The following is a 110918-nucleotide window of genomic DNA, read 5'->3' on the forward strand; positions in this document are numbered from 1 at the left end:
CGCGCCGCGCCTCAAGCTGGGGGGTGACCTGTTCGATCAGACGCTCCGCGGGGCGCTTCACCTCCGCGTCATAACGGCCCTTCTGGGCGCGGAACCAGCCGCGGTCGTTATGGTCTGCCAGATCGGCAAGAAAGGCGCGCCCCCGAGAGGCGAATCCGGTCAGGTCGATCTTGCTGGGCATCAACGTCTCCCGATCTTATGCGTGGTGACGCAGACCTAGCGCGAACCCGCCGAAAGTCGCGTGCTCCCGCTTGCCCCCTGCGCGAAACCGGGTAGGGTCCGCCGTCATGACACGCCTGACCGCCTTTCTGCTGGCCCTGCTGCCCGCCCTTCCGGCAGGCGCCCATCCGCATGTCTTCGCCGATGTGGGGCTGGCGCTGACGCTGGATGCGCGCGACCGTGTCGTGTCGGTGGACGTGACATGGCGCTATGACGATTTCTTCTCGCTGCTGATCCTCGAGGATATGGGGCTTGATCCCGATGGCGACGGGGTGCTGACCGGGGCGGAACTGGACCAGCTGGCGCGCTTCGATCTCGACAACTGGTATGAGGGATTCGAGGGCGACCTTTACCTGTATTCCGGCGGCAAGAAGCTGGATCTGGGCGCGCCCGATTTCGTGGACGTGCGCATGGTGGGCGGACAGATCGAATCCGTGCACCGCCGCAGCGTCGATCCCGCCCCCGCCGACGGGCTGGTGATCCGGCCTTACGATCCCACCTATTACATCGCCTTCACCGCAAACCTGCCTGTCACGCTGCCCGACCGCTGCAGCGCCCGCGTGACCAAGCCCGATCTCGACGCGGCGGACCGCGCCCTGCAGGCCGAGCTTGCCAAGGTGCCCGAGGACCAGTTCGAGGTCATCGAGATGGGCGAGACCTTCGCCGACCGGATCGACGTGACATGCGCGCCCTTGCCCTGACCGGCGCCGCGCTGGTGCTGGCGCTGGCGGTCTGGCTCTGGGGGTTTGGCGGCGAGGCGCAGGTGGTGCAGGCCGCTGCCGAAGGCCAGCGTTCGGCGCAGCAGGCCATGGCGCGCGGGCTGCGCGCGCTGCGGGCGGGCGAGCCGGGGGCACTGCTGGCGCTGATGGGGGTGTGTTTCGCCTATGGCTTCTTTCACGCGGTGGGGCCGGGGCATGGCAAGCTGCTGATCGGCGGCTACGGGCTGGCGCGGCGCGTGGCGCTGGGGCGGCTGTCGCTGCTGGCGCTGGTTTCCAGCCTTGCGCAATCCGCCGCCGCCGTGCTGCTGGTCTATGCCGGGGTCTGGATCCTCGGCTGGAGCCGCGAGCAGATGACCGGCGCCGCCGAAGCGGTGTTCGAGCCCGCCAGCTACGCCGCCATTGCCGCCATCGGGCTGTGGCTGGTCTGGCGCGGCGGGCGCAGGCTGTGGCAGGCTTTGCGCTCCGCCCCGGCCCATGACGCCCACCACCACCACCACCACCACCACCACCACGCCCATGATCCCGCCACCTGTGCGCAATGCGGCCATGCCCATGGCCCCAGCCCGGAACAGGCGGCGCAGGTGCACAGCCTGCGCGACGGGCTGCTGCTGGTGGGGGCCATCGCGATCCGGCCCTGCACCGGCGCGCTGTTCCTGCTGATCCTGACATGGCGCATGGGGATCGATGCGGCGGGCATCCTTGGCGCCTTCGCCATGGGGCTTGGCACCGCCTCGGTGACGCTGGCGGTGGCGCTGGCCTCGGTCACGCTGCGCGAAGGCGCACTGACCCGGCTGGCCTCCGGTCCCGGCGCGCCGCGCGCTCTGGCGGCGATAGAGGCCGGGGCGGGTATTCTGGTCACTGTGCTCGCCTCTCAGTTGCTGCTGCGCGCGCTCTGATCTTGCCTCTGCCGCAGGCTCCGCCTAAAGCCCGATTATGACCCAGTCGATGACCTATTCTGCCCATTTCCGCGCCGTTCTGGTAATGGGCCTGCCGCTGATCGGTGGCCATCTGGCGCAGCTCACCATCGGGCTGACCGACACGCTGATGATGGGGCGCTATGGCGTGCCGGAACTGGCGGCGCTGACGCTCGCCTCCACGCTGTTCATGGTGCTGTTTCTCTTCGGCTCGGGATTCGCCTTCGCGGTCATGCCCATGGTGGCGCAGTTCGCGGCGCAGGGCGATCTGACCCATATCCGCCGCGCCACCCGCATGGGGCTGTGGCTGTCCACCGCGTTTTTCCTGCTGTGCCTGCCGCTGTTCTGGTGGTCGGGCACGCTGCTGCAGGCGCTGGGGCAGACGCCGCAGGTGGCGCTGGACGCGCAGCTTTACCTGCGGATCGCAGGCGTGGGGCTGCTGCCCGCGCTGGGGGTCATGGTGTTCAAAAGCTACCTTGCAGCGCTGGAACATACCCGCGCCGTGCTCTGGCTGACCGTGCTGGCCGCCATCATCAACGCCGTCGCCAATTACGCGCTGATCTTCGGGGAATGGGGCGCGCCGGAGCTGGGCATCCGCGGCGCGGCGCTGGCCTCGGTCGCGGCGCATCTCAGCGCGCTGGCGGGGGTCATTGTCTATGCGCGGATGAAGCTGCCGCAATACCCGCTCTGGCAGCGCTTCTGGCGCCCCGATACCGAAATGCTGCGCGAGGTTTTCGCGCTGGGCTGGCCCATCGGCCTCACCACGCTGGCCGAGGTGGGGCTGTTTGCCGCCACCGCCGTGCTGATGGGCTGGATCGGCACCGTGCCGCTGGCCGCACATGGCATCGCGCTGCAGCTGTCGGCGGCCACCTTCATGGTGCATCTGGGCTTTTCCAACGTGGCCACGGTGCGGGCCGGGCAGGCGCGCGGGCGCGGCGATGTCACCTATCTGGTGCGCGGATCATGGGCGGTGCTGGCGCTGTCCGGCGTCGCGGTCATCGCCACCATCGCCGCCTTCCTGCTGATCCCGGAGCCGCTGCTGGCCCTGTTCCTGTCCCCCGACGAGCCGCAGCGCGAGGCGATCCTGCGGCTGGGCAGCCAGCTTCTGATCGTGGCGGCGGCGTTCCAGCTGGTGGATGCGGCGCAGGTGGTGGTGCTGGGCCTGCTGCGCGGGCTGCAGGACACGCGGGTGCCGATGCTGATCGCGGGCTTCTCCTACTGGGGGCTGGGCCTGCCGGTGGCGCTGGGTCTGGGCTTCTGGGCAGACTGGGGCGCTGTCGGCATCTGGTCGGGTCTGGTGATCGGGCTCGGCATGGCGGCACTGCTGCTCCTGCGCCGCTTCTGGGCGCGCGCCGTGCCCGCGATGGCGCAGCCGGGCTGAGCCGCCATCTTGCGCTTGGCCCCCGCTCTGCCTAGAAGGCGCGGGAGCACAGGAAAGGACCGGGATATGGGATTTCGCATGGGGATCGTGGGTCTGCCCAACGTGGGCAAGTCGACCCTGTTCAACGCGCTGACAAAGACCGCCGCAGCGCAGGCGGCCAACTTCCCCTTCTGCACCATCGAGCCCAATGTGGGCGAGGTGGCGGTGCCCGATGCCCGGCTGGACCGGCTGGCGGCCATTGCCGGGTCAAAGCAGATCATCCCCACCCGGATGACCTTTGTCGACATCGCCGGTCTGGTCAAAGGCGCCTCCAAGGGCGAGGGGCTGGGCAACCAGTTTCTGGCCAATATCCGCGAGACGGATGCCATCGCCCATGTGCTGCGCTGTTTCGAGGATGACGACGTCACCCATGTGGATGGCCGCGTCGATCCCGTCGCCGATGCCGAGACGATCGAGACCGAGCTGATCATCGCCGACATGGAATCGCTGGAAAAGCGGCTGCAGAACATCCTGCGCAAGGTGCGCGGCGGCGACAAGGAAGCGGTGCAGCAGGAACGCCTGATGCGCGCCGCGCTGGAGATGCTGGAGGCGGGCAAGCCCGCGCGTCTGGTCAAGGTCGATGCCGAAGACGCCAAGGCATGGCGCATGATGCAGCTTCTGACCTCGAAGCCGGTGCTCTATGTCTGCAACGTGTCCGAGGACGAGGCCGCCACCGGCAACGCGCTTTCGGCCCGGGTGGCCGAGATGGCGGCGGCGCAGGGCAATTCGCATGTGGTGATCTCTGCCAAGATCGAGGAAGAGATCAGCCAGCTCGACCCCGAAGAGGCCGAGATGTTCCTGTCGGAACTCGGGCTCGAGGAAGCCGGGCTCGACCGACTGATCCGCGCCGGATACGAGCTGCTGCATCTGGAGACCTATTTCACCGTGGGCCCCAAAGAGGCGCGCGCCTGGACGATCCGTCAGGGCACCTCGGCGCCGCAGGCCGCAGGCGTCATCCATGGCGATTTCGAACGCGGCTTCATCCGCGCCGAAACCATCGCCTATGACGATTTTATCGCCAGCAACGGCGAACAGGGGGCCAAGGAGGCGGGCAAGATGCGCGCCGAAGGCAAGTCCTATGTGGTGCAGGACGGCGACGTGCTGCACTTCCTGTTCAACACCTGACCGCCAGACCCTACGGGTCCACGCTTGCCCCGGCGCCGCACTGATCCGCGGCGTCCGGCCTGCCTCCGGCGGGAGTTTATTTGGCAAGATGAAGCCAGATGGCCCTCATTCATCTTGCCCCTAAACTCCGGGGAGCGCGAGGGGCTGGCCCCTCGCTGGCCGTCCGCCGACACGGGCGCTGGTCCTGACGCACTCGATACATTGACACGCGCGCGCCAAGGCTCCATCCTGATTTGGTATACCAAATCTGGGGGGAGTTCCTTTGGCGACGATCACGGTGATCGGGCTCGGCTCGATGGGCATGGGCATGGCACAATCGCTGCTGCGGGCGGGGCATGTGGTGCATGGGCTCGACATTTCCGAGGCGCGCATGGCAGCGTTTCAGGCCGAGGGCGGCGCGGCGGGCAGCGTAGCCGAGGCGGCGGCGGCAAGCGACGTGCTGGTCTGCGTGGTGCTGAACGCGGCGCAGACGCGCGAGGTGCTGTTTGGCGCGGGTGGCGCGGCGGCGCATCTGCGCCCCGGCGCGGTGATCCTGTCCTGCGCCACCATCGCCCCTGCCGAGGCGCGGGAGTTTGCCGAAGTGGCGGCAGGGCGGGGCCTGCTTTATCTTGATGCGCCGATCTCCGGCGGGGCGGCCAAGGCCGCGCAGGGGCAGCTGTCGATCATGGCCTCGGGGGCGGCGGAGGCTTTTGCCGCGGCGGGTCCCGCGCTGGAGGCCATGGCGGCCACGGTGCACGAGCTGGGCGCGGAGCCCGGCGCGGGCAGCGCCATGAAGGCGGTCAACCAGCTGCTGGCGGGCGTGCATATCGCCGCCATGGGCGAGGCGGTGGCGCTGGGGATCAGTCAGGGGCTGGATCCGGCGCGCATCGTGCAGGTGATCTCCGCCTCGGCGGGCACCTCTTGGATGTTCGAGAACCGCGCCCCGCATGTGGTGGAGGGGGATTACACTCCGCGCTCCGCCGTGGCGATCTGGCCCAAGGATCTGGGCATCGTCGGCGGCATCGCCGCCAGCGCGGGCCTGCCCGTGCCGATGACCGAGACGGCGCTGGCGCAGTTCCGCGCCGCGGTGGAGGCGGGCGATGCCCAGATCGATGATGCGGCGGTGATCCGGGTCTATGCCCGCGCCGCGGGCCTGTCGCTGCCGGGAGAAAGCTGATGTATCTGGGCTGTATCGGCGACGACTTCACCGGCTCCAGCGATCTGGGCAACACGCTGGTCAAGCAGGGCATGCGCACCGTGCAATATGTGGGCGTGCCGCAGGGGCCTGCCGATCCGGCGGTGGAGGCGGGGGTGGTCGCGCTCAAGTCCCGTTCGATCCCGGCCTCCGAGGCGGTGCGCCTGTCGCTCGCCGCGCTGGACTGGCTGCGCGATCAGGGCTGCACGCAGTTCCTGTTCAAATACTGCTCCACCTTCGATTCCACATCAGAGGGCAATATCGGCCCGGTGGCGGAAGCGCTGGCCGAGGCGCTGGGGGCGGAGAGCGTGATCTTCTGCCCGGCCTTTCCGGCGACGGGGCGGACGATCTATCAGGGCCATCTGTTCGTGGGCGACCATCTGCTGTCCGAATCGGGCATGCAGCACCATCCGCTGACGCCGATGACCGATCCCGACCTGCGGCGGGTGCTGGCGGCGCAGATCGGCGGCGCCGTGGGCCATGTGCCCGCCGCCACCGTCTGGCAGGGGCCGGAGGCGATCCGCGCAGCCCTTGCCGCAGAGGCGCAGGCCGGGCGCCGCTTTGTCATCGCCGATGCGATCCGCGACGAGGATCTGCTGAGCTGGGGCCGCGCGCTGGCCGGGCAGCGGCTGATCACCGGCGGATCCGGCATCGCCCTTGGTCTGCCCGGCAATTTCCCGCTGTCGGGTCAGGCGGGCGCGTGGACGGGGCAGGGCGGGCGCGTCGTGGCGCTGTCGGGGTCGTGTTCCACCGCCACGCGCCGACAGGTGGCCGCACATGACGGGCCCAAGCGCGAGGTGACCGCCGAGGAGGCGCTGGCGGGGCTTGCGCCCGAGGATCTCGCCGACTGGGCGCTGGCGCAGGACGGGCTGCCGCTGATCTATTCCTCTGCCGATCCGGAGACGGTTGCGGCGGCGCAGAAGGCGCATGGCCGCGAGAAGGTGGCCGCAGCGCTGGAGGGGCTGTTCGGGGCCACGGCACGGGTGCTGGCCGCCCGCGGCATCCGGCGCCTGATCTCCGCCGGGGGCGAGACCTCTGGCGCGGTGGTGGAGGCGCTGGCGCCCGACGCGCTGGAGATCGGGCCCGAGATCGATCCCGGCGTGCCGGTGATGCGCGCGGGCGACATGGTGCTGGCGCTGAAATCCGGCAATTTCGGCGCCGAGGATTTCTTTGCCAAGGCGGCGCGGGTGATGGAGCAGGATCAATGACCGAAACCCGCCTGCGCGAGGATCTGTGTTATCACGCCGCCTCCCTGTTCGACCGGGGGCTGACCGGCGGGGCGTCGGGCAATATCTCGGTGCGCACCGAGGATGGCGGGCTGCTGGTCACGCCGACCGGATCGAGCCTTGGGCGGCTGGATCCGGCGCGCCTGTCGAAATTCGATGCAGAAGGGCGGTTCCTGTCCGGCGACCGGCCCACCAAGGAAATGCCCCTGCACGAGGCGTTCTACGAGACGCGGACCAAGACCGGTGCGGTGGTGCATCTGCATTCCAGCCATTCGGTCGCGTGGTCGATGATGCCGGATGTGGAACCGGACAACCTGCTGCCGCCGCTGACCCCCTATGCGGTGATGCGTCTTGGCAAGGTCAAGCTGCTGCCTTTCTTCGTGCCCGGGGATCCGGCCATGGGTGATGCGGTGCGCGGTCTGGCGGGGCGGCGGTCGGCGGTGGTGCTGGCCAATCATGGCCCCGTGGTCGCCGCCAAGGATCTGGAGGCCGCCGTCTATGCCATGGAGGAACTGGAGGAGACGGCGAAGCTGGCGCTTCTGCTGGAGGGACGCCAGCCGCGCATGCTGACCCAAGGGCAGGTGCAGGCGGTGGTGCGCAAATTCGACGTGGAATGGGACTGACCTATGCTGTTTTCCGCCAATATCGGCTTTCTTTACACCGACCTGCCGCTGCCCGACCGCATCCGCGCCGCCAAGCGCGCGGGGTTCGACGCGGTGGAATGTCATTTTCCCTATGACGTGCCCGTGGCCGAGATGCGCGCGGCACTGGACGAGACGGGGCTGCCCATGCTGGGGCTGAACACCGTGCCGGGCAATCCGGCGGCGGGGGATTTCGGCCTTGCCGCCCTTCCCGACCGGGCGGAGGAGGCGGCGGCGGCGGTGCGGCAGGCGGTGGAGTATGGCGCGGCCATGGGGGCGGCCAATGTGCATGTGATGGCCGGGCGCACCGATGGCGGTGCCGCGGCAGAGCAGGCCTATCGCGCCACGCTGGGGCTGGCCTGTGATCTTGCAGCCGAAAAGGGCATGACCGTGCTGATCGAGCCCATCAACCGCCGCGACGTGGCAGGTTATCATCTGGCGCATGTGGAACAGGCGGCAGAGACCATCGCGGCGCTGGGGCGCGACAACCTGCGCATCATGTTCGATTGCTATCACACGCAGATCATGCAGGGCGATCTGATCCGGCGGTTCCAGACGCATCTGCCGCTGGTGGGGCATGTGCAGATCGCCGCCGTGCCCGACCGGGGCGAACCCGATGGCGGCGAGATCTGTTTCGAGCGTCTGCTGGCGGCCTTTGCCACGGCAGGCTGGAAGGCGCCGGTGGGGGCCGAATACAAGCCGCGCGGCGGGGATACGGAAGTGGGCCTTGGCTGGCTGGCGCCCCTGCGCGCGGCATTGACCTGAACGGAAAAGGACAGACGGAATGACGGAAGTTTTGGCGGTCGGCAAACCCGACCAGATGAGCCGCGAGGCACTTGCGGGTCTTGGCTGGACGGCCTGTGCGACGCTTGACGAGGCGCGCGCGCTGCCCGAGGACACCCGCAAGGGCGTGAAGGCCATCGCGTTTTTTGGCCATTCGCCCTTTGGCGGCGAGGCAATGGATGCCTTTCCGGCGCTGGGGCTGATCGCGAATTTTGGCGTGGGCTATGATGCCATCGACGTCGGCGCGGCGAGCCCGCGCAACATCAAGGTCACTAACACGCCCGACGTGCTGAACGATGACGTGGCCGATCTGGCCGTGGCCATGCTGCTGGATTTCTGCCGCGACACCCGCGGCGCCGAGGCGCATGTGCGCTCTGGCGCATGGGGGGAACAGGGCGCCTATCCGCTGCAGCGCAAGGTCAGCGGTGCCAAGACCGGCATTCTGGGGCTGGGCCGCATCGGGCGCGAGATCGCCGACCGGCTTGCCGCCTTCAAGATGGAGATGCATTACCATTCGCGCTCCGAAAAGGAGACGCCGGGCTGGACCTATCACGCCGATCCGGTGGCGCTGGCGCGCGAGGTGGATTTCCTGATCGTGGCGCTGGTGGGCGGCCCCGAGACGGCGGGCTATGTCACCCGCGAGGTGCTGGAGGCGCTGGGGCCGGATGGCATCCTCATCAACATCTCGCGCGGCACCACGGTGGACGAGGCGGCGCTGCTGGACCTGCTGGAGCAGAAGAAGATCGGCGGTGCCGGGCTCGACGTGTTCCTGAACGAGCCGAAGATCGACCCGCGCTTCCGCACGCTCGACAATGCCGTGCTGCAGCCGCATCAGGCCTCGGCCACGCGGGAGACCCGCACCGCCATGGGCCAGCTGCAGCGCGACAACATCGCCGCCTTCCTGAAGGGCGAGGCGTTGCTGACCCCGGTCAACTGACACGAAAAAGGCCCGGAGGATGTCCTCCGGGCCTTTTACATCCGGTATGGGCGTGTCTCAGGCGAAGATGCCGGGCACCAGCGCGCCGCGCGCCTGAATGACCTTGGCGGCAAGCTGCATCGCCTCGGCTGCGGCATCCTGCGGGGATTTGCCCTGTGCGAGCCCGGTCAGCAGACCGGCGGCAAAGCTGTCGCCCGCGGCGGTGGTATCGACGAGGTTCTCGACCTTCACGGCGGGCACCTCGTGCATGCCCGCCTCGCGCTGCCAGAGCTTCAGCGCGCCGCCGCCCTGTTTCACCGCGACCAGATCGGCGCCAAGATCGCGATAGCGCTCCACCGTCGCTTCGGGGCTGGCATCGCCGAACACCTGTTCTTCCTCGTCAAAGCTTGGCAGCACGATGTCGGCGGTGCGCGCGCCCATGGTCAGGCCCTCGCGCATGGCCTCGGCGCTGCCCCAGAGCCGGGGGCGCAGGTTGGTGTCGAAGGAGACGATGGCGCCCCGGGTGCGGGCCCGCGACACCGCCCCGCAGAACAGCTCGCGCTGTTCTGGCGGCAGGATGGCCAGCGTGATGCCGGAGAAATGGATCATCTCCCGGTCCTTGAGGATGCCATCAAGCCAGCTCAGGTCATCGGCCAGCATCCGCGCCGCCGACTGTCCGCGCCAGTAGGAGAAGCTGCGCTCGCCCTTGTCGAGCGAGATCATGTAAAGCCCCACGGTGCGGTCGGGCAGGCGGCGCAGGGTGGAGGTGTCCACCCCCTGCGCCTCCATGAAGGCCACCATTTCGGCGCTGACCGCATCCTCGCCCACGCAGCTGCCGTAGCTTACCGTCCAGTCGTCGGGCAGCAGGCGGCGCGCATACCATGCGGTGTTGAACGTGTCGCCCGCGAAGCCCCGGCGGTACATCTCGTCCCCGGCCTGCGCCAGTTCCACCATACATTCGCCAAGGGACAGGAACGCGCTCACAGCAGGCCCCGCTCCGCGAGGTTGCGCATCAGGGCAGAGGTGCCGAAGGTCCATTCCGGTGCTTCGGTGGACAGGCGCACGGTGTTGTGCAGCGCGCCCAGCGTCGGCTCGGAAATGGTCACCGTGTCGCCGACGTGATGGGTGAAGCCCTGACCGGGCGCGTCGCGGTCCTTGGTCGGGGCAAACAGCGTGCCAAGGAACAGGAAGAAGCCGTCGGGATACTGGTGATGCCGCCCGATGGTCTGCGCCACGATCGAGGCCGGATCGCGGCTGATCTGGCTCATCGAGGAGGCGCCATCCAGCACGAAGCCGTCCGTGCCCTTGACGGTCATGGTCAGTTCGGCCTTGCGCACGTCATCCAGCGTGTACTCGCCGTCAAAGAGCCGCAGGAACGGCCCGATGGCGCAGGAGGCGTTGTTGTCCTTGGCCTTGCCCAGCAGCAGGGCCGATCGGCCCTCGACGTCGCGCAGGTTCACGTCATTGCCCAGCGTCGCGCCCACGATGTCGCCGCGCGAATTGATGGCGAGCACGATCTCGGGTTCGGGGTTGTTCCACTTGCTGATGGGATGCAGGCCCACGGTGGCACCCCAGCCGACAGCGGCCATGGGCTGCGCCTTGGTGAACACCTCGGCATCCGGGCCGATGCCCACTTCCAGATACTGCGACCACATGCCTTCGGCCTGCAGCACGCGCTTGACCTCCATGGCCTTTTCCGAGCCGGGCTCGATCCCCGACAGCGAGGTGCCGATCACCGAAGTCACCTTGGCGCGGATCGCCTCGGCCTTGTCGGGATCGCCCGCCGCCTGTTCCTCGATCACGCGTTCGACCATGGACTGCGCGAAGGTCACGCCGCTGGCCTTCACCGCCTGCAGGTCGCAGGGGGCCAGCAGGTGCAGCACGTCATCGCCCGCCGCCTCGTCGGATCCGGCGACCAGATCGGCCAGCGTGCCGATGGTTTCACCGGCGGCGGCGCGCAGGGCGCCGGCGGGATCGTCGCGTTCCAGCAGGTCGCGCATGGTGGGCAGGGCCTTGCTGGTGATGTCCACCAGCGTGTCGCCGCGCAGGGCCACCAGTGCCGGGCCGATGCCGGGGCGCCAGACGCGGCCCACGAACAGGGCGTCAGGGGTAGGGTTGGAATGGGGAAGCATGGTCAGTCCTTTCGCTTGGCCGGTCACGCGACCGGCGGCAGCATTTTGCCGGGGTTGAGAATGCCCTTCGGGTCAAGCGCGTCCTTCACCCGGCGCATCCAGTCAAGAGCGGCGCCATGTTCGGCGCCCATGTATTTCTGCTTGCCAAGCCCGATGCCATGTTCGCCGCTGACGGTGCCGCCAAGCGCCAGCGCCAGCTCGTTCAGCCGTCCGGCGAAATCATGGGTCCGGGCCAGATCCTGCGGATCGGCAGGATCGAAGCGCACGGCATAGTGGAAGTTGCCGTCGCCCACATGGCCCACCACGGTGCCGATGATGCCCATTTCGGTGGCCAGAGCCTTGGCCTTGGTGATGGCCTCGGCCAGCCGCGAGATCGGCACGCAGACATCGGTGGCCAGCGTCCGCACGCCGGGGCGCAGTGCGGCAGAGGCATAATGCGCGGAATGGCGCATCTTCCACAGCGCGCTGCGGTCCTCGGTGGTGGTGGCTTCCTGCCAGTCGGCCATGCCGAAATCCTCGGCAATCTCGCGGAAGCTCTGCGCCTGTTCCGCGACACCGGCGGGGGTGCCGTGGAATTCCACGAACAGATGCGGCGTCTCGGGCAGGGTGCCGCCCGAATGCAGGTTGAAGCCGCGCACCATCATTTCGTCCAGAAATTCGATCCGGGCCATGGGCAGGCCGCTCTGGATGGTGAGGATCACGCAGTTCACCGCCGCCTCGACATCGTCGAAACGGCAGATCGCGGCCAGCACGCCTTCGGGCTGGCCATGCAGGCGCAGCGTCAGTTCGGTGATGATCCCCAGCGTGCCTTCGGATCCGACCAGCAGATGGGTCAGATCATAGCCCGCAGAGGATTTGCGCGCCTGTGTGCCGGTGCGGATCACCGTGCCGTCAGACATCACCGCCTCCAGCGCCAGCACGTTTTCCCGCATGGTGCCATAGCGCACCGCCGTGGTGCCGGAGGCGCGGGTGGCGGCCATGCCGCCAAGGGAGGCATCGGCGCCGGGGTCGATGGGGAACCACAGCCCGGTGGCCCGCAGCGCCTCATTGAGGGCGGTGCGGGGGATGCCGGGCTGGATCACCACGTTCAGATCCTCGGCATTGACCGCCAGCACCCGGTCCATGCGCGAGAAATCAAGGCTGATGCCGCCTCGCACCGCCAGATGCTGCCCCTCCAGCGAGGTGCCGGCACCGATGGCGGTGACGGGAATGCCTTCTGCCGCGCAGGCGGCGACAATCGCCGCCACCTCCGCCGTGGTCTGTGGATAGGCCACCGCATCGGGCAGGGCCTCGGGGAAATGTGCCTCGTTGCGCCCGTTCTGCGCCCGGGCCGCGTCGCTGGTGGCGAAGCGGGGACCAAGAAGCGTCGCAAGCGTGTCGAAGGCAGCCATCATTTACCCCAGTTGAGGACCAGCGGATCAAGCGGTTTGATGAGCTCGATAAGCATCGAAGCGGTGTCGGGATGCAAGGGGGCAATGGGGTGACGGCAGAAGGCCGACTTGATGACCCCGCCCACCACCATCGCATGTTTGGCCGACCGGAAACCGCACTGACGGTTCTCGTGGTTGATGGCGGGCAGCACGCGGGCATAGCCGTCAAACGCCTTCTGCCGGTGACCGGCAAGGAAATCCATCACCACCGGGCGGATCTGGTCGGGGATCATGGCAGAGGTCATGCAGCCGGTGGCGCCCGCGTCCAGATCGGCCAGCAGGGTGATGCCTTCCTCGCCGTCGAAGGGGGCCTCGATGGCGGCGCCGCCTTCGGCGATCAGGCTGCGCAGCTTGGCGGCGGCCTGCGGGCATTCGATCTTGAAGAGCTTCAGCATCTCGATCTCTTGCGCCATCTTGACCAGCAGCGGCACCGGCAGATCGACGCCCGACAGCGGCGCGTCCTGCAGCATGATGGGAATGCCCACCTCGCCCACCTGACGGAACTGTTCAAAGGTCTGCTCGGCGCTGCCTTTCAGCAGGGCGCCGTGATAGGGCGGCATCATCATGACGATGGCGGCGCCCAGATCCTTGGCCTCCTGCGCGCGCTTGACCACGATGGGTGTCGCGTAATGCGAGATGGTGACGATGACCGGCACCCGGCCCGCTACATGCTCCAGACAGAGCTTGGTCAGGATGGCGCGTTCCTCGTCCGAGATCAGGAACTGTTCGGAGAAGTTGGCAAGGATGCAGATGCCGTCGACGCCCATGTCGATGGTGCAGTCCAGAACGCGCTTCATGCCCTCCAGATCCAGCGTGCCATCGTCATGGAACGGGGTGGGAACAACGGGCCAGCAGCCGGTGTAAGTGGTCATGGAAATCCTCCCGGGAGTGATGAGACAGGGTCAGGGGGCGCCGAAGGCCGACACAAGCGCCAGCGCGACGACGGCCAGCATGGCGGTGGCCATGCCGAAATTGATCAGACGCTGGGTCCGGTGGCTGAGGTTCAGCCGGTGCAGGGTCACCCCCGCCCAGAGCCAGCCCATGTGGATGGGGATCCAGATGGCGTTCAGGATCAGGATCTTGGTCAGCGTTTCAAAGGCCAGATTGCCGGGCGCATAGGAAAACCCGGTCATCAGCGCGGTGTTCACCGCATAGGCCTTGGGGTTGATCGCCTGCAGCAGCAGGCCCGCGCGGATGCCGGGGGCCGATTTCGCCTCGATGAAGGCGATGCGGCTTCCCGCCAGCGCGATGCGGGCGGCGAGATAGAGCAAATAGGCGACCGAGGCCACCATCAGCACCGTGCGCACCGCAGGCACCGACAGCACGATGGCGGCAAGCCCGGTCAGCACGGCGGTCATCACCATGTTGGTGCCAAGGAACAGCCCGATGGCGTAGCGCAGCCCGTCGCGCCAGCCATAGGCGGCGCCCACGCCTGCAATGGACAGCACACCGGGCCCCGGCGTGATAAGCAGAAGGATCACGGCGGCGGTAAAGCTCAGCATCCGCCCCGATCATCCCCTGCTGCCGCGCGCCGCGCCATCGTCAGTCCTCCGCTCCGGATGCTGTCGCTTGCATCCGTCCGTGTTTGGTATACCATTTTCAGGAATACGGTCCCGCCCCGGATTGTCAATGGTTTCGCGCGCCCTGCGCGGACCCGCAACGGGCGGAGGGAGAGGGAAGACTTTATGGAACTGTTCGATCTTTCGGGCCGCACCGCGCTGGTGACGGGCTCTACCATGGGCATCGGTCTGGCGCTGGCGCGCGGGCTGGGGCAGGCGGGGGCCAGCGTGCTGCTCAACGGCCGCAACCCCGACCGGCTGGCCGAGGCCGTGGCCGGGCTGCAGGCCGAAGGCATCACCGCAGCGGCGCTTGGCTTTGACGTGACCGACGTGGCCGAGGTGCGCGCGGCGGTGGACGGCCATGAGGCCGAGCACGGGCCCATTGACATCCTCATCAACAATGCCGGCATGCAGCATCGCGGCCCGCTCGAAGATTTCGACCCCGAGGCCTTTGACCGGCTGATGCGCACCAATGTCTATTCCGCCTTCTACGTGGCGCAGGCCTGCGCGCGGCACATGATCCCCCGCAAGGCGGGGCGGATCGTCAACATCGCCTCGGTGCAGAGCAAGCTCGCGCGGCCCGGCATCGCGCCCTATACCGCGTCCAAGGGCGCGATCAGCAACCTGACCATGGGCATGGCGACGGACTGGGCCAGACACGGGCTCAACTGCAACGCCATCGCGCCGGGCTATTTCAAGACGCCGCTCAACGCCGCGCTGGTGGCGGATCCCGAGTTCAGCGCATGGCTGGAAAAGCGCACCCCGGCGGGCCGCTGGGGCGAGGTCGAGGAACTGGTGGGGGCCTGCGTCTTTCTCTGCGCGCCTGCGTCCAGCTTCGTGAACGGCCATGTGCTGTTCGTGGATGGCGGCATTACCGCGTCGCTCTGACGGCGCAATCTCTGGGAGGAACGGATATGAGCAACACCCCCGTAGTGGGCTTCATCGGCGTGGGCCTGATGGGTCACGGCATGGCCAAGAACATCCTCAAGGGCGGCTATCCGCTCTGGGTCAAGGGCAACACCAACCGCGCCCCCGTGGAGGATCTGCTGGCGCAGGGCGCGCAGGAGGCCACATCGGCCCTCGAGATGGCGCAGGCCTGCGACATCCTGCATCTGTGCCTGTCAAACTCGCCGCAGATCGAGGCGGTGATGCGCGGCCCCGACGGCGTGATCGCGGGCGCCCATCCGGGGCTGGTGGTGGTGGACAGTTCCACCGCCGATCCGGCCTCGACCCTGAAGCTGGCGGCGGAACTGGCGGAAAAGGGCGCAAGCCTTGTGGATGCGCCGCTGGGGCGCACCCCGAAAGAGGCCGAGGCGGGCACGCTTGATGCCATGGTCGGCGCCGATGACGCGAGCTTTGCCAAGGTGCTGCCGGTGCTGCAGTGCTGGGCGGGCAACATCAACCGCGTGGGTCCGGTGGGCGCCGGGCACAAGATGAAGCTGGTGATGAACCTCATCTCCATGAGCTATGCGGCGCTTTATGCGGAATCGCTGGTGCTGGCGGCCAAGTCCGGCATCAGCCCGCAGACGGTGCGGCAGGTGATCGGATCAAGCCGGTTGTCCAACGGGTTTTTCGAGACCTTCATGACCTATGCCGTGGACCGCGACCGCGAGGCGCATAAATTCGCCATCGCCAATGGTGGCAAGGACGTGCGTTATGCCAATGCGCTGGCCAATGAGGTGAACGCGCCGTCCTTCATCGCCTCTGCCACGCGGCAGTATTTCGCCATGGCAGAGGCCATGGGCCATGGCGGCGACTATGTGCCGACCATTGCCGACCGCGTGGCGGAGTTTGGCGGCATCGATCTGGCGGCAGAGGTGGCGAAGGGGGCCTGAGCCCTAGCTGCTGGCACGGCGGATCAGGCTGAAGCCCAGATCGATCCGCGTGCCGCGCTCCATGTCGCCGCTGAGGATCAGTTCGGCGGCGCGGCGCCCGATGGCCGCGCCGTCGATGCGGATGGTGGTCAGCGCCAGCCCGCTTGACCCCGCCATGTCGAAATCGCCAAAGCCGGTAAGGGCGATGCGGTCCGGCACCGAAAGGCCCGCGCGCATCGCCTCGCACCAGGCGCCCGCGGCCAGCGTGTCGCTGACGCAGATCAGCGCCTGCGTGTCCGGCCAGCGCCGCAGCACCTCGCGCAGGCCCTGCGCGCCGTAATCCGGGCCGGTGGCGCCCCGGCGCGGCGGCAGCAGCAGCACCCGTTCGTCCGACAGATCGCGCAGGCAGTCGCGATAGCCCTCCAGCCGCAGATGGCCACGGCTGTCATGCGCGCGGTCCAGCCCCACAAAGGCGATGCGCCGCCGCCCGGTGTCGATCAGGTGGCGGGTCATGGCCGATCCGGCGGCCCGGTTGGAAAACCCCACCGCCACATGCACGGGCCGTTCCGGCAGATCCCAAAGCTCCAGCACCGGCAGGGCGGCCCGCTCCAGCAGGGCGCGCGCGTCGGGCGTGTGCCGGTCCGAAGTCAGCACCAGCGCCTCGGGCCTGCGGCCCAGAAGGGTGGGGATCAGGGCCGCCTCGGTTTCGGGGTCATATTGCGTGGCGCTGAGCAGAAGCTGCAGCCCGCCCTCCGCCAGCCCTTCCGACAGACCGCGCAGGGTGGTGGCGAACACCGATTCCTCCAGCGTGGAAACCAGCGCGCCGACGATGCGCGAGCGCTGCGAGCTGAGCGCGCCCGCGGTTTCGTCCAGCACATAGCCCAGTTCCGCCACGGCCTTCTGCACCTTGGCGAGCGTGGTCTGGCTGACCTTGCCGGGGGTGCGCAGGGCGCGGCTGACGGTGATGGTGCCGACGCCCGCCCGCGCCGCCACATCCCCCATGGTGACCCATTTCCGCGCCTCTGACATCTCGGTGCTCCGTTGACCTCTCCGGCATAATGGTGGTATCGATACCATGCAATCATGGTATCGATACCACCATCTGACCCCAACCCGAGTCGCGAGGAGGAGAAGCGATGCTGACGGAAGACCAGAAGGCGTTTTACGCCGAGAACGGCTATTTGATGGTGGAGGACGTGCTGCGCCCGGAGGAGCTGAAGCGGCTGCAGGAGATCACCTATGGGCTGATCGACGGCTCGCGCGAGGTGAGCCAGAGCAACGAGGTCTATGACCTTGACCGCGGCCATTCGGCGGAGGCGCCGAAGCTGACGCGGATCAAGCTGCCGCACAAGCGCGATCCCTATTTCTGGGAGATCCTGCGCAATTCCCGCATCACCGAGGTGCTGGGTGATCTGCTGGGGCCGGATGCCACGCTGCTGACCTCCAAGCTCAACACCAAGGCGCCGGGGGGCGGCGCGGCGGTGGAATGGCATCAGGACTGGGCGTTTTATCCGCATACCAATGACGACCTTCTGGCCTTCGGCATCATGCTGGAGGACGTGCAGGAAGATACCGGCCCGCTCATGGTCATTCCCGGCACCCATAAGGGACCGCTGCTGAGCCATATGGCCAATGGCGTCTTTGCCGGAGCGATCGATCCGGAGGATCCGCTGTTCGAGAAGCAGAAGGCGGTGACGCTGACCGGGCGCGCGGGCAGCATGACGGTGCATCATGCCCGCATCCTGCACGGCTCGGCGCCGAACGTGTCGGACCGGGCGCGGCTTCTGCTGTTCTACGAGATCGCCAAGGGCGACGCCTGGCCGATCCTTGGCAGCAATTCCTATTTCCACGCGCTGGGGCAGGCGAAATTCTGGGAAGATCTGCAGGAGCGGACCATCACCGGCAGCCCCTGCCTGACGCCGCGGCTAGAGCCTGTGCCGGTGACCATGCCGCTGCCGCCCGCGCCCGATACCGGATCGATCTTCCGGATGCAGGAATCGGCGGGCGCCAAAAGCGCGTTTCGCTGAGATCGCGGGGCGCCGCCGCCCTCACTACGGTGGCACCCTGCGCGGGGTCGGCTTCGAGGAGGGAGCCGGCCCCTTTTTATGCGCGAGGGATCCCCTTGGCCGGGGATCCCGGGGCCGGGTCAGCCCGCTTCTACCGCGCGGCCGTCGGCCAGCATCGCCTCGAGGTCGAGCGGGCTGCAGAAGCCTTTTTCCACCTCGGCATCCAGCGCGTATTCGGCGGCCTTGACCTTTTCCAGCCGCGCGATGACCTCGTCGAGCCGGGCGAAGGGCACCACCACCACGCCATCGCGGTCGGCCACGATCATGTCGCCGGTGCAGACCGTGCGCCCGCCGATGGCGACGCTGCCACCCACCGTGCCCGGACCCTTGCCGAAGGGCGAGGAGGGCACCAGCCCCGTACACCATGCGGGCAGGCCCACCTTCACGATGCCCGCGTAATCGCGCAGCGGGCCATCGGTCACGAAGCCCGCGCCGCCGCGGTTCTTCAGCATGCCCATGACGCGGTCCCCGGCGGCGGCGCAGGTCTGGTGTCCGTCCGCGCCTGCCACGAGGATGTCACCGGGGGTGATGGTCTGCAGGGCCGCGAGCGTGGCCAGAAGATCGGCCGCACCATTTTCCGCGCACCATGCGGGGCCCGCGGCGGTGCAGTCGATGTCCCGTCCGAAGCCGATCGGCTGGATCGCCGGGGACAGCGCGCCGCCGCCGCCCATGGCGTCGCAGACGAAGCTGGTGGGCACGCCCTGAAAGGCTGCGATCTGCTCGGGCGTGGGGCGCGGCGCATCGCGGCGGATGGTCAGAAGGGGGGGTTCTTCAATCATCTTGGTTCTCCTCAGAACAGCGACTGCATCAGGTAAAGCGTGCCCATTCCCGCCACCAGCGCACCCGCCACCGACAGCCGGAAGGCGACGAAGAAGGTGGCGAGGGCCGCGATGATCCGGGCGGGGTCGGTTTCGCCGCCGGTCGCGGCGGGCCAGAGCACCAGCGGCGTGACCATGGCGGGCAGAACCCCCACGCCCACATATTTCAGGTGCAGCACGAACCAGTCCGGCAGCTGCCGCCCGCCCAGAAAGCCCAGAAAGGAAAACCGCACCAGAAAGGTGCCGATGCCCAGCAGGGCGGTCAGGGTCCAGAAGGTGGGGGTGTCGATCATGGGGCGCTCCGGAGGTTGCGGCGGCGCAGCGCCAGTTCGGCCTGCGCGCCGACCAGCATGGCCACGATGGCGGCGGCGATCAGGCCCAGCCCCGAGGGAAAGCCCGCAAAGAGGATGGCGCAGAGCACCGAGACGGCGGCGGCAAGGATATGCGGCAGCGAGCGCAGCAGCGGCGCTGTGATGGCGATGAAGCAGACGGGGGCGGCAAAATCCAGCGACAGTTGCGGCGGAATCGCCTCGCCGATCACCGCGCCCAGCAGGGTGCAGCCATACCAGAACGGGCAGATCAGCGCCATGACGCCGAAATAATACGCGACCTTGTCGTCGCGGCTCATGCGCGGCTGGTCCTCATAGGTCTTGACCGCCACGGCATAGGCCTGATCCACCATGAGATAGGCCATGAGCGCGCGCGTCCCCAAGGGCGCGTGGCCCACATGCGGCACCAGCGCTGCGGAATAAAGCGCCATGCGCAGGTTCACCGCCAGGGCTGCGGCCAGCGCCACGAAGACCGGCGCCTGTTCCTGCAGCAGCGCGAGCGCGGTGAACTGCGACGCGCCCGCGATGACCAGCACCGACATGGCCATGACCTGCAGGATGTCGAGCCCGGCATCGCGCGCCACCACGCCGAACAGCATGGAAAACGGCACGACCACCGCGATGAAGGGCGCGCAGTCGCGATAGCCCTGCCAGAACGCGGCCCGCCTCATGCGGGGCGCTTTCGGTCGCGAGTGGTATTTTCAATGGCAAAACTGTTCTGGATCAGGGCGTTGCACGCCCTGTGTCTTTGGCGGTCCTGCATGCGCTGGCCTCCCTCCCACGAATGCTCTTGCATTTGGTATACCAAATTGGGAAGCTGCTGCAAGAACGAGCGCGCCGGGAGGGGCGCGCGGAGGAGACCTAGCCAGAGGAAGCCAATCGTGTCCGATACACGCGCCAACAAGCGGTTCCGCTCTCAGGAGTGGTTCGACAACCCCAACAATCCGGGGATGACCGCGCTCTATGTCGAGCGCTACCAGAATCAGGAATACATCCGCGACGAACTGCAGGGAGTAAAGCCGATCATCGGCATCGCCAATACTGGCTCCGACATCGCGCCCTGCAACAAGATCCACGTCTTTCTCATGGACCGGATCAAGGCGGGCATCCGCGAGGCGGGCGGGATTCCCATGGAATTTCCGGTGCACCCGATTCAGGAAACCGGCAAGCGCCCCACCGCAGCGCTGGACCGCAACCTTGCCTATCTGAGCCTTGTGGAGGTGCTGCACGGCTATCCGATCGACGGTGTCGTGCTGACCACCGGCTGTGACAAGACCACGCCTGCCATGCTGATGGGGGCCGCCACGGTGGACATTCCCGCCATCGCGCTGAACGGCGGTCCGATGCTGGACGGCTGGTGGAAGGGCAAGCGCGCCGGATCCGGCACCATCGTGTGGGAATCGCGCCGCCTGCTGTCCGAAGGCAAGATCGACTACGAAGAATTCATGAGCCGGGTCTGTTCCTCGGCGCCGTCGCTGGGCCATTGCAACACCATGGGCACCGCGTCCACGATGAACGCCATGGCCGAGGCGCTTGGCATGTCGCTGACCGGCAACTCCGCCATTCCGGCGCCGTTCCGCGAGCGGATGTCGATGGCCTATCACACCGGCAAGCGCATCGTGGACATGGTGCTAGAGGATCTGAAACCCTCCGACATCCTGACCCGCGAAGCGTTCGAAAACGCCATCGTGGTGAACGCGGCCATCGGCGGCTCCACCAACGCCCCGCCGCATCTTCAGGCCGTGGCGCGCCATGCCGGGGTAGAGCTGAACGTGAAGGACTGGGAGACGGTGGGCTTTGACGTGCCGCTGCTGGTCAACATGCAGCCTGCGGGCGAATATCTGGGCGAATCCTTCTATCGGGCGGGCGGCGTGCCTGCGGTGATGGAAGAGCTGCGCAAGGCGGGCCGCATCCATGAGGGGGCGATGACCGCCACCGGCAAGACCATGGGCGAGAACATCCGTGGTCTGGACAGCGAAGACACCGATGTCATCAAGACCTATGATGCGCCGATGCGGCTCAATTCCGGGTTCAAGGTGCTGTCGGGCAACCTGTTCGATTCCGCGCTGATGAAGACCAGCGTGATCTCCAAGGACTTTCAGGAACGCTTCCTGTCGCAGCCGGGGCAGGAGGGCGTCCTTGAAGCCCGCGCCATCGTCTTCGAGGGGCCGGAGGATTACCACGACCGGATCAACGACCCGTCGCTGGAGATCGACGAGCACTGCATCCTGTTCATCCGCAATGTCGGCTGCGTGGGCTATCCCGGCTCCGCCGAGGTGGTGAACATGCAGCCGCCAGATGCGCTGATCCGTCAGGGCATCAACCACATGCCCACCGTGGGCGACGGGCGGCAGTCGGGCACTTCGGAAAGCCCGTCGATCCTCAACGCCTCGCCCGAGGCGGTGGTGGGCGGTGGTCTCGCCTATCTGAAAACCGGCGACACCGTGCGGCTGGATCTGAACGCCAGCACCATGAACGCGCTGGTGGATGATGCCGAATGGCAGGCCCGCAAGGACGCATGGACCCCGCCCGAGATCGTCAACCAGACGCCGTGGCAGGAGATCTATCGCAAGCATGTGGGCCAGCTGTCGGATGGCGGCTGTCTGGAACTGGCGACCGCCTATCAGAAAGTCGCCCGCGTGCTGCCGCGCGACAACCACTGAACGTGATGCGGGCTGGCTGGTCCAGCCCGCAACCCTTTGGGAGGATTGAATGAAAACCATCATCATCACGGGCGCGGGCAGCGGCATCGGTCGCCTGACCGCCCGCCGGTTTCTGGCCGAGGGCTGGAAGGTCGGTCTGGTGGGCCGCCGCGAGGCGCCGCTGGCCGAGACCGCAGAAGGCCATGACAACGCGCTGATCCTGCCCTTTGACGTTTCCGATCCGGCAGCGGTCGAGGCGGGCTTCGATCAGGCGATGCAGGCATGGGGCCGGATTGACGCGCTCTTCAACAATGCGGGCGTCAACGTCAAGGCGGGCATGATCGACGAGGTGCCGGCGGAGGACTGGCTGAACCTCTGTTCCATCAACATCACCGGCATGTTCCTGTGTGCCCGCGCCGCCTTTGGCGCGATGCGCCGTCAGGATCCGCAGGGCGGCCGCATCATCAACAACGGCTCGGTGTCGGCACAGGTGCCGCGCTGGGGCTCGGCCCCCTATACCACGTCGAAACACGCGGTCACCGGCCTGACCCGGTCGCTGTCGCTGGACGGGCGCGCCTTCAACATCGCCTGCGGCCAGATCGACATCGGCAACGCCCTGACCGACATGGCGGTGAAGATGACCCAAGGCGTGCCGCAGGCCGATGGCTCCATCGCGGTGGAGCCGGTGATGGACGCGGATCACGTGGCCAGCACCGTCATGCACATGGCCTCGCTGCCGCTGGAGGCGAATGTGCAGTTCGTCACCGTGATGGCCAGCGCCATGCCCTATATCGGTCGCGGCTGACCCCGGTTTCCGGCAAGGTCTGACGCCCCCGCAGCGGCTGCGGGGGCGTTGGCCTGTCTGGCGTGCTACCGCCGGAGCCGGGCCAGAACCCGCCCGTCAATGGCCAGAAGCCCCGCACCGATCAGCGCCAGCCCGGCATAGTGTCGCCCCGCCAGAGTTTCGCCCAAGAACAGCGCCCCCAGCAGGATGGCGCTGGCCGGGATCAGCAGGGTGACAAGGGCCGTGTTGACCGCCCCCGCCGAGGCTAAGAGCCTGAAGAAGATCACATAAGCCAGTGCTGTGGACACGAAGGCCAGCGCCGCCACCGCCAGCACCACGGCAAGGCTGGGGGCGGGCAGGGTCCATGGCCGGTCAACCAGCGCCGCCACCGGCGCCATCATCAGCGTTGTCGCGACAAGCTGGCCAAGCGCCACCTGCGCCGCACTCAGCCCCATGGTCCGGAACCTGCGGCCATAGGTGGCGGCAAGCCCGTAGGACAGCGCCGCCCCAAGGCAGGCCAGCATCCCGGCCAGTGCAAAGCCCGTGCCGTCCAGCAGCCCGCCGCCCATCAGCACCACGACCCCGGCAAAGCCGAAGCCGATGCCCGCCGCCTTGTTCGCGGCCATCCGTTCGTCGGCCAGCAGCAGATGCGCGGCGAGAATGGCAAAGATCGGTGTGGTCGCGTTCAGGATCGAGGCAAGACCGCTGGGAATCACCGTCTGCGCCCAGAACAGCAGGCTGAAGGGCAGGAGGTTGTTCAGCAGCCCCATGATCAGAAAGATGGGGATGGTCCGGCCCCGGAACGGCCAGCGCTCGCCGCCAAGCCGCAGCACCCCCACCAGCGCCAGTGCCGCAAGCCCGGTCCGGGCCAGCACCACCGTCAGCGGCGGCAGTTCCGTCACCGCAACGGCGGCGAAAAAGAACGCACCCCCCCAGAGAAAGGACAGCAGCAGCAGCAGCCCCCAGTCCCGTAGTCCCATCCGCATCCTGTCTGTCCCCGTCCGTGTCGTTGCGCAGGGCTTACCCGCTCTGCCGCCTGTGGTCTGGCCGTTTTCGGACCTCATCCTCCGGCATGGCTCGTCAGCGCGGCGGAGCGGGCGTAACCTGCACCCATGCTTGATTTCGACACCTGCAACGAGGCCCGGCTGCGGCGCGATCCGACCTATGACGGGGTGTTCTTCACCGCCGTCCGGACCACCGGCATCTACTGCCGTCCGGTCTGTCCGGTAAAGCCGCCGCTGACCCGGAATGTCAGCTATTTTCCCAGCGCCGCCGCCGCCGAGCGCGCAGGCTATCGGCCCTGCCTGCGCTGCCGCCCGGAAACCGCGCCGTTCTGCCCGGCGTGGAAGGGCACGCGCAGCACCGTGGAACGGGCGCTGAAGATGATCGAAGAGGGGGCGCTGGACCACGGGTCGGTCGAGGCGCTGGCGCTGCGGCTCGGGATCGGCAGCCGCCATCTGTCGCGGCTGTTCCTGCGGCATGTCGGGGCGTCGCCGGTCCAGACCGCCCTGACGCTGCGCATCGGGCGGGCCAAGCGCCTGCTGGACGCCACCGATCTGCCGCTGACCGACATCGCCTTTCAGTCCGGGTTCGGCAGCGTCCGCAGCTTCAACGCCGCCTTCCTGCGGCTTTATGGCCGCAGCCCCTCGCAGCTGCGCCGTCCGAAGACGCCGTGACGGGCGGTGGCCCCGCGTCGCCGCGGGGCCTTGGCCTCAGGCCAGCGCCTCCTCGGGCGTGATCGCGGGCAGCGACAGGGCCGCAGCCACGGCGCCATTGGTCAGCTGCCCCGCATGCACGTTCAGCCCCCCGCGCAGATGCGGATCCTCGGCGCAGGCGGTGCGCCAGCCCTTGTCGGCAAGGGCCAGCAGGAAGGGCAGGGTGGCATTGCCAAGCGCAAGGGTCGAACTGCGTGGCACGGCGCCCGGCATGTTGGCCACGCAGTAATGCTGGATGCCGTCGACGGTATAGACCGGATCGTCATGGGTGGTGGCGCGCGAAGTCTCGAAACAGCCGCCCTGATCGATGGCCACATCGACCAGAACCGCGCCCGGCTTCATGTCGCGCAGCCCGTCGCGGGTCACCAGTTTGGGGGCGGCGGCGCCGGGGATCAGCACCGCGCCAATCACCATATCCGCGCCCGACACCAGCTCTGTGGTGCTGCCTTCGGTGGAATAGCGGGTCTTGAACAGGCTGCCGAAGGCCTCGTCAAGCTGCCGCAGCCGGGGCAGCGACCGGTCGAGCACGGTCACATCCGCGCCCATTCCGGCGGCGATGCGCGCCGCATGGGTGCCGACCACGCCGCCGCCCAGCACCACGACCTGCGCGGGCCCGACGCCGGGCACGCCGCCCATCAGCACGCCGCGTCCGCCATTGGCCTTCTGCAGCGCCCAAGCCCCCATCTGCGGCGCAAGCCGCCCCGCCACCTCGGACATGGGCGCCAGCAGCGGCAGCCCGCCCCGGGCATCGGTCACCGTCTCATAGGCGATGCAGGTGGCGCCGGAGGCGAGCAGATCGCGGGTCTGGTCGGGATCGGGGGCAAGGTGCAGATAGGTGAACAGCAGCTGGCCTTCGGACAGCTGCGCGCGCTCTGGCGCCTGCGGTTCCTTGACCTTGACAATCAGTTCGGCCTCGGCCCAGATCTGCGCGGCGCTGTCGGCGATCTGCGCGCCTGCGGCGGTGTAATCTTCATCAGTGAATCCCGCGCCAAGCCCGGCGCCCGCCTGCACGAGCACCTGATGGCCATGGGCCACCACCTCGCGCGCGGCATGGGGCGTCAGGCCGACGCGGTATTCCTGCGGCTTGATTTCTGCCGGACATCCGATCTTCATGGTGTTTCTCCTCCCGTGGGGCTGTTGTGCCTGTCAGGATGCGCCGCGTGGCTTGCAATTTCCTTGCGGATTTGCTGCGTAGGGCGCGAGGTTCCTCGAAGGATCTTCGATGGACCGTCCCTTGAACGAAAGAAGCTGTCAATGACGCTGGATGAAACCGACCTGCGCATCCTGCGCGCGCTGCAACGGAGCGGGCGCATGTCCAATGCCGAACTTTCGGACAAGGTGAACCTGTCGGCCTCGGCCTGTCACCGCCGGGTGCAGCGGCTGGAAAGCGAAGGCTATATCCGCGATTATGTCGCGCTGCTGGATGCGCGCAAGCTGAACCTGCCCACCACGGTCTTTGTGGAAATCACGCTGAGCGCGCAGGCGGACGAGGTGCTGGACGCCTTTGAAAAGGCAGTGTCGCGGGTGCCGGACGTGCTGGAATGTCACCTGATGGCGGGCACGGCGGATTACATCCTCAAGGTGGTGGCCGAGGATACCGAGGATTTTGCCCGCATCCACCGGCAGCATCTGACCCGGCTGCCGGGGGTGGCGCAGATGCAGTCAAGCTTTGCGCTGCGCACGGTGTTCAAGACCACGGCGCTGCCGGTCTGAGCGCATCACGGGAGGAGGGGACATGAGCTGGGATCACATCATCGTCGGCGCGGGCAGCGCGGGCTGCGTGCTGGCCAAGCGGCTGGCCGAAGGCGGGCGCCGGGTGCTGCTGCTGGAGGCGGGCGGGCGCGACAGCTATCCGTGGATCCATATCCCCATGGGCTATCTTTACTGCATCAACAACCCGCGCACCGACTGGTGTTTCCGCACCGCGCCAGAGCCGGGTCTGGGCGGGCGGTCGCTGCTCTATCCGCGCGGCAAGGTGCTGGGCGGCTGTTCGTCGATCAACGGCATGCTCTATCTGCGCGGGCAGGCGGCGGATTATGACGGCTGGCGGCAGATGGGCCTGACCGGCTGGGGCTGGGAGGACGTGCTGCCGCTGTTCCGCCGCTCCGAGGATTTTGTCGAGGGCGAGAGCGAGTTTCACGGCGCGGGCGGCGAGTGGCGGGTGGAGAACCAGCGCCTGCGCTGGCAGGTGCTGGATGACTGGCGCGAGGCCGCCCATCAGGAGGGTCTGCCCAAGACCCGCGATTTCAACACCGGCGACAACGAGGGCGTCGGCTATTTCCGGGTGAACCAGCGCAACGGCTGGCGGCTGAACACCGCCAAGGCGTTCCTGCGCAGCACCCGCAGCGACCGGCTCAAGGTCGAGGTGAACGCCGAAGCCACCCGCCTGCTGCTGGAGGGGCGGCGCGTGGTGGGCGTGGAATACCTGCAGGATGGCGTCACCCATCAGGTGCGGGCAGAGGCGGAGGTGATCCTGTCGGCGGGGGCGATCAAGTCGCCGCATCTGCTGATGCTGTCGGGCATCGGGCCCGCCGAGCATCTGCGCGCGCAGGGCATCGCGGTGGTTGAGGACATGCCGGGTGTGGGCCAGAACCTGCAGGACCATCTGCAGCTGCGCTGCGCGTGGCGGCTGACGGGGGCGCGCACGCTCAACACGCTGGCCAATTCACTCTGGGGCAAGGGGCTGATCGGGCTGGATTACCTGCTGCGCCGCCGGGGGCCGATGTCGATGGCGCCGTCGCAGCTGGGGGCCTTCTCGCGCTCGCGCGAGGGGCTGGAGACGCCGGATCTGGAATATCATGTGCAGCCGCTGTCGCTGGATGCCTTCGGCTCGCCGCTGCATCGCTGGCCCGCGCTGACCGCCAGCGTCTGCAATCTGCGCCCGGAAAGCCGGGGCGAGGTGCGGCTGGCCTCGGCGGATCCGCGGGCGGCCCCGGTGATCGCGCCCAATTACCTGTCGACGCCGGGGGATCTGCGGGTGGCGGCGGATGCGATCCGGCAGGTGCGGCGGATCATGGGTCAGCCCGCCATGGCGCGCTACCGCCCCGAGGAGATGGCGCCGGGGCTGGAGTTCCAGACCGAGGCAGAGCTGCATCAGGCGGCGGGCCGGGTGGGCACCACGATCTTTCACCCGGTGGGCACGCTGCGCATGGGCACCGATGCGGCGGCACCTTTGGACGGGGCGCTGCGGCTGCGTGGCGTTGACGGCCTGCGCGTGGTGGATGCCAGCGTCATGCCGCGCATCCCGTCGGGCAACACCAACGCGCCGACGATCATGATCGCCGAAAAGGCGGCGGAGATGATGCTGCATCCCGGCGCGGGAACCTGATAGACTGGCGCGGGTTGAGCCTGATGCTGCCCTGACCGGAGAGAGAGAATGAAAATCCTGCCCCTGTGCGCCCTGCTGCTTTGTGCGGGCCCGGCCTTTGCCGACAGTTTTACGGTCTATGAAGACACGCTGCCCGCCGGGGTCACTGGCCCGGTGAAGCTGTTTTCGGTGATGGATGTGAACCGCAGCAACGTGCTGGAGCCCACCGAGATTCGCGCGGCCTTTGGCCCTGCCGCGCGGGAGGCGATCATGAGCTTTGACGCCAATGGCGACGGGCGGCTGACCCGGACCGAGCTGCGCGCCTATACCGATCTGGGCACGGGCGGCCCGGCGGGCGCGCTGATCGAGCGCGTGCGCGGCTGAAAGGCAAGGGAGGGGGCGCTGCCCCCTCTGCGGCTTTGCCGCATTCACCCCCGGAGTTCAGGGGCAAGATGAAGCGGCGGGCCGGGCTGTCAATCCGGCGGCGGGGCCTTGTCATACTGGCCGGACAGGATGCGCTGCGCGTCGCCATCGGGATCGTCATATTGCCGCGATCTGACGGTGAAGATGAAGAAAACGAGGCCAAGCCCACCGAGCAGCAGCGAGATCGGAATCAGGAAAGCAAGCACGTTCATCGGATTACCTGAGCCTGAGCGCGTTGAGCGACACGGTGATGGAGGAGAGGGACATGGCCAGCGCCGCGATCAGCGGCGAGCAGAGCCCGGCGGCGGCCAGCGGCACCGCGATCACGTTATACCATGTGGCGATGGCGAAGTTCTGGCGGATGCGCCGCGTCGCCTTGCGCGCGGTGGCAAGCGCCTGCGGCAGTGGCGCCAGCGAGCGGCCCAGCAGCACGATGTCGGAGGCGACGCGGGCCGCATCCAGCGCCGAGGCGGGCGAGATCGACACATGCGCGCCTGCCAGTGCCGCAGTGTCGTTGAGCCCGTCGCCCACCATCAGTACCTTTGCCCCCTGTTCGCGCAGGGTCTGGATGCGGGCGGCCTTGTCCTGCGGCAGGCAGTCGGCCTGCCAGTCGGTGATCCCCAGCCGCCGCGCCATGCTGCCTGCGGCGGGCGCGCTGTCGCCCGAGAGCAGGATCACCCGATGCCCGCTGGCAATCAGGGCGGTCACGGTTTCGGCAGCGCCTTCGCGCAGGCTGTCGGTGAAGGTGAAGGCGCGGGCGGGAGCCTCCCCCAGCGCGAGCCAAGTGGCGGTCTGGGCGAGCGGGGTGCCGCCGGTCCAGCTGGAGCGGCCCAGCCGGACGGTCTGGCCCTGCCAGCGGCCTGTCGTGCCATGGCCCGGCAGTTCGCCAATTTCGGTGACCGTGGCGGGGATGATCCCATCCGCGCGCAGCGTCGCAGTCAGGGCGCGCGACAGCGGATGCGCCGAGCCCTGCGCCAGCGCCAGCGCCACCTCCAGGTCCGGGCGGGAGAAGGTGGCGGTGTTGGTGGGCTCCGGCATGCCGGTGGTCAGCGTGCCGGTCTTGTCGAAGACCACGGTGTCCACCTCGGCCAGACGTTCGAGCGCGGTGGCATCCTTGATCAGCAGCCCCTGCCGGAAGAGCCGCCCCGAGGCGGCGGTGGTCACGGCGGGCACGGCCAGCCCTAGCGCGCAGGGGCAGGTGATGATGAGCACGGCGGCCGCGATGTTGAGCGCAAGCCGGACATCACCGGTCCAGAGCAGCCAGCCCAGAAAGGCCAGCGCCGACAGGATATGCACGCCGGGGGCGTAAAGCTTGGCCGCCTTGTCGGCGAGCGGCGTGTAGCGGGCCCGCCCCGATTCCGCCACCGCCACCAGATCGGCCATGCGCGCGAGCGAGGTATCGCGGCCCACGGCAGTGGCGCGCAGGGTCAGCGGGCCGGTCAGGTTGACCTCGCCCGCGCTGACCCGCGTGCCGGGTCCGGCATAGGCGGGCAGGGTTTCGCCGGTGAGCAGGGCGCGGTCAAGTTCGGACTGGCCGCGGGTGATCTCTCCGTCCACGGGGATGCGGCCACCGGGGCGGACCAGCACCAGGTCGCCGATGCGCAGATCCATGGTCGCCACCTGTTCCTCGCCCGTCTCGGTCAGGCGGGTGGCGCGGGGCACCTCCAGTGCTGTCAGTTCCTCGGCGGCGGAGCGGGCGATGGCGCGGGTGCGGTGATCCAGATAGCGCCCGGTGAGCAGGAAGAAGGTCAGCGCCACGGCGGCATCGAAATAGGCATGTTCGCCCGAAAGCGAGGTTTCCCAGAGCGAGGTCACGATGGCGAGCAGGATGGCCAGCGAGATCGGCACATCCATGTTCAGCCGTCCGGCCCGCAGCGCCGAGACCGCGTTGCGGAAGAAGGGCTGGGCGGAAAAGGCCACGGTGGGCAGCACGATGGCGGCGGAAATCCAGTGGAACAGATCCCGCGTCGGGCCTTCGGCGCCGGACCAGACCGCGATGGACAGCAGCATGACATTCATCGCGGCAAAGCCCGCGACGGCGAGCCGCATCAGCAGGTCACGCCCGGCGCGGTCGCTGGCGCGGGCCGACAGCGCGGCGCTGTCAAGCTCATGCGCCTCATAGCCCGCCGCCTCCACCACCGGGATCAGGTCGGCGGCGGTCAGGCCGGGCTCTGCCTCGATCGCGACGCGCCTTTGGGTCAGGTTGACGCGGGCGGCGCGCACGCCGGGATGCTGGCGCAGCGCGGATTCGACGCCCGCCATGCAGGCGGCGCAGTGGATCGTGGGCAGGGACAGCACCACATGCGCCTCTTTGGGGGCGGGGGGTGTGGCCAGCGCCTCGGCGGCGGGGGCGGCCATGCAGGCGGGGCAGGCGGAGATCTGCGGATGCAGCGCGGCGGTCATCGGTCAGTTCCTGACAAAGGTTTCCAGCCGCTGTTCGAACGGCGTGCCATCGGGGGCGGTGGCCTTGACCCAGAAATTCCAGTGGCCGGGGGCAAGGCTGAGATCGGCCACGAACTGCCGCCCGTCGAAGAGGAAGGCGGGTTCGCTGTCGTCGCGGACGCTGGTGGACCGGCCAATGGTCACGCGCAGGTCAGCGGGGTGGAGCGGGGCGCCCGTGGCATCGGTCAGGCGCAGGATCACCCGGCCATCGCCCGCCTCGGCATGGGCGGTCCAGCCAAGCGCCGTCTGTGCGGCGCGGCGGGCATCGAAGGTCTGGCTGGCGATGTAGGAATTGGGCACCTCCAGCCCGGGGAAGGTGGCGATGGCGTTCCATGCCAGCGTCAGGTTCACCGCGATGATGGTGCCGAAGGCGGCGGTGAAGATGGCCAGCACATGCCAGCCGGTGAGTTTGCGGGGATGTGTCATCAGTTGTCCCGTCCGTTGAAAACCGTGGCTTCGGTGGCGATGTCGCCGCTCGACATGTCCTCGACCCGCAGGGTCACGGCGGTGCGTTCCGCCTGCGCCTGAGCTGTGCCCTGCGGGGCGGTGACATAGACGCGCTGCAGATGTGTCTGGTTGGCGGTCACCGTCACCGTGGTGGCGGGCGCGCCCTCCAGCGTCAGGGCAAGCGTGCCGCCCTCCACAAGGCTCAGCCGGAAGGGCCGGTCCTCGCCATGCTTGTTGAGCAGGCGCACGTCATAGGTGTTGCGGACCGATCCGTCCGACAGCACCACGAAGGTGGGATTGCGCACCGGCGCCACGGTCATCTCGATTTCCGGGCGCAGCAGCAGCGCCACCAGCAACCCCACGCCGACCAGCGCCCAGAGCGCGGTATAGACTAGCACGCGCGGGCGGAAGACGTGTTTCCAGATCGGGCGGGGGGGCTTGCCGCTGCGTTCCGACGCCTCGTCCGACAGGGCAAGATAGTCGATCAGGCCGCGCGGCTTGCCGACGCGGTCCATCACGTCATCGCAGGCATCGATGCAGAGCGCGCAGGTGATGCAGGCCAGCTGCTGGCCATCGCGGATGTCGATCCCCATGGGGCAGACATTGACGCAGGCATGGCAGTCGATGCAGTCGCCCAGCTGTCCGGCGCCTTCGGCCTTGCGGTGCTTGCCGCGCGGTTCGCCGCGCCAGTCGCGATAGCCGACGGTCAGCGTGTCCTCGTCCATCATCGCGGCCTGAATGCGCGGCCACGGGCAGGCATAGATGCAGATCTGTTCGCGGGCGAAGCCGCCGAAGACAAAGGTGGTGGCGGTCAGCAGCGCGATGGTGGTGTAGGCGACCGGATGCGCCGTGCCGGTGGCAAGGCCGGACAGCAGCGTGGGGGCATCGGTGAAATAGAACACCCATGCGCCGCCGGTGGCCAAGGCGATCAGCAGCCATGCCAGCCATTTGGTCAGCCGCAGCCGCAGCTTGGTCAGATCCCAACGTTTCTGCCGGTGCAGGCGCAGCCGGGCGTTGCGGTCGCCTTCGATCCAGCGTTCGACAAGGATGAAAAGGTCGGTCCAGACGGTCTGCGGGCAGGCATAGCCGCACCAGACCCGCCCCAGCGCCGAGGTGAACAGGAACAGCCCGAGCCCCGCCATGATCAGCAGGCCCGCGACGAAATAGAATTCATGCGGCCAGATCTCGATCATGAAGAAGAAGAACCGCCGGTGGGCCAGATCGACCAGCACCGCCTGATCGGGCAGGGCGGGGCCCCGGTCCCAGCGAATCCACGGGGTGATGTAGTAGATCCCCAGAAGGACCAGCATCAGGATCCATTTGAGATTGCGGAATTTCCCGCTGACGCGCCGGGGGAAGATCGGCTCGCGCGCCGCATAGAGCGAGGGGGCGCCTTGATTGGTGTCGGCCACGGGAGACTCTCCGGTTCTGAACTGCCTGTCCGGGCACTTGTCGCGCCGCAGGCAGCGCGCGGCCTTGACCTGCATCAAATCTGACTCTGCTATTCAGCTTTGCGGCGTCTCGCCGCAGGTCGCGGGCCTTGGGGTGTCTCGCCGCGGCGCTCGCGGAAGGTAAATTCCCGGAAATATTTGCAGACCGGGCTTGAAGGCGCCCGGCCGTGGGCCATACTGACAGCTATCCCTCGTTGGAAGTGTCAGGCACGTCACTGAAGACAAAGAGACGCCGGTGCCCCGGAAACGCGCGAACAGGTGGGGCAGCGGCGTCAGACCTTCGAACCTTGCGGCCCGAAGGTATCTCTTATTCGGACATCTCGCCGCCGCCGAGCCCGTGGACATAGCTGGCCACGGCGCGAATCTCGGCCTCCGACAGGCGGGTGTTCCAGTTGGGCATCACCCCGAACCGGGCATTGGTCACCGTCTCGTGCAGCGATGCGTAATCGCCGCCATAAAGCCAGATGGCATCGGTGAGGTTGGGCGCACCCTGCATGCGGTCGCCGGTGCCGTCCTCGCCATGACAGGCGGCGCAGTTGTCGGCAAAGACCGTGGCGCCCGCGCTGACCTGCGAAGGATCCTGCGGCGCCTCACCCGCCAGATCGAGCACGTAATTCACCACCTGTCCGATCTGCTCCCGCTCCAGCAGGCCGTCGCGGCCAAAGGCAGGCATTTCCGAATAGCGCGCGTCGGGATCATCGGTGTTGCGGATGCCATGGGTGATGGTGGTGTGAATGTCCTCCATCGTGCCGCCCCAGAGCCAGTCATCGTCCAGCAGGTTGGGATAGCCCTTGGCCCCCGCCGCGCCAGAGCCGTGGCACTGCGCGCACCATGTGCGGAACACGGCACCGCCCGCGTTCTGGGCAAAGCCGTTCAGATCCGGATCGGTGGCGATCTGGCTCAGCTCGACCGAAGCCAGCCGGTCATTGATCGGGGCAAGGGCGGCTTCCTGCGCCTCGATCTCTGCCGCGACATTGGCCCGGGTCGACCAGCCCATCACGCCAGCGGTGGCGGTGCGGATCCCCGGCCATGCGGGGTAGGCGATGCTGTAGCCGATGCCCCAGATGATGGTGATGTAGAACACCGTCACCCACCACCTTGGCAGCGGCTTGTTGTATTCCTTGATCCCGTCCCAGGAATGGCCGGTGGTTTCGTAGTCAGAATCGTCGTTTTTCTTGGGGTCGCTCATGATCCTCGCCTCCTCATTGCTCGGCGGGTGGCGTGGTGCCGCGATCTGCGGCAGCCGGGGCGTTTTCGTAACGGAACGGGATTGCGGCCACGTCGCTGTAGGTCTTGTGGCTGCCCGGGCGGAAGGCCCAGAGGATCACGCCCACAAAGAAGACGAACATCGCCAGCAGGCCCCAGCTGTCCGCGAAATGCCGAAGGATGGAATAGGTGTCCATGTCTGTCTCCTCAGCGGCTGGCATCGGGCGTGAAGGTCGAAAAATCGACCAGCGTGCCCAGCATCTGCAGATAGGCGATCAGCGCATCCATTTCGGTGATGCCCGGCGCCCCGTCGAAATTGCGCACGCTGACCTTTTCGCCATAGCGCTCCAGCAGGCCGTCATAATCCTTGTTGGGATCGGCCTGCACGGCAAAGTCGCTGGCGGCGCTGTCGATCATCTCCTGCGTGTAGGGCACGCCGACCACGCGGTGCGTCGCCAGCAGATCCTGAATATGATCGCCCTCGATCAGGCGGGCCGACAGGAAGCCGTATTTCGGCATCACCGATTCCGGCACCACCGATTGCGGATCGGTCAGGTGGTCCACATGCCATTCGTCGGAATAGCGCCCGCCCACCCGGGCCAGATCCGGCCCGGTGCGTTTCGATCCCCACTGGAACGGGTGATCATACTGCGATTCCGCCGCAAGGCTGTAATGGCCGTAGCGTTCCACCTCGTCGCGCATCGGACGGATCATCTGGCTGTGGCAGACATAGCAGCCTTCGCGCAGGTAGATGTCGCGCCCGGCCAGTTCCAGCGGGGTGTAGGGGCGCATGCCCTCTACATCCTCGATGGTGTTTTCCAGATAGAACAGCGGCACGATCTGCACGAGACCGCCCACGGTCACCACCAGAAAGGCGAAGGTGGCCAGCAGGGTGACGTTCTTTTCAAGGACACCGTGTTTGTCGAGAATACCCATGGTCGGCCCTCCTTATTCGGCCGGCGTGGCATTGGCCGTGGGGGACTTGGCTTCGACAGCCGGGGCCCGCGTCACGGTCATCCACAGGTTGTAGCACATGATGATTGCGCCAGCGATATAGAGGCCACCGCCAAGAGCGCGGACCACATACATGGGGAACTTGGCAGAGACGGTGTCGGCGAAGCTCCAGACGAGGAAGCCGTTGGCATCAACCTCGCGCCACATCAGGCCTTCCATGATCCCGGTGACCCACATCGAGGCCGCGTAGAGCACGATGCCGATGGTCGCGAGCCAGAAGTGCCAGCTGACAAGGCCCAGCGAATAGAGCCGTTCGCGGTTCCACAGCTTCGGCGTCAGGAAATAGAGCGCGCCAAAGGTGATCATGCCGTTCCAGCCCAAGGCGCCGGAATGCACATGGCCGATGGTCCAGTCGGTGTAATGCGACAGCGAGTTCACCGCGCGGATGGACATCATCGGGCCTTCGAAGGTCGACATGCCGTAAAAGCCGATGGAGATGACCAGCATCCGCATGATCGGATCGGTGCGCAGCTTGTCCCATGCGCCCGACAGCGTCATCAGGCCGTTGATCATGCCGCCCCAGCTGGGCATCCACAGGATGATCGAGAACACCATGCCAAGGGTCGAGGCCCAGTCGGGCAGGGCGGTGTAATGCAGGTGGTGCGGACCGGCCCAGATGTAGATGAAGATCAGCGCCCAGAAGTGCACGATGGACAGCTTGTAGCTGAAGACCGGGCGTTCGGCCTGTTTGGGCACGAAGTAATACATCATCCCCAGAAAGCCCGCGGTCAGGAAGAAGCCCACGGCGTTGTGGCCATACCACCACTGCGTCATGGCATCCTGCACGCCGGAGAAGACCTGCACCGATTTCGATCCCCAGATCGACACCGGAATGCTGAGGTTGTTGAAGATGTGCAGCAGGGCGACGGTGATGATGAAGGCAAGGTAAAACCAGTTGGCCACATAGATATGCGGCTCGCGGCGCTTCACGAGCGTGCCGACGAAGACGGCGAAATAGGCGACCCAGACCACGGTCAGCAGCCAGTCGGTCAGCCATTCGGGTTCGGCATATTCCTTGGACTGCGTGGCGCCCAGCAGATAGCCGGTGGCGGCAAGGACGATGACAAGCTGGTAGCCCCAGAACACCCACCATGCGAGGTTGCCGCCCCAGAGCCGCGCGGCAGAGGTGCGCTGCACCACATAAAAGCTGGTGCAGATCAGCGCGTTGCCGCCAAAGGCAAAGATCACCGCCGAGGTGTGCAGCGGGCGCAGGCGGCCAAAGTTCATGTAGCCCTGCGCCCAGTCGAAATTCAGCACCGGAAAAGCCAGCTGAGCGGCGATGAAGGTGCCCGCGGCGAAGCCCACCACACCCCAGAAGGCGGTGGCGATCACCCCGGCACGGATGACGTCATCCATATAGGAGGTTTCCAGTATCCGCGCGGGAACCGGTTCGTCAGTGTTGCGCAGCGTCCAGAGGAAAAGCCCCGAGGCCACAAGAAAGATGATGAGCGCGTGCACCATATAGGCCACGTCGCGGGCGTAATTGGCGGCGATCAGCGCGAAGACCGCCACCACACCAAGCAGCAGAAGCTTGATATAATTGAGCATTGTTCGTCCCTTCGTCTGACTCGCACGATTCGGTCGCCGCGCGAGCGGTTCTAGACTGAGCCGCTTTTCCACGGTTCGGGCGTGCCGCTCCTTGATCTGCATCAAGGCTTGCCTGCGTCGTGCCGCGCATGGTCTGATCATCACACGTCGCCCAAAGCCCGGATCCGGCAGCCGCTGGTCCGGGCACCGGGCGCCACCAAGGAGACACCCATGGCTTACAAGACCGTTCTGACCGTTGTGACGGACGAGGGGCTGGTTCCGTCCACCATCGACCATGCCGCAGCGCTCGCCTCTGACTGGGACGCGCATCTGGAGGTGCTGTGCTTCGGCGTCGACCGCACCCAGACCGGCTATTACTACGCAGGCGCCAATGCGATGATCCTGCAGGAAACGCTGGACCGCGCCACCGCCGACGCCTCGCGCCTGACCGCTGCCGCCCGCACCGCGCTGGAACGCACCAGCGCCCGCTGGTCGGTGGAAGAGGGCGTGGCGCAGCTGGTGGATATCGGGCGGCATGTGGCGGGCCGCGCGCGCTTCGCCGATGTGGTGGTGCTGCCGCAGCCCTATGGCGAAGGCCGCGGCGTGGAGCTGGAGCCGGTGGTCGAGGGCGCGCTGTTCGACGGCCAGACCCCGGTGCTGGTGGTGCCAGATGGTGCGACGCCGGTGGCCCGCCCCGCCCGTGTGGTGGTGGCATGGAACGAAAGCAGCGAGGCGCTGCGCGCGGTGCGGGCCGCGCTGCCGCTGCTGCAAGCCGCCGATCAGGTGCATGTGGTGGTGATCGACCCGCCGCAGCATGGCGCCAACCGCTCTGATCCGGGCGGGATGCTGTCGCAATACCTGTCGCGTCACGGGGTCGCCGCCGAAATCGACGTGCTGTCAAAGACCATGCCGCGCGTGTCGGACGTGCTGAACCGGCACGCGCGGGACGTGGACGCGCAGATGATCGTGATGGGCGCCTATGGCCATTCGCGCTTCCGGGAGGCGATTCTGGGCGGGGCCACCCGCCACATGCTGGAACAGGCTGCGGTTCCGGTCTTTCTGGCCCACTGAGCGTTCTGGGAGGAAACGGGGCCGGCTGACCGGCGGGAGGGCGGCGCGGGATGCGCCGCCCTCTTGTGTCTGGGCCCCTCAGATCTCGCCAAGCGCGTCCAGACCGCGCAGGAGCCGGTCCAGATCCAGCCCGTCCAGCGCCGCGTCGATTTCGGCATGGGTGCGCCGCCAGATCGGCACCGCCTGCTTCAGCAGCGCCCTGCCGTCGTCGCTGAGCCGCAGGCGGCGGCTGCGGCGGTCGCCGCTGTCGGCCCCCTGCAGCACCAGCCCGCGCCGTTCCAGCACCTTCAGCGCGGCGGTCAGCGTGGTGCGGTCCATGGCCAGAAACGGCGCCAGATCGGAAATGCGCGGAGGGTCGGGCCGGTTCAGCGACATCAGCAGCGAAAACTGCCCATTGGTCAGCCCCACCGGTTTCAGCGCGGCGTCAAAGCGCCGCCCCAGCGCCCTTGCGGCGCGCTGGGCGCGAAAGCACAGGCAGCGGTCGCGCACCTCAAGCGTGGTGGCAAGCGGAAGGTCGGGGTCCATGGGCATATTCACGTTGATATCAACTTAATCTTGCGCCTATCCTGCCGCCAAGCAACACCGGGTTGCGGATGCAGAGAGAGGAGCTGCTGTCATGAGCTACGTTTCCGGGTTTCTGACCCCCGTGCCGCAGGAAAACAAGCAGGCCTATGTGGATATGGCCCGCGCGGCATGGGCGATCTTCAAGGAATATGGCGCGATCTCGCTTCACGAATGCTGGGAGGTCGACGTGCCGGAGGGCAAGGTCACCTCTTTTCCCATGGCGGTAAAGCGCAGGGACGGCGAGGCCATCGTGTTCAGCTGGATGATCTGGCCCGACAAGGAAACCGCTGACCGCTGCTGGGCCTCGACCGAGACCGATCCACGCTGGGCCGAAATGCGCAACATGCCGTTTGATGGCATGCGCATGATGTGGGGCGGGTTCGAGCCGGTCTACGAATCCTGACCGCCCGCGCGGTCCCTGCGGGGGCCGCGCCCTGCCGCGCCGGGGTCAGTCGAACAGGCCGCCGTCGGCGTCGTCGCCCGCTTCTTCCAGCAGGCGGCCCATATCGGGCACGGTGACATGGCGCTTGCCGTCCAGCACGATCACCCCGTCCTTGCGCAGCGCCGAGATCTGGCGGCTGACGGTTTCCAGCGTCAGGCCCAGATAATCCGCCATCGCTTCGCGCGTCAGCGGCAGGTCAAAGGTCAGCTGATCGGTCACCTGCCGCATGTTCACCGACGAATCACGCCGCGCGATGATCGACAGCAGCGAGGCGATCTTTTCCCGCGCCGTCTTGCGGCCCAGCACCAGCATCCATTCGCGCGCCGCGTCCAGTTCGTCCAGCGTCATCTCCAGCAGACGCTGCGCGATATGGGGCGTGCGTTTCATCATGTCTTCGAACGGCGCCTTGCGGAAACAGCACATCACCAGATCTGTGGTGGCCACCACATCATAGGCGGCGCTGGACCGTCCAGGGCGGCCAACAAAATCCGAGGGCAGCAGCAGGCCCACCATCTGCGTGCGCCCGTCTTCCATGGTCTGGGTCAGCGTCGCGATGCCAGAGACGACCGAGCCCACAAAATCCATGCGGTCGCCGGACCAGATCACCGTCTGGCCCGCTTCGAACTTGCGGTAATACTTGATCTCTTCCAGCCGCAGCAGTTCATCGGACTCGCAGCGTGCACACACGGCGCGATGTCGGATCGGGCAGGATTCGCAGTCCTGCGTGATCGCGAGGCTCCGTTCATTCAGCATGACAACTGCACCGTGTTGATCTGGGTCAAGGCCCGGCATCCGATACCTGCCTTAAGCGTATCTGCATGATGACACGAAAACAACTCTCGCGCCTTGGTCTTTTCGACGCGAAGGTGCCCCGTTACACAAGCTATCCCACGGCGCCGCATTTCTCCGATGCCGTGAGACCGGGTGATTTTGTCTCGTGGATCGAAGCGGTGCCCGTGAATGGCACGGTTTCGCTCTACCTGCACGTGCCTTTCTGTCGCAGGCTCTGCTGGTTCTGCGCCTGCCGCACGCAGGGCACCGCCACGCTGGGTCCGGTGGAAAGCTACGTGGACACGCTGCTGGCAGAGCTTGACCTGCTGGCCCGCCACCTGCCGCGCGGGGTAAAGCTGTCGCGGCTGCACTGGGGCGGGGGCACGCCGACGCTGCTGTCGCCGGACCTGATGCGGCGGCTGATCGCGCGGATCCGCGATCTGGCGGAATTTGCCGAAGGCGCGGAGTTTTCGGTGGAAATCGACCCCAACGAGATCGACGCCGCGCGGCTGGACGTGCTGGCAGAGGGGGGCATGAACCGCGCCTCGGTGGGGGTGCAGGATTTCGACCCGCAGATCCAGCATACGATCGGCCGCGACCAGAGTTATGACATCACCCGTGCGGCGGTGGACATGATCCGCGACCGCGGCGTGTCCAGCCTCAATGCCGACATCCTGTATGGCCTGCCGCACCAGTCCCGCGCGCGGATCACCGACACGGTGCAGAAGCTGCTGTCGCTGGGGCCGGACCGGGTGGCGCTTTACGGCTATGCGCATGTGCCGTGGATGGCCAAGCGCCAGCAGATGATTCCCTCTGACGCGCTGCCCACCCCCGCCGAACGGCTGGATCTGTTCGAGACCGCGCGGCGGCTGTTCCTGTGGGACGGCTATGCCGAAATCGGCATCGACCATTTCGCCCATGCCCATGACGGGCTGGCGGTGGCGCAGAAGCTGGGGCGGCTGCGGCGGAATTTCCAAGGCTATACCGATGACACCTCCGATGTGCTGATCGGGCTCGGCGCCTCGTCGATCTCGCGCTTTCCGCAGGGCTATGCGCAGAACGCCCCCGCCACCTCGACCCATACCGCCGCCATCCGCGAGGGGCGTTTTTCCACGGCGCGCGGCCATGTCTTCACGCCCGAGGACCGGCTGCGCGGGCGGATGATCGAAATGATCATGTGCGATTTCCGCATCGATGCCGCAGAGATCCTGCGCGATTTCGCCATCACCCCCGATGCGCTGTCCCGCCTGCTGGAGGACACGTCCCGCGCTTTCGAGGGGCTGCCGCAGGTGACAGAGGCGGGGCTGTATCTGCCGCAAGAGGCGCGACCGCTGGCGCGCATCGTCGCGCGCAGCTTCGATGCCTATGATCTGTCCAAGGCGGGGCACAGCGCGGCGATCTGACGCCGCGCCGGTCCCGCCGGATCAGACCGCCAGATCGAAGGCCGCCGCGAACAGGCGGCGGGTGTAATCGTTCTGCGGGTCGGCAAAAATCTGCTCCGCCGTGCCCATTTCCACCACATCGCCCTGTTTCATCACGATGACCTTGTGGCTCATGGCGCGGATCACCTTCAGGTCATGGCTGATGAACAGATAGGCCAGATCGTATTTCCGCTGCAGATCGCGCAGCAGATCGACGATCTGCACCTGCACCGTCATGTCGAGCGCGGAGGTCGGCTCGTCCAGCACCACCAGACGCGGGCGCAGCACCATGGCCCGCGCGATGGCGATGCGCTGGCGCTGGCCGCCGGAAAATTCATGCGGGTAGCGGTGCATGGTGGCAGGATCGAGCCCCACCTCCGTCATCACCTCTTCCACCGCCTGCCGGTGCGGCTTGCCATCGGGGGATCCGTGCACGCCCAGCCCTTCGGCGATGATCTGTTCGCAGGTCATGCGCGGGCTCAGGCTGCCGAACGGATCCTGAAACACGATCTGCATTTCGGACCGCAGCCGCCGCAGATCCCGCGTGGACCAGCGCCGCACGTCCTGCCCGCGAAAGGTGATGCCGCCTTCGGAGGTGATGAGCCGCATCACCGCCAGCGCCAGCGTGGTCTTGCCAGAGCCGCTTTCGCCGACGATGCCCACGGTTTCACCTGCCCGCACCGCGAACGAGGCGTCGTTCACCGCCTGCACATGGCCCACCGTCTTTTTCAGAAACCCCTTCTGGATCGGAAACCAGACCTTGAGGTGATCGGCCCGCGCCACCTCCTCGGCGTCCGGATCCACGGGGTCGGGCTGGCCGGTGCTTTCCGCCGACAGCAGCATCTGGGTGTAGGGATGCTGCGGGTTGGCAAAAATCTCGGCGGTGGGGCCCTGTTCGACGATCTCGCCGTTCTTCATCACGCAGACCCGGTCGGCGATCTTGCGCACGATGGTCAGGTCATGGGTGATGAACAGCAGGCTCATGGCTTCGGCCTGTTTCAGATCGGCGAGCAGGTCGAGGATCTGCGCCTGAATGGTCACGTCCAGCGCGGTGGTGGGTTCGTCCGCGATCAGCAGATCCGGCCCGTTGGCCAGCGCCATGGCGATCATCACCCGCTGCCGCTGCCCGCCGGACAGCTGGTGCGGATAGGCGGAAAGACGGCTTTCGGGATCGCGGATGCCCACCCGCGTCAGCAGGTCAAGGATGCGCGCCCGCGCCGCGTCGCCGGTCAGGCCCTGATGCAGCGCAAGGCTTTCGCCGATCTGCTTTTCCAGCGTGTGCAGCGGGTTGAGCGAGGTCATCGGCTCCTGAAAAATGAAGCTGATGTCATTGCCGCGCACCTTGCGCAGCCGCGCCAGATCGGCGCCGATCATCTCCTGCCCGTCATAGTCGACCGAGCCTTCGACCTGCGCCGCATCCCCCAGCAGCGACACGGTGGACAGCGCCGTGACCGATTTTCCCGATCCCGATTCTCCGACCAGCGCCAGCGTCTCGCCCCGGTGCAGGGTGAAGCTGACGCCCTTGACCGCCTGCGTCAGCGCACCGTCCTGCCGGAAGCTGACTTTCAGGTCGCGGACCGTAAGAAGCGGCGTCATGAAAAGGTCTTTCTTGGGTCGAAAGCGTCGCGCACCCCTTCAAAGATGAAGACCAGCAGCGACAGCATCAGGGCAAACACGGTGAAGGCGGTAAAGGCCAGCCATGGCGCCTGCAGGTTCTGCTTGGCCTGCAGCGTCAGCTCCCCCAGCGAGGGCGAAGAGGAGGGCAGGCCGAAGCCGAGGAAGTCCAGCGCCGCCAGCGTGGAGATCGTGCCGGTGACGATGAAGGGCAGCATGGTCAGCGTGGCCACCATGGCATTGGGCAGCATGTGGCGGAACATGATGGTCATGTTGCCCACCCCCAGCGCCCGGGCGGCACGGACATATTCCAGATTGCGCGCGCGCAGGAATTCCGCCCGCACCACGCCCACCAGCGCCACCCAGCCGAACAGCACCATCAGACCCACCAGCAGCCAGAAGCCCCGGCCAAGGATCGCGAAGAGGATGATGATGACGTAAAGCTGTGGGGTCGAGCTCCAGATCTCGATGACGCGCTGGAAGATCAGATCCAGCCAGCCGCCGAAAAAGCCCTGCAGCGCCCCCGCGATCACCCCGATCACCGAAGACAGCAGCGTGACCACCAGCGTGAAGAAGATCGACAGCCGGAAGCCATAGATCACCCGTGCCAGCACGTCGCGTTTGGTGTCGTCGGTGCCCAGCCAGTTCTGCGCGCTGGGGGGCAGGGGGGCGGCGCCGGGCCGGTCCACCGGCGTGGTGTAGCTGTAGGGGATCGGCGGCCAGATCATCCAGCCCTTGGAAAAATCGCCCTCGGGCGTGCCGCCGGAGTCCACGGTCTCGATCAGCCCTTCGGGATCGTCGAAACAGGTCTCCAGCCCGCCGGTGGCGATCAGGCAGCGCACCTCGGGGTCGCGATAGGCGGCTTCGGTGCGGAAATCGCCGCCATAAGCGGTTTCGGGGTAGAAGCTGAAGATCGGCATCCGCAGCTCGCCCCGGTAGCTGACGAGGATGGGTTTGTCATTGGCGAGGAATTCCGCAAACAGCGACAGCCCGAAAAGCAGCACGAAGATCCACAGCGACCAGAAGGCGCGGCGGTTGCGCTTGAAATTGCGCCAGCGGCGCTGGTTCAGCGGGCTGAGCGCAAATCGCCCCGGTCTGGGCTGCGGCGCCACGGGTTTGCCGGGCTGCGGCTGGGGCTGCAGGCCGGGGCCGGGCTGCGCGGGATCGGGAATGTGGGTCATGTCAGCCCTCGCGCTTTTCAAAGTCGATGCGCGGATCGACCAGCACATACATCAGGTCGGACAGGATCCCGACCACCAGCCCGATCAGGCCAAAGATGAACAGCGTGCCGAAGATCACCGGATAATCGCGGGCCACCGCCGCCTCGAACCCCAGACGCCCCAGCCCGTCGAGCGAGAAGATCGTCTCGATGATGAGGCTGCCGGAGAAGAACACACCGATGAACACCGCCGGGAAACCGGCAATGACGATCAGCATGGCATTGCGGAAGATATGGCCATAAAGCACGCGGCTTTCCGACAGGCCCTTGGCGCGGGCGGTCATCACGTAGTGCTTCTTGATCTCGTCCAGAAAGCTGTTCTTGGTCAGCAGCGTCAGCGTGGCAAAGGCCGAAATAGTGGAGGCGATGACCGGCAGCGCGATATGCCACAGGTAATCCACGATCTTCATCGGCCAGCTCAGCGCCTCCCAGTTGTCGGAGGTGAGGCCGCGCAGCGGAAAGATCTGCCAGAAGGATCCGCCCGCAAACAGCACCAGCAGCACGATGGCGAAGAGGAAGCCGGGGATGGCATAGGCGACGATGATGACGCCGGAGGTCCATGTGTCAAAGCCCGATCCGTCCTTGACCGCCTTGCGGATGCCGAGCGGGATCGAGACGATATAGGCGATGAGCGTGGACCACAGCCCCAGCGAGATCGAGACCGGCATCTTTTCCAGCACCAGATCGACGACCGAAATCGACCGGAAATAGCTTTCGCCAAAATCCAGCCGCATGTAATTCCAGATCATCGTCAGGAAACGTTCCAGCGGCGGCTTGTCGAAGCCGAATTCCTTTTCCAGACTCTCGATGAATTCCGGCGGCAGGCCGCGCCCGCCGACATATTTGTCGCTTTCCATGCCGTAATTCGACACGCCGCCATCGCCGGCCCCGCCGGAAAAGCCGCCGAACACATCGCCCTGACCTTCGATCTGGGCGATGATCTGTTCGATGGGGCCGCCGGGCACGAACTGCGTCAGCGTAAAATTGACCACCATGATCCCCAGCAGCGTGGGAATGATCAGCAGCAGGCGGCGTAGGATATAGGCGCCCATATCAGTTCAGCACGCCCGCGTCCTTCAGGGCCTGTGCCTTGTCGGGATTGACCCACCACAGGCTGAGATAACCCAGATCATAGGGCGGGATGTCGGCATGTTCGTACATGTCGTAATAGGCGACCCAGTGATCGGCGATATAGCCATCCGGCACGATGAAGAATTCATAGCGCAGGGCGCGGTCCAGTGCCTTCAGCGCCACATCGGTTTCTTCCTGCGTGGTCGCCTCGAAACTGGCGCGGATGATGGCATCGACCAAGGGGCTCGCCAGCCCCGCCGGGTTGAACAGCGAAAACTCCGCCTCGCGCGAGCCATACATCTGGCTGAGCCCGCCGCCCGTGGACAGGAAGGCGCCATAGCGGGTGGAATAGATCATGTCGTAATCGCGGTCACGCTCGCGCAGGGTGAACTGCGCCGGATCGATCTTGGTATAGCTCGCATCCACGCCGATGCCGCGCAGGTTCTGCACATAGGTTTCGTGCATCGCCTCCACGGTGCTGTCGATGTTGGAGGGGATGATCATGCGCAGGCGCAGGGTCTGGCCTTCGGCATTGCGCGCCAGCCCGTCCTGACCCACGTCCCAGCCCGCCTCGTTCAGCAGGCCCATGGCCTGCCGCAGGGTGCGGCGGCCCAGAAGATCGGAAGGATCGGACTCATGCATGGTCCAGACCTCCTCGGTCAGCATCTCCTCGGGCACCACGTCGCCCAGCGACTGCAGGAACTCCAGCTCGGCGCCTTCGGGCAGGGCTTCCGCCTCCACATGGGTGCCTTCGACAAAGGAACTGCGCGGCGCATAAAGCCCGTAGCGCAGGCTTTCATTGGTCCATTCGAAATTGAAGGCCATGGCGATGGCTTCGCGCACGCGCTTGTCCTGCAGCTGCGGGCGGGCGAGGTTGAAGATGAAGCCGGTGGGATTGGGCGGGCTGCCATCCAGAATCTCTTCCTTCTTCACCGTGCCTTCCTGAATGCGCGGGAAATCATAGGAGGTAGCCCAGAGCCGCGGATCGGATTCGACGCGGAAGGTGTATTCGCCCGCCTTGAACGCTTCGAAAGACGCGGTCTGGTCGGCGAAATATTCGACCCGGATGCGGTCGTAATTGTAGCGGCCCTTGTTGAAGGGCAGATCCTTGCCCCAGTAATCGTCGCTCCGCTTGTAGACGATGCGGCGGTTCACGTCATAGCTGTCGAGCATGTAGGGGCCGGAGCCCACCGCCACCTCCAGCCGGGGTTCGTCCAGACGGCGGTTTTCGGGATCCTCCTCGAACCATGCCTTCTTGAAGACCGGCGTCGCGCCCACGGTCTCGATCCGGGAGCGTTTGGTCAGTTCGGTGTTGAAGGTGAATTTCACCGTATGCTCGTCCAGCGCCTCGGCGCCGGTGACCATTTCGGACACGGCGGCGGCATAGGAGGGCAGGCCCTGCGTGATGAAGAGCTTGTGGGAATAGACCACATCTTCGGCGGTGACGGGGGTGCCGTCCCAGAACGTCGCCTCGGGGCGCAGATGGAAGATCACCCAGGATCGGTCCTCGGGATATTCAAGGCGTTCCGCCAGCACGCCGTAATACTGGCCCACCGTGTCTTCGGTGTCCTGAATCAGCTGGTCATACTGGATGGTGGTCAGCGCCCCGGACCGGCCCTTGCGGGAATAGGGGTTCATGCTGTCAAAGGTGCCCGACGCCCCCAGAACCAGCTCGCCGCCCTTGGGCGCGTCGGGATTGGCGAAGGGGAAATGGTCGAAATCGGCGGGATAGTCGAGATTGCCGAAATAGGAATAGCCGTGCGAGGTGATGACCTGCTGCGCCTCCGCCTCCTGCGTGGCGGGGGCGGCGGTGTCCTGCGCCCGGAGCGAGGTGGCGGCCAGCGCAAGCCCCAGCGCGGTCAGCGCACAGATCAGCGGGCGGAAGGACGGAAGACTGGTGGCTCGGGCTGCGGCGCGCGGCGTCCGGTTCATGTGCTCTCCCCTGTGGTCGGCGGTTTGCCTGACATTTGGCCCAAGGTAAGGGCCGGGGCAGACCACATTCAAGCCGAACTTGCTGGCGTTTGCGTGAGCCCGCGCGATTTCCCCGCGAGCCCGCGCGTCCCTGCCCGGAACCGGCACGAAAAAGGGCCATGACCTGCGGCCATGACCCTTGATGCAGAGGTCCGGAAGGACCGGTCAGCCGTCGAGGCTGTCCAGATAGGCGATCAGGTCCACGCGGTCCTGCGGCTTGGGCAGACCGGCAAAGCTCATGGTCGTGCCGGGGGCCGCGTTGCGCGGGCTTTCAAGGAAGTGGAACATGTTTTCCGGGGTCCAGGTGTCGCCCACCTGCAGCAGCGCGCCGGAATAGCTGAAGCCGTCGACCGCATCAATGGCGCGGCCCACGACGCCGTCCAGATGCGGGCCGGTGGCGTTGGAGCCATCGATCTTGTGGCAGGCGCGGCACTTGCCGAACACCCGCTCGCCGGCGGAGGCGTCGGCGGAGGCCATCAGCGTGGCGAAATCCACCTCGGGCTCGTCTTCGGCGGGGCCTGCATCCTCGACCTCGATCACGTAGGAGGCCACTTCTTCGCCGCCATGTCCGCCCACGCTGTAAAGTGACTCGCCGGCCCAGCCCCCAAGAAGATAGATCAGGAAGGCGCCGCAGAACCCACCCACGGCCTTCGTCATCGTCATCGTGTCGAACATGTGTCGCTAATCCTGTCGCTCGGGTGTCCTGAAGATATCCGTTGGCGGGGTATCTACGGCTTCACTTGATGTCTGGCAAGGTATACTACCCGCGACGAAACGCCCACAAGAGCCCGAAGGGCCTAAAATATCGTGAGACTGTCATGACCGACCGCATCGCCTTTCAGGGAGAACCCGGCGCCTATTCGCACGAGGCCTGCCGGGACGCCCGTCCCGACATGGAGGCGCTGCCCTGCCACACCTTCGAGGAGGTGATCGCGGCGGTGCGCTCCGGCGAGGCGCGTCTGGCGATGCTGCCGGTGGAAAACACCACCTATGGCCGGGTGGCCGACATCCACCGCCTGCTGCCGGAAAGCGGGCTGCGCATCGTCGGCGAGGCTTTTGTGCGGGTGCATATCAGCCTGATGGCGCTGCCCGGCGTGACGCTGCCCGAGCTGCGCAAGGTGCGCGCGCATCTGGTGCTGCTGCCGCAGGCGGCAAGCTTCCTTGCCAGCTACGGCATCAAGGGTGAAGCCGCCGCAGACAGCGCGGGGGCCGCCGCCGAACTGGCGCGCAGCGGCAGCCGCCAGACCGGGGTGCTCGCCTCCGATCTTGCCGCCGAGACTTACGGGCTCGAGATCCTCGCCCGCCATATCGAGGATCACGCCCATAACACCACGCGCTTTCTGATCATGGGGCAGGAGCCGGATCTGACGCGGCGTGGCGATCACGGCATGATGACCACCTTCATCTTTCAGGTGCGCAACATTCCGGCGGCGCTGTACAAGGCGATGGGCGGCTTTGCCACCAATGGCGTCAACATGACCAAGCTGGAAAGCTACATGGTGGACGGGTCGTTCACCGCGACGCAGTTCTATGCCGACATCGAAGGCCATCCCGAGGATCCGGCGGTGCGCCGCGCGCTGGACGAGCTGGACTATTTTACCGAGAAACTGGAAATCCTTGGCGTCTATCCCCGCGATCCGCGGCGCGACTGACGCCGGGCAGGGGGGACGGATGCTGAACGAGGACAAGGTTCTGGCGCGCGCGGCGGCCACCGCGCCGCGGCGGCTGATCGGCGTGGGCACGCTGGGCGGTCTGGGCGGGCTGCTGATCTGGCTTGCGGTGACCGAGCCGCCCGCGCAGGTGATCTGGCAGGTCTTCCTGATCGTGCTGGGCGTGGTGGCGCTGGTGATGGCGTGGCGCATGTGGCAGGTCACGGGGCGCGAGATCCTGCTGACCGAAGAGACGCTCAGCGACAGTTCGGGGGCGGTGATCGCGCATGTCGCCGATGTGGTGAAGGTCGATCGCAGCGCCTTTGCGCTGAAACCGTCGAACGGCTTTGCGCTGACGCTCCGCGAGCCGGGGCGGCGCGCGTGGTTTCCGGGCCTGTGGTGGCGGATCGGGCGCCGGGTGGCGGTGGGCGGCGTGACCGCTGCGCGCGACACCAAACCCATGGCCGACATCCTGAGCGTGATGCTGATGCGCCGCGACGGGCGTTTGCCGCCCGCCGACGAATAGGCTGTGCCGCGCCCGCCGGTCATGGTGGGCGCGTGGCGGCGTCAGCCACGGCCCCAGCGGTAATTGATGCTGGGTTCGACGTTGTTGCTGCCATCTTCGTTGGTGCAGCTGCCGCTGCAGCCGGTGCTGATCAGCGGCGCGCCGCCGCTGCTGGCAGCCCCCACCCAAGCGAGCTGCGGCGCGTAGCGCGGATGGGTGAAGCTGAAGGTGTGAATCTCGAACGGGTCGAGCCCGACCGAGAATGTCGGCTGATAGTCGTCCCACGTTTCCACGAGGATGACCTGCGTGCCGCCGGTCATTTCCGGCATGAGCCGGGTCAGGTCAGCGGGCAGGTTGCCGCTGAGCGAGGCATGATCGCCCCGCGCCGCCGACCAAGCGACATTGTAGCGGTTGTCAGAGGCGTCATAGCGGACCACGGTGATGCGCAGATCGGTCTTGTACCATGTGTCCCCCACCAGACCGGGCAGCGCCAGCGAGTCCAGCGGGTCCGCCGAATAAAGCGTGTCATCGGTCAGCGTCAGCAGCTTCAGCAGGCGGTAGGTGTTGTCGATATAGGTATCGTCGATTTCCTGCGTCTCGCGGGACAGCAGGTCACCGATGGCGTAATTGGCTTTCTGGTTGACGGACTGCTGGCGGAACACGTCGAAGAAGACCCAGCAGGCGGCGAAGATCAGAAAGACCACCGGCAGAAAGATCATTATTTCCAGCGTGACATAGCCGCGGCTGTCGCGGCCAAAGCGCGCGAGGCGGGCGATGGGGCGTCTGAGGGTCATGGCCTCTGTCCTTACAGCGGTTCCGCCACAAAGGCGGTGGTGGAGGTCAGCGCGGTATAGCCGTCGTCATCCTTGGACAGCGCCGCCGTCAGATAGCCCCCGGGGCCGATGGGGCGGTATTTGTAGCAGGCGCGCAGCAGCATCACGTCATGCCCCTGTCCGGCCTCGAAGAAACGCTGCGGGTTGACCGGCAGGCCGGTATCCACGCAGGCGACCTGTGCCGGGGGCACGATCCAGTCGCGCATGTCCAGCCGCACCATTTCCAGTTGCAGCATGCTTTCGCAGCTCAGCAGCACGGGGGCGCGTTCGCAGATCTCGGCCTTGAGTTGGTCGGCGGTGACAAGCCGTCCGGTGGCCAGCTTCACATGGCGCACGCTTTCGTCCAGCGCCCGGTCCAGCGTGCTCTGGCGCAGGGTGCTGGCGCCCAGTTCGATGGCGGAAAGGGTCAAGCCCACGATGAAGGGCATCCACAGCGCGAAGGGCACCAGCGCCATGCCATCTTCGCTGCGGCAGAAACGGCGGAGGGCGGTTCTGACAAATCCGGTCATTGCGTAAGCCTCAGCTGGTTGAGCGTGTGGGCGATGGTGGAGAAGGCCTCCGAGATCTCGACCCCTTCGACACGGAAGAAATGCGAGGGCGAGGAGGCGCAGTTGCGCATGACATTGGCGCCGTGATCCGTCACCTCGAAGCCGATGGTCCAGATCAGGATGCCCTTCCGCTTCGCGGCGTCGCAGATGTCGTCAAGCAGGCTGTCGCCGAGCGTGGAGTCGTAGCGCTGGTAGTAGAAGTTGCCCCAGCTGCTCGACCGGACGTAGTTCTGCAGATAATACCAAAGGTTGTAGCGGTCCCAGTGGGCATATTCGGAATCGCTGTCGTAATAGCCGGAGCGGATGCGGTAGGACCGGTCATGCTGGCCGTCGGTCATCAGCACCACGGTCTTGAGCACTTCCTCGTCGTCATAGGCGACGGGGCGGCCTTCGAAGACCTGGTCAACCTTGCCCTTGGCGATCATGCCGCTGGCGATGCGCTGTGCGCTGGGATCAAGCAGCGCCGTGCCCCATTTCATCCCCATGAAGATCGAGGTGCCGGCGCGGGGCTGCAGCTGGTCGATCTGCGCCTTGAGCGCGGTGCGGTTCTGGCTGAAGGCGGTGATGCGTTCGTAATCATAGCGCGGGCAGATCGTGTCGGACCGGCTGTTGGCGCCGTTATAGTTCCACTGGAAATGCTGCATCTGGTCGAAGCGGGTGGTGTAATCCAGCGTGGTGGAGGCAAAGGCGCTGTTGGGCATTTCGATGCAGTGCGAATAGCCGTGCCGCCAGTTCACGTTCATGTAGCTCAGGATTTCGGGCCCGGCATTGACGTGTTCGGAATAGGGCACCAGCGAGATCGAGACGAGATCCTCGTTGCCCTCGTCCAGCAGCGTGTCGACAAAATCCTTGGCGGCGGCCTGCAGTTCTTCAAGCTTGTCGCCATCATCCATGGACCCGGAGATGTCGACCACCAGCGAGATCTCGACCTTGTTGAACCGTTCGGTGGCCTGCGCGAGCGCGTCCACCTGCAGCGTGTCGACACCCAGCAGGCGCAGCACGTTGGAGGTGGCGGTCATGCGGCCCTCGGCGGTCACGGTGCGGTAATTCAGGCCGTCATCCACATCGACCGACACCAGCGCGTCGCCAAGCGCCATCCGTTCCATGTAATCGGTGACCACCGCTTCCGGATCCAGCGACTGGTCCAGATCGGTGGCGGCCAGCACGGCACGGTCGAGCGTGTTCTGCAGCTTCGTGCGCTGCAGTTCGGCATACATCATGTCGATGCCGATGCCGCCAAAGACCAGCATGACCATGATCACCGCCACCACGAGGATGGAGACAAAGCCGCTTTCGTCGCGCCGCCACCGCCGCAGGTAGGACAGAAGCGCGGACGCGGCCGTTTCGGTGCGCGGACAGGCGTCTCCGAAGTCAGACTGCGTTTTCATTTCCCCGATTCCTTTCTTCCGGAGAAACTCCCGGACAGGCCCCACAAGATTTACAGTGCAATGGCAGTCTGTATGGGCGCCCAAAATGGCCAAATTTGGGCCGGTTTAATCGAATTTTCGGCTATCTTTCTGGATTTGCGGGACAAAAGCCGGGGTGTGCGGACAGATCGCAAGGATTTGGAAACAATGAGGGGTCAGGTTGGTGAACTGCGGGCTTTGACTCGCGGCGATTGTGGCCAAACCGCGATGCGACTCGATCTGACACGCCGCTTGACAGAGCGCGGTGGCGTGCTCTGTCTCGGGGGGCGGGCGCGGCCGATGACCGCCGCGGACCGAAAGCCGGCGCCGTTTGCCGGACGTGATCGGAGGACCATATGAGCGCTGCACCATCCAACGAGCCGACATTCCGCCAGAGCGTGGATCTGATGTTCAACCGCGCTGCGGCGCTGATGGATCTGGCCCCCGGGCTGGAGGAGAAGATCCGCGTCTGCAACGCCACCTATACGGTGCGTTTCGGGGTGCGGCTGCGCGGCACCATCCACACCTTCACCGGCTACCGCTCGGTGCATTCCGAACATATGGAGCCGGTCAAGGGCGGCATCCGCTATTCGCTGGCGGTCAATCAGGACGAGGTGGAGGCGCTGGCGGCGCTGATGACCTATAAATGTGCGCTGGTGGAAACGCCGTTCGGCGGATCGAAGGGCGGGCTCTGCGTCGATCCCCGCCTTTACGAGGAGCACGAGCTGGAGCTGATCACCCGCCGCTTCGCCTATGAGCTGATCAAGCGCGACCTCATCAACCCCAGCCAGAACGTGCCTGCGCCCGACATGGGCACCGGCGAACGGGAAATGGCGTGGATCGCCGACCAGTATGCGCGGATGAACACCACCGACATCAACTCCCGCGCCTGCGTCACCGGCAAGCCGCTGAACGCGGGCGGCATCGCGGGCCGGGTGGAGGCGACGGGGCGCGGCGTGCAATATGCGCTGCGCGAGTTCTTCCGCCACCCCGAGGATGTGGCCAAGGCGGGGCTGTCGGGCAAGCTCGACGGCAAGCGCATCATCGTGCAGGGGCTTGGCAATGTCGGCTATCACGCCGCCCGCTTCCTGTCCGAGGAGGATGGCGCCAAGATCACCGGCATCATCGAACGCGACGGCGCGCTGTTCGATCCGCGCGGGCTGGATGTGGACCGGGTGCGCGACTGGCTGGTGCGCCATGGCGGGCTGTCGGGCTATCCCGAAGGGCAGTTTTCCATCGATGGCGCCAGCCTGATGCAGGAAGACTGCGACATCCTGATCCCCGCCGCCATGGAAGGGGTCATCAACCTGACCAATGCCCATCACATCAAGGCGCCGCTGATCCTTGAGGCGGCGAATGGCCCGATCACCGCCGGGGCGGACGAGGTGCTGCGGGCGCGCGGCACCATCATCATCCCCGATCTTTACGCCAATGCGGGCGGGGTCACGGTCAGCTATTTCGAATGGGTCAAGAACCTGAGCCATATCCGCTTTGGCCGGATGCAGCGCCGTCAGGAAGAGTCGCGGCACCAGCTTGTGGTGGACGAGCTGGAACGGCTCGACGTGGCGATGGGCGACCGCTGGAGCCTTGATCCCCGGTTCAAGGAAAAATACCTGCGCGGCGCTGACGAGCTGGAACTGGTGCGCTCGGGTCTGGATGACACGATGCGCACCGCTTACCAGTCCATGCGCGAGGTCTGGCACGGGCGGAATGACGTGACCGACCTGCGCACCGCCGCCTTTCTGGTCGCGGTGGACCGGGTCGCCAAAAGCTACAAGGCCAAGGGCCTGTGACCGGCGCGCCGCGCTCGCTGCAACGTGAGCGCGGCGCGCAAGCCGCACCGTGACTTTTGTGCGCGACTCCTGTATCCCTTCTGGCCGACTGGCGTCTGACAGGGGGATGCGCGATGCGGGCTTTGATGATGGGACTGATCGGGCTTGGCCTTACCTCCGGCATGGCGGCGGCGCAGGGCATGGACCCTGCGAACTGCGCGCAATCGGCCAAGGTGGTCATGGAGGCGGTGCAGGCCCGCAAGGACGGCATTCCGCAGGCGCGCACCGAACGCGAACTGCGCCGCGTGCTCGACCGCAACGCGGGGCAGCAGCTGGCGGAGTGGATCTATTCCCTGCCCGCAGACGAGCTGACCCCCGAAGTGGGCCGCAGCTGGAAGGCGCAGTGCGAAGGCCAGTAAGCGTGGGCCGCTGGACTCGCGCTGCCGTGGCGCGGATAATGCCGCGATGAGTCTGCCACCCGGTTTCCTTGATGAATTGCGCAACCGCACCAGCCTTGCTCAGGTGGTGGGGCGCAAGGTCTTGTGGGACAACCGGAAATCAAATCAGGCCAAAGGCGACCTCTGGGCGCCTTGCCCGTTCCATCAGGAAAAATCCGCCTCCTTCCACGTCGATGACCGCAAGGGATTCTACTACTGCTTCGGCTGCCACGCCAAAGGCGACGCCATCTCTTTCGTGCGTGAGACCGAAAATGTGGAATTCATGGAGGCGGTGGAAATCCTTGCGCGCGAAGCCGGGCTGACCATGCCCGCGCGGGATCCGCAGGCGGCGCAGAAGGCCGACCGCCGCGCGCAGCTTTCCGAGGTGATGGAGCAGGCGGTGCGCTGGTTCCGCCTGCAGCTGCGCACCGCCGCCGCCACCGAGGCGCGCGCCTATCTGGACCGGCGCGGGCTGAAGGCGGATGTGCAGGACCGGTTCGAACTGGGCTTTGCCCCCGATGGCTGGCAGAATCTGTGGGACCATCTGCGCGGACAGGGCGTGGCGGAGGATCTGATTCTGGGCGCGGGGCTGGCCAAGGCCTCGGACCGGGGCCGCGCGCCCTATGACGTGTTCCGTCACCGCATCATGTTCCCCATCCGCGACGGGCGCGGGCGCGCCATCGCCTTTGGCGGGCGGGCGATGGATCCGAACGACAACGCCAAATACCTCAACTCGCCGGAAACCGAACTTTTCGACAAGGGCCGCAGCCTTTACAACCACGCCCCCGCGCGCGAAGCGGCGGGCAAGGGCCAGCCGCTGATCGTGGCTGAGGGCTATATGGACGTCATCGCGCTGTCAGAGGCGGGGTTTGCCGCCTCGGTGGCGCCTCTGGGCACGGCGGTGACCGAACACCAGCTGGCGCTGCTGTGGCGGATCACCGACGAGCCGATCATCGCGCTGGATGGCGACAAGGCCGGGCTGCGCGCCGCCTATCGGGTGATCGACACCGCGCTGCCGCTGCTGACGCCGGGCAAAAGCCTGCGCTTCGCGCTGATGCCCGAAGGACAGGATCCCGACGATCTGCTGCGCGCCAAGGGGCCGCAGGCGGTGCGGGCGGTGCTGGATCAGGCGCAGCCGATGGTGCAGGTGCTGTGGCGCCGCGAAACCGAAGGCCGCGTGTTCGACAGCCCCGAACGCAAGGCAGCGCTGGAGGCCTCGCTGCGCGAGACCATCGGGCGCATTCAGGATCCGGCGCTGCGCGGCTATTACGACGCCGAACTCAAGAACCTGCGCTGGGTGCTGTTCCGGCACAAGCGCCCCGCGCAGGCGCCCCGGTCGTCGCAGGGCAGGGGGGGACGCCCCGGCCCGGGCGGGCGCTGGACCCCGCCGCCCGAGCCGCCAAGCGCGTCCGCCAAGGCCTCGCATCTGGTGGCGGCGGGCGATGATGCCGAAACGCAGCTGCGCGAGGTGGTGGTGCTTTGCGTGCTGCTGAACACGCCGGTGCTGATCCCGGAATTCGAAACCCGGCTTGAACGGCTGGACTGCGCCGACTGGCGCCACGCGGCGCTGCGCGACGTGCTGCTGCGCAGCGCAAGCAGCGATCCGGCCGATCTGAAGCACGAGGCAGAGGCGGCAATCGGGCCGGAAGCCCTTGAAACCTTGCTGTCGGCACGCCATGTCGCGGTCGTGCCCTGCCTTCGCCGTCCCGAGGATGTGGACCTTGCCCGTCTGACCGTGGCCGAGGCCTTGGGAAAGATCGCGGCGCAGGCCGGATTTGTGGCCGAGCTTGCCGAGGCCGTGGAGGATCTGGAGCATCTGGCGGATGAAGCTTTGACCTGGCGGCTTGCGCAGGCGGCGCAGGCGCGCAATCAGGCGGTTCTGAACCGGGCCGAAGACGAGGTGGAATTCGACCTTGGTCCAAACGGGGCCCGGATCGACAAGGAGGAACGCAGTGCATTTGACGCGCTCATGCAGCAGATTCGCTTTTCAAAAGGCCGGAGCTAGATCGGCTTGAACGGAAAGATGCAGGAAAGACAGCGAGACGGGTGGCCGAATCATTCGAATCGCCTCATGATTCGGAGTCTCGAATCACTTTATTCGCGCGAGCGCCGGTCCAGCACCGGCACCTCCCTCTGACGGAGCACTTCATGGCAGCCAAAGATACCGACGACGCCAAGCCGGACACTCAGGATGACGGCCACAGCCTCGACATGAGCCAGGCCGCGGTCAAGAAGATGATCGCCGAGGCGCGCGAGCGGGGCTACATCACCTATGACCAGCTGAACGAGGTTCTGCCGCCCGATCAGGTCAGCTCTGACCAGATCGAAGACGTGATGTCGATGCTTTCGGAAATGGGCATTCAGGTCACCGAGGACGACGAGGAAGGCGAGGAAGACGACGCCAAGGCCAAGGGATCGACCGAACTGGTCGATGCCTCGCGCGGGCGGGATGTCGCGCTGTCCGGGGGCGGCGCCGAAAAGCTGGACCGCACCGATGACCCGGTGCGCATGTATCTGCGCGAGATGGGCTCGGTCGAACTGCTGAGCCGCGAGGGCGAGATCGCCATCGCCAAGCGGATCGAGGCGGGCCGCAACACCATGATCGCCGGGCTTTGCGAAAGCCCGCTGACCTTTCAGGCCATCACCATCTGGCGCGAGGAACTTCTGTGCGAAGAGATCCTGCTGCGCGACGTGATCGACCTTGAAGCCACCTTCGGCAACCAGCTTGACGAGGAAGGCGGGCTCGAGGAGCCGATGGTGGATGCGGCGGGTGTCACGATCCAGCGCAACCGCAACACCGACCCGGAGCTTGATGCCGACGGCAACCCGATCATCAAGGAAGATGACGAGGAAGACGACGATCAGGCGAGCATGTCGCTGGCTGCGATGGAAACCGCGCTGAAGCCGCGCGTGCTGGAAACGCTGGACCGCATCGCCCGCGATTACGAACAGCTGGCCGAAATGCAGGACGCCCGGATCAGCGCGACGCTGAACGAGGATGGCAGCTTTTCCGCCGGGGCGGAGGCGATGTATCAGAAGCTGCGGTCCGAGATCGTGGAACTGGTCAACGGCCTGCATCTGCACAACAACCGCATCGAGGCGCTGATCGACCAGCTTTACGGCATCAACAAGCGCATCATGTCCATCGACAGCGCCATGGTGAAGCTGGCGGATCAGGCGCGGATCAACCGGCGCGAATTTGTCGACGAATATCGCGGCAACGAGCTGGATCCGAACTGGATGGACCGCATGGCCGAAAAGAACGGTCGCGGCTGGCAGATGTTCATCGAACGCTTCTCCGACAAGGTGGAGGAGCTGCGCAGCGACATGGCGCAGGTCGGCCAGTATGTCGGGCTCGACATTTCGGAATTCCGCCGCATCGTCAATCAGGTGCAGAAGGGCGAAAAAGAAGCCCGTCAGGCCAAGAAGGAAATGGTCGAGGCGAACCTGCGTCTGGTGATCTCGATTGCCAAGAAATACACCAACCGCGGGCTGCAGTTCCTTGATCTTATTCAGGAAGGCAATATCGGCCTGATGAAGGCGGTGGACAAGTTCGAATACCGCCGCGGCTACAAGTTCTCGACCTATGCCACATGGTGGATCCGTCAGGCGATCACCCGGTCCATCGCGGATCAGGCGCGCACCATCCGGATCCCGGTCCACATGATCGAGACCATCAACAAGCTGGTGCGGACGGGGCGCCAGATGCTGCACGAGATCGGTCGCGAACCGACGCCGGAGGAACTGGCCGAAAAGCTCCAGATGCCGCTGGAAAAGGTCCGCAAGGTGATGAAGATCGCCAAGGAGCCGATTTCGCTGGAAACGCCCATCGGCGACGAGGAAGACAGCCAGCTTGGCGATTTCATCGAAGACAAGAACGCGATCCTGCCGCTGGATTCTGCCATTCAGGAGAACCTGAAGGAAACCACGACCCGCGTGCTGTCCTCGCTGACCCCGCGCGAGGAGCGGGTGCTGCGGATGCGTTTCGGCATCGGCATGAACACCGACCACACGCTTGAAGAGGTGGGCCAGCAGTTCAGCGTGACCCGCGAGCGGATCCGCCAGATCGAGGCGAAGGCGCTGCGGAAACTCAAACATCCGTCCCGCTCGCGCAAGCTGCGCAGCTTTCTGGACCAGTGATGACAAAGGCGCCCCGCGGGGCGCCTTTTTGCTGTCACGCGGGGCTTGCCTGATCCCCTGCACAGGGCGTATTCTGGGGACATTACCCTTGAGTCTCCGCTGTCATAGCTTGCCCCAATTTTGATGACCTGAACCTTGCTTCCGGCGCCGCCGGATCCGCCATCCCTGACGCCGAGTTCCGGCATTTCCTCCCAGAAATGGGCAATGCGATCCGCTTTAAGCGGAACTTTATGATTTTGGCTGAGTTTATTCCTTGAACCGCATTGGAGAGACAGATGCTGCGCCTCACCCTGCTGACCGCCATCACCACCTGCACGGCCGTGGCCGCTTTTGCTGCGACCGAGGCGCTGATGACCGAAAACACCACCGTCATCGACATTGAAGTCGCCCCCGAAGATCTGGCGCGTTGCGAGATGACGCTGCAACAGGTGGCCGGGATGCCCGTCGTCACCGACAGCGGCTCGCCCATGCTTGTCGATCAAAGCGCCGATCTGCCCAGCGTCCGCTGCGTCGCCACCGAAGCCTGACCGACGAAGGGCAGGGCAGGTGCAGACCAGCTTTACCATCGCCACGCGCGGGCCGGGGCTTTATGACTTTACCCGCGACGTGGCGGACTGGGCCAGCGGCACCGGGCTGCTGACGCTGTTCATCCGCCACACCTCTGCCTCGCTGCTGATTCAGGAAAACGCCGATCCCGAGGTGCAGAGCGACCTTCTGGCCTATCTTGACCGGCTGGTGCCGCCCTCTGACGATCCGTCCATGTCCTATCTGACCCATACCTATGAGGGGCCGGATGACATGCCCGCCCATATCAAGGCGGCGCTGCTGCCCGTGTCGCTGCAGATTCCGGTCAGCGACGGGCGGCTGGCGCTTGGCCGCTGGCAGGGCATCTATCTGGTGGAACACCGCCGGGCCCCCCATCAGCGGCAGGTGGCGGCGCATCTGTCACGCTGAGCCATCCCCCTTATCTTGACCGGCCAAATGCCCCCTACCCAAGGTCTGGCGGCTCCCCTATAGTGGCTGTGGATAACTGGGGGCACCCCCATTGTCGGGCCGAAAATACAGGGGGACGGGGGATGCGCTGCCCTTTTTGCGGAAACATCGACACGCAGGTGAAGGATTCGCGCCCTGCGGAGGATCACGTCTCGATCCGGCGGCGGCGTTTTTGCCCGGCCTGCGGCGGACGTTTCACCACCTATGAACGGGTGCAGCTGCGCGATCTGGTGGTGATCAAGACCAGTGGCCGCCGCGAGGATTTTGACCGCGACAAGCTGGAACGGTCGATCCGCATGGCCATCCAGAAACGCCCGCTGGAACCGGAGCGTATCGACCAGATGATTTCCGGCATCGTGCGCCGTCTGGAAAGTCTGGGCGATACCGACATCCAGTCGAAGCAGATCGGCGAGATCGTCATGGAAACGCTCGCCCGGATCGACACCGTGGCCTATGTGCGCTTTGCCAGCGTCTACAAGAATTTTCAGGCGGCGGATGATTTCGACAAGTTTGTCAGCGAACTGCGCCCCGGGGCTGGCGGCGAAAAGTGACCGATGACGCGCGTCACATGGCTCATGCGCTGCGGCTGGGCCGCCGGGGCATGGGCCAGTGCTGGCCCAACCCCGCCGTGGGCTGCGTGATCGTGCGTGAGGGTCGCGTGGTGGGCCGGGGCTGGACCCAGCCCGGCGGCAGGCCGCATGCCGAACCTGTCGCACTGGCGCAGGCAGGCGAAGCGGCGCGCGGCGCCACCGCCTATGTCACGCTGGAACCCTGCGCGCATCATGGCCAGACCCCGCCCTGCGCCACGGCCTTGGCCGAGGCGGGCATCGCGCGGGTGGTGGCGCCTTTGGCCGACCGCGATCCGCGCGTGTCGGGCAAGGGGTTCGAGATGCTGCGCCGCCGCGGCATCGAGGTCACCACCGGCATTCTGGCCGAGGAGGCGGCGCGCGACCATTCCGGCTTTTTCCTGCGGATCGGGCAGGGCAGGCCGCATGTCACGCTGAAGCTTGCCAGCAGTTTTGATGGCCGCATCGCCACCGCCACCGGCGAAAGCCGCTGGATCACCGGTCCCGAAGCGCGGGCGGTGGTGCATGCGCTGCGCGCCAGCCATGATGCGGTGATGGTGGGCGCGGGCACCGCGCGCGCCGATGATCCGGACCTGACCGTGCGCGGCTGGGGCCCCCGGCGCCAGCCGGTGCGGGTGGTGGTGTCGCGCCTGATCGACGTGCCGCTGATGAGCCGCCTTGCCGCTTCGGCCCGCGACGTGCCGGTCTGGCTGGTGCACGGGCGCGACGCGCCGGTGCAGACGCGCAGGGCTTGGGAAAGCTGCGGCGCCCGCCTGCTGCCCTGCGCGCTGACGGGCGGACGGATCGATCCGGCGGCGCTGCTGTCCGGTCTTGCCGCCGAAGGCCTGACCCGGGTCTTCTGCGAAGGTGGCGGCCAGCTTGCCGCCTCGCTGCTGGGGGCCGATCTGGTGGATGAACTGGTGGGCTTTACCGCCGGTGTGGCGCTGGGGGCCGAAGGCCGCCCCGGCATCGGCGCGCTGGGGATCGACCGTCTGGCGGAGGCGCCGCGCTTCACGCTGGCGGAAACCCGCGTCGTTGGCGCGGATGTCATGCACCGCTGGCATCGCCGCGCGGCCTGACCGGTTCCGCGCCTTCCGCCGAATTTTCCTGATCTCTCACGCAGTTCCTGGGCAGGGCCCTGCCTTGGAAAACCCGTGCCCGATGGATGACCTAACGTCACCCGGTCAATCCCGCATTCCGGCAAGAAGCCGCGTGCGACTTCAAGAATCCGTCATGAAACTCCGTTAACCGACCAGAGCGGGCCTACCGTGCCGGGTCCGCGTTTGACTCATCGTCCTGAAAAAATGTCGGAAAACAATGTTTTCCGGCAACCGAAGGACTTTTGTTGCGCTCGGGGAGCTTGATATGACCGCGATCTTCATCAACGAATTTCACTATGACAACGTCGGAGGCGACACCGGCGAGATGATCGAAATCGCAGGCCCCGCCGGCACCGATCTGACCGGATGGTCCATTGTCCTGTATAACGGCAGCAACGGCTCGTCCTACCGCACCGTGACGCTGTCGGGCAGCATCGACGACGAGGGCGCAGGGTTTGGCGCCGTGAAGATCGCCGAGAGCCTTGCCGCCGACTCGATCCAGAACGGATCGCCTGATGCCATCGCGCTGGTCAATGCCGATGGCGCCGTGGTGCAGTTCCTGAGCTACGAAGGCACGCTGACCGCCGTGGGCGGCCCTGCCGATGGCATGACCTCGGTCGATGTGGGCGTGGCCGAGACCTCCTCCACCGATGTCGGCCTGTCGCTGCAGCTGACCGGCACCGGCACCGAATACGAAGATTTTACATGGGCCGAGCCTGCCGCCGAAAGCATGGGCGGCATCAACGCGGGCCAGAGCTTTGGCGGCGATGAGGGCGCGGTCAGCTATGCCATCGCCGACGCGCAGGTGAGCGAAGGCGATACCGGCACCGCCACGCTGAGCTTCACCGTGACCCGCACCGATGGCGCGGGCACCGCGACGCTGGACTGGTCCACCGCCGACGGCACCGCCACGGCAGGCAGCGACTACACCGCCGCCTCCGGCAGCGTGAGCTTCGCCGAAGGCCAGACCGAGGCCACCATCGACGTGACCGTGACCGGCGACACCACCCCCGAAGCCGCCGAGACGCTGACCGTCACCCTGACCGATCCCTCGGGCGAGCTGACCATCAGCCAAGCCACCGCCACCGGCACGATCCTGAATGACGAGGCGACGCTGATCTCCACCATTCAGGGCAATGCGGACACGCAGGGCTCGAACGCAGTCAGCGGCACCGACAACATGGATGCCAGCCCGCTGCGCGGCCAGACCGTGACGGTCGAGGCCATCGTGGTTGGCGATTTCCAGAACGGCGACGCCGACGAAGGCCGCAGCCTTGGCGGGTTCTACCTGCAGGAAGAAGACGCGGATGCGGATGGCGATGCCTCCACCTCCGAAGGTCTGTATGTCTTTGACAGCTCCTTCGGCACCGATGTGCAGGTGGGCGACAAGGTGCGCGTCACCGGCACCGTCACCGAATATTTCGGCATGACGCAGCTTGGTTCGGTCTCCTCGGTCGAGGTGATCTCTTCGGGCAATGCGCTGCCCACCGCCGCCGTGATCGATCTGGACGGCGACGTGTCGCAGGCGCAGGATGGCGGCTATCAGGCCGATCTGGAAGCCTATGAGGGCATGCTGGTCACGCTGCCCGCCACGCTGACCATCACCGAGCAGTATCAGCTCGACCGGTTCAACGAAGTGATGCTGTTCGACACCAACGGTTTCGAGCAGGCAGGCCCCGACGGCACCACCATCGTGGGCGAGCGTCCCTTCACCTACAGCCAGTTCAACACCCCCGACGCCGAAGGCAATGACGCCTATCTGTCGGAAATCGGCGGGCGCCAGATCATCTATGATGACGGTCTGAACCAGCAGAACCAGCCGATCGACAATCTGGACGGCTTCCAAGGCTATTCCACCGGCACCGCCCCGTCGATGGGCGACACGGTGACCAACCTGACCGGCGTGCTGGATTACCAGTGGGCGGGCAACTCCGCCTCGCAGGCGACATGGCGCGTGCGCGGCACCGAAGACGGCCAGAACAGCTTTGACGACACCAATCCGGTCGCGGACGTGATCGCCGAGGTGGCAGGCGACATCAAGGTGGCCAGCTTCAACGTGCTGAACTTCTTCACCTCCATTGATGTCAGCGGCAACGAAGGCATCGGCCCGAACCTCGACATGGAAGGCCGGGGTGCCGACAGCGTCGAGGAATACGAGCGGCAGCTGGAAAAGACCACGACGGCCATTCAGGGTCTGGGCGCCGATGTGGTGGCGCTGGTCGAGATCGAGAACGACTTCCTTGAAGGTGGCATCGCACCGGGCGCTGACGGCGCGCAGGGTGATCGCGGCATCGCCATCGCCGCGCTGGTCGACTCGCTCAACGCCGCAGAAGGCAGCGATGTCTGGGCTTGGGTCGATCCGGGCAGCGAATTTGTCGGCGGCGATGCCATCGCCGGTGGCTTCATCTACCGCAGCGACAAGGTCGAGATTGCCGACGGCACCTCTGCCGCCTTACTGACTGATGCCGCGGTTGACGCCGATCTGCTGGCGCAAAGCACCGTGGGCGGCATCTTTGACGGCTCCGGCACCAGCCGCGCGCCGCTGGCCGTGACCTTCGCAGCCCTTGCGGGTGGCGAGGAAATGACCGTGGTGGTCAACCACTTCAAATCCAAGGGCGGCACCGGCACCGGCGCCGATCTGGACGCGGGTGATGGCGCAGGCTCGTTCAACAACCAGCGCGTGCTGGCGGCGCAGGCGCTGGATGCGTGGCTTGACACCAACCCCACCGGGTCGGCCACGCCCAACATGCTGCTGCTGGGCGATCTGAACGCCTATGCCTCCGAAGATCCCATCGCCTACCTCACCGACGAGGCGGGCTTCGTGAACGTTGTCGAGGAATTCCTCGACAGCAGCTATTCCTACCTGTTCGACGCGATGCTGGGCACGCTGGATTACGCCATGGCCTCGGTCGAACTCTTCGCCAAGATCGTTGACGCGCTCGAATGGCACATCAATGCCGACGAGGCCGATGCGCTGGACTACAACACCGATTTCTCCCGCGATCCCGACATCTTTGACGGCAGCGTGCCGACGCGCGCCTCCGATCATGATCCGGTGGTCGTGGGCATTGACCTTTCCGAAGAGGACAGCCCCATGACAGTCTCCCTTTACGATGGCGCAAGCTACGAGGGTTCGATCGAAGCCACCGGCGCGCTGGACGTGCAGCACCTTGCCTCGCTGGAACTGGACGGTGCCGAAATCGCCGCCTTCGCCGAGGGCAAGCTTTATGTGACCTCCTCCGGGGGTCTGCAGATCGTCGACATCGCCGATCCGGCCAACCCGGTGCTGCTGTCGACGGTGAATTTCACCGCCGCGGGATATGGCTTTGCCACCACCGACATCACTTCGGTCGCGACCAATGGCGAATTTGTCGCCGTGGCGCTGCCCGCCGCTGACAAGACCGAAGCGGGCAAGGTGGTGCTGCTGGATCTGGACGGCAATCTGGTGGCCTCCTACGACACCGGCGCGCTGCCGGATGCGGTGACCTTTTCCCCCGATGGCACCAAGATCCTTGTGGCGAACGAAGGCGAGCCGGTCGATCTGGCGCTGGACAACCCCAAGGGCGGCGTGACGGTCATCGACATCGCGGCGGGCACCGATGCCGCCACCGTGACCCAGCTCGACTTCACCGCCTTTGACGGTCAGGAAGACGCGCTGCGCGAAGCGGGCGTGCGCATCTTCGAAGGCCAGAGCGTGTCCGACGATCTGGAGCCGGAATTCATCTCCGTCTCCGCCGATGGCCTGACCGCCATGGTCACCCTGCAGGAAGCCAATGCCATCGCGGTGCTGGACCTGACCACCATGACCTTCACCGACATCGTTCCGCTGGGCGGCAAGGATTTCTCGGACCTTCAGGCCGATTTCTCCGACCGCGACGGCGGCATGAACCTGACCACCGGCAACCCGGTGATCGGCCAGTTCATGCCCGATGCCATCACCTCCTACACCGCCGAGGATGGCCAGACCTATTACATCATCGCCAATGAAGGCGACGACCGTGACGACTTCATGGACCCCGAGGAAAGCGAACGCGCAGCCGACGTGACGCTGGATGCAGACGCCTTCCCGGATGCCGCAGCCCTGCAGGCGGACGAGGTGCTTGGCCGTCTCAACGTCACCAACGCGCCGCTGCTCAATGGCGACATCGACGGCGACGGCGATGTGGACCAGCTGCTGGCCTATGGCGCACGCTCCTTCTCGATCCTCGACGAGACCGGCACCATGGTGTTCGACAGCGGCGACGCGCTGGAGCGGATCATCGCCGCCGAATTCCCCGAGCTTTGGGATGATGGCCGGTCCGACAACAAGGGCCCGGAGCCCGAGGGCGTGACGGTCGGCGTCGTGGGCGACAAGGCCTATGCCTTCGTCGGTCTGGAACGCTCCAACATCACGCTGATCTTTGACGTCACCAACCCCGCCGACGTCAGCTATGTCGGCTCCGCAGGCAATGCGGGCGATGTCAGCCCCGAAGGCACGCTGGTGATCTCTGCCGAAGACAGCCCCACCGGCGAGGCGCTTTATGTGGTGACCAACGAGGTGTCCGCGACGCTGGGCATCTACTCTCTGGACGAAGCGGAGCCCGCCGAGGCGCCGACGCTGACCATCACCGAAGCCTGGGTGGGTCAGGATGGCACCGATCTGACCGGCGACTGGTTCGAGGTCACCAATACCGGCGATGTCGCCTATGACATGTCTGTGCATGGCGCGCTGTATTACGATGACGAAAGCCGCAGCGCTGCCGACGCCACCGTGATCGACGGCGTGTCGATGCTGGCCCCGGGCGAGACCGCGATCGTGGTGATCGGCACTGCCGACGATGCCGCAACCTTCCGCGATGTCTGGGCCGCCGAGGCCGATCTGACCGACGTGCAGGTGGCCTTTACCGATGGTTCCGGTCTGGGCCAGTCGGGTGACGGCGTGACCCTGTGGGTCGGCAACCCGCTTGCGGGCGGTGTCGAGGCCGATTTTGCGGTCATTCCGGAACTGGCCAGCGGCGTCTCCTACGACGTGGCGCTTGGCGAAGGCTCCACCGTGGGCAATGCCTCGGGCGCCGTGGCGACCGAAGAACTGGGCGGCAGCGACGGCACCGAACCTGCCATCGCCTCGCCGGGCACGGTGGGCACGCCTGCTGCGCCGAACTTCACGCTGGAACTGCTGCACTTCTCCGATCAGGAAGCCTCGACCTCGGCGCTGCTTGACGCGCCGAACCTGTCGGCCGTGCTGAACGGCCTGCGCGCGCAGGATGTGGGCAATGACGGGATCGCCGACAACACGCTGACCCTGTCTTCGGGGGACGCGATCATCGGCTCGCCCTTCTACGCCGCCTCCGCCGCCGTTTACGGCTCGGCGGGCATCGCCGACATCCAGATCCAGAACGAGCTGGGCATTCAGGCCATGGCGCTTGGCAACCACGAATTCGACTTCGGCCCGGCCAACCTTGCCGGTCTGATCTCGGGCGAGGCACCGGGCACCATCCTTGGCGAGGATTTCGGCGGGACCGACTTCTCCTACCTGTCGACCAACCTCGACTTCTCGACCAACCCCGAACTGGGCGCGCTGGAAGTGGCAGGCGGTCAGGCACCGCAGGGCGGCACCGTCACCTCTTCGGTGGTGCTGACCGTGGACAGCGAACAGACCGGCACCACCGAACTGGTGGGTGTCGTGGGCGCCACCACGCCGACGCTGGGCCGCATCTCCTCGCCGGGCAATGTGGGCGTGTCCCCGCTGCCCTTCGACAACACCCCCACCGCCGACCAGCTGGACGCGCTTGCCGCCGAAATCCAGGCCGAGGTCGACGCGCTGCTTGCCGCCAACCCCGGCATGGACAAGGTCATCCTGATGGCCCACATGCAGGTGCTGGACATCGAAGTGGAACTGGCGGGCCGCCTGAGCAACGTCGACGTGATCATCGCGGGCGGGTCCAACACCCGGCTCTTTGATGAAAACGACCGCCCGCGCGATGGCGACAGCGATCAGGGTCAGTATCCGATCTTCACCACGGATGCCGACGGCAACCCGATCGCGGTGGTCAACACCGATGGCTCCTACAAGTATGTCGGGCGTCTGGTCGTCGACTTCGACGAAAACGGCCACATCATCCCGGAAAGCTATGATGCCGACGTGTCGGGCGCCTATGCCACCGACGCCGAGGGCGTGGCCGAACTGGGGGCCGAGGATCTGGTGGATGCGGAAATCCAGCAGATCGTGGACGAGATCGAGGCGGAAATCGTCGCGACCCAGTCCAACGTCTTCGGCTACTCGGACGTGTTCCTGAACGGCAACCGCACCGGCGCCGATACCGGCACCGATACGGATGGCGTCCGCAGCCAGGAAACCAACCTTGGCAACCTGACCGCGAAGGCCAACCTTGCCTACGCGCAGGAGCAGGACAATTCGGTGATGGTCTCCATCAAGAATGGCGGCGGCATCCGCGCCTCCATCGGCGAGGTCACCGTGCCCGCGGGCGGCACCGAGGCGGTGCGTCTGCCCAATCAGGAACTGGTCGACGGTGACGGCAACGTCATCAAGGCCGAAGGCGCCATCAGCCAGAACGACATCAGCTCGGCGCTGGCCTTCAACAACGGCCTGTCGCTGGTCAGCATGACCGCGGCAGAGATGGTCGCGGTGCTGAACCATGCCGCCAACAGCGGCGGTCAGGGTGCCTTTGGCCAGTTCGCCGGGGTGGAATACAGCTTTGATCCGGCGCGCCCCGAAGGCAGCCGGGTCACGCAGGCCGACATCGTGGACGAGGATGGCAACGTCCTTGTGGCTCTGGTGCGGAACGGCGTGACGGTGGCGGATGCCGATCTGGTGATCCGCGCCGTGGTGCTGAACTTCATGCTGCCGAACGGGGACGGCTACCCGCTCGATCTGTCGAACCCCGACCGGGTCGACCTTTACGATCTGGATGGTGACGGCGAGGCGGATGCGCTGCGTGACGGTGTTGCGACCTTTGCCGACAATGGCACCGAACAGGATGCCTTTGCCGAGTATCTGGCCGCCAACCACGGCACGGTCGACACCGCCTTTGACGAGGCAGAGACGGGCCGCGACAGCGACCTGAACATCACCAACCTCGGCTTTGCCCGTCAGGTGCTGCGCGGCGATAACGGCGACCGCCCGGTGTCCATGGTCACCGACACGTTCGACGGCGCCGATGTGCTGCGCGAGCGGGTCGTGGATTTCGACAACGGCAACATCCAGACCCTGCAGTGGAACGCGGCAGGCCAGCTGGAAAGCACGGCCATGGTCACCGACACGCAGAAGACCGTGCGCACCTATGACGAAACCGGCGCGCGCAGCGGCGTGACGGTCCTGCAGGAAGATGGGCGCGAACTGTCGGTCACCTTCGAAGACGGGCTGATCGCCACCCGCGGCATGGTCGACACGAAAGATGTGCTCGACGTGGCTTCGGTCGCGATGCAGTTCGAAGCCGGAGAGCTGGTCGAGCGGGTCACCACCTATGACAACGGGCAGGTCATCACCGCCGAATTCGACGCGGGCATGGTGGTCAGCACGCTGCTTGAGGACAATGCCGATGTCTTCGCCTTCTCCTCGCTGGAGCGGGTCTATGACAACGGTGTCCTGACGGGCGCCACGGCGGTTCTGGACAATGGCGACATGGTCGAGACCACCTATGAAGATGGCGCGGTGGCCGTGACCCGCCGGATCGACGGCGAGACCGGCAACCAGCGCGTGACCGGTGCTGGCTCGGATGACATGATCTCGGGCGGTGCTGGCAACGACCTCATGGCAGGCAAGGGCGGGGCGGATGTCTTCGTCTTCGCGGCGGCGGGCTTCGGTCAGGACCAGATTGCCGACTTCACCCTTGCGGAGGCCGATCAGCTTGACCTGACCGGTCTGGGCATCGGCGATCTGGACGGTCTGATGGCGGCGGCGGATCTGACGCAGATGGGCAACGACCTGCTGCTGGACTTCGGCGCCGACGAAATCCTGATCAAGAACCTGTCGCAGGGCGATCTGGACAACACGGCCTTCGTCGCGCTGCCGATGGCCTGATCGACCCCGCCTCAGGGCAAAACGACATGCAGGGTGGCACCATCGGTGCCACCCTGTTTTTTTGCGCAGGCCCCGGGACCGGTCAGCCGCGCAGGCGGTGCGCAAGCCGCGCAGGCAGGCGTGCCGCACCGCAGGTCATGCGGGCAGCCACGGTGCGATCTGTGGAGCGGAAAGGGCGGGGTGGGTCAGTCCAGCCGGTCGGCAAGGTCTGGCGGCAGCCGCAGGTCATTGCGCATGAGGGCGACCAGACAGCGCAGGGTGAACGACCCCGCGCTGACCAGAACCAGCCCGATCGCTGCGGCGACAAGGTCATTGACCAGTTCGGACCCGCCCTTCAGCAGCTTGACCGCCTCGATCAGCCCGCCCAGCACCAGCCCGACCGGCACCAGCCACAGCAGCCAGCCGGGACGGACCACCGCCGCAGGCAGCACCAGCACGGCATAGGCCAGCACATGTTCGAACTTGTCGGAGACCAGCGGGCGGTGATCCAGCGCGGGCAGGATTTCCAGCGATCCGACCACGATCAACACGGCCGTTGCAGCGGTGAAGCCGCCGATCAGAAGGTCAGTGCGGGACACGGTGCGGCTTTCCTGCGGCTGTCGAGAAGATACCGCTAGCTCAGTCGGTTCGGGATTCAAATTCATGTCTTTATCTAATTTCGCAAACGCAAGGTCTTGAAACTGCAAGAAACCCCGGACCGCGGCTGCGGCACTCGGAGCGACCATACGAGACGGATATGGAAAGGAGGGAGGAGACGGGGGGTACTGACGGGACCGAAGAACTGACGCTGCTAAACCACGGGGAAGGCGTGGTGCCCGGGGGCGGAATCGAACCACCGACACGAGGATTTTCAATCCACTGCTCTACCCCTGAGCTACCCGGGCACGGGAGAGAAGCATCACTGCCTCTCGGGTGAGGCGGGGGATAGCCGAGCCGCGCGGCGGTGTCCAGAGGGGATGTTGGAAAAAATTCACCGATCTGTCGCGCGGCGAAGATCGCGCTTTCCCGGCCTCGTGGCAGCCGCTATCTCTGCCGGCATGACCCGCAGTTTCCCCCAGCTTTCCGACATCTTCCGCCATGGCTTTGACACGGTGATCGACGTGCGCAGCCCGGCTGAATTTGCCGAGGATCACGTCCCCGGTGCCATCAACCTGCCCGTGCTCGACAACGAGGAGCGGGCGCGGGTCGGCACCATCTACAAGCAGCAGTCGCCGTTTCTGGCGCGCAAGCTGGGGGCGGCCCTGGTGTTCCGCAACGCCGCCGCCCATATCGAGGGACCGCTGTCGCATCATGATGGCGGCTGGCGGCCCTTGGTCTATTGCTGGCGCGGCGGGCAGCGGTCCGGATCCTTCGGCTGGATGCTGCAGCAGATCGGCTGGCGCGCCGAGGTGGTGGAGGGCGGCTATCGCAGCTTCCGCCGTCTGGTGACGCAGGCCATGTATGACCAGCCGCTGCCGCACCGGCTGGTGCAGCTGGGCGGCCATACCGGCACCGCCAAGACCGCGCTGCTGCCGCGCCTTGCCGCGCGTGGCGTGCAGGTGGTGGATCTGGAAGGGCTGGCGCGGCATCGCGGCTCGCTGCTGGGATCCATGCCCGGCGGACAGCCCAGCCAGAAGGCGTTCGAGACGGCGCTGGCACAGGCCTTTGACGGGCTCGATCCGGCCCGGCCCGTGCTGGTGGAGGCCGAAAGCAGCAAGATCGGCCAGATCCTGCTGCCGCCCGCGCTGTGGGAGGCGATGAAGCTCGCGCCGTGGATCGAGGTGACGGCACCGCTCGAGGCGCGCGCCGCCTATCTGAACGCCGCCTATGACGACATCCTGTCCGACGCGCCCGCGCTGAAGGACAAGCTGTCGGTGCTGCGGTTCCATCGCGGCCATGCGCTGGTGGACAGCTGGCTCGGGCAGATCGATGCGGGCGACCGGCTGGGCCTCTGCGCCTCGCTGGCGGCGGATCATTATGATCCGGCTTACGAAAAATCCATGCGCGCCATCGCGCCTGCGCTGCTGGCGCGGGTGGAAACGCCGGCGCTTGACGCGCCCGCGCTGGACCGGCTGGCGGACCGCATCGCGGCGGTGCTTCAGACCAGCGTGATCTGACCGGGGGCCGCGTCGGTGATCTGGCCGATCACCGCCGCGTCATAACCTGCGGCGCGCAGCGCCGTCACCACCGCTGCCCCGTCGGGATGCGCCGCAAGCAGCCCGCCCGCCGTCTGCGGATCGAACAGCAGATCCGCCCGGGCGCCCTGCGCCGCCTCCAGCCCCGGCACGGCGGCGCGGTTCTGCGGATAAAGCGAGGAACGGATGCCCTGCCGCGCCAGCGCCTCGGCCCCCGCCAGCAGCGGCAGGGTCGCCAGATCAAGCCGCGCGCCGCAGCCCGAGGCCATGAGGATGCCGTGCAGATGCCCGGCCAGACCAAAGCCCGTCACATCGGTCATGGCATGGGCGCCGCCCAGCAGGCGCGCCGCATCGCCCTGCGGACGGCACATGGAGGCCAGCGCTGCGGCGACAGCGGCCCCGGGGGCCAGCCCGCGCATTTCCGCCGCCATCACCACGCCCGATCCCAGCGGTTTGGTCAGCACCAGCGCATCGCCGGGCCGCGCGCCGCGCAGTGTGACGGGCGCCGCGTCGCAAAGACCGGTGATGGCAAAGCCGATGGTCAGTTCGTCGCCCATGGAGGTATGGCCGCCCACGATCTCGGCCCCGGCCTGCCGGAAGATTTCCGACGCGGCAGCAAGGATCTCGGTCACGCTGCGTTCGGCCAAGGCTTCCGACATGCGGGGCAGGATCAGGCTGGCGGTGGCGGCCTGTGGGGCCGCCCCCATGGCCCAGATGTCGCCAAGCGCGTGGACGGCGGTGATGCGTGCCATCACGCCCGGATCCTCGACAAAGGCGCGCAGATGGTCGGTGGTCAGCACCTGCCGCACCCCGCCCGTGCGCAGCAGGGCGGCATCGTCGCCGGGCAGCGGCGTGACGTCGGCGCGGGCGGGCGGCGGCAGGGTGGCAAGGGCCGCCGCCAGCGCGCCGCGTCCGACCTTGGCGCCGCAGCCGCCGCACAGGGGGGGCGCGGTGTCGGGGGTGCCCGCCGCGTGCGGCACCGGCAGGGGCGGCGGGGCCATCTGCGGCAGGTCGCGGAATTTCCGCATGAAGCGGCGGTCAATGTGATCCTTCCAGCGCCACATCAGCGGGCCTGCCGGGGCAAGCCCGAACCGGTCGGCCAGCGCCGATCTGCCCCCCAGCGAGATCAGCTTGAGGTAATCGCGCTGCGGCTGGTAGCGGCGGCGGTCCGGGCTGTCCGCCAGCGCCGCGCGCAGGTTGGCGTAAAGCACCGGCGCCTCGCGCACCGCAAACACCCCGGCCTTGGGGCGCGGGCTGTCGCGCAGATGCGCGCAGTCGCCCGCAGCAAACACCGCCGGGTCCGAGCTTTGCAACGTGGAATCCACGGTGAGAAAGCCGTGGTGATGGGCAAGGCCGGTCGCGGCCAGCCAGCCCTGCGCCCGCGCCCCCGCAGCCCCGGTGACAAACTCGGCCGCGATCCGGCGGCCATCGGCAAGCTCAAGCCCGGTGGCGGTGACGCGGGTGATCTCTGCCTGCTCGGTCAGGGTCACACCCGCCGCCTCCAGCGCCGCGCGCAGCTTGGCGGCGGCGGGGGGCCGCAGCGCCGACAGCGCCGTGCCCCGGTCCAGCAGATGCACCTCTGCCTTGCGGTTCCGCGCGCGCAGGGCAAAGGCCATGGCCATCGCCAGTTCCGCCCCCGCCACCCCGCCGCCGATCACCGCCACGCGGGCGGGGCCGTGCCGGTCGCGGAACCCCTCCCAGGCCTCGGCAAAGGGCCCCAGCGGTTTCGCGGGCAGGCCATGCTCGGCAAAGCCCGGCAGGTCGGGCATGGCGCTGGTGACGCCGGTATTCACCGAGGCGAGGTCAAAGCGGATCGGCGCGCGGCCCGCCACATGGATCTCGCGCCGCACCGGATCGAGCCCGGTGGCCGCGCCCAGCACCAGCCGCGCCCCGGCAAAGCGTGCAAGGCGGACAAGGTCGATCTCCAGGTCGTCGCGGGCGTAATGTCCCGCGACAAAGCCGGGCAGCATGCCGGAATAGGGCGCGGTGGGGCCGGGGCTGATCAGGGTCAGCCGCGCGCCGGGCAGCGGATCCATCCCCCACATGCGCAGCACCAGCGCATGGGTGTGACCGCCACCGATCAGCACGAGGTCACGGGTGAGGGGCAGGCTGGGCGCGCGCATGGGGGCTCTCCGGGCTAGGGTGGACCGGGTCTAGCACGCGGGCTGGAAGGAGGGGAGGGGGCGCTGCCCCCGTCCGCCACGGGTGGACAGTTCAAAAAGATGGGGGCTCTGCCCCCGTCCGCCACAGGCGGACAGTTCAAAAGATGGGGGCGCTGCCCCCGTCCGCCACAGGCAGACAGTTCAAGAAGAAGGGGGCGCTGCCCCCGTCTGCGCTGGCGCGCAGACTCCCCCGGAGTTTAGGGGCAAGATGAATGTCAGATCGAGACCTTGTCCAGCAGCGCCTCGCGGCTGATCTGGCCCGCCTCGCCCGAGAGCGAGACCGTGCCGCGGGTCACGGCGAAGAAGCGGTCGGCCAGCCCCCATGTGAAGTCGAAATACTGCTCCACAAGGATCACCGCCATGTCGCCCTGTTCGCGCAGCTGCGCGATGACGCGGCCGATCTGCTGGATGATGTTGGGCTGGATGCCTTCTGTCGGCTCGTCGAGCAGCAGCACCCGGGGGCGGGTGATCAGCGCGCGGGCGATGGCCAGCTGCTGCTGCTGGCCGCCCGACAGATCGCCGCCCCGGCGGTGCAGGAAATCCTTGAGGATCGGGAAAAGCTCGAAGATATGCGCGGGCACGCCGCGTTCGGCATGGGGCAGGCAGGCGAAGCCGGATTCGAGGTTTTCCTGCACGGTCATCAGCGGGAAGATCTCGCGCCCCTGCGGCACATAGGCGATGCCCGCGCGCGCCGCCTGAAAGGCGTTGAGATGGTCCAGCACCTGTCCGTCCAGCGTGATCGTGCCGCGCGCATAGGGGTGGCGCCCGGCGATGGCCTTGAGCAGCGAGGTCTTGCCCACGCCATTGGTGCCCATCACGGCGGTGACCTTGCCCGGCTCGGCGGTGATGCCGATGCCATGCAGGATCTGGCTTTGTCCGTAATGCAGGGTCAGGTTGTCCACGCTCAGCATCTGGGGTCCTCAGCGTCCGAGATAGACGTCAATGACGTCCTGATTGGAAGTCACATGGTCAAGCGAGCCTTCGGCCAGCACCGCACCTTCGCAGAGCACGGTGACCTTGCAGTTCAGGCGGCGCACGAATTCCATGTCATGTTCCACCACCACCACCGCGCGCGTCCGGGCGGCGCGGCGCAGCAGGTCGGTGGTGTGTTCGCGTTCGGCGGGTGTCATGCCCGCGGCGGGTTCGTCGACCAGCAGCAGCCGCGGATCCTGCGCCAGCAGCATGCCGATTTCCAGCCACTGCTTCTGGCCATGGCTGAGTTCGCCCGCGATGCGCGGCAGTTCGGCGGCAAGGCCGATCTCCTCGGCGATCTCCTTGATCCGGGCGGCGCCGCGCCGGGTCTTGCGGTAGAGCAGCACGTCGAACGGCCCGCGCCTGTTCTTCAGGGCGAGGGCGAGGTTTTCGCGCACGGTCTGCGCCTCGAACACGGTGGGTTTTTGGAACTTGCGCCCCACCCCCGCCCGCGCGATCTGGCTTTCGGACATCTTCAGCAGCGAGACGGATTTCTCCCCCCAGAGCACGCGGCCGGAATCGGGCCGGGTCTTGCCGGTGATGATGTCCATGAAGGTGGTCTTGCCCGCGCCATTGGGGCCGATGATGGCGCGCAGTTCCGGCTCGGCGATCTGGAAGCTGAGGTTGTTGATGGCGCGGAAGCCGTCGAAGCTGACCGAGACGCCGGACATTTCAAGAAGCGTTCTCATTTCTCCTCCTCGCCTTCGACGGTGCGGCGGGCGCCCTTGTCGGGGCCGAAATCGCCGGTGCGGAGCGGCACGGGATGGCGGCGGCTGAGCAGATCGAAGAGCCCGCCGATGCCTTTGGGGGCCAGAAGCGTGACCGCCACGAAGCTGAGCCCCAGCAGCACCAGCCACCAGTCGGTCCATTGCACGGTATAGACGCCAAGGTTGATGTCGGGCGCGCCGCCGCCGGTGAACCAGCTTGACAGCAACGACACCGCCGCCGCCCCGAGGGCTGCGCCGTAAAGCCGCCCGCGCCCGCCGATGGCCACCCAGACCGCGAGATAGATGGAGGCGATGGGGGCGACCTCGGCGGGGTTGATGATGCCCGCCTGCGGATAATAGAGCGCGCCCGCGATGCCCGCCACCACCGCCGTCAGGGTGAAGACGAAAAGCTTGTAGCTTTCCACGTGATAGCCCAGAAAGCGCACCCGGCTTTCATTGTCGCGGATGCCGCGGATGACCGAGCCCATCTTGCCCGACACCACCCAGGCAAAAAGCACATAGCCCAGAGCCAGCGCCGCCGCCGAGGCCCAGAAGAACCAGATCGACAGCGTGGCCTGCGGCACGGCATCGAGCCCCGGCAGGTTCTGCAGGCCGGAAAGCCCGTTATTGCCGCGCAGCCCGGCCTCGTTCTGAAAGAGGTAAAGCGACAGCGCCAGTGTCATCGCCTGCGTCAGGATCGACAGATAGACCCCGGTGACGCGGGACCGGAAGGCCAGCCAGCCAAAGACCAGCGCCAGAAGCCCCGGCACCAGCACCACCAGCGCCAGCTGCAGCACGAGGCTGTCGGCAAAGATCCAGAGCCACGGGAAATCGGCACTGCCCACCACGCCAAAGATCTGCTGGCCCACGGCATCGCGGATCTCTTCGGGCGTGGGCGGGATCGCGGCGGCGCGCAGCGAGTCGGCGATGATCAGCTCGGTCCGGGCATACATCAGCCACATGCCGATCATGTAGCCGCCAAGGCCAAAAAACGCCATGTGGCCAAGGCTCAGGATGCCGGTATAGCCCCAGACCACGTCCATGGCGACGGCCACCAGCATCAGGCAGAGCGTCTTGCCCAGCGTCTTGACGAAAGAGGTGGAGAGATAGCCGTTGCCCGCCGCCTCCGACAGGATGGTGACAAGCAGCACGAACAGCGCCAGCGCCAGCAGGAACCAGGCGACGGAGCGGTTCTGGTGGAAAAGGCCTTGGGTCATGCCGTTTGGTCCTCCGCGCGACGGGAAAAGTGGGCAGGGGGCTCTGCCCCCTCGGCCTCCGGCCTCACCCCCGGGATACTTCCGGTCAGAAGAAGACGGAAAGGGGTCGGAAGCTGTTTCTTCTGACCCCAAATATCCCCGCCGGAGGCCGGCCGGAGGGTGACGCCAGAAGCAACGATCGAGAAGGGGGCGCGCATGGTCTCAGTCTCCGGCGGCTCGGCCCTTGAGGGCGACGATGCCCTTGGGGCGGAACTGGATGAACAGGATGATGAAGAGGATCATGTAGGTCTGCGCCGCGAGCGTGTTCGAGGGATTGACCCATTCGATGCCCTTCTGCAGCACGCCGATCAGCGCAGCCCCCGCCAGCGTGCCCCAGACATTGCCGACGCCGCCCACGACCACCGTCATGAAGCTTTGCACGATATAGCTGGCGCCCATTTCCGAGGTGACCTGCGCGTAGAGCCCGATGGCCACGCCCGCGATGCCCGCGATCCCCGAGCCAAGGCCGAAGGTCAGCATGTTGATGCGGTCGGGGTTGATGCCCATGGAGGCGGCCATGCCGGGGTTCTGCGTCACGGCGCGCACCTCGAGACCGATGCGGGTGCGTTTGAGGATGAAGAGGATCAGCGCCAGAAAGACCAGCGCGAGGACGAAGATCGCGATGCGGATGTTTGCGATCCCCGCCACGTCGTTGAGGATCCACGCGCCGTCGAGCCATGCGGGCGAGGTGAGCGGGCGCGCCTGCGTGCCGAAGATGTTCTTGGCCAGCTGCTGCAGCGCGATGGAGATGCCGAAGGTGGCAAGCAGCGTTTCCAGCGGGCGTTTGTAGAGCCAGCGGATCACCAGCCGTTCCATCGCCACGCCCGCGCCGAAGGTGACCAGAAAGGCCAGCGGCAGCGCCACGACCAGCGACAGCGTGTAATCGGGGATGACCTGCTGCACCACGAAGCCGGTATAGGCGCCCATCATGATGAATTCGCCATGCGCCATGTTGATGACCCCCATCACCCCGAAGGTGATGGCAAGCCCGATGGCGGCAAGGAAATAGATCGAGGCCAGCGACAGGCTGTCGAGCCCCAGATCCAGCCCCTGCCACAGCAGCACGCGGGTTTCGATCTCGTCCAGTGCGGCGCGGGCGGCGGTGGTGATGGCGGGATCGGGTTCGGCATATTCCTCGTAGAAGACATGGGAGGCGAGGGCGGCCTGCCGGTCGGCCTCGGTCACCAGCGGCGGCACGCTGCCTGCGGCGGCGAGTGCTTCATAGGCGCGGGCGCGGGCGGCTTCGCTGCCGAGCTGGCCCAGCGGCACGCCGCCTGCGCTGCCCTCGGTGATGTTTGCGGTCAGCGCCGCCTTGATCGCGTCGCGGCCCTGCACCGGCTGCGCAAGCCCTGCCTCGACCAGCTGCGCATAGGCTGCGGCTTCGGTCATGTCCTCGCCCGGGGTCAGGGTGCGGGCGATGTTGGCGTCTTGGGGCAGGGTGGTGGCGACACCGGGCCGGGTCGCGAGGATCTGGTTCAGCGCCGCGCGCACGTCCACGGCGATCTCGTCCGACAGCGCTTCGATCGCTTCGATGCGGATCTCGGGCGTGGCGCCGAAGCTCGCGGCCAGCATCCCCGCCTGCCGCTGCTTGCGGGCGCGGATGTCGTCATCGGGCTCGTCCTCGATGGAGGCGCGCAGCGGGCCCAGCTGATCCTCGGAAGGGCTGCGCGCGATGGCGTCGAGGGCGGCGATGCGGCGGGCAGGATCGGGATCAGAGAGCTGGAACTGCACCAGCGCCGAGGCGATGACGCGGCGCACCCCGCCATTGGGGCGGATCTGGGTCATCTCGGCGCGGCTGGCGGTGCCCGCGTCAGTGCCGGTGGCCGGATCGGTCAGGGCATAGCCGTCGCCCGCTTCGGTCGCATAGAAGAACCGCCCGTCGCCCGCGCGCTGGTAGACGCCGCGATCGGCCCAGCGTTCGAGGAAGGTCTGCACCTCGGGCCCGCCCACATCCACCAGCGCACCCAGCACGGTGTCCACCGTCTGGCGGCCGGGATCGGCGACTTCGGCGGCATAGGTCTGCAGCACCGTCTGCAGGTCGGGGGTCTGCGCCCGGGCGGGGCTGGTCGCGCAGAACAGAAGCGCAAGGCAGGTCAGGAGCGCGCGCAGCATGGACGGCCCTTCTTGGTTCGTCGGGGAAAGGAAACGCGACGGGCGCGCGCGGGAGAAGGACGCGCGCCCGTCGGTCACTGCGTCAGATCAGTAGTTGGAGTTGAGCTGCACGCAGGTGCTGGTCGAGGTGTTGTACATGCCGCATTCGAGGTCTTTCCAATCCGATTCCAGCACGGCGGAGTCGGGCAAGAAGTCGGTCCATGCATCGCCCGGCACCGGATCGGTGGAGGAGATGATGTCGAACTGGCCATCGGCGCGGATCTCGCCCATCAGCACCGGCTTGGACAGGTGGTGGTTCACGCCCATCACGGCAGTGCCGCCGGTCAGGTTGGGGAATTCCTGCCCCCACATGGCTTCGCGCACGGCATCCACATCGGTGGTGCCTGCGGCGGTCACCGCGTTCACCCACATGTTGAAGCCGATGTAATGCGCCTCCATGGGGTCATTGGTCACGCGCGCCTCGTCGCCGATGAAGGCATGCCATTCCTTGATGAACCCGGCATTGGCCTCGCCTTCGGCGGACATGAAGTAGTTCCACGCCGCGAGATGGCCCACGAGGTTGGAGGTGTCGAGGCCGGAAAGTTCCTCTTCGCCGACCGAGAAGGCGACGACGGGGATGTCATCCGCCGACACGCCTTGTGCCGCCAGTTCCTTGTAGAAGCCGATATTCGCGTCGCCGTTGATGGTGGAGATCACGCCGACCTGCTTGCCATCCGCGCCAAGCGCCACGACATCCGACACGATGGTCGACCAGTCGGAATGGCCGAAGGGGGTGTAGTTGATGAAGATGTCGGAGTCCGCGATGCCCTTGGATTTCAGATAGGCCTCAAGAATGCGGTTCGTGGTGCGCGGATAGACGTAATCGGTGCCGAGCAGGGCGAATTTTTCGACGCCCAGTTCTTCGAGGAAGTAATCGGTGGCGGGGATGGCCTGCTGGTTCGGGGCGGCGCCGGTGTAGAACACGTTCTTGGAGCTTTCCTCGCCCTCGTATTGCACGGGGTAGAAATAGAGCGCGTTCAGTTCCTCGATCACCGGCAGCACTGCCTTGCGGCTGGCCGAGGTCCACGAACCGAAGATCACGTCCACCGCGTCATTCGACACCAGTTCGCGCGCCTTTTCGGCAAAGAGCGGCCAGTCAGAGGCCGGATCCTTCACCACCGCTTCCAGCTGGCAGCCGAGCAGGCCACCGGCCTTGTTCTGCTTGTCGATCAGCATCAGCATGGTGTCTTTCAGCGTCGTCTCGGAAATCGCCATGGTGCCGGAGAGCGAATGCAGCACGCCCACCTTGATGGGGCATTCGGCATCCTGTGCCGCCACGGCGCCCGCGGCGACGATGGCGAGCGAGGCCGTGCTGAGCAGTTTCAATGTCTTGGTCATCTGACTTGCATCCCTATGGAGCAGCAATCCGGCAATCCTGTCCCGGGCCGGCCCCGAGGGCCGGCTGACCGGGCGAGGCCCTGTGCCGCCTTGATTATTGTTTCGCCGCCTCTGGCCCGGTCCCGACCGGCCTCCGGCAGCATCCCCGTGACGCACCCGTTTGCCGGGCACCCGATTCCAATAGCCGACGCTGCGGCACCCGCCATGAGGATTTCCGGCGGCGCCCGCGCCGGTCCGAACGCGCGCCTAATCCTTGGGCGGAAAATGCCGGTTTTGCCTTTTTAGGAGGCGGCTTGCGGGAAGTTTTGGCGGCAAAGCCCGCAAGTTTTGGCCAGATCGGCGGGAACCCGGCGGGGAATTCGGGCGTTTGCCTATTAATTATGCGCCCAGTCGTCGCGAAATTTCCTTTTTCCTGTGGGGGGGCTTCCGCTTCGTTGCTGAAACGTGGAACGTGGGCGCAAGAGTGAAGGGAAGAACATGAGCCCCAAAGAGCCACCGATCTTCAACGAGATGCTGAACGGCGCCGAAATCCGCCCCGGGTATCAGAGCCTTGAGAAATGGTATCGCTCGATGCCTGCCGAACTGCGCAGTCTCAAGCAGTCCGAGGCGGAGGCGCTGTTCCGCCGGGTGGGGATCACCTTCGCCGTCTATGGCGAGGGCGGCGATCCGGAACGGCTGATCCCGTTCGACATGTTTCCGCGCGTGCTGACCAATGCGGAATGGCGCAAGATGGATCGCGGCATCCGCCAGCGGGCGGCGGCGCTGAACGCGTTTCTGGCCGATGTCTATGACCGGCGCGAGATCATCCGGGCCGGGCGCATCCCCGAACATCTGGTGACCAACAACGAAGCCTATGAAAAGGCCGTGGTGGGGTTCCGCCCGCCGCGCGGCGTGTTCAGCCATATCGTCGGCATCGATCTGGTGCGCACCGGGCCCGACCAGTTCTATGTGCTGGAGGACAACTGCCGCACGCCCTCGGGGGTCAGCTACATGCTGCAGAACCGCGAGATCATGATGCGCATGTTCCCGCAGCTGTTTCTGGAAAACCGCATCGCGCCGGTGGATGGCTATGCCGGGCTGCTGAAAAAGACGCTGGCCTCGGTCGCGCCCGCCAAATGCGACCACGAGCCCAATATCGTCATCCTGACGCCGGGACAGTTCAACTCCGCCTATTACGAGCACAGCTTCCTTGCCGATCTGATGGGGGTGGAACTGGTCGAGGGGCAGGATCTGTTCGTGGAGGGCGATTACGTCTGGATGAAGACCACCGAGGGCCCCAAGAAGGTCGACGTGATCTATCGCCGGATCGACGATGCCTTTATCGACCCGCTGTGTTTCCGGCCCGAGTCCATGCTGGGCGTGCCGGGGCTGATGAATGTCTACCGCTCTGGCGGGGTGACGATCTGTTCCGCGCCCGGTGCGGGCGTGGCCGATGACAAGGCGGTCTATACCTATGTGCCGGAAATGGTCCGGTTCTATCTGGGCGAGGAGCCGGTGCTGGAAAACGTGCCCACATGGCAATGCGCCAAGGCCGATGACCGCAAATACGTGCTGGAGCATCTGGAGGATCTGGTGGTCAAGGAGGTGCATGGATCCGGCGGCTACGGCATGCTGGTCGGTCCCAAATCCGACAAGTCCACCATCGAGGCTTTTGCCGCGCGCATCCGCCACAACCCCGACAATTACATCGCGCAGCCCACGCTGGCGCTGTCGGCCTGTCCGACCTTTGTGGAGGAAGGCATCGCGCCGCGCCATGTGGATCTGCGGCCCTACTGCCTTGTGGGCGAAACCATCGAACTGGTCCCGGGCGGGCTGACCCGCGTCGCGCTGAAGGAGGGATCGCTGGTGGTGAACTCCTCGCAGGGCGGGGGCGTCAAGGACACTTGGGTATTGGCGGAGTGACGACATGCTGAGCCGGACCGCAAACCACCTTTACTGGATGTCGCGCTATCTGGAGCGCGCCGAGACCACGACCCGCCTTCTGGAAGTGGGGGCGCGCAACGCCCTGCTGCCCAATGTGAACGGCGGCTATCGCAACGACTGGGAAGCCGTGCTGCAGGCCAAGGGCGCGCTGGAACCCTTCCGCGAGAAATATGGCGAGCCCAACCAGCGCAACATCGAAACCTTCCTGTTCTTCGATGCCGACAACCCCTCGTCGGTCTATTCCTGCCTGTCGGCGGCGCGCGAAAACGCCCGCGTGGTGCGCACCGCGCTGACCTCGCCGGTCTGGGACGCGCTCAACACCGCCTATCAGGAGCTGAAGCAGCTGCAGCGCACCGAACGCAGCAAGCTCATGGTGTCGGATCTGACCGAATGGACCATGCGGTCCTGCCATCTGGTGCGCGGCTCCATCGCCGCCACGCAGCTGCGCAATGACGGCTACAACTTCATGGGCATCGGCACCTCGCTGGAGCGCGCCGACAATACCTCGCGGCTGATCGACGTGAAATACTACGTGCTGCTGCCTTCGGTCAGCTATGTGGGCTCGGGTCTGGATCAAAGCCAGTGGGCCCTGCTGCTGCAGTCGATGACCGCGCAGCGCGCCTTCAACTGGAGCTACACCGGCGAGATCACCGCCTCCAAGATCGCGCATCTGCTGATCCTGAACCGCAAGTTTCCCCGGTCGCTGGCGGCCTGCGTGCAATGGACCTGTGAATATCTCGACAACATCGCCGAGAACTACCACAAGGAAACCGAGGCGCAGGCCGTGGCGCATCAGCTTTTTGACGATCTGAGCAATGCCAGCGTCGAGGATATCTTTGACGAAGGCCTGCACGAATTTCTGGCCCGGTTCATGACGCGCAACGCCCAGCTCGCCACGACCGTGCATAACGTCTATCTGAGTGGATTGCCCGTATGATCCTGAACGTGCGCCATGTCACCCGCTACCTCTTCGACGAGCCGGTCCGCGGCATCGTCCAGTCCCAGAAGCTCTGGCCCGCCAGCTGCGCCTCGCAGCGGGTGCTGTCCTGGGCGGTGACCTCCGAAGGCTGCATGCGCGGCGCGGGGTTTACCGACAGCGCCGGCGACCGGGTGGAGCTGGCCAGCTGGCGCGGCCCGGTGTCGGAGATCGAGATCGAGGTGACCGGGCAGGTGGAGACCATCGACCTGTTCGGCGTGCTGCGCGACCACCGCGAAAAGGTGCCGCCTTCGGCCTATCTGCGCGCCACCCGCTCCGTCGCCCCCGACAAGGGGCTGCGCGCCCTGTCCGACGAGGCGCTGGGCGGCATGGACAGCGCCAGCGATCTGGACCGCGCCCATGCGCTCTGCCGTGCCGTGTCTGCCGCCATCGCCTACCGCCCCGGCGAGACCGAGGCGCATACCACCGCCGCCGAAGCCTTGGCGGGCGGCGCCGGGGTCTGTCAGGACCACGCCCATGCGCTGATCGCGGTGGCGCATGTGGCGGGGATCCCCGCGCGCTATGTCACCGGCTATCTGCAGTCGGACGGCGCGGGCGCCAGCCACGAGGCCAGCCATGCCTGGGCGGAGCTGCATGTGCCGACGCTGGGCTGGGTCGGCTTCGACCCCGCCAATGCCTGCTGCCCGGATGAACGCTACATCCGGCTGGGCTCGGGCGGCGATGCGCAGGAGGCGGCGCCGATCCGCGGCATGGTGCAGGGGGCGGTGCCGGTCGAACAGCTTGTGGTCGAGGTGGTGGTTACGGCAGGACAGCAACAGCAGCAGTAATCCATCCTTCATGCCGATGGGGCAGGGTTGCTGCGGCGGCGCGGCGGCCCTACAAGGCGCGGGATGTGGTCGGAGGGAACCGGGGGATTATGACCTATTGCGTGGGGCTTCTGCTGGATGCGGGGATCTTGCTGTTGTCGGACACCCGCACCAATGCCGGGCTGGACAACATCGCGACCTATCGCAAGATGTTCCTCTTCGAAAACCCCGGAGAGCGCGCGATCGCCATCATGACCGCCGGGTCGCTGTCGATCACCCAGACCACGCTGGCGCGGCTTAGCGATGCCAATGAAGATGCCGACTCGGCCCGTTCGATCCTGCGCGCGCCCACCATGCTGCAGGTGGCCGAGATCGTGGGGGCGATGCTGTCGGACGTCACCACCGAAATCGCCGCCAAGATGGAACGGATGAGCCAGACCGCCAAAGCCTCGATGATCGTGGCCGGGCAGCGCAAGGGCGGGCCCATGCGCATGTTCCTTGTCTATCCCGAGGGCAATTTCATCGAGGCGACGCCGGACACACCCTATCTGCAGATCGGCGAGCATAAATACGGCAAGCCCATTCTCGACCGCGTGATCGAGGCCGACACGACGCTGGCCGATGCCGAAAAGGCGATGCTGCTGTCGATGGATTCGACCCTGCGCTCGAATCTCAGCGTTGGCATGCCGCTGGATTTTGCCGTGATCGAACGCGATGCGCTGCGCATCTCGCGCACGCGCCGCATTCCCGACACCGACGAGGGCTTCAAGCGCATGAGCAATGCGTGGTCCGAAGAACTGCGGCAGGCCTTCCAGCGGATCGATCCGCTTTAACGAAGTGCTGGCCTGATCGACCGGCCGAGCGGCGAGGGCGTAGGCCCGGTCGTTCTCCGCCGGGATGATGACGACTGTCCCGCTTCCGCCCCACCGGTTCTTTCGAAAGGGATGGCGGCGGGAAAGCGTTCCGCAAGGTCACAGGGCCGGAGAGCGCCAGGTCGTCTACACTCCAGCGTTCTTCTGGTCCTGTCCGAGAGGATCAATCACGGTCTGCATCCGCCATCGGGGCCGGGGTTTTCTGCCCAACTGCCCGGCACCGTAGCGCGGGTGGAGGAGAGCGTTACCTTCTGCACTGCCGTGTCCAGAAAGGAGGCGTCGACGCGCGCCCCCGCAATGCCATCTGTCGATCTGGCACCGGACCGGGCTGCTTTAGGGCCGCGTGGCAGTTGAGCCTGCAGTTCCAGAGGTGCGACTGGCCTTGTGCTCCAGATCCGAGCACCCCCCGGCAGGGCACGTCGCCGCGATGCCCTGCGTGGCGCGGCGCGCGGAGATCTGGCCGCTGCCGCGCGCGACACAGGGGCAGGTATCGCCCTCCTGCGCAGCATCAAAAGCCCGGAAACCGGCTGTTGAAGCTCCTGAAAGCCCGATCAGACCCTGTCGCAGCCCGTTTTCGCCAGACCACCATCCCCTGCTGACGGGCAGTGTAATTCATAAAATCGCCCCAGCGCGGGGCATGCCTCACCTCACCCGCTCTGTCCGCGGCGACTCCTGTCCGGCGGGATCCGCCCTATGCCGCGCCTTGCTCCGCTGACCAGCAAGCCGAGCCTGCCCACCCACCTATGCCGCGCTTTGGCACGAAAAGGTCGCGCCTCAGCCGGATCACGCAGCATCGCAGGTCCCGCATCTCGCCGGGGGACCACCGCGAGAGGTGTCGGCGCTGCATTCTCACCAATAGGCCTGCCTCATTGCGTCACCCGCCCGCGCGCTTGTGTGATGCGTCGTCATCTCTCACGCAGCATCCGGCCCGGGGTGTGCCGCAACGGGATCGCCTGCAAATAACTTCAGTCCCTCGTCCTGCCTGTGCAGGCTCGGTCTGCTCTGGCGTTCAGCGTCGCAGCTTGCATCGAGCCTAACCAGAGGACGTGCCAGATCAACGCATGAGCGAAACCTGCGGCTGTTCCGATGGTGAAGCCGCTTGTCTTGTATCGCGAAGGCGCAGCCCATGGTGGGCGACCCGGTGAAAGGCGTGAACGTCGGCGGCAGTCTCGTTGCCCCTCATGCCGGTGAAGAGCTTTGCAGGGCACACGCCGCCCTATGGCAGGCCGGGGGAAGTGATCTGAGGTCAGAACAGGATGATTTCGGTCTCCGCTGGTTTGGGTGGGGCAATCGGCGCGACCCGTTCCAGTTCGCCGGGGACGATGAACTGGCGCACGCGCCCATCGGTGGGCCAGAACCGGATGCGGCGGGCGGAGCTTCCTCCCGTGCTGGCCGAAGCGAGCGGAATCGACTCGTTCTGAAGAAACTCCTTCGCAAAAGCCACGTTGTCACTGCCAATATCCCGCAGCTGGCTGATCATGTTGGCACCACCAAACAGCTTGGCGATGAGGCGGTTCTTGCGCGCGCCATGTTTCAGCATGCCGTTGATGAGCAGTTCCATGGAATATGCGCCATAACGCACGTTTTCCCCCTCTTTTCCGGATCTCTGCGGCAACAGGAAATGGTTCATGCCGCCGACCCGCGCTTCCGGATCACACAGGCATACGGCTGCGCAGGATCCCAGCACCGTCGACAGAACCTCCCCCGGGTTTCGGGAGATTTTGTATTCTCCCTGGATCACGTTCACGAGCTTTTCGCCGGACTCGATCATTTTGCGATGATCCTTGCACTGGGGGAAGATTTTGGCGCCTCGCAGGCGCGCAGCACCGCTGGTCCGATCTCGGCAAGGGGCAGACAGCTTTGCGCTGCCCCCAGCTGAACCGCCGCGCGGGGCATGCCATAGACAATGGACGTGGCTTCATCCTGCGCAAAGGTAGTTGCCCCGGCGTCGCGCAGTTCCTTGAGCCCCTGTGCACCGTCCCGGCCCATTCCGGTAAGCAATGCCGCCACCGCGCGTCCGGCCCCAGGGACCGCCGAAGAAAACAGAACATCCACCGAGGGCATATGACCCGAGACCGGTTCGCCGCTGCGCAGCACGATGCGCATGGGATGGCCGCCGCCCAGCATCAGATGGGCGCGGCTGCCTGCCGCTATCACCACTTCGCCAGGCCGCACCGTGTCGCCATCGCGCGCAGCGCGCACCGTGGCCGCGCATTGACGGTCGAGCAGGCGCGTCAGGCTGTCGCCAAATCCCCCTCCGGTATGCTGCACAATGAACGTGGGGGGGCAATCCGAGGGAAAATGTGACAGGACCGTCAGAAGGGCATCAACGCCACCGGTCGAGGCACCCAGCAGGATGAACCGGTCGGAGCGAGGTACCCCTGCAGGGCTTCTGGGGGCCACGGGCTGGCTTCTGATGGTCTGCGCATTCCGGCGCGCGGTGCGGGTCACACTTCGCAGCATATCCACGAGGATCTGCGCCGGGGTGTCCGGATCGATCGCAAACAGATCGGATTTTCGGTTCCAGGGCGAAGCTTCCCTTGCGGCTTCCGCCTCGCTGCGGGTCTTGATGACCAGCCAGCGCACGTCCAGCGCCGAAAAAAGCGCCCGCATCACCTCGAATTCCGGCATCAGCGCCAGACGCTCGGCAATCAGTACCGCCATGGGCTCACGCTCTTCCACGACCGTGTAGGTGGTCATGAGATCCGTGGTTTCTGCCATCACCTCGACAAAGCTCGACGGTGCGATTTCAGAAGCGAGACGGTGCCGGAATGCCCTGTCCGGATGTGCTATGACTAGAGTGATGCGCGACATCGTCCAGCTCCTTTCTGGTGGTTTCCGCCCGCGCTGCTGCACGTGCCGATCTGTCTTGCTTTTCGCGATGGTCTGCTCTTGGCGCTGCGGCGGGTGGACCCGCTGGAGAAGGTTCCGAGGCTGTCAGAACAGTTCAGGGGCATTGGCGACAAGCTGATCTGAATCCTGACCGCTCAGCCGTAGCGCCAGTTCGCGCAGAGGGATGGCGGCGAGCGCCTCGGCGAGGTCCAGCCCGGTGGGATCATCGAGTTTGCGGGCCAGCCGTTCCACATAGGCGGCCAGGGCATCGGTCGACTGCGCCAGCATGTCCAGTTCCTGAAACGCGGTGATCGCGACGGCGCCCAAAGTCGCATCTTCTCTGGCATAGATATGCTCCATGCCATGCTCGAGCCGCTCCAGCCGGTTCTGCAAATGGCGGATCTCTCGCGACAGGAGCCAGGTCGCTTCGCCGGGAGTCAGGATGCGCATGGACATGGCCTAAAGCTTTCCCACCACGCTTTCGATGCAGGCTTTGAGCGACAGCGAGGTAAACGGCTTCTTGATCATGTTGTTCAGGCCAAGCTGCTTCGCCTCTGCCACCATTTCCGGGGTCGGCTTGCCGGTGACGAGGATAAAGCCCATCCGTTGGGTCGCCTTGTTCTGGCGAACCGCCTTGAGCAGGCCCAGCCCGTCCATGTTGGGCATGTTGAAGTCGGACAGAACGAGATGCACGGGGTTGGCAGAGAGGCGGGCGAGCGCCTTGGCTCCGTCGTTTTCGGTGACGTAGTTCGAGATACCGATCTCGTCGAGCGCCTGTGTGATGAGGCCACGGCTGGTTGCCATGTCGTCGACCACCATGATGCGGAGGGAATCTTTCAGGCTCATAATTGTCTCCTAGTTCGTGGCCGGCCTGTCGCGGCCCGGTCGCTTTCGGTAGGTTGTCACGCCCGCAGTCGCGAGGTCCGATGTGGCGGGGCCGGAGACTCGTTCGGAATGGCCGATAAACAGCAGGCCGCCCTCCCGGAGCATCCTGGCAAGATTGGCCCAGAGGGTCTGTTGGGTCTCTTGGTCGAAATAGATCGCGACATTGCGGCAGAAGATTGCGTCGAAGGGCCCCCTGAAAGGCCAGGGTTCAACGAGATTCAGTTCGCCGAAGGTCACCAGCGCCTTGACGTCCGGCGCCATTTCGAAAAACCCGGGATCGGTCTCCCGTGTTACCGTCCAACGGGACTGCAGGGCCGCCGGAATCGCCGCCCGTTCTTCCAGAGGATAGCGGGCCGCCCGTGCCTTGCGTACAATGGCCGGATCGATATCCGTGGCGAGGATACGCATGTCCCGGCGGGCTGCATCCGGGAATGCCGCGAGCAGAGTCATGGCGGTGGAAAACGCTTCCTGTCCGGAAGAGCAGCCGGCCGACCAGATGCGCACGCGTCTCTGCTGAGAGAATTGTGGCAGAAGCTCCGACTGGAGCGAGTCGAAGTGGTGCTTTTCCCGAAAGAAGCTGGTGACATTCGTGGTCAGGGCAGAGACGAGTTCAAGCCGTTCTTCGCCCTCGGCCTCCGCGGCCAGCAGGGTCATGTAGTCACGAAACGAGGCGACATTGCGCGCACGCAGACGCCGGGCCAGACGCGAATACACCAAGGGCTTCTTGCTGTCCGCAAGGCTCAGACCGAATTCCGCGCGGGCGAGCTTGGCGAGATTGCGGAAGTCATCATCGGTGAAGGTGAATTCGCGCGGGCCCGCCTCGAGCGGCGACAGTGTCATGCGACCATGCCCCCGTCAGTGTCCAGCACGGCATCCAGATTGACGACCCGCACCATCGACTCTCCAACCGAAATGACGCCAAGAATGGCCTGGCGGGCGGCTTCCGATTTGATGTCGGGTGTCTCCTGAATGGAGGATTTGTTGACCGACAAAATCTCCGAGACCGACTCGACCAGAAGCCCGACGGTGGTGCCACCCGCGGCGGCGACGATGACCACGTTGCGCTCGTTGTCCACCGTCTTGCCAAGGCCAAAGCGGGCCGAAAGATCAAAGATCGGGATGACGGCGCCGCGCAGGTTCATCACCCCCAGCACGTCTTCGGGCGTGTGGGGAAGCTTCGTCACTGGGGTCCAGCGGCGGATCTCTCGGATCTGGGTGATCTCGAGGCAGAAGCTCTGATTGCCTGCGGAGAAGGTGATGAATTCGAACTGTGTTTCCGTCGGGCCTTCGAGGACATCAAGCATGGCGAAGTTCCATTCTGGGGGAGGTGACCGCAGCGAAATAGGGGGCGGCGGGCTGAAGTTTCACGAGTTCTTGGGGATCGAGGATGAGGGCGATCTTGCCGTCGCCAAGAATGGTGGCGGCGGAGACGCCGGGAATGGCGCCGTAATTGCTTTCCAGGCTCTTGATCACGACCTGGCGCTGATCATGGATCGCTTCCACCCGGAGCGCGGTGAGACCTTGCGATTCCGTGCTGACCAGAAGCAGCACGCCATTGCCCGGATCCTGGGCACCGGGAGCCAAGCCGAGGTTCCTGGCCACGTCGACGATTGGAACATAGGCGCCGCGCACGGAGATCACGAAGCCCTTTGTGCCGATGGAATGCAGGTCCCGGCGGTTGGGGCGGATGGTTTCGATGATCGACGCAATCGGAATGACCATGGTCTGATCGGCGACCGAGATGACGAACCCGTCCATCACCGCAAGAGTCAGCGGCAGGACAATGGTGAAGGTCGTGCCCGCCCCGGGACTGGAGGTAATGGACACCCTGCCGCCCAGCGCGGCCACAGCATTTTTGACGACATCCATCCCGACGCCACGGCCCGAGAGGTTCGACACCTCGCTTGCCGTCGAAAAGCCCGGCAGGAACAGCAGGTTGTCGATCTCTGCCTCGGACAGTTCGGCCTCTGGCACCACCAGACCCTTTTCGATGGCCTTTTCGAGGATGCGCGCGCGGTTCAGCCCGGCGCCATCATCGGCAATCTCGATGAAGACGCTTCCGGACCGGTGAGAGGCGGAAAGCCGGATCGTGCCGATGGTATCCTTGCCCGCTTCGGTCCGCTTTTCGGGCTTTTCAAGCCCGTGATCCACCGCGTTTCGCACCATATGGGTCAGCGGATCGGCCAGGCGTTCGATGACGGTCTTGTCCACCTCGGTGGAATCGCCGACGGTGACAAGCCGGGCTTTTTTGCCGGTGGCCTCCGACGCCTCACGCACGATCCGCGACATGCGCTGGAACAGCGGCTTGGCCGGCTGGGCGCGGATGGCCATCACGCCTTCCTGAATGTCGCGCGCGAGCAGCTTGTAGGCCTCAAGCTCGTTGGTCAGATGGGCGACCGCGGGCAGTTCCAGTTCTTCGATCCGTTGCGAGATCATGGCCTGGTTGATGATCAGCTCGCCCACCGTGTTGATGAGCCTGTCCACGCGTTCCAGATCGACGCGCAGGGTGGGGCGGGGCCCGCGCGGCTCTTCCTTGGAGGCGGCGGCGGTGCGCGGACTGGGCGGGCCGTCTGATCCGGCGCCCGGCATTACCGAGGCGACCTTCGCGGATTTGACGAGCGTGGCGGGCGGCGGCTTCATCACGGCAGTTTCCGTCACCGTTTCCATGTCGAAATCCGGCGTGTCGGACTCTTCGGTCACGGACATATCGAGCTCGCAAAGCGATTCCACGAACTCGAATATCTCGTGTAGAACGGTTTCGGGCTCGGCCGTTTCCAGCTGCAGCTGCCAGGCCAGCACGGCGTCATTGGGGTCGAACGCGTCGAAATCGGGAAGAAAAGACAGATCCGCCTGAACCGTCAGCGTGCCAAGCTCCGCCAGCGCATCGAAAAGCAGCAGCGGCTCGTGCCCGTTGGCGTAAAGAGCGCGGCTGGGTTTGAACCGGATGTCGAACTGGCGCAGCGCGCTGGGCGGTGTTTCCGGGTATTCCGGGCTCTGCTCGCTGTCTGCGGACGTACCGAAATCCAAAGACAGCGCATCAAAGCTGAAATCCTCGTCGCCGCCCTGCTCTTCCTCGCCCAGATAGGCCTCCAGTTCGCGCAGGATCGTCGCTTCGGCTTCGGCATTCGGGTCTCGTTCGTCGCGCGCCGCTTCCACCAGATCGGCAAGCTGGTCGCCGGAGCGGTGAAACAGCCGCATCAGCGCCTCGTCCACCATCAGCTCCTGTGACCGCACCTTGTCCATCACGGTTTCGAAGGTATGGGCAAAGCTGACCAGACGGCCAAGCGCGAAGGCGCCAGCCCCTCCCTTGATCGAGTGGACAGCCCGGAACACCGCGTTGACCACGTCCATGTTCCCGGCGTCTTCCTCCATCGCCGAGAGGCCTTCGACCAGCGCTTCTAGAAGTTCTTCGCATTCCTCGAAGAAGGTGTCCCGGATCGCGTTCCTTGACATGGCTACACCATATGGCCGGTCAGGCGGCGCAGCACGGAAACCAGCGAAGCGTCGTCGAAGGGTTTCACGATCCAGCCGGTGGCTCCGGCCGCTCTGGCGCGGGCCTTGAGATCGGCGCCGCTTTCCGTGGTCAGCACGATGATCGGCACCGTCGTGCGATTCGGGCCGCTGCGCAGGGTCTCGATCACCCCGAACCCGTCCATATTGGGCATGTTGATGTCCGTGATGACCACATCGGGCTCCACCTCGGAAAACTGCTCCACGCCTTCGACCCCATCACAGGCCGAATGATATTCGAAACCGGCACCTTCCAGCGAAACCCGAAGCAGGTTCCGGATCGTCCGGGAATCGTCGATGGCGAGCACTTTCGTCGTCATTGCATCGCGTCCTTGTCGAAATGGTCGGGGGCAACGCCGAGCCTTTCGAGCCCGGCGCGGAAGGTTGCGCTCGTCTCGACGAGCTGGAAGGGAACCTGCTCCAGCGCCCATTGCTTCTGGGCCACAAGCAGCAGCTGCAGGCGGTGGGAATCGAGCCGGGCAACTTCCCGTGCTGAAATGCGGATCGGCATGTGGCGGGCGCCGAGCAGGAAAGGCACAAGCGCATCCTCGCCGTTCCGGTTGCGCGCGGGTTCGAGAACATGAAGTTGAAGATCGGTCATCGCGGGTGGGGCACCTTTTTAGCGTCACTCTGCGGGGGCCCGGCGCAACCTCGGGCCGCCCGGTTGCCTCAGAGTGATACGCGCGGTGAATTAACAAAGCGTTCTGGCGCGACGGGATTCTGGACCGCATTTGCGACGGTGCCGCGGGGCAGGGGCCACAGCGGGCCTGCAGGCGGCGCAACGCTCCGGACAAAGCCCGAGGGCTTCCGGAGACATCGACAACAAAGAGGGGGAGGGTCAGGCCGAAACCAAGGAAGGCCCTGAAACATATGGAGGCGAGTAGGAGAATCGAACTCCTGTACACGGATTTGCAATCCGCTGCGTCACCACTCCGCCAACTCGCCGTTCCGATGTGGTGTCAGGCGTTTAGCCTATCGGTCTGCGCGGCGCAAGACCCTCTGCCACACAACCTGCCACACATTCGCGTTCCGTTCATGTTCTTTTCTCTTGCGCCTGTCTGGCTCGCACGCGCTGGCGGATGTGCCGGGTGTAATGGCGCACCATCGCCGCGCTCTGGCCGGTGACCGACGCGATCAGCTCGTCATCGCAGCCCGCCAGCAGCAGCTCTGAGGCTGCCGTATAGCGCAGCCCGTGCAGGTCATAGGCCTCGGCGCCGATGGCCACGCGCGCGGCGCGCATCGCGTCTGCGGCGCCGCGGTATTCCCACTGGCCGGGGCGTTTGGCCTTGCTCATGTCCTTGGTCAGGATGAACAGGCTGCGCCGCTCCGTGGCGGCAAGGGCGGTGGCCAGATGCTGGGTCACCGGGATCTCCAGCCGCGTGCCGGTCTTGCCCTGCCGCAGCAGGATCGTGTCATCGGTGATGTGGCCCCACTGCATGCGCAGCACGTCGCCGATGCGCTGGCCGGTGCCAAGCAGCAGCTCGAACAGCGTGCGCTCGCGCGTGCCATAGGCATAGGCGCTGCGGAAGGCCGCGATCTTGGCCTCGGGCCACGGCTCGCGGTCCTGCTTTTCGTATTTCAGCGACTTGATGCCTTTCGCCGGGTTCTCCTCCGACTTGCGCAGCAGGCCCATGTCTTTGGCATGCTCCATCACGATCGACATGACGCGCAGACGATAATTGGCAAAATGCGGGCTGGTCTGCTTTGCCCAGGCATCCCGCCAGGCGATGACATGGTGCCGCTCGATCTGGCGCGGCGCGAGGTGCCCCAGCTTCTGCTCGAAATAGGGCAGGTGCCGTTCGTAATCGTCGCGGGTGCGGCGTTTCAGGTCGCGGTATTTGGAGGCGGCCCGATAGGCGCGAATGACGGCGGCCACATCTCCGCCGCCGCGCACCGGGGTCGGGGCGTTCAGCAGACGCTCGCGCTCCTGATGCAGGGCGAAGGGGACAGGCTCGCCTTCGGCGAATTGCGTCTCCAGCCTGACTTCGACAATCTTGCCAGCATACCGCTTGCGGAACAACAGCACGCCATCCCGCTTGCGGCGGTGGATGTAGCTCGGCAGATCTTTTCCCTTGGTCATGGCTCGATGAGGTCTGCCGGGTTGGCGGAGGACTGGGATCCAGCCTGCGCCGTCTCGTCGGCGCGGGTAAAGGCCAAGGTGACGCTTGGGACATATCCCGGCGGTGTCATCGCTATGAGGTCGCGGACCTGCTTTTCGGTCAGGCTGAAACGGTGTGCCATCTTGTTCGGCCTCCTGCGGGCTTTGGGTTGGGTTTCGGGATCGGCGCTGCTCATGGCAGCACCCATTTGGCGACCGCGCCCCAGATCGAGGCGCCGCCGATGAGGAGGGGCAGGATCCACCAGTCGCTCCTGAAGCGCCGACGGCTCACGAGGGGCCTTCGCAGACCGCACCCGCGATCAGCACCAGCACAAGGGTCGCAATGGCAAAGGCGAGGGTGATGATGACGATACCGGTCATCTCAATGGGCAGGGGCTCGCGCCGCGTGCGCTGGTCCAGCCATGTCCGGAGACGCTGGCCGCTCTGGTAGCTGGTCATGTCCTGCGGCAGGGGCGTGGGGGTGGGGCTCTTCTGGGTCACTGGTCCCTCCTGATGACGGTGCCGTCGACGCGGCGTTTCCATTTGCTGCCCTTCGATCCGGGCAGCGCGTTCGCGGTCCTTGGTCTGATGCCGAGGTGCTTGCTCCGCACACGGCGGTCCTTGGCTTTCTGGGCCACGTCCTTGACGGTCTTTTTGCGGTGCGCCGCGCGGAGCACGGGGCGGAGGTTGCTTTCGCGGTGCTCGCCCCCGTTGCAGAGCGCGGTCTCGTGGTCGCAGTCCCACTGATCCGCAGGGCCGATCCTGCGGCCCGTCTCCTGACAGATGCCGCCGAAGCGTTCGAAGACGCGGAGCCGCACGCGGTTCGGGATCTTCTGGTCGGGATGGGCCGCGATCCATTCATCGGTGCTGCGGCTCATGCGGCCTCCTTCCGGCCCATACGGGCCAGATCGTCGGGCGTGACCCCCAGCAAGTCGGCCAGCCAGTCCAGAATGGCCTGCTTGGAGTCCTGAAAGCGCCTGCCGCCCATAGCCTTCAGGCTCTGGCTTTCTGCGGTCAGGCAGTAGGCCACGCGCCCGTCCACAACCGTGACGGCATAGCCATCGAGGTTGCGGGCAATGCGGCCCATCATTTGGGCGGCGCATTCGGCCCGCGCGGCGGTATCGCAGGGCATCATCTCGACATTGCGGAAGCCGGTCGCGATCAGCGCGTGCTTGCGCAGGTGATCCGGGCTTCCGGCATAGGGTGCATCCTTGAGCTGGTCGGGCAGGTTGAGCCATGCGGTGCGCACGAAGGCGAAGGCGTGCTTGTGGCTCTTGGCGCTGCGTTCCGGGTCGAGATCCACAAACACGACCTCACCCGCGCCAAGGCGGTCATTCAGCGCTGCAGTGGCAAAGTTGCCGTCCGGCACCAGCGCCGAGCCATTGAAGTAACAGCGGATGAGATCGTGTTCGCGCATGGATCAGGCGCCTTCTTTCTCGAAGTCCTTGAGGGGCTGCAGCAGCACCCGGCCATCGACGCCGAAATGCGTGCAGATGCGTTCGAGCACATCGGGGCGGGGCCAGCTCTGGCGCTCGAGGTAGCGGTTCAGCTGCGTCCGGTTGACCGGCAGCTCGCGCGCGGCGGCGGAGACGTTGCCGCCGTGCTTGCGGTCGATCATCTCGCGCAGGTTGCTTCCGAAAATATCGAGGGTCCGCATGGATCAGGCCTCCGCCTCATGCTGCTGCATCAGGGCGTTGACCTTGGCGAAGAGATCGGGCGCCTCGGCCTCCATGGTGGCGAGCTTGTCGCCATAGAACTTGCGGACGCCCGCCGGGGGCGCGCCATCGGTGAGGTCATTCTCGATCTGCTCGAACACCTTGACGTGCTTCGGATCGGCCTCCGCCGCGGGTGCTGACGCGGTGGTGGTCTGGGGCTGGCTCTTGGGCTGCTCCGCCGCCTTGGTCTCCTCGGCGGGCGCCGAGGTGTAATCGGTGCGCTCGCGCGGTTTCTGCGGCTCCTTGGCCTTGGGCGCGGGCTTGCGTTCCGGCTCTGGCTCTGGCTCGTCCTGTGCCTCCGGCGCGTCGGCCTCGCCTTCGACAAACTCGCCCTCGATGGTGGCGCCGCCGTCGGGGTTCATGGCGAAGCCCGCGTAATCGACCTGTGCGCCGCCATCATGGTCAATCTGAACCGCGTCGGAAAATTCGACAGAGAGGGGCAGGTATTTGGACAGGGCGCGGATGGCGGTCTTTTTCGCCATGGCGTCCTCGTGGGTCGCCCACGGGTTGCTGTCGAGCTTCCCGAACTTCTTGGCGCTCTGGTAGCCCTGCGAGCCGTCGCGGATCTTGACCACCTGCGCCCATGGCAGGACCACATAGGCGTGGCCGCCATCGGTGAACTTGGCGATGGCATAGGCGTGCAGCTTGTCGCCGTCCTGCGGGCCGGGACGGTGGCGCAGGCGCGCCTCGGTGCCCTCCTCATAATCCCATAGCTCGTCATCCGAGTAATGGATATTGGCCGAAATGCTGGTGATGTGGCCCGAGCGGCGGGCGAGGTCGATCAGCCCCTTGTAGCCGACGACAAGCTGCACCTGCGGAACCTTGTTCCAGCGTCCGGTCGCCTCGTCCTTCACGTTCTTGTCGAAGGGGATCAGGTAGGCATGGCCGAGCACGGTGTTGGGCTCCAGCCCAAGGGCCGCGCACTGCATCAGCGCGCCCAGAAACGACAGGGGCTCGCAGTCCTGCAGCTTGGGCGTGGTGCGGATCGCGTTGGCGGTCACGCGCATCAGGCGTTCGGGGTTCATGTGCCGGGCCGCGACGGCGGCAAGCTGGCTGCGCGCGTTCTCGTTGATCAGCAGGCCCTGCACGTTGGGAACCTGCCGGAGGTGCATCTTGGCGATGGAGGTGGACATTCAGACGTTCCTTGCTGTCATGGGGGTAAGGGGGCGCCCGGCCCCGGGGACCGGGGCGTGGATCAGACGGCGGACTTGACCGGCGTCAGGTCGAAGCCGGGGATCTTCTCGGCTTCCGGGTCGAAATCGCTGGCGCGGGCGCGGCGCTCTGCCAGCTTCACCAGCAGCTCCTGCAGCTCGGGCTCGTCGGCAAACTGCATGAAGGCGATGCGCAGGTTGGTAATCTTGGCGCGCCATGTGGTGCGCAGGCTCGCGGTGCGGGCGCCGCCGGTGGCGCTTTTCACATTCGCCTTGGACTTGGCGGCGCGGGCGGCGTCCTTCTGCAGCTCCTTGGCGCGCTTCTGCGCCGCCTCGGCATCAACCTCGCCCGAAATGTCGTTGCGGGCAGCGGCCTTTGCTGCGGCCTCCTCGGCTTCACGCGCGGCGGCTTCGGCCTCGGCCCGCTTGCGGGCGGCTTCGGCCTGCCGTTCGGCTTCGACCTTGGTCAGCCAGCGCGTCTGCATCGGCATGACGCGGTCGATGGCGAGCCGCATCTTGTCGAGGATCGGCGAATAGGCGGCCTGAACCTTCTTGCCCGCGTCGTCATGCGGTTTCTTGTCCGTCTTGCGGTCCTCGTCGACCGCCTTGCCGACCTTCTTGACGCCCGCGATGAAGTCGTTCAGCTCCGACGCCTGCTCGGGGTTGCCGATCTCCTTGAGATCCAGCCAATCGCCTGCGGCGTCCAGAAATTCTGCGGCCTTCTTCTGATGCGCCTCAAGGATCTCGGCGCGATAGGGGGGAGGGGAGTTATGTCCAATCGGTGCAAACTGTCCATCAGGCATAGCGCACTCCTTTCGTGGGTCTCATCGGGGTTGCAGCAAGGTCGAAGGCGACATGCGTTGCCGCCATGCGCTCATCGACGCGGTGGCGCTCGACCAGCGCCTCGAATTCTTCCACCGGCACCGGGCGCAGATGCGTCCAGATGCGGAAGGGGTCGATCCTGCGGCCCAGCTCCTCGGCCTCAAGCCGCTCGTCTGCGGTCAGCTCGCCGGTGGCGGGGTCGATCTCCTGCACCAGCCGAACCTCGACCGGCAGCAGGGGGCCGCCCCTGACGGCGCGCCGCACATAGAACCCGGCCTGCGGGTCCGCGTCGTGGCGCGCGGTGCGGGGGTCCATGAGCGCGAAGCGCCACCATTTCAGCGGGTCGCGGGTGGGCTGGCGGATCGGCATCAGCCTGCCAGCTCCTCGGGCGTCTTGAGATTGCCCTTCGCGGCCTCCTCCTCGCGCCAGCTCACAGCCTTCATGTGCGCCTGCATCGAGGTCTTGCCGCGAAAGTAGATCGGGAGCCGCCCGGGCCGGTCGATGAAGGCCAGATGCGGCTGCCCCTCCTGATCGGGCGTGAAGGTGGTGATGGGCAGGTCCAGCAGGGAAACCTTGGACATGGTCTGTCTCCTTCCGTCAGAACGGGCCCGGCGCCTGCAGCGCGCGGACGATTTCGGTGATGATGCCAAGCGCAGCGCCGCCCAGAGCCGCAGCACCGGCGATGGTGGCTGCGGTCTGGAGCCAGTCCATCAGCGCATCCCCCGACCGAGGCACACGCTGCAGGATCCGCCCGCGTCCTCGTTCTGCCAGCTCTGGGGCTCCTCGCCGGTGCCGCTGCAGTTCCGGCACAGATCGCCGGAGCAGCCGCCCGCGCCAAGATGACGGCGCGCGGCGGTGGTCAGCCGGTCGCGATAACTGCCGAGGCGGGCTGCCCGCGCGCGGTTGGCGGCAACCTTGGCCGCCGACTGAGCGAGCGCCTGCTCGGGCGTCAGAAGTCTCTGCTGAAAGTCGAAGGGATTCATTGGGGGCTCCTTCTCTGTCCGGTGGGCCGATGCCCTGCAGGGGCAGGAGATCGACAGGTGACAAGAAAGACGTAGCGAAAATCGCTACTACATGCAATGAAAAATGTAGCTTTAATCGCTACAATCCGAATGCAGTGCGACTCGGCCTTCGGATGTCTGCGCCTAGCTGAGCGCTGCGGACATGAAAAAGCCCGGCACGAGGGCCGGGGTTGGAGACTTGGTACGCAAAACCCCGCGGGGCGCGCGTTCCGAGTGTCAGGTGATGAAGAAATCGTCCGCCGTCAGCAAGGGCGCGTTCTCGAGATATGCAATGTCGAGCGCGGCGGAAGCCCCGGTGCCGTCTGCGTCATAGCGCAGCGTCGTGCCATCGAAAAGCAGACGGTGGTTGGCGGTCGTGGCCTCGGCGCCGAGATGGAAGGCGTCGGCATCGGGCGCGCCGCTGTCCATGTCGACCCGCGCGCCGCTGATCACGATGCGGTCCTCGCCGGGGGTGAAGTCGGTGATGACGTCGGCGTGTCGCGCGCCGAGTTCGTCGGCGAAGATGAAATCGTCCGCCCCGCCGCCGCCGGTCAGGGTGTCGTTCCCGGTACGCCCGCTGATGTTGTTGTCGGTGGAATTTCCGACCACCAGATTGTCGAGGTTATTGCCGAACGCGGTGAGGCCGCCCACCAGTTCACCGGTCTTGCCGACAACCTCCTGGAGGAAGATATCCTCGATCCCGAGCATCAGGCGATAGCTGTTGTGGGCCAGAACCGTGTCGTGGCCGTGCAGCGTTGCTTCGAGGAATTTCAGATTCGGCGATATCCCCGGCTCTGTAGCCGTATCCTGCGCGTGACGCAGGATGTAGGTGTCATCGCCATCGCCGCCTCTCAGCGTGTCGATACCATGACCACCGTCGAGTATGTTGTCAGCATCGCCGCCTACGATCAAATTTGAAAATCGGTTCCCCGTTCCGAAAATAGCCGACCCGGTTAGTGCCAGTCGTTCGATGGCCAGCCCACTAAAATCGAAGTCCACGGATGAGAAAACAACATCTCCTCCCAAAACGGGCAACCAAGCGGCTCTTTCAACGACCACATCGCCAGAATCGTCAACGTAATACACGTCGTCCTCGCGTCCGCCCATCATAAGGTCAGACCCCAACCCGCCGTCCAGCCTGTCTCCGCCTAGACCACCTTTCAAGGTGTCGCTTCCATTGCCGCCAAAGAGAAGATCGCGCTCTTCACCACGTCCGGAGGACAGAAAGTCTTCGCCGTCGTTACCAAAAAGCCAGTTGGTCTGACCGCTGAACCCTGTGATCGCATCATCGCCGCTGGTGCCTTGCCACTCATAGTATGAGTCGGACGGCAAGTCTGGTAACCGCAAGGTGACTGTAATCATGGGTGCTCTTCCTCAACTTCCACAAGTGATGCATCGCACAGGCTTCACCTTCCGTGTCTGTATCAAGAAACTATTTTCCATGTTTGTGCCCTCTGCCCAAGCTGATCCAACCCCGAAAAAAAGCTCACCGAAGCTAGAGGACCACCGTTGGAGTTAAATCTATTATAAATTTTTCGTATTTTTTCAGACATCTATCTACTCCTCAAATTCGAATACACCGTTTGTCTTGACAAGGCGCGATCCTTCAACGTCAGATCGGCTGTAGCACCGCGTTTCTGAGTTTCCATCAGTCAAGAACTGGCCTTGCGCTTTCTGAAGCACACAGGTGCCGCCAGGTTGGCTGTAGGTTACAAAAATAGTATTTTGTGGTGCTTCTAATCCATCCCAGCATTGCATCCCCAAAACGCGGTCGAGTGCAATGTCTGGAATTTCATACTGACTAGTTAGGCAAACCGTTTCCCATTCTTGGTCAATACCTAAGGTAATTTCGTCACCTAGGCGAACAATACCAGATCCCACCCAAAGGATAGAAATAGCAAAAAATGCAGTCGCAACGGTTGCTCCAGCAACGGTTAGTTTAAGCAACAACCTTGTTTCCTTCAAAAATGAAAACTTTCACCGCCAGTCCTCTGAAAGTTTAATCCGAGTTGTGGCCGAAGGTCCAGAGCCTGATCTGATTTCGTTGACCTGACGCAACAAGTCTGGCAACATTTTGACATATTAACATCACAGCATGATAAAGGGTTGGAAAAGAGCAGGCCAGTGAAAATCATCACAATCCTAATAGCATGAAAAAGTTTGCGATGTCTTTTTCTAGCTTATTTTCCGTAGGCTGGTCCTCTATATGTAGGCGCTTCTTAAATTCGTTCGATAGTTCCTACAGGAATTCGTCCTTCATAAAGCACTTCAGATTCGTGTAGTACGTTTCCACGAGCTTCAGCACCATACTCCGAGACGTGATGATGCCTGAGTCCTCCAGAAAATTCCAGCTTTTGACCGTCAAACTCGGCAATTAGCCCTGAAGGATTAGCGCCTCCAGTTGCAAACTCTTCAGCAATGCTGGGGTCTGTTGTTAGCCCAGCTGACGGAGACACTGTGAAAGGGATTTTGAACGACACCTAAATCGCTCTCGTCGTAAGGGCGTCCGCCACCATGCGTGCCAGCTGTTGCGCCTCGCTATTAGCATCTTTGGCGCCTTCGATGAAGCTTTGTCCGATTTCGGCGCGGGTTTCGATGTCTGAGGTGATACCTGTGATGATTCCGACAATCATTCCGACCGCGGCGCGCCGCGTCCTTATGAGTTCCAGTTCAAGCTGGATGACTTCCTCTTCGGGTGTCACACCGTCCTCGCAAGCTCCGCTGGCCAGTGTAGCCGCACGCGTGCGGCCCATCTCAGGCGCTTGTTCCACATCGTGTTGGCGCCGGGGTTCAGGGAAATCAGGTGAAAGAGGCCCGGCTCGTCGCCCGCCTTTACCTGCTTGACCCAGCCCATACCATCCTCGTCCTCGACCACGCAGCGGTGGCCGACCACATCGGCGGGGACGCCTTCATGAGTATGGCGGGTGTAAAACAGCAGATCGCCCGCGCTGAACACGGGCTCCATGCTGTCACCCTCGATCTGGACGGCGACCACACCGTGAGGCGACAAGCCGGGCGGACATTCGACCTGCGGCCCGGCACCCTTGGGGTAGACGTCGAAAACCGGCACCTGAGCCCCTGCGCCAACCTTGCCCGCGATGGCGATGGTGGGCGTCAGCGGTGCCTCGCCTGGGACGTCGAAGCCGGTGATTTCCGAGATTCGCAGCAGCTCTTCCGCCGAGATCGAGCGCTTCCCGAGCACCATCTTGTTGATGGTCGAGCGATCCACCTTCTTCTGCACGACCGCATCAAGCCGCTCTGCAAGCGCAGACTGGCTGAGCCCGGAATGCTCCAAGGCCTGAAGAAGCCACACGTTAAGCGGCGTGGAGATGGGCGTTCGCGTCAGCATGTCAGCGAACAGCATATCTGGGCTGGCGTTTAGCATCTGTAACGAAAATCGCTACATCGCGGCTTGCGATGTGTAGCTGAAATCGCTACGACTGCAGTATGGAACCTGCAAGCAGCATCATCACGGCCCTCGGCGGCCCGACTGCGGTGGCCGCAGCAATCGGCATCCACCGTACACGCGTCTCGATGTGGCAGGCGCCGCGTGAGCGCGGCGGCACGAACGGTCTGGTGCCTTACCGACATGTGCCCCGGCTCATGGAGCTCGCGCGGGAGAAGGGCGTGAAGCTCGCCCCTGCAGATTTCATGCCGCCGCTCGAAGGTGCTGCCTGAATTTTGGTCCTGTTCCATGCGCCCAAGATGGCGCGGTGCGGCTGCAACACCAACCGAAGACTGCCGGAGACTTTTCGGAATGAGGAACACCCCAAAGGAAACGATCCAGAGCGTCGTCGAGCGCGCCTATGAGGCTGCGGGGGGCATTCAGAGCGCTGCGGCTGACCTTGGGTTGGCCCAGTCCACGCTCTCCGAGCATACCGAGATCCCCAAGGGCAAGCGCGCGGGCGGGCTTGGCATCAACTATGTCGATACGCTGGCCCGGATCAACTCCGGCTCCGCTGCCGTCCTCGCCGAGCATTTCGCCGCGCTGGCTGGCGGGACGTTTCACGCGATCCGGTCGGACGACGAGCCGCGCGAGACATGGGAGCATGTCGCGGCGCTGGTGAAGGAGGCTGCCGAGGGCGTCTCTGCCCTGAACCTCCTGCCGCATGGCGGGAGCCGTCAGAACGCGCGGCAGGAATTGGTCGACATCGTGCGAGCGGCAGAGGCCGCGATCCGCGACATCGACCTGCTGCCCGACGCGACCGTCATTCCGCACAGGGGATGCATATGACCGGCCCCGCTCCATTCCCTTTTCCGACGAAGCGCCCGGCCGCGGGGATCAGCGGCTTTCCTGATCTGAGGCAACCATGAACGCACGCGCCGATTTCGAACACGACATGGAAGGGCAGGAGCCCGAGATGCAGCTCGACACGCTGTTCGGTGACTGCCGGGATGCGATGCTGCAGCGCATCCAGACCATGAAAACCAGTTGGCCGCTCTGCACCGAAGCCGAGCAGGCCGAAATCATCAACGGCCTCGAGCTTGCGGCCAAGAGCATCGTCCGCGCGGCGGTGCGCGAGGTGACGCGGCACGAGTTTGATCATGCCGTCGTCTCGCTGGGTGAGGTGAAGATCAAGGGCGAGAAGGGGATCGAGGCCAAGATCACCTGCGCCAACATTGAGCACAATCGCACCGTCCTTGGTGAGCATGTCGGCAGCATGGTCCAGATCGTGATGATCGACAGTGACGATTTCATGGGCGAGCGCACGCCAGCGGAGCCGGAGCCCGATCAGGGCGACTGGCTCAACGGGGCGGATGACGACGATGAAGGGCCGAGGGGTCTGCCGAGCCCGTCGGATTTTGAGTGATGGTCCAGTTCACCATCCCCGGCAAACCCTTCGCCAAGGAGCGGCCAAAAGCGGTCGCGGTCGCGGGGCGCGCCCGTGTCTACACGCCCGCCGCGACCGTCAGCTTTGAAAGCAAGGTTACGCAGATCGCGCGGCCTGCATTTTCGGTTCCTTTCGAGGGGCCGGTCCTGCTGCGTGTGGTTGCGGTCTTCGAGATACCGAAGTCGTGGACCAAGGCGCGCAAGGCCGGTGCTGACGGCGCCTATCACATCCAGAAGCCCGACGCCGACAACCTGCTAAAGGCGATCAAGGACGGTCTGAACCGCATCGCGTGGGCAGACGACTGCCAGGTCGCGGATGAGCGCTGCGTGAAACGTTGGGGGGCTCGGGCGGAGACCTTTGTGCGCGTCGAGCAGCTTGCCAACAGCTGCCAGCCCGCAAGCTAGGGTGGAGGGCAGAGATATGAACGCTCCCTCCGCCAAAAGCCTGTTCCGGGCCACCAAGCCGAAGCGGGCTGTCCACCCTGCGCAGGTGCTGATCGGCGGCCTGCCGGAGCAGCGCAGGCCCGACGCGGCGCGTGACCCGCTCGACTATGACCCGACACCGCCGGATGCGACCAGGGCATTCCTGGCGCGCGAGTTGTCGGCGATCAGAAGTCACGGTCGCACCGTCTGGGAAAATGCCGTGGGCGGCGGGCATATGGCTGGCGAGCTGAAGCGGGCGGGCTTTGATGTCGTCGGCTCGGATGTTGTCGACCGGGGTTATCCCGGCACGATCCTGCGCAGCTTTTATGATTTCGACACCGCCCCCGCGCCGGTCATCATCAGCAACCCGCCTTACAACCAGATCAACGCGCGGGACGGGCATGGCCGCTGGCTGTCCCACAGCCTCGCGCTGGGGGCTGGATATGTGGCCTATCTGCTGAACGCGGACTGGGCGGCGGCGCGGATCAACGGCTTTGACGCGCTGCTTGAGGAGAATCCGCCGTCCATCGAATACCTGTGCTGCTGGAAGATCGACTTTCGCGGCGGCGGCTCGCCGCCCCAGCGCAATTCTTGGTTCGTCTGGGACCGGAACCGGCCTGCGCCTGATCGCGGGACATGGATCCGCAGCCGTCTTTACCGGGATGCTGGCAACGGACAGGGGGTGCTGCTGTGAGCCCGCTTGTGCTGCATCATGCGCTTCGCGCCGATGTGCCGACCGCGCCCCGGTTCGTGCTCGTCGTCATGGCGCTGCACGCGGACCACAACGCCCGCTGTGCGCTGTCCCTGCGCGAGCTGGGCGAGATGGCGGGGCTGTCGCCTCAGGGCGTGTCCGACGCGCTGCGGCGCCTGCAGGACGCGGGCCATGTCATCCTGCGGTCCAAGGGGGCAGGGGCCCGGGCCAGCGTTTATGAGCTCGCCCCGCCGTCGCAGCCACCCCCTGTGCCGGGGCCGGTCCTGCTGGAGACCGACGAGCCAGTGCCCGCGCCGACACGGATGGAGAGCCGCCCCGCACCCGCGCCGCCCGATCCGCCCCCGGTCGCCCCCGATCCCGGTGCGCTCACCTCCCGGCACGTCCGTGCCGTCCTTGAGGCTGCCCGCGTCGATACCTCGGGCGAGCCGGAACTCTACTGGTCCCGGCACGATCACCTCCGCGATCTGCAGGACATCCTGAACCGCCACGGCCTGACCGTTTCCGCCGCCTGCGCCGCTTTGCGGGCGGCACCCGGGTCTGGCCGTATCCGCCGCCTGACCGCCCTCGAGGCGGCCCTGAAGAAAGGCAGAGCATGACTGATCAGAAAGGCAGCATCACCCGCGAGGGTGGCTTTGTGGTGATCCGCATTCCCGAGGACGAGGTGCATGGCCTCGTCGTCTCGCTCGAGCCGTGCCCGTGCAGGGCTTCCAAGTCGACCTCGGGCGTCAACCTGCGCGCACGCATCGCCAAAGGCCTGACCTATGCGATGGCCCGGAGGGGATCATGACGCAGCAGGAGACCGCCAACGAGACCCTGAACGGCTGGGTCTGCAGCTACCGGAAGATGTGGAAGCACCCGATCTTTCAGGGCAGCGCGCAGCGGGTCGGTGTGTGGACCTGGATGCTGCACATGGCCGCGTGGAAGCCCGTCCGCTTCGTGGTGGCCGGTGACGTGGTGACGCTGGAGCGTGGGCAGCTCTGCGTCTCGCAGCGGCAGATGGAGGAGGCGACGGGCATGGGGCGGCAGGCGCTGCGCACCTTTCTCGACGCCCTCGAACAGGCTGGCGCAATCACCCGAACTCCAACCCACCAAGTAACCCAAGGATCAACCCAAGGTGCAACCCAACCCCCAACCCAAGGCAAAACCAAGCGGGCAACCCAAGCAAGGACTACGATAACCATCTGTAAATACGACGAATATCAGAACAGGCCGGGCGACCCAACCCAAAGCGCAACCCAAGAGCCAACCCAAGGAGAAACCCAGCCCCAACCCGCGCAGCAACCCACCGACCAACCCACTAAAGAACAAGATCTAACAAATACTCCTCCTTCGGAGGGCGCTGACGCGCCGCCGCCGGAGGCCTGCCAGCCGGTCGAGATTTCGGTGGTGACCACCGCCGTCTGGCGCGTCGGCAAGCAGTTCCTCGCCTCGAAGGGCGTGAAGAACCCCGGCAGCATCATCGGGCGCTGGTTCAAGACCTCGCAGGCCATCGCGATCCTGCAGGCGCTGGAGCAGGCCCAGCGGGCCGGAACCGAAGACCCCATCCCCTACATCACCGCCGTCCTTGACGGCAAAGAGCCGAAAGGAATCCGCCATGACCGATCAGAGCAACGCCGTCGCGAAGATGCCGCAACCCGCGAGCTCATCCGCCGTGTCGGTGAAGGAACAATCTATCGAGGCCCTGACCCGAGCGATCCATTCGCCGGGGGATGAGGCGTTCACGATGGACCGCGCCCGCCGCTGCCTGAAGCTCTATTTTGAGCCCGACATGACCGCCGAGGACCGGGTGGCAATCCTCGAGGCTTTTGCCCGTGCCCTGCGTGATTTCCCCCGCTGGGCCGTGTCGCGGGCCTTCGACGGCTGGGAGCGGGAACAGCGCCGCAGGCCCTCCCCGGGCGACATCGTGGCGCTGACCCGCGCAGCGCTGCAGCCGGTGCGGGATGAGCTCGCTGAGCGTCAGAAGGATCTACAGCCGCCCGAGCCGCCCCGCGTCCGGTCGGAGGCTGAAAAGGCCGCCGCCAACGAGGTGCTGCGCCGGGCAGGCTTCACGCCGCGCCGCATGGAGGTGCTGCCCCGCAAAGCCGAGGGCGGCGCCCCCGAACAGGCCGAAGCGCACGCTCCCCGTCCCACCCACACGTTCCGCACGCTCGACAGCGTGGGGCTGGAGGTGTTGCGCGCGGCCCGCAACGCCAACCCGCTGGTGCAGGCCGCCAGAGCAGATGCCGCACGGGCCGATGGCCCCGGCGAATAACGAGAAGAGGCAGGTATGATCGAAGCTCTCCACAAGACCGAGGCCAAGGGGGTGGCGGCGCTCGCCCTCTACTGGCTGTCCGACCAGGCAGATGCAGAGGCGCAGGTGAGGGCCAGCACGACGCAGATCGTGGCCGCCACCAAGACGACCAAGCGCAACGCCCTCGCGGCGCTGCAGGCGCTTGTCGAGCTGGGGGAGATCGAGGTGGTCGAACAGGGAAGGGGGCGCAAGCCCCACCTCTACCGCGTGCTCAACCGCATCACCGCTGGCCTTGGGCAGGCGCGGGCGCAGACCATCCGTGCCAAGCCCGCGCCCCGGCAAAAGCTGGAGGAGGCGCGGGTATCGGTGCTGAAAAGCCACCGTAAACCTACCACATCTGGTATTCGTTCGGCATTTCGCTCCACCATCTCGGGGGTTGATGACCTTCTGACGTGGTGCCGATCCGCCCAGGAAGGCGCCATTTCCATTTACCATGTCGGCCAGATCGGGTATGATCGAACCCGAAACGCCGACCTCAACGCGGTGGTCGAAACGGTCCAGCTTTTCGCCGAGACCGGCTATCTCCTGCCCTCGCAGCAGGTGATGCCTTTGCCCGGCGGTCGGCAGATCGTCTACACCGTCTCGCGCACCTCTGGGGGCTACGCGCCGCGCAACGTGCTGGCCGGGCGGATCACGGCCCGGGATTTCGGCGCCCTGCGGATCATCCAGCACCGCGCCGCCGACCTCTCCGCCACCCGCGCCCTGAGAGACGGGCTCGGGATCTCGGAAGCCGCTGCGGCGAATGTCCTGCGCAGCCTCACCGGGCGCAAGATGCTGGAGCGGGGCCATGGCGGCGGCTGGGTGCTTACCGACCAAGCCCGCCAGCTGGTGCTGTGATGGCGGTGGTGGCGGCGGAGTTTCGCGGGGCCTACCTGCATTTCTCGACCCGTGTGGCCGAGCGCATCGGACCGGACTTCTCCGCGCCGCTGCTCTGGACCACGGCCATTGCCTGCATCACCACGGGCTGCAGCTCCTTTGCCTTCTGCACCCGGCTGTCCCGCAAGGGGCGGCGCCTCTGGCTTACCACCATCGACGGGCGCCCGGTCTTTGTCGTCTTCGATCATCGCGACAACATCCCGATCACCGTCATCACCGATGCCACCGGCCATGTAAGAGCCGACAGGCGCAAGGGCACCGTCGCCCTACGGAGGTTCCTCCATGGCTGATCGGGATGCAAAGGGCCGCTGGCTTGTAGGCCATGGCGAACCCGGCCCGGGGCGCAAGTGCGCGTATGACGAAAGCTGGATGCCGGAGCAGGCCTTCCGCCTCACCCTCCTCGGGCTCAACGACGAACAACTGGCTTCGGCCTTCGGGATCCACCCCGACACGTTCTACGACTGGAAGCGGCGCCACACCGCTTTCTCCGAGGCCATTCTTGCCGGTGGCGAACGCGCCGATGCCGATGTGGCGCACGCGCTCTATCACCGTGCCAAGGGCGTCACCGTCGTCAGCGAAAAGGCCTTCAAGAACAAGGAGGGCGAGGTGGTGGTGGCCCAGACCAAGACGCAGCTGCCCGCCGATGTGCGCGCCGCTGAGATCTGGCTGCGCAACCGGCAGCGCAAGCGGTGGCGGAAAGAGGACGAAGCGACGCCGCCGGGCACCATCGAGGATCCGGACGCCGTGACGGATGCCCGCGACCTCGAGGACCGGAAGCTGGCCGCGCGCATCGCCGAGCTGGAGCGGCGGCGGGCGCATGGCATGGGCGACAAATGACCGATCCGCAGCGTGACCCGCCGGGCGCCCCCCATGCTGCGCAGGAAGAGGGAGAACGAGCCATGCACTATCAGCGCCTGTCCAGCCTGCGCCCGGTGATGGGCGAGCGGCTGCGCCACCTGCGCGGCGGCCTCTATGTCTATGCGGGCATCACCTCTCAGGGCACGCATTACGCACAGGCCGGGGACGGTCGGCTTCATGCCCTGACCGAGGGTGCCTTCTGGGCGCGTGACGCGGATGGCGCCCACGCGGAGCTCCTTGAATGGCTCAGTCTGTCGCCGGTGCCGGTTATCCCGGTGCCCGTCGCTGTCATGGGGGAGTGAGCCCAGTTGCCGGACGGCGCGGATCTTGAATACCTCGCACTGCTCGAGGAGGAGGACAGGCGGGCCTCGCAGAAGTCGTTCCTGCGCTACTACATGCGCATGACGGGCTTCGAGCCCCCCGCGCATGTCAAACTCGCCTGCCGCCTTGCGCAGCGCATCGAGGAGGATGTGGTGGACCGGGCCATGGTGTTCATGCCGCCACGGCACGTCAAGACGACGCTGTTCAGTCACCTGTTTCCGTCATGGGTCATCGGTCGGCACCCGCAATCCCCGGTCATGGGCGTGGCCCATACCGACCGCTACGCGAAAAAGATCGGCAGCAAGGTGCGCGGCTACATGCGCAACCCGGCTTGGCCATGGCCCGAGGTTTCGCTGTCCAGCGACACCGCAGCCAAGGAGGCTTTCGCCACCGCACAGGGCGGGGAATACAACGCCTTCGGCATGTTCGGCGGCAACCAGCACGGCAACCCGGCTGAGTGGCTGATCATGGACGACATCATCAAGGGCCGGAAGATCGCCATGAGCCCGCACATGCGGGACGAGGCATGGGAGACCTATCGCACCGACCTGCTGTCCCGCCTGCAGGGCCGCCGCAAGCAGCTGATGATTTTCACGCGCTGGCACATGGATGATCCGGCGGGACGGATCCTGCCCATCGATTTCGACGGGCGCACCGGCTGGTATCGCGACCGGGAGACGGGCGAGAAATGGTTCGTGCTGTCCCTGCCTGCCGTGGCCGAGCGGGACGATGACCCGCTGGGACGCGAGATCGGGGACTGGCTGTGGCCCGAGGCCTTTGGCGAGAAGGAGCTGGGCGGCATCCGCAAGCGCGGCGGCTGGGTCTGGTCCGCGCTCTTCCAACAGCACCCGAGCCCCGAGGAAGGGCTCATGTTCACCGCAGAGCACCTCGCCGCCCGCTTCAACCCCGGCACGCTCGACCGCACGTCGCTGCAGATCTACATCAGCTCGGACTATGCGACCACCGACGAGGCCGGGGCGCCCGATCCGGATTACACCGTGCATATGGTCTGGGGCGTCGATCCGGACTGGAACATCTACCTGCTGGACGGCTGGCGCGGGCGCCGCGAGGCCGACAAGTGGGTGCGGGAGTTCCTGCGGCTGGTGAAGAAGTGGAAGCCGATCCGCGCCGTGGAAGAACAGGGCCAGATCATCAAGTCCGTCGGCCCCTTCCTCAAGATGATGATGCGCCAGCAGCGCGTGTTCGTGCAGCGCACGCAGATCACCTCCTCGACCTCGAAGGAGCAGCGCGCGCACTCTCTGCTTGGCATGGCGTCAATGGGGAAGATGTATCTGCCGCAGCGGGACAAAATCTCGGGCGAGTTCCTGAGTTTCGTGGACGCTTTCGAACAGGAGCTGATGCAGTTCCCCACCGGACGGCATGACGACACGGTTGACGCCGCGACGCTGCTTGGCCGGTTCCTGGACCGCATGATCGAGGGCAGGCGTCCAGAGGGCAAAGTCTCGCCGCACGGCGATACCCTCGACGATCTATGGTCCCGGCATGACGAGGAACGCCCCGAGGACTGGTAATCATGGCTGACCGCCGAGAGATCGTGCCGACCGCATCCGTGGGGTCGGATGGCGATGCCGTGCCCCACGAGCTGGTGCGCGACGAGATGCTGCATGACCTGCCCGAGGAGGACGAGGACGGCACACAGGGCCCGGATCCGGAATACACCTTCTGGGACGAACAGATCCGGGCGGCGCTGATCTATGAGAACCGCTGGCGCAGCGAGGCGCTGGAGGCCGAGCGCCTGTATTTTGGCCCCGACAACGATCCCGGCAAGGGCGGGGATGCCGAGGCGGCCAGCAAGCAGAACCGCATCACCGACAAGACCGCGCTGATCCACGCCAATATCGATGTGCTGCGCCCTCTGATCTATTCCGACACGCCGCAGCCGGTCGCCCGGCGCCGCTTCCATGGCGACGGGCGCAAGGATCCCGTCGCACTGCATGCCGCAGAGGTCTGCCAGCGCCTTGCCGAGTTCATGGTCGATGCGGACGGGTTCGACATCGCGATGGAGGGCGCCCGCGATGACTGGCTCATCGCAGGCCGGGGACAGGCCCGCGCGATCTATACGGCAGAGCTCGGGCTCGCGGAGGATGGCCAGACCCCCGTCAAGATCAAGGAGGAGGTGAAGGCGCGCCCGGTCGAATGGCAGCGCCTGACCTTCGCGCCGTCGACCAGCTTCGAACAGGCCCCGTGGGGTGCCATCGAGGTGCCCATGACCCACCGCAAGGTGAAGGAGCGCTTCGGCGAGGAGGCGGCGGCTGCCATGACCTTCGACGATCTGGGGCTCAAGCAGGCATCCCGGGGCATCTCCGACGAGGATCAGGACCGCGCCGATGCCAGCGCGGACAGCGCCACCGGCACCGCCACGCCGTCACCCTTCGCCACGGCCCCGGTGTGGGAAATCTGGGTGCGCGAGTCGCAGGAAGTGGTCTGGTGGAGCCCGAACCACAAGCAGGGCGTGCTGGACAAGCAACCCGATCCGCTGGGGCTTGAGCGCTTCTTTCCGTTCCCGCGCCCGCTTCTGGCCACCACCAAGGGCCAGCAGATGACCCCTCGGCCCGACATCAAGTATTACGAGCGCCGGGCGACCGAGATCGACGTGGCGACCGAGAAGATGCGCACCATCCTCGACGCGCTGTCCGTCTCGGGCCTGTTTCCCGGCCAGATGCAGCAGGAGGTCAAGAAGCTCCTCAGCGGCAGAAACGAGATGGTTGCCGTATCGGACTGGGTGGGGCTGATCGAGAAGGGCGGCAGCTCCAGCCTGATCCAGTGGCTGCCCATCGAGGCCATGATCCGCGCGCTGCAAGCGCTTGCCCAGATGCGCGAGCAGGCCAAGGATGCCATGTTCGAGGCCTCGGGCGTGTCCGACGTGATGCGCGCCAGCTCCGACCCCAGCGAGACCGCCACCGCCCAGCAGATCAAGGGCCGCTATGCGGGCCTGCGCCTGTCCGAACGACAGAAGCGCATGGCGTTCTTTGCCCGCG

Annotated in this window: 113 protein-coding genes and 2 tRNA genes (2 of these 115 only partly in view); 52 read left to right on the plus strand and 63 right to left on the minus strand. The window is 65.9% G+C overall.

Features of this window, described 5'->3' with window-relative positions:
- Positions 1–181: the start of a DUF2461 family protein gene (locus BLR51_RS10865; RefSeq protein WP_089846786.1), read on the minus strand. It extends 437 nt beyond the left edge of the window; 181 of the gene's 618 nt are visible here — the first part of the coding sequence; it begins with the start codon at positions 179–181; its stop codon lies beyond the left edge, outside the window.
- A gap of 106 nt (positions 182–287) precedes the next feature.
- Between BLR51_RS10865 and BLR51_RS10870 the strand changes: the two genes are divergently transcribed.
- The 9 genes from BLR51_RS10870 to BLR51_RS10910 all read left to right on the plus strand — a co-directional run bounded on the left by BLR51_RS10870 (position 288) and on the right by BLR51_RS10910 (position 9158).
- A complete protein-coding gene (locus BLR51_RS10870; protein WP_089846788.1) occupies positions 288–920 on the plus strand; it encodes a DUF1007 family protein in 633 nt (210 codons plus the stop codon).
- Positions 902–1834, plus strand: coding sequence for a nickel/cobalt transporter (locus tag BLR51_RS10875; RefSeq protein ID WP_089846790.1), 933 nt, complete (start codon positions 902–904; stop codon positions 1832–1834). Before BLR51_RS10870 ends, BLR51_RS10875 begins: the two co-directional genes overlap by 19 nt.
- A 37-nt stretch (positions 1835–1871) precedes the next feature.
- A complete protein-coding gene (locus BLR51_RS10880; RefSeq protein ID WP_089846792.1) occupies positions 1872–3233 on the plus strand; it encodes an MATE family efflux transporter in 1362 nt (453 codons plus the stop codon).
- A 66-nt stretch (positions 3234–3299) separates the two neighbouring features.
- The gene (gene ychF, locus BLR51_RS10885; RefSeq protein ID WP_089846794.1) at positions 3300–4397 is read left to right on the plus strand and encodes a redox-regulated ATPase YchF; all 1098 of its coding nucleotides are present in this window, start codon (positions 3300–3302) and stop codon (positions 4395–4397) included.
- A 262-nt stretch (positions 4398–4659) separates the two neighbouring features.
- Positions 4660–5553: an L-threonate dehydrogenase gene (ltnD, locus tag BLR51_RS10890; RefSeq protein WP_089846796.1), complete on the plus strand. Its 894-nt coding sequence runs from the start codon at positions 4660–4662 to the stop codon at positions 5551–5553.
- The gene (gene otnK / locus BLR51_RS10895; protein ID WP_089846798.1) at positions 5553–6779 is read left to right on the plus strand and encodes a 3-oxo-tetronate kinase; all 1227 of its coding nucleotides are present in this window, start codon (positions 5553–5555) and stop codon (positions 6777–6779) included. The genes ltnD and otnK overlap by 1 nt, the downstream gene beginning before the upstream one ends.
- The gene (otnC, locus tag BLR51_RS10900) at positions 6776–7420 is read left to right on the plus strand and encodes a 3-oxo-tetronate 4-phosphate decarboxylase (protein ID WP_089846800.1); all 645 of its coding nucleotides are present in this window, start codon (positions 6776–6778) and stop codon (positions 7418–7420) included. The genes otnK and otnC overlap by 4 nt, the downstream gene beginning before the upstream one ends.
- Positions 7421–7423: 3 nt before the next feature.
- Positions 7424–8203 (plus strand): hydroxypyruvate isomerase family protein, encoded by a 780-nt coding sequence (locus tag BLR51_RS10905; RefSeq protein ID WP_089846802.1) that lies wholly within the window; start codon positions 7424–7426, stop codon positions 8201–8203.
- A gap of 19 nt (positions 8204–8222) precedes the next feature.
- Complete coding sequence (locus BLR51_RS10910) at positions 8223–9158, plus strand: 2-hydroxyacid dehydrogenase (RefSeq protein WP_089846804.1); 936 nt, start codon at positions 8223–8225, stop codon at positions 9156–9158.
- Positions 9159–9215: 57 nt separating this feature from the next.
- On the opposite strand, the gene BLR51_RS10915 is transcribed toward BLR51_RS10910, so the two are convergent.
- Genes BLR51_RS10915 through BLR51_RS10935 form a run of 5 tightly spaced genes read right to left on the minus strand, consistent with a single transcriptional unit; the run spans position 9216 to position 14201 of the window.
- Positions 9216–10121, minus strand: a complete 906-nt coding sequence (locus tag BLR51_RS10915) for a sugar kinase (protein WP_089846806.1) — start codon at positions 10119–10121, stop codon at positions 9216–9218.
- Complete coding sequence (locus BLR51_RS10920) at positions 10118–11269, minus strand: fumarylacetoacetate hydrolase family protein (protein ID WP_089846808.1); 1152 nt, start codon at positions 11267–11269, stop codon at positions 10118–10120. The genes BLR51_RS10915 and BLR51_RS10920 overlap by 4 nt, the downstream gene beginning before the upstream one ends.
- 23 nt (positions 11270–11292) lie before the next feature.
- Entirely contained in the window at positions 11293–12660 is a 1368-nt protein-coding gene (locus BLR51_RS10925) for an FAD-binding oxidoreductase (protein WP_089846810.1), read from the minus strand.
- Positions 12660–13571, minus strand: coding sequence for a dihydrodipicolinate synthase family protein (locus tag BLR51_RS10930; RefSeq protein ID WP_089846812.1), 912 nt, complete (start codon positions 13569–13571; stop codon positions 12660–12662). The genes BLR51_RS10925 and BLR51_RS10930 overlap by 1 nt, the downstream gene beginning before the upstream one ends.
- A 30-nt stretch (positions 13572–13601) precedes the next feature.
- Complete coding sequence (locus tag BLR51_RS10935) at positions 13602–14201, minus strand: LysE family translocator (protein ID WP_089846814.1); 600 nt, start codon at positions 14199–14201, stop codon at positions 13602–13604.
- Between the two features lie 183 nt (positions 14202–14384).
- On the opposite strand from BLR51_RS10935, the gene BLR51_RS10940 reads away from it, so the two are divergent.
- Together BLR51_RS10940 and BLR51_RS10945 are read left to right on the plus strand one after the other, a co-directional pair.
- On the plus strand, positions 14385–15146 hold the full coding sequence (locus BLR51_RS10940) for an SDR family oxidoreductase (protein WP_089846816.1): 762 nt from the start codon (positions 14385–14387) through the stop codon (positions 15144–15146).
- A 26-nt stretch (positions 15147–15172) separates the two neighbouring features.
- Positions 15173–16093: an NAD(P)-dependent oxidoreductase gene (locus tag BLR51_RS10945; RefSeq protein ID WP_089846817.1), complete on the plus strand. Its 921-nt coding sequence runs from the start codon at positions 15173–15175 to the stop codon at positions 16091–16093.
- A 3-nt stretch (positions 16094–16096) separates the two neighbouring features.
- Here the strand turns inward: BLR51_RS10945 and BLR51_RS10950 are convergent, their stop codons facing one another.
- The gene (locus BLR51_RS10950) at positions 16097–17101 is read right to left on the minus strand and encodes a LacI family DNA-binding transcriptional regulator (RefSeq protein ID WP_165616803.1); all 1005 of its coding nucleotides are present in this window, start codon (positions 17099–17101) and stop codon (positions 16097–16099) included.
- A gap of 107 nt (positions 17102–17208) precedes the next feature.
- Between BLR51_RS10950 and BLR51_RS10955 the strand changes: the two genes are divergently transcribed.
- A complete protein-coding gene (locus tag BLR51_RS10955; RefSeq protein ID WP_089846820.1) occupies positions 17209–18099 on the plus strand; it encodes a phytanoyl-CoA dioxygenase family protein in 891 nt (296 codons plus the stop codon).
- A gap of 119 nt (positions 18100–18218) precedes the next feature.
- On the opposite strand, the gene BLR51_RS10960 is transcribed toward BLR51_RS10955, so the two are convergent.
- From BLR51_RS10960 to BLR51_RS10970, 3 genes are read right to left on the minus strand one after another with little or no spacing between them, the layout of a single operon-like run.
- Positions 18219–18917 (minus strand): RraA family protein, encoded by a 699-nt coding sequence (locus tag BLR51_RS10960; RefSeq protein ID WP_089846822.1) that lies wholly within the window; start codon positions 18915–18917, stop codon positions 18219–18221.
- An 11-nt stretch (positions 18918–18928) separates the two neighbouring features.
- Complete coding sequence (locus BLR51_RS10965; RefSeq protein ID WP_089846824.1) at positions 18929–19249, minus strand: branched-chain amino acid transport AzlD family protein; 321 nt, start codon at positions 19247–19249, stop codon at positions 18929–18931.
- The gene (locus BLR51_RS10970) at positions 19246–19956 is read right to left on the minus strand and encodes an AzlC family ABC transporter permease (protein ID WP_089846826.1); all 711 of its coding nucleotides are present in this window, start codon (positions 19954–19956) and stop codon (positions 19246–19248) included. Before BLR51_RS10970 ends, BLR51_RS10965 begins: the two co-directional genes overlap by 4 nt.
- Before the next feature lie 210 nt (positions 19957–20166).
- Here BLR51_RS10970 and BLR51_RS10975 point away from each other — a divergent pair, with 210 nt between their 5' ends.
- Entirely contained in the window at positions 20167–21948 is a 1782-nt protein-coding gene (locus BLR51_RS10975; protein ID WP_089846828.1) for an IlvD/Edd family dehydratase, read from the plus strand.
- 49 nt (positions 21949–21997) lie between these two features.
- On the plus strand, positions 21998–22732 hold the full coding sequence (locus BLR51_RS10980; RefSeq protein WP_089846830.1) for an SDR family oxidoreductase: 735 nt from the start codon (positions 21998–22000) through the stop codon (positions 22730–22732).
- 65 nt (positions 22733–22797) lie between these two features.
- Here BLR51_RS10980 and BLR51_RS10985 read toward each other — a convergent pair whose 3' ends face one another.
- Positions 22798–23697, minus strand: a complete 900-nt coding sequence (locus BLR51_RS10985; RefSeq protein ID WP_242656713.1) for a DMT family transporter — start codon at positions 23695–23697, stop codon at positions 22798–22800.
- 126 nt (positions 23698–23823) lie between these two features.
- On the opposite strand from BLR51_RS10985, the gene BLR51_RS10990 reads away from it, so the two are divergent.
- Positions 23824–24387, plus strand: coding sequence for a bifunctional transcriptional activator/DNA repair enzyme AdaA (locus BLR51_RS10990; protein ID WP_089846834.1), 564 nt, complete (start codon positions 23824–23826; stop codon positions 24385–24387).
- A gap of 36 nt (positions 24388–24423) precedes the next feature.
- On the opposite strand, the gene ald is transcribed toward BLR51_RS10990, so the two are convergent.
- Positions 24424–25539 carry an alanine dehydrogenase gene (ald, locus tag BLR51_RS10995; protein WP_089846836.1) on the minus strand — a complete coding sequence of 372 codons (1116 nt, stop codon included), beginning with the start codon at positions 25537–25539 and terminating at the stop codon, positions 24424–24426.
- 141 nt (positions 25540–25680) lie between these two features.
- Here ald and BLR51_RS11000 point away from each other — a divergent pair, with 141 nt between their 5' ends.
- Genes BLR51_RS11000 through BLR51_RS11010 form a run of 3 tightly spaced genes read left to right on the plus strand, consistent with a single transcriptional unit; the run spans position 25681 to position 28117 of the window.
- Positions 25681–26139: an Lrp/AsnC family transcriptional regulator gene (locus tag BLR51_RS11000; protein WP_089846838.1), complete on the plus strand. Its 459-nt coding sequence runs from the start codon at positions 25681–25683 to the stop codon at positions 26137–26139.
- A 22-nt stretch (positions 26140–26161) separates the two neighbouring features.
- Positions 26162–27754, plus strand: coding sequence for a GMC family oxidoreductase (locus BLR51_RS11005; RefSeq protein ID WP_089846840.1), 1593 nt, complete (start codon positions 26162–26164; stop codon positions 27752–27754).
- A gap of 48 nt (positions 27755–27802) precedes the next feature.
- Positions 27803–28117 (plus strand): EF-hand domain-containing protein, encoded by a 315-nt coding sequence (locus BLR51_RS11010; protein WP_089846842.1) that lies wholly within the window; start codon positions 27803–27805, stop codon positions 28115–28117.
- Positions 28118–28206: 89 nt separating this feature from the next.
- Here BLR51_RS11010 and ccoS read toward each other — a convergent pair whose 3' ends face one another.
- From ccoS to ccoN, 8 genes are all read right to left on the minus strand, one after another.
- Positions 28207–28368: a cbb3-type cytochrome oxidase assembly protein CcoS gene (ccoS, locus tag BLR51_RS11015; RefSeq protein ID WP_089846844.1), complete on the minus strand. Its 162-nt coding sequence runs from the start codon at positions 28366–28368 to the stop codon at positions 28207–28209.
- A gap of 4 nt (positions 28369–28372) precedes the next feature.
- Complete coding sequence (locus BLR51_RS11020) at positions 28373–30559, minus strand: heavy metal translocating P-type ATPase (protein ID WP_089846846.1); 2187 nt, start codon at positions 30557–30559, stop codon at positions 28373–28375.
- Between the two features lie 3 nt (positions 30560–30562).
- A complete protein-coding gene (locus BLR51_RS11025) occupies positions 30563–31024 on the minus strand; it encodes a FixH family protein (protein WP_089846849.1) in 462 nt (153 codons plus the stop codon).
- Positions 31024–32457 (minus strand): cytochrome c oxidase accessory protein CcoG, encoded by a 1434-nt coding sequence (gene ccoG, locus BLR51_RS11030; protein ID WP_089847045.1) that lies wholly within the window; start codon positions 32455–32457, stop codon positions 31024–31026. Before ccoG ends, BLR51_RS11025 begins: the two co-directional genes overlap by 1 nt.
- A 346-nt stretch (positions 32458–32803) precedes the next feature.
- A complete protein-coding gene (ccoP, locus tag BLR51_RS11035; RefSeq protein WP_089846851.1) occupies positions 32804–33685 on the minus strand; it encodes a cytochrome-c oxidase, cbb3-type subunit III in 882 nt (293 codons plus the stop codon).
- A 13-nt stretch (positions 33686–33698) separates the two neighbouring features.
- Complete coding sequence (locus BLR51_RS11040; RefSeq protein WP_089846853.1) at positions 33699–33899, minus strand: cbb3-type cytochrome c oxidase subunit 3; 201 nt, start codon at positions 33897–33899, stop codon at positions 33699–33701.
- Positions 33900–33909: 10 nt separating this feature from the next.
- The gene (gene ccoO, locus BLR51_RS11045; protein WP_089846855.1) at positions 33910–34638 is read right to left on the minus strand and encodes a cytochrome-c oxidase, cbb3-type subunit II; all 729 of its coding nucleotides are present in this window, start codon (positions 34636–34638) and stop codon (positions 33910–33912) included.
- Positions 34639–34650: 12 nt separating this feature from the next.
- A complete protein-coding gene (gene ccoN, locus BLR51_RS11050) occupies positions 34651–36264 on the minus strand; it encodes a cytochrome-c oxidase, cbb3-type subunit I (protein ID WP_089846857.1) in 1614 nt (537 codons plus the stop codon).
- Between the two features lie 210 nt (positions 36265–36474).
- Here ccoN and BLR51_RS11055 point away from each other — a divergent pair, with 210 nt between their 5' ends.
- Positions 36475–37314 carry a universal stress protein gene (locus tag BLR51_RS11055; protein WP_089846859.1) on the plus strand — a complete coding sequence of 280 codons (840 nt, stop codon included), beginning with the start codon at positions 36475–36477 and terminating at the stop codon, positions 37312–37314.
- A gap of 78 nt (positions 37315–37392) precedes the next feature.
- Here BLR51_RS11055 and BLR51_RS11060 read toward each other — a convergent pair whose 3' ends face one another.
- Positions 37393–37839 carry a MarR family winged helix-turn-helix transcriptional regulator gene (locus BLR51_RS11060; protein WP_165616804.1) on the minus strand — a complete coding sequence of 149 codons (447 nt, stop codon included), beginning with the start codon at positions 37837–37839 and terminating at the stop codon, positions 37393–37395.
- 91 nt (positions 37840–37930) lie between these two features.
- On the opposite strand from BLR51_RS11060, the gene BLR51_RS11065 reads away from it, so the two are divergent.
- Positions 37931–38281 (plus strand): DUF1428 domain-containing protein, encoded by a 351-nt coding sequence (locus BLR51_RS11065; protein WP_089846863.1) that lies wholly within the window; start codon positions 37931–37933, stop codon positions 38279–38281.
- Between the two features lie 45 nt (positions 38282–38326).
- Here the strand turns inward: BLR51_RS11065 and fnrL are convergent, their stop codons facing one another.
- On the minus strand, positions 38327–39073 hold the full coding sequence (fnrL, locus tag BLR51_RS11070) for a transcriptional regulator FnrL (protein ID WP_089846865.1): 747 nt from the start codon (positions 39071–39073) through the stop codon (positions 38327–38329).
- 65 nt (positions 39074–39138) lie between these two features.
- Between fnrL and hemN the strand changes: the two genes are divergently transcribed.
- Positions 39139–40494, plus strand: coding sequence for an oxygen-independent coproporphyrinogen III oxidase (gene hemN / locus BLR51_RS11075; RefSeq protein ID WP_089846867.1), 1356 nt, complete (start codon positions 39139–39141; stop codon positions 40492–40494).
- 21 nt (positions 40495–40515) lie between these two features.
- Here hemN and BLR51_RS11080 read toward each other — a convergent pair whose 3' ends face one another.
- From BLR51_RS11080 to BLR51_RS11100, 5 genes are all read right to left on the minus strand, one after another.
- Entirely contained in the window at positions 40516–42108 is a 1593-nt protein-coding gene (locus tag BLR51_RS11080; protein ID WP_089846869.1) for an ABC transporter ATP-binding protein, read from the minus strand.
- Positions 42105–43307: an ABC transporter permease gene (locus BLR51_RS11085; RefSeq protein WP_089846871.1), complete on the minus strand. Its 1203-nt coding sequence runs from the start codon at positions 43305–43307 to the stop codon at positions 42105–42107. Before BLR51_RS11085 ends, BLR51_RS11080 begins: the two co-directional genes overlap by 4 nt.
- 1 nt (position 43308) lies before the next feature.
- Positions 43309–44397, minus strand: coding sequence for a microcin C ABC transporter permease YejB (locus tag BLR51_RS11090; RefSeq protein ID WP_089846873.1), 1089 nt, complete (start codon positions 44395–44397; stop codon positions 43309–43311).
- Between the two features lies 1 nt (position 44398).
- Positions 44399–46348 carry an extracellular solute-binding protein gene (locus BLR51_RS11095; RefSeq protein WP_089846874.1) on the minus strand — a complete coding sequence of 650 codons (1950 nt, stop codon included), beginning with the start codon at positions 46346–46348 and terminating at the stop codon, positions 44399–44401.
- Positions 46349–46552: 204 nt separating this feature from the next.
- Positions 46553–47062: a c-type cytochrome gene (locus BLR51_RS11100; protein WP_089846876.1), complete on the minus strand. Its 510-nt coding sequence runs from the start codon at positions 47060–47062 to the stop codon at positions 46553–46555.
- A gap of 143 nt (positions 47063–47205) precedes the next feature.
- On the opposite strand from BLR51_RS11100, the gene BLR51_RS11105 reads away from it, so the two are divergent.
- Together BLR51_RS11105 and BLR51_RS11110 are read left to right on the plus strand one after the other, a co-directional pair.
- A complete protein-coding gene (locus tag BLR51_RS11105) occupies positions 47206–48039 on the plus strand; it encodes a prephenate dehydratase (RefSeq protein WP_089846878.1) in 834 nt (277 codons plus the stop codon).
- A 19-nt stretch (positions 48040–48058) separates the two neighbouring features.
- Positions 48059–48562, plus strand: coding sequence for a hypothetical protein (locus tag BLR51_RS11110; protein WP_089846880.1), 504 nt, complete (start codon positions 48059–48061; stop codon positions 48560–48562).
- Between the two features lie 41 nt (positions 48563–48603).
- Here BLR51_RS11110 and BLR51_RS11115 read toward each other — a convergent pair whose 3' ends face one another.
- The 3 genes from BLR51_RS11115 to BLR51_RS11125 are packed head-to-tail and all read right to left on the minus strand — an operon-like array spanning position 48604 to position 51310.
- Positions 48604–49335, minus strand: a complete 732-nt coding sequence (locus tag BLR51_RS11115; RefSeq protein ID WP_207543618.1) for a TadE/TadG family type IV pilus assembly protein — start codon at positions 49333–49335, stop codon at positions 48604–48606.
- An 11-nt stretch (positions 49336–49346) separates the two neighbouring features.
- Positions 49347–49883, minus strand: a complete 537-nt coding sequence (locus BLR51_RS11120; RefSeq protein ID WP_089846882.1) for a TadE/TadG family type IV pilus assembly protein — start codon at positions 49881–49883, stop codon at positions 49347–49349.
- Entirely contained in the window at positions 49880–51310 is a 1431-nt protein-coding gene (locus tag BLR51_RS11125; RefSeq protein ID WP_089846884.1) for a TadE/TadG family type IV pilus assembly protein, read from the minus strand. The genes BLR51_RS11120 and BLR51_RS11125 overlap by 4 nt, the downstream gene beginning before the upstream one ends.
- Positions 51311–51684: 374 nt before the next feature.
- On the opposite strand from BLR51_RS11125, the gene BLR51_RS11130 reads away from it, so the two are divergent.
- The 9 genes from BLR51_RS11130 to BLR51_RS11170 all read left to right on the plus strand — a co-directional run bounded on the left by BLR51_RS11130 (position 51685) and on the right by BLR51_RS11170 (position 68356).
- Positions 51685–53121, plus strand: a complete 1437-nt coding sequence (locus tag BLR51_RS11130) for a Glu/Leu/Phe/Val family dehydrogenase (protein WP_089846886.1) — start codon at positions 51685–51687, stop codon at positions 53119–53121.
- A 125-nt stretch (positions 53122–53246) separates the two neighbouring features.
- Positions 53247–53519, plus strand: coding sequence for a hypothetical protein (locus BLR51_RS11135; RefSeq protein ID WP_242656714.1), 273 nt, complete (start codon positions 53247–53249; stop codon positions 53517–53519).
- 46 nt (positions 53520–53565) lie between these two features.
- A complete protein-coding gene (gene dnaG, locus BLR51_RS11140; protein ID WP_089846891.1) occupies positions 53566–55542 on the plus strand; it encodes a DNA primase in 1977 nt (658 codons plus the stop codon).
- Between the two features lie 143 nt (positions 55543–55685).
- Positions 55686–57677, plus strand: a complete 1992-nt coding sequence (gene rpoD / locus BLR51_RS11145) for an RNA polymerase sigma factor RpoD (protein ID WP_089846893.1) — start codon at positions 55686–55688, stop codon at positions 57675–57677.
- 275 nt (positions 57678–57952) lie between these two features.
- Positions 57953–58204, plus strand: a complete 252-nt coding sequence (locus tag BLR51_RS11150; RefSeq protein WP_089846896.1) for a hypothetical protein — start codon at positions 57953–57955, stop codon at positions 58202–58204.
- A gap of 19 nt (positions 58205–58223) precedes the next feature.
- Positions 58224–58631 carry a secondary thiamine-phosphate synthase enzyme YjbQ gene (locus BLR51_RS11155; protein WP_089846898.1) on the plus strand — a complete coding sequence of 136 codons (408 nt, stop codon included), beginning with the start codon at positions 58224–58226 and terminating at the stop codon, positions 58629–58631.
- Positions 58632–58753: 122 nt separating this feature from the next.
- On the plus strand, positions 58754–59221 hold the full coding sequence (gene nrdR / locus BLR51_RS11160; protein ID WP_089846900.1) for a transcriptional regulator NrdR: 468 nt from the start codon (positions 58754–58756) through the stop codon (positions 59219–59221).
- Positions 59218–60315, plus strand: coding sequence for a bifunctional diaminohydroxyphosphoribosylaminopyrimidine deaminase/5-amino-6-(5-phosphoribosylamino)uracil reductase RibD (gene ribD / locus BLR51_RS11165; protein WP_324782069.1), 1098 nt, complete (start codon positions 59218–59220; stop codon positions 60313–60315). The genes nrdR and ribD overlap by 4 nt, the downstream gene beginning before the upstream one ends.
- 286 nt (positions 60316–60601) lie before the next feature.
- Entirely contained in the window at positions 60602–68356 is a 7755-nt protein-coding gene (locus BLR51_RS11170; RefSeq protein ID WP_165616805.1) for an ExeM/NucH family extracellular endonuclease, read from the plus strand.
- Positions 68357–68541: 185 nt separating this feature from the next.
- On the opposite strand, the gene BLR51_RS11175 is transcribed toward BLR51_RS11170, so the two are convergent.
- Together BLR51_RS11175 and BLR51_RS11180 are read right to left on the minus strand one after the other, a co-directional pair.
- Positions 68542–68934: a hypothetical protein gene (locus BLR51_RS11175; RefSeq protein WP_089846906.1), complete on the minus strand. Its 393-nt coding sequence runs from the start codon at positions 68932–68934 to the stop codon at positions 68542–68544.
- Between the two features lie 231 nt (positions 68935–69165).
- Positions 69166–69240: transfer RNA gene (locus tag BLR51_RS11180), tRNA-Phe, on the minus strand.
- 153 nt (positions 69241–69393) lie between these two features.
- On the opposite strand from BLR51_RS11180, the gene mnmH reads away from it, so the two are divergent.
- Positions 69394–70452, plus strand: a complete 1059-nt coding sequence (gene mnmH / locus BLR51_RS11185; protein ID WP_165616806.1) for a tRNA 2-selenouridine(34) synthase MnmH — start codon at positions 69394–69396, stop codon at positions 70450–70452.
- On the opposite strand, the gene BLR51_RS11190 is transcribed toward mnmH, so the two are convergent.
- The 6 genes from BLR51_RS11190 to urtA form a co-directional block, all read right to left on the minus strand.
- Positions 70434–72593: a slr1591 family oxidoreductase gene (locus tag BLR51_RS11190; RefSeq protein WP_089846910.1), complete on the minus strand. Its 2160-nt coding sequence runs from the start codon at positions 72591–72593 to the stop codon at positions 70434–70436. The genes mnmH and BLR51_RS11190 overlap by 19 nt on opposite strands.
- A 254-nt stretch (positions 72594–72847) precedes the next feature.
- A complete protein-coding gene (urtE, locus tag BLR51_RS11195; RefSeq protein WP_089846912.1) occupies positions 72848–73543 on the minus strand; it encodes an urea ABC transporter ATP-binding subunit UrtE in 696 nt (231 codons plus the stop codon).
- A gap of 9 nt (positions 73544–73552) precedes the next feature.
- Positions 73553–74293, minus strand: coding sequence for an urea ABC transporter ATP-binding protein UrtD (urtD, locus tag BLR51_RS11200; RefSeq protein ID WP_089846914.1), 741 nt, complete (start codon positions 74291–74293; stop codon positions 73553–73555).
- On the minus strand, positions 74290–75528 hold the full coding sequence (urtC, locus tag BLR51_RS11205; RefSeq protein ID WP_089846915.1) for an urea ABC transporter permease subunit UrtC: 1239 nt from the start codon (positions 75526–75528) through the stop codon (positions 74290–74292). The genes urtD and urtC overlap by 4 nt, the downstream gene beginning before the upstream one ends.
- A gap of 201 nt (positions 75529–75729) precedes the next feature.
- Positions 75730–77679, minus strand: a complete 1950-nt coding sequence (gene urtB / locus BLR51_RS11210; protein ID WP_089846917.1) for an urea ABC transporter permease subunit UrtB — start codon at positions 77677–77679, stop codon at positions 75730–75732.
- Positions 77680–77766: 87 nt separating this feature from the next.
- Positions 77767–79056 (minus strand): urea ABC transporter substrate-binding protein, encoded by a 1290-nt coding sequence (urtA, locus tag BLR51_RS11215; RefSeq protein WP_089846919.1) that lies wholly within the window; start codon positions 79054–79056, stop codon positions 77767–77769.
- Positions 79057–79533: 477 nt separating this feature from the next.
- On the opposite strand from urtA, the gene BLR51_RS11220 reads away from it, so the two are divergent.
- The 4 genes from BLR51_RS11220 to BLR51_RS11235 all read left to right on the plus strand — a co-directional run bounded on the left by BLR51_RS11220 (position 79534) and on the right by BLR51_RS11235 (position 83555).
- Positions 79534–80958, plus strand: coding sequence for a circularly permuted type 2 ATP-grasp protein (locus tag BLR51_RS11220; protein ID WP_089846922.1), 1425 nt, complete (start codon positions 79534–79536; stop codon positions 80956–80958).
- 4 nt (positions 80959–80962) lie between these two features.
- Positions 80963–81916 (plus strand): alpha-E domain-containing protein, encoded by a 954-nt coding sequence (locus BLR51_RS11225; RefSeq protein ID WP_089846924.1) that lies wholly within the window; start codon positions 80963–80965, stop codon positions 81914–81916.
- On the plus strand, positions 81913–82743 hold the full coding sequence (locus BLR51_RS11230) for a transglutaminase family protein (protein WP_089846926.1): 831 nt from the start codon (positions 81913–81915) through the stop codon (positions 82741–82743). Before BLR51_RS11225 ends, BLR51_RS11230 begins: the two co-directional genes overlap by 4 nt.
- A gap of 89 nt (positions 82744–82832) precedes the next feature.
- A complete protein-coding gene (locus tag BLR51_RS11235; protein WP_089846928.1) occupies positions 82833–83555 on the plus strand; it encodes an Ntn hydrolase family protein in 723 nt (240 codons plus the stop codon).
- Between the two features lie 1285 nt (positions 83556–84840).
- On the opposite strand, the gene BLR51_RS11240 is transcribed toward BLR51_RS11235, so the two are convergent.
- The 25 genes from BLR51_RS11240 to BLR51_RS11350 form a co-directional block, all read right to left on the minus strand.
- On the minus strand, positions 84841–85365 hold the full coding sequence (locus tag BLR51_RS11240; RefSeq protein WP_089846930.1) for a chemotaxis protein CheD: 525 nt from the start codon (positions 85363–85365) through the stop codon (positions 84841–84843).
- On the minus strand, positions 85362–86408 hold the full coding sequence (locus BLR51_RS11245; RefSeq protein WP_089846931.1) for a CheB methylesterase domain-containing protein: 1047 nt from the start codon (positions 86406–86408) through the stop codon (positions 85362–85364). The genes BLR51_RS11240 and BLR51_RS11245 overlap by 4 nt, the downstream gene beginning before the upstream one ends.
- Positions 86409–86531: 123 nt before the next feature.
- Positions 86532–86882 carry a DUF8776 family protein gene (locus BLR51_RS11250; protein ID WP_089846933.1) on the minus strand — a complete coding sequence of 117 codons (351 nt, stop codon included), beginning with the start codon at positions 86880–86882 and terminating at the stop codon, positions 86532–86534.
- Positions 86883–86885: 3 nt separating this feature from the next.
- Positions 86886–87272, minus strand: a complete 387-nt coding sequence (locus tag BLR51_RS11255; protein ID WP_089846935.1) for a response regulator — start codon at positions 87270–87272, stop codon at positions 86886–86888.
- A gap of 9 nt (positions 87273–87281) precedes the next feature.
- The gene (locus BLR51_RS11260; protein WP_089846938.1) at positions 87282–88151 is read right to left on the minus strand and encodes a CheR family methyltransferase; all 870 of its coding nucleotides are present in this window, start codon (positions 88149–88151) and stop codon (positions 87282–87284) included.
- Entirely contained in the window at positions 88148–88615 is a 468-nt protein-coding gene (locus BLR51_RS11265) for a chemotaxis protein CheW (protein WP_089846940.1), read from the minus strand. Before BLR51_RS11265 ends, BLR51_RS11260 begins: the two co-directional genes overlap by 4 nt.
- On the minus strand, positions 88608–90764 hold the full coding sequence (locus BLR51_RS11270; protein ID WP_089846942.1) for a chemotaxis protein CheA: 2157 nt from the start codon (positions 90762–90764) through the stop codon (positions 88608–88610). Before BLR51_RS11270 ends, BLR51_RS11265 begins: the two co-directional genes overlap by 8 nt.
- A gap of 2 nt (positions 90765–90766) precedes the next feature.
- Positions 90767–91141 (minus strand): response regulator, encoded by a 375-nt coding sequence (locus BLR51_RS11275; protein WP_089846944.1) that lies wholly within the window; start codon positions 91139–91141, stop codon positions 90767–90769.
- Positions 91138–91422 (minus strand): hypothetical protein, encoded by a 285-nt coding sequence (locus tag BLR51_RS11280; RefSeq protein ID WP_089846946.1) that lies wholly within the window; start codon positions 91420–91422, stop codon positions 91138–91140. Before BLR51_RS11280 ends, BLR51_RS11275 begins: the two co-directional genes overlap by 4 nt.
- A gap of 270 nt (positions 91423–91692) precedes the next feature.
- A tRNA-Cys gene (locus tag BLR51_RS11285) sits at positions 91693–91766 on the minus strand.
- Between the two features lie 88 nt (positions 91767–91854).
- Complete coding sequence (locus BLR51_RS11290) at positions 91855–92901, minus strand: tyrosine-type recombinase/integrase (RefSeq protein ID WP_089846948.1); 1047 nt, start codon at positions 92899–92901, stop codon at positions 91855–91857.
- The gene (locus BLR51_RS27390; protein ID WP_165616807.1) at positions 92898–93062 is read right to left on the minus strand and encodes a hypothetical protein; all 165 of its coding nucleotides are present in this window, start codon (positions 93060–93062) and stop codon (positions 92898–92900) included. Before BLR51_RS27390 ends, BLR51_RS11290 begins: the two co-directional genes overlap by 4 nt.
- 145 nt (positions 93063–93207) lie before the next feature.
- Positions 93208–93420, minus strand: coding sequence for a hypothetical protein (locus tag BLR51_RS11295; protein WP_089846950.1), 213 nt, complete (start codon positions 93418–93420; stop codon positions 93208–93210).
- Complete coding sequence (locus BLR51_RS11300) at positions 93417–93797, minus strand: HNH endonuclease (protein ID WP_089846951.1); 381 nt, start codon at positions 93795–93797, stop codon at positions 93417–93419. The genes BLR51_RS11295 and BLR51_RS11300 overlap by 4 nt, the downstream gene beginning before the upstream one ends.
- Positions 93794–94336 (minus strand): hypothetical protein, encoded by a 543-nt coding sequence (locus BLR51_RS11305; protein ID WP_089846953.1) that lies wholly within the window; start codon positions 94334–94336, stop codon positions 93794–93796. The genes BLR51_RS11300 and BLR51_RS11305 overlap by 4 nt, the downstream gene beginning before the upstream one ends.
- Before the next feature lie 3 nt (positions 94337–94339).
- On the minus strand, positions 94340–94576 hold the full coding sequence (locus BLR51_RS11310; RefSeq protein WP_089846955.1) for a helix-turn-helix domain-containing protein: 237 nt from the start codon (positions 94574–94576) through the stop codon (positions 94340–94342).
- Positions 94577–94579: 3 nt separating this feature from the next.
- A complete protein-coding gene (locus BLR51_RS11315) occupies positions 94580–95767 on the minus strand; it encodes a recombinase RecT (RefSeq protein ID WP_089846957.1) in 1188 nt (395 codons plus the stop codon).
- 62 nt (positions 95768–95829) lie between these two features.
- Positions 95830–96588, minus strand: a complete 759-nt coding sequence (locus tag BLR51_RS11320) for a hypothetical protein (protein WP_089846959.1) — start codon at positions 96586–96588, stop codon at positions 95830–95832.
- Positions 96581–96976, minus strand: coding sequence for a hypothetical protein (locus BLR51_RS11325; protein WP_089846960.1), 396 nt, complete (start codon positions 96974–96976; stop codon positions 96581–96583). The genes BLR51_RS11320 and BLR51_RS11325 overlap by 8 nt, the downstream gene beginning before the upstream one ends.
- Positions 96976–97188, minus strand: a complete 213-nt coding sequence (locus BLR51_RS11330; RefSeq protein ID WP_089846962.1) for a hypothetical protein — start codon at positions 97186–97188, stop codon at positions 96976–96978. Before BLR51_RS11330 ends, BLR51_RS11325 begins: the two co-directional genes overlap by 1 nt.
- A gap of 129 nt (positions 97189–97317) precedes the next feature.
- Positions 97318–97590, minus strand: a complete 273-nt coding sequence (locus BLR51_RS11335; protein WP_089846964.1) for a hypothetical protein — start codon at positions 97588–97590, stop codon at positions 97318–97320.
- A 255-nt stretch (positions 97591–97845) separates the two neighbouring features.
- Positions 97846–98970 (minus strand): M10 family metallopeptidase C-terminal domain-containing protein, encoded by a 1125-nt coding sequence (locus tag BLR51_RS27155; protein WP_110506207.1) that lies wholly within the window; start codon positions 98968–98970, stop codon positions 97846–97848.
- 195 nt (positions 98971–99165) lie between these two features.
- The gene (locus tag BLR51_RS27395; RefSeq protein ID WP_131821811.1) at positions 99166–99555 is read right to left on the minus strand and encodes a hypothetical protein; all 390 of its coding nucleotides are present in this window, start codon (positions 99553–99555) and stop codon (positions 99166–99168) included.
- Between the two features lie 533 nt (positions 99556–100088).
- Entirely contained in the window at positions 100089–100310 is a 222-nt protein-coding gene (locus BLR51_RS11345; RefSeq protein WP_089846967.1) for a hypothetical protein, read from the minus strand.
- A complete protein-coding gene (locus BLR51_RS11350) occupies positions 100307–100957 on the minus strand; it encodes an XRE family transcriptional regulator (RefSeq protein ID WP_242656715.1) in 651 nt (216 codons plus the stop codon). Before BLR51_RS11350 ends, BLR51_RS11345 begins: the two co-directional genes overlap by 4 nt.
- Positions 100958–101055: 98 nt before the next feature.
- On the opposite strand from BLR51_RS11350, the gene BLR51_RS11355 reads away from it, so the two are divergent.
- The 15 genes from BLR51_RS11355 to BLR51_RS11425 all read left to right on the plus strand — a co-directional run.
- Positions 101056–101286 (plus strand): hypothetical protein, encoded by a 231-nt coding sequence (locus BLR51_RS11355; protein ID WP_089846970.1) that lies wholly within the window; start codon positions 101056–101058, stop codon positions 101284–101286.
- A gap of 79 nt (positions 101287–101365) precedes the next feature.
- Positions 101366–101842 (plus strand): hypothetical protein, encoded by a 477-nt coding sequence (locus tag BLR51_RS11360; RefSeq protein ID WP_089846972.1) that lies wholly within the window; start codon positions 101366–101368, stop codon positions 101840–101842.
- Positions 101843–101918: 76 nt separating this feature from the next.
- A complete protein-coding gene (locus BLR51_RS11365) occupies positions 101919–102419 on the plus strand; it encodes a hypothetical protein (RefSeq protein WP_089846974.1) in 501 nt (166 codons plus the stop codon).
- Positions 102419–102844 carry a RusA family crossover junction endodeoxyribonuclease gene (locus BLR51_RS11370; protein WP_089846976.1) on the plus strand — a complete coding sequence of 142 codons (426 nt, stop codon included), beginning with the start codon at positions 102419–102421 and terminating at the stop codon, positions 102842–102844. Before BLR51_RS11365 ends, BLR51_RS11370 begins: the two co-directional genes overlap by 1 nt.
- Before the next feature lie 16 nt (positions 102845–102860).
- Positions 102861–103556, plus strand: coding sequence for a hypothetical protein (locus BLR51_RS11375; protein ID WP_089846978.1), 696 nt, complete (start codon positions 102861–102863; stop codon positions 103554–103556).
- On the plus strand, positions 103553–104170 hold the full coding sequence (locus tag BLR51_RS11380) for a MarR family transcriptional regulator (RefSeq protein WP_089846980.1): 618 nt from the start codon (positions 103553–103555) through the stop codon (positions 104168–104170). Before BLR51_RS11375 ends, BLR51_RS11380 begins: the two co-directional genes overlap by 4 nt.
- On the plus strand, positions 104167–104361 hold the full coding sequence (locus tag BLR51_RS11385) for a hypothetical protein (protein ID WP_089846982.1): 195 nt from the start codon (positions 104167–104169) through the stop codon (positions 104359–104361). Before BLR51_RS11380 ends, BLR51_RS11385 begins: the two co-directional genes overlap by 4 nt.
- Complete coding sequence (locus BLR51_RS11390; protein WP_089846984.1) at positions 104358–105287, plus strand: hypothetical protein; 930 nt, start codon at positions 104358–104360, stop codon at positions 105285–105287. Before BLR51_RS11385 ends, BLR51_RS11390 begins: the two co-directional genes overlap by 4 nt.
- 10 nt (positions 105288–105297) lie before the next feature.
- Positions 105298–105825: a hypothetical protein gene (locus BLR51_RS11395; protein WP_089846986.1), complete on the plus strand. Its 528-nt coding sequence runs from the start codon at positions 105298–105300 to the stop codon at positions 105823–105825.
- A gap of 15 nt (positions 105826–105840) precedes the next feature.
- The gene (locus BLR51_RS11400) at positions 105841–106701 is read left to right on the plus strand and encodes a hypothetical protein (RefSeq protein ID WP_089846988.1); all 861 of its coding nucleotides are present in this window, start codon (positions 105841–105843) and stop codon (positions 106699–106701) included.
- A complete protein-coding gene (locus tag BLR51_RS11405; RefSeq protein ID WP_089846990.1) occupies positions 106701–107030 on the plus strand; it encodes a hypothetical protein in 330 nt (109 codons plus the stop codon). The genes BLR51_RS11400 and BLR51_RS11405 overlap by 1 nt, the downstream gene beginning before the upstream one ends.
- Entirely contained in the window at positions 107023–107577 is a 555-nt protein-coding gene (locus BLR51_RS11410) for a hypothetical protein (protein ID WP_089846992.1), read from the plus strand. Before BLR51_RS11405 ends, BLR51_RS11410 begins: the two co-directional genes overlap by 8 nt.
- 62 nt (positions 107578–107639) lie before the next feature.
- Positions 107640–107900 (plus strand): hypothetical protein, encoded by a 261-nt coding sequence (locus BLR51_RS11415; protein ID WP_089846994.1) that lies wholly within the window; start codon positions 107640–107642, stop codon positions 107898–107900.
- A gap of 6 nt (positions 107901–107906) precedes the next feature.
- Complete coding sequence (locus tag BLR51_RS11420) at positions 107907–109451, plus strand: phage terminase large subunit family protein (protein ID WP_089846996.1); 1545 nt, start codon at positions 107907–107909, stop codon at positions 109449–109451.
- A gap of 2 nt (positions 109452–109453) precedes the next feature.
- A protein-coding gene (locus BLR51_RS11425) for a hypothetical protein (protein WP_089846998.1) crosses the window boundary here: on the plus strand, positions 109454–110918 show its 5' portion. The gene runs 755 nt beyond the window's last position; the window shows 1465 of its 2220 coding nt (coding positions 1–1465); it begins with the start codon at positions 109454–109456; its stop codon lies beyond the right edge, outside the window.

It is taken from the genome of Salipiger marinus (assembly GCF_900100085.1).
Lineage (GTDB): Bacteria > Pseudomonadota > Alphaproteobacteria > Rhodobacterales > Rhodobacteraceae > Salipiger > Salipiger marinus.

What these genes read in the sequence shown, in the direction of transcription:
- BLR51_RS11270 (WP_089846942.1), bottom strand. Translation starts at nt 90,764, where the DNA reads ATGTCAAGGAACGCGATCCGGGACACCTTCTTCGAGGAATGCGAAGAA.
- BLR51_RS11170 (WP_165616805.1), top strand. Translation starts at nt 60,602, where the DNA reads ATGACCGCGATCTTCATCAACGAATTTCACTATGACAACGTCGGAGGC.
- BLR51_RS11020 (WP_089846846.1), bottom strand. Translation starts at nt 30,559, where the DNA reads ATGACCGCCGCGCTGCATCCGCAGATCTCCGCCTGCCCCGCCTGCATG.
- BLR51_RS11280 (WP_089846946.1), bottom strand. Translation starts at nt 91,422, where the DNA reads ATGACCGATCTTCAACTTCATGTTCTCGAACCCGCGCGCAACCGGAAC.
- BLR51_RS10925 (WP_089846810.1), bottom strand. Translation starts at nt 12,660, where the DNA reads ATGGCTGCCTTCGACACGCTTGCGACGCTTCTTGGTCCCCGCTTCGCC.
- BLR51_RS10950 (WP_165616803.1), bottom strand. Translation starts at nt 17,101, where the DNA reads ATGTCAGAGGCGCGGAAATGGGTCACCATGGGGGATGTGGCGGCGCGG.
- BLR51_RS11410 (WP_089846992.1), top strand. Translation starts at nt 107,023, where the DNA reads ATGGCTGATCGGGATGCAAAGGGCCGCTGGCTTGTAGGCCATGGCGAA.
- BLR51_RS11400 (WP_089846988.1), top strand. Translation starts at nt 105,841, where the DNA reads ATGATCGAAGCTCTCCACAAGACCGAGGCCAAGGGGGTGGCGGCGCTC.
- hemN (WP_089846867.1), top strand. Translation starts at nt 39,139, where the DNA reads ATGATGACACGAAAACAACTCTCGCGCCTTGGTCTTTTCGACGCGAAG.
- BLR51_RS10955 (WP_089846820.1), top strand. Translation starts at nt 17,209, where the DNA reads ATGCTGACGGAAGACCAGAAGGCGTTTTACGCCGAGAACGGCTATTTG.
- urtE (WP_089846912.1), bottom strand. Translation starts at nt 73,543, where the DNA reads ATGCTGAGCGTGGACAACCTGACCCTGCATTACGGACAAAGCCAGATC.
- BLR51_RS11300 (WP_089846951.1), bottom strand. Translation starts at nt 93,797, where the DNA reads ATGAGCCGCAGCACCGATGAATGGATCGCGGCCCATCCCGACCAGAAG.
- BLR51_RS11365 (WP_089846974.1), top strand. Translation starts at nt 101,919, where the DNA reads ATGAACGCACGCGCCGATTTCGAACACGACATGGAAGGGCAGGAGCCC.
- BLR51_RS11315 (WP_089846957.1), bottom strand. Translation starts at nt 95,767, where the DNA reads ATGTCCACCTCCATCGCCAAGATGCACCTCCGGCAGGTTCCCAACGTG.
- BLR51_RS11135 (WP_242656714.1), top strand. Translation starts at nt 53,247, where the DNA reads ATGATGGGACTGATCGGGCTTGGCCTTACCTCCGGCATGGCGGCGGCG.
- BLR51_RS10905 (WP_089846802.1), top strand. Translation starts at nt 7,424, where the DNA reads ATGCTGTTTTCCGCCAATATCGGCTTTCTTTACACCGACCTGCCGCTG.
- BLR51_RS10880 (WP_089846792.1), top strand. Translation starts at nt 1,872, where the DNA reads ATGACCCAGTCGATGACCTATTCTGCCCATTTCCGCGCCGTTCTGGTA.
- BLR51_RS10870 (WP_089846788.1), top strand. Translation starts at nt 288, where the DNA reads ATGACACGCCTGACCGCCTTTCTGCTGGCCCTGCTGCCCGCCCTTCCG.
- BLR51_RS11255 (WP_089846935.1), bottom strand. Translation starts at nt 87,272, where the DNA reads ATGAGCCTGAAAGATTCCCTCCGCATCATGGTGGTCGACGACATGGCA.
- BLR51_RS10985 (WP_242656713.1), bottom strand. Translation starts at nt 23,697, where the DNA reads ATGCGGATGGGACTACGGGACTGGGGGCTGCTGCTGCTGCTGTCCTTT.
- BLR51_RS27155 (WP_110506207.1), bottom strand. Translation starts at nt 98,970, where the DNA reads ATGATTACAGTCACCTTGCGGTTACCAGACTTGCCGTCCGACTCATAC.
- BLR51_RS11095 (WP_089846874.1), bottom strand. Translation starts at nt 46,348, where the DNA reads ATGAACCGGACGCCGCGCGCCGCAGCCCGAGCCACCAGTCTTCCGTCC.
- BLR51_RS10945 (WP_089846817.1), top strand. Translation starts at nt 15,173, where the DNA reads ATGAGCAACACCCCCGTAGTGGGCTTCATCGGCGTGGGCCTGATGGGT.
- ccoS (WP_089846844.1), bottom strand. Translation starts at nt 28,368, where the DNA reads ATGAACGTGCTTGCTTTCCTGATTCCGATCTCGCTGCTGCTCGGTGGG.
- BLR51_RS10935 (WP_089846814.1), bottom strand. Translation starts at nt 14,201, where the DNA reads ATGCTGAGCTTTACCGCCGCCGTGATCCTTCTGCTTATCACGCCGGGG.
- BLR51_RS11100 (WP_089846876.1), bottom strand. Translation starts at nt 47,062, where the DNA reads ATGTTCGACACGATGACGATGACGAAGGCCGTGGGTGGGTTCTGCGGC.
- BLR51_RS10960 (WP_089846822.1), bottom strand. Translation starts at nt 18,917, where the DNA reads ATGATTGAAGAACCCCCCCTTCTGACCATCCGCCGCGATGCGCCGCGC.
- BLR51_RS11225 (WP_089846924.1), top strand. Translation starts at nt 80,963, where the DNA reads ATGCTGAGCCGGACCGCAAACCACCTTTACTGGATGTCGCGCTATCTG.
- BLR51_RS11220 (WP_089846922.1), top strand. Translation starts at nt 79,534, where the DNA reads ATGAGCCCCAAAGAGCCACCGATCTTCAACGAGATGCTGAACGGCGCC.
- BLR51_RS11375 (WP_089846978.1), top strand. Translation starts at nt 102,861, where the DNA reads ATGAACGCTCCCTCCGCCAAAAGCCTGTTCCGGGCCACCAAGCCGAAG.
- BLR51_RS11265 (WP_089846940.1), bottom strand. Translation starts at nt 88,615, where the DNA reads ATGCTTGATGTCCTCGAAGGCCCGACGGAAACACAGTTCGAATTCATC.
- urtA (WP_089846919.1), bottom strand. Translation starts at nt 79,056, where the DNA reads ATGACCAAGACATTGAAACTGCTCAGCACGGCCTCGCTCGCCATCGTC.
- BLR51_RS11240 (WP_089846930.1), bottom strand. Translation starts at nt 85,365, where the DNA reads ATGATCGAGTCCGGCGAAAAGCTCGTGAACGTGATCCAGGGAGAATAC.
- BLR51_RS11005 (WP_089846840.1), top strand. Translation starts at nt 26,162, where the DNA reads ATGAGCTGGGATCACATCATCGTCGGCGCGGGCAGCGCGGGCTGCGTG.
- BLR51_RS10875 (WP_089846790.1), top strand. Translation starts at nt 902, where the DNA reads ATGCGCGCCCTTGCCCTGACCGGCGCCGCGCTGGTGCTGGCGCTGGCG.
- BLR51_RS11245 (WP_089846931.1), bottom strand. Translation starts at nt 86,408, where the DNA reads ATGTCGCGCATCACTCTAGTCATAGCACATCCGGACAGGGCATTCCGG.
- BLR51_RS11040 (WP_089846853.1), bottom strand. Translation starts at nt 33,899, where the DNA reads ATGGACACCTATTCCATCCTTCGGCATTTCGCGGACAGCTGGGGCCTG.
- ccoO (WP_089846855.1), bottom strand. Translation starts at nt 34,638, where the DNA reads ATGGGTATTCTCGACAAACACGGTGTCCTTGAAAAGAACGTCACCCTG.
- nrdR (WP_089846900.1), top strand. Translation starts at nt 58,754, where the DNA reads ATGCGCTGCCCTTTTTGCGGAAACATCGACACGCAGGTGAAGGATTCG.
- BLR51_RS10910 (WP_089846804.1), top strand. Translation starts at nt 8,223, where the DNA reads ATGACGGAAGTTTTGGCGGTCGGCAAACCCGACCAGATGAGCCGCGAG.
- otnC (WP_089846800.1), top strand. Translation starts at nt 6,776, where the DNA reads ATGACCGAAACCCGCCTGCGCGAGGATCTGTGTTATCACGCCGCCTCC.
- BLR51_RS11190 (WP_089846910.1), bottom strand. Translation starts at nt 72,593, where the DNA reads ATGCGCGCGCCCAGCCTGCCCCTCACCCGTGACCTCGTGCTGATCGGT.
- BLR51_RS11235 (WP_089846928.1), top strand. Translation starts at nt 82,833, where the DNA reads ATGACCTATTGCGTGGGGCTTCTGCTGGATGCGGGGATCTTGCTGTTG.
- BLR51_RS11325 (WP_089846960.1), bottom strand. Translation starts at nt 96,976, where the DNA reads ATGCCGATCCGCCAGCCCACCCGCGACCCGCTGAAATGGTGGCGCTTC.
- ychF (WP_089846794.1), top strand. Translation starts at nt 3,300, where the DNA reads ATGGGATTTCGCATGGGGATCGTGGGTCTGCCCAACGTGGGCAAGTCG.
- BLR51_RS11350 (WP_242656715.1), bottom strand. Translation starts at nt 100,957, where the DNA reads ATGCTGACGCGAACGCCCATCTCCACGCCGCTTAACGTGTGGCTTCTT.
- BLR51_RS11105 (WP_089846878.1), top strand. Translation starts at nt 47,206, where the DNA reads ATGACCGACCGCATCGCCTTTCAGGGAGAACCCGGCGCCTATTCGCAC.
- BLR51_RS11065 (WP_089846863.1), top strand. Translation starts at nt 37,931, where the DNA reads ATGAGCTACGTTTCCGGGTTTCTGACCCCCGTGCCGCAGGAAAACAAG.
- BLR51_RS11415 (WP_089846994.1), top strand. Translation starts at nt 107,640, where the DNA reads ATGCACTATCAGCGCCTGTCCAGCCTGCGCCCGGTGATGGGCGAGCGG.
- BLR51_RS11120 (WP_089846882.1), bottom strand. Translation starts at nt 49,883, where the DNA reads ATGACCGGATTTGTCAGAACCGCCCTCCGCCGTTTCTGCCGCAGCGAA.
- BLR51_RS11125 (WP_089846884.1), bottom strand. Translation starts at nt 51,310, where the DNA reads ATGAAAACGCAGTCTGACTTCGGAGACGCCTGTCCGCGCACCGAAACG.
- BLR51_RS11355 (WP_089846970.1), top strand. Translation starts at nt 101,056, where the DNA reads ATGGAACCTGCAAGCAGCATCATCACGGCCCTCGGCGGCCCGACTGCG.
- BLR51_RS11360 (WP_089846972.1), top strand. Translation starts at nt 101,366, where the DNA reads ATGAGGAACACCCCAAAGGAAACGATCCAGAGCGTCGTCGAGCGCGCC.
- BLR51_RS11405 (WP_089846990.1), top strand. Translation starts at nt 106,701, where the DNA reads ATGGCGGTGGTGGCGGCGGAGTTTCGCGGGGCCTACCTGCATTTCTCG.
- BLR51_RS11150 (WP_089846896.1), top strand. Translation starts at nt 57,953, where the DNA reads ATGCTGCGCCTCACCCTGCTGACCGCCATCACCACCTGCACGGCCGTG.
- BLR51_RS11260 (WP_089846938.1), bottom strand. Translation starts at nt 88,151, where the DNA reads ATGACACTGTCGCCGCTCGAGGCGGGCCCGCGCGAATTCACCTTCACC.
- ccoP (WP_089846851.1), bottom strand. Translation starts at nt 33,685, where the DNA reads ATGAGCGACCCCAAGAAAAACGACGATTCTGACTACGAAACCACCGGC.
- BLR51_RS11090 (WP_089846873.1), bottom strand. Translation starts at nt 44,397, where the DNA reads ATGGGCGCCTATATCCTACGCCGCCTGCTGCTGATCATTCCCACGCTG.
- BLR51_RS11290 (WP_089846948.1), bottom strand. Translation starts at nt 92,901, where the DNA reads ATGACCAAGGGAAAAGATCTGCCGAGCTACATCCACCGCCGCAAGCGG.
- BLR51_RS10965 (WP_089846824.1), bottom strand. Translation starts at nt 19,249, where the DNA reads ATGATCGACACCCCCACCTTCTGGACCCTGACCGCCCTGCTGGGCATC.
- BLR51_RS10970 (WP_089846826.1), bottom strand. Translation starts at nt 19,956, where the DNA reads ATGAGGCGGGCCGCGTTCTGGCAGGGCTATCGCGACTGCGCGCCCTTC.
- BLR51_RS11010 (WP_089846842.1), top strand. Translation starts at nt 27,803, where the DNA reads ATGAAAATCCTGCCCCTGTGCGCCCTGCTGCTTTGTGCGGGCCCGGCC.
- BLR51_RS11310 (WP_089846955.1), bottom strand. Translation starts at nt 94,576, where the DNA reads ATGCGGACCCTCGATATTTTCGGAAGCAACCTGCGCGAGATGATCGAC.
- BLR51_RS11305 (WP_089846953.1), bottom strand. Translation starts at nt 94,336, where the DNA reads ATGCGCGAACACGATCTCATCCGCTGTTACTTCAATGGCTCGGCGCTG.
- BLR51_RS11275 (WP_089846944.1), bottom strand. Translation starts at nt 91,141, where the DNA reads ATGACGACGAAAGTGCTCGCCATCGACGATTCCCGGACGATCCGGAAC.
- BLR51_RS11110 (WP_089846880.1), top strand. Translation starts at nt 48,059, where the DNA reads ATGCTGAACGAGGACAAGGTTCTGGCGCGCGCGGCGGCCACCGCGCCG.
- BLR51_RS11080 (WP_089846869.1), bottom strand. Translation starts at nt 42,108, where the DNA reads ATGACGCCGCTTCTTACGGTCCGCGACCTGAAAGTCAGCTTCCGGCAG.
- BLR51_RS11370 (WP_089846976.1), top strand. Translation starts at nt 102,419, where the DNA reads ATGGTCCAGTTCACCATCCCCGGCAAACCCTTCGCCAAGGAGCGGCCA.
- BLR51_RS11115 (WP_207543618.1), bottom strand. Translation starts at nt 49,335, where the DNA reads ATGACCCTCAGACGCCCCATCGCCCGCCTCGCGCGCTTTGGCCGCGAC.
- dnaG (WP_089846891.1), top strand. Translation starts at nt 53,566, where the DNA reads ATGAGTCTGCCACCCGGTTTCCTTGATGAATTGCGCAACCGCACCAGC.
- BLR51_RS11025 (WP_089846849.1), bottom strand. Translation starts at nt 31,024, where the DNA reads ATGACACATCCCCGCAAACTCACCGGCTGGCATGTGCTGGCCATCTTC.
- BLR51_RS11000 (WP_089846838.1), top strand. Translation starts at nt 25,681, where the DNA reads ATGACGCTGGATGAAACCGACCTGCGCATCCTGCGCGCGCTGCAACGG.
- BLR51_RS11385 (WP_089846982.1), top strand. Translation starts at nt 104,167, where the DNA reads ATGACTGATCAGAAAGGCAGCATCACCCGCGAGGGTGGCTTTGTGGTG.
- BLR51_RS10980 (WP_089846830.1), top strand. Translation starts at nt 21,998, where the DNA reads ATGAAAACCATCATCATCACGGGCGCGGGCAGCGGCATCGGTCGCCTG.
- BLR51_RS10990 (WP_089846834.1), top strand. Translation starts at nt 23,824, where the DNA reads ATGCTTGATTTCGACACCTGCAACGAGGCCCGGCTGCGGCGCGATCCG.
- BLR51_RS27390 (WP_165616807.1), bottom strand. Translation starts at nt 93,062, where the DNA reads ATGGCACACCGTTTCAGCCTGACCGAAAAGCAGGTCCGCGACCTCATA.
- urtB (WP_089846917.1), bottom strand. Translation starts at nt 77,679, where the DNA reads ATGCTGCGCGCGCTCCTGACCTGCCTTGCGCTTCTGTTCTGCGCGACC.
- ald (WP_089846836.1), bottom strand. Translation starts at nt 25,539, where the DNA reads ATGAAGATCGGATGTCCGGCAGAAATCAAGCCGCAGGAATACCGCGTC.
- BLR51_RS11320 (WP_089846959.1), bottom strand. Translation starts at nt 96,588, where the DNA reads ATGCCTGATGGACAGTTTGCACCGATTGGACATAACTCCCCTCCCCCC.
- BLR51_RS10940 (WP_089846816.1), top strand. Translation starts at nt 14,385, where the DNA reads ATGGAACTGTTCGATCTTTCGGGCCGCACCGCGCTGGTGACGGGCTCT.
- mnmH (WP_165616806.1), top strand. Translation starts at nt 69,394, where the DNA reads ATGACCCGCAGTTTCCCCCAGCTTTCCGACATCTTCCGCCATGGCTTT.
- BLR51_RS11395 (WP_089846986.1), top strand. Translation starts at nt 105,298, where the DNA reads ATGGACCGCGCCCGCCGCTGCCTGAAGCTCTATTTTGAGCCCGACATG.
- BLR51_RS11230 (WP_089846926.1), top strand. Translation starts at nt 81,913, where the DNA reads ATGATCCTGAACGTGCGCCATGTCACCCGCTACCTCTTCGACGAGCCG.
- BLR51_RS11130 (WP_089846886.1), top strand. Translation starts at nt 51,685, where the DNA reads ATGAGCGCTGCACCATCCAACGAGCCGACATTCCGCCAGAGCGTGGAT.
- otnK (WP_089846798.1), top strand. Translation starts at nt 5,553, where the DNA reads ATGTATCTGGGCTGTATCGGCGACGACTTCACCGGCTCCAGCGATCTG.
- BLR51_RS11055 (WP_089846859.1), top strand. Translation starts at nt 36,475, where the DNA reads ATGGCTTACAAGACCGTTCTGACCGTTGTGACGGACGAGGGGCTGGTT.
- BLR51_RS11060 (WP_165616804.1), bottom strand. Translation starts at nt 37,839, where the DNA reads ATGGACCCCGACCTTCCGCTTGCCACCACGCTTGAGGTGCGCGACCGC.
- BLR51_RS11250 (WP_089846933.1), bottom strand. Translation starts at nt 86,882, where the DNA reads ATGTCCATGCGCATCCTGACTCCCGGCGAAGCGACCTGGCTCCTGTCG.
- BLR51_RS10920 (WP_089846808.1), bottom strand. Translation starts at nt 11,269, where the DNA reads ATGCTTCCCCATTCCAACCCTACCCCTGACGCCCTGTTCGTGGGCCGC.
- rpoD (WP_089846893.1), top strand. Translation starts at nt 55,686, where the DNA reads ATGGCAGCCAAAGATACCGACGACGCCAAGCCGGACACTCAGGATGAC.
- BLR51_RS10930 (WP_089846812.1), bottom strand. Translation starts at nt 13,571, where the DNA reads ATGACCACTTACACCGGCTGCTGGCCCGTTGTTCCCACCCCGTTCCAT.
- BLR51_RS11335 (WP_089846964.1), bottom strand. Translation starts at nt 97,590, where the DNA reads ATGAATCCCTTCGACTTTCAGCAGAGACTTCTGACGCCCGAGCAGGCG.
- BLR51_RS11085 (WP_089846871.1), bottom strand. Translation starts at nt 43,307, where the DNA reads ATGACCCACATTCCCGATCCCGCGCAGCCCGGCCCCGGCCTGCAGCCC.
- BLR51_RS11390 (WP_089846984.1), top strand. Translation starts at nt 104,358, where the DNA reads ATGACGCAGCAGGAGACCGCCAACGAGACCCTGAACGGCTGGGTCTGC.
- urtD (WP_089846914.1), bottom strand. Translation starts at nt 74,293, where the DNA reads ATGAGAACGCTTCTTGAAATGTCCGGCGTCTCGGTCAGCTTCGACGGC.
- fnrL (WP_089846865.1), bottom strand. Translation starts at nt 39,073, where the DNA reads ATGCTGAATGAACGGAGCCTCGCGATCACGCAGGACTGCGAATCCTGC.
- urtC (WP_089846915.1), bottom strand. Translation starts at nt 75,528, where the DNA reads ATGACCCAAGGCCTTTTCCACCAGAACCGCTCCGTCGCCTGGTTCCTG.
- BLR51_RS11330 (WP_089846962.1), bottom strand. Translation starts at nt 97,188, where the DNA reads ATGTCCAAGGTTTCCCTGCTGGACCTGCCCATCACCACCTTCACGCCC.
- ccoN (WP_089846857.1), bottom strand. Translation starts at nt 36,264, where the DNA reads ATGCTCAATTATATCAAGCTTCTGCTGCTTGGTGTGGTGGCGGTCTTC.